This window comes from Thauera sp. GDN1, assembly GCF_029223545.1.
Taxonomy (GTDB): Bacteria; Pseudomonadota; Gammaproteobacteria; order Burkholderiales; family Rhodocyclaceae; genus Thauera.
In genome coordinates this window covers 3364427-3476736 of record NZ_CP097870.1, presented here as the reverse complement: position 1 = coordinate 3476736, position 112310 = coordinate 3364427, and the positions used below count along the sequence as shown (strand labels likewise).

Genomic DNA, 112310 nt, shown 5'->3' with positions numbered 1-112310 from the left:
TCGGGTGCCGACCTCGACACCGGCCTGATCGAGCGCGAGAAGGCCTATCTGTTCCCGGCCGAGGAAGGCGTGCCGGACGAGGTGCTGCAGATCGCCGCGCTCGCCGAGCTGCTGCGCGAGACCGCACTGGCCGACAAGCGCGCCCAGCGCACCGCGGACGCGCGCTCGCCCTGGCACGCCCGCGACGGCTGGCGCATGAACGCCACCGCGCGCCGCACGCTGCTGTTCCGCTTCGGTGAGACCGACCGCGCGGTCGACGTCGCCTACCTGCCCGGCGCGTACCGGCTGACGATTGACGGGCGCAGCGTCGAGGCGCGCGGCGAGCTCAATCCGCGCGGCCTGCTGCGCGTCGAGCTCGACGGCACCCGCATGGACGCGACCGTGATCGCCGCCGCCGGCCGCCGCCACGTCTTCGCCAAGGGCCGCGCCTGGCAACTGGCTGCGGTCGATCCGCTGCACCACGGCGGGGAGGGCGGCGGTGCCGAAGGCGGGCTGCTGGCGCCGATGCCGGGCAAGGTCATCGCGCTGGTCGCCGCCGAGGGCGCCAAGGTGGAGAAGGGCGCGCCGCTGCTGATCCTGGAGGCGATGAAGATGGAACACACCATCACCGCGCCCTCCGCCGGCACGGTCAAGGCCTTCCGCTTCGGTGTCGGCGACCAGGTCGGCGACGGCGCCGAGCTGGTGGAGTTCGAGGCCGCCGCGGCATGAGCCGCTGTTGACCGTCAGTCGTTGGCCCGCGTGCCGATCGCGGCTTCCGCCGCTCCCACAGACAGCTGCTCCCACGGGGCCGGTGCGCACTTGTCCTGTGGGAGCGGCGGAAGCCGCGAAAAATGGCGGCATCGGCGCGCGCCAGCCGGATCGAGCGCAGCGCGCACCGCGAGAAAGCATCATCAGAACGAGAGGAGAGAGGACGACACGATGAGTACCCAGAGCTACGTTCACGGCGCATCCGACAAGCAACTGATCGGCCAGACCATCGGCCGCTTCTTCGACGAGGCCTGCGCCCGCCACGCCGGGCGCGAGGCGCTGGTGGTGCGCCACCAGAACGTGCGCCTGACCTACGCACAACTGAAGAGCCGCGTCGACGCGCTCGCCTGCGGCCTGATGCGCCTGGGCCTCGAGCCCGGCGAGCGCATCGGCATCTGGTCGCAGAACAACATGGAGTGGGCGCTGACCCAGTTCGCCACCGCCAAGGCCGGCCTGGTGCTGGTCAACATCAACCCCGCCTACCGCCGCTCCGAGCTCGAGTACGCGCTCAACAAGGTGGGCTGCCGCGCGCTGGTGCTGTCGCCCGCCTTCAAGACCAGCAACTACCTCGAGATGATCGCCGACCTCGCCCCCGAGCTCGGCCACTGCGAACCCGGCCTGCTGCGCAGCCACCGCCTGCCCAGCCTGGAGATGGTGATCCGCATGGGCGCCGACAGGTCGCCCGGCATGCTCAACTTCGACGACTTGCTGCGCGCGCCCAGCCGCGAGGAACTCACCGCGCTCGCCGTGCTGTCCGAGAAGCTGCAGTTCGACGACCCGATCAACATCCAGTTCACCTCCGGCACCACCGGCCACCCCAAGGGCGCCACGCTGTCGCACCACAACATCCTCAACAACGGCTTCTTCGTCGGCGAGGCGATCAAGCTGGTGCCGGGCGACCGCCTGTGCATCCCGGTGCCGCTCTACCACTGCTTCGGCATGGTGATGGGCAACCTCGGCTGCCTGACCCACGGCGCCACCATGGTCTACCCGGCCGAGGCCTTCGAGCCGCTGGCGGTGCTGGAGACCGTGGCGCAGGAGAAATGCACCGCCCTCTACGGCGTGCCGACCATGTTCATCGCCGCGCTCGACCATCCGCGCTTCCCCGAGTTCGACCTCGCCAGCCTGCGCACTGGCATCATGGCCGGCAGCCCGTGCCCGATCGAGGTCATGAAGCGGGTGATCGGCAAGATGAACATGGCCGAGGTGACCATCGCCTACGGCATGACCGAGACCTCGCCGGTGAGCTTCCAGAGCGGCACCGACGACCCGATCGACCGCCGCGTGTCCACCGTCGGCCGCATCCAGCCCCACCTGGAAGTGAAGATCGTCGACAACGAGGGCCGCATCGTGCCGCGCGGCCAGACGGGCGAGCTGTGCACCCGCGGCTACTCGGTGATGCTCGGCTACTGGGACGACGAGGCCAAGACCAAGGAAGCGATCGACGCCGGCGGCTGGATGCACACCGGCGACCTCGCGGTGATCGACGACCAGGGCTACTGCAACATCGTCGGCCGCATCAAGGACATGGTGATCCGCGGCGGCGAGAACATCTACCCGCGCGAGATCGAGGAATTCCTCTACGCCCACCCCAAGGTGCTCGACGTGCAGGTGGTCGGCATCCCCGACCAGAAGTTCGGCGAGGAGCTGTGCGCCTGGATCATCGTGCGCGAGGGCGAACGCCTTTCCGAAGACGAGGTGCGCGCCTATTGCCAGGGTCAGATCGCGCACTACAAGATCCCGCGCTACATGCGCTTCGTCGACAGCTTCCCGATGACGGTGACCGGCAAGATCCAGAAATTCCTGATCCGCCAGAAGATGAAGGAAGAGCTCGGGCTCGACGAGGCGAAGACGGCCTGATTGTCCCTGTGGGAGCGGCGGCCGTCGCGATTGCCTCCGCAGCCGCAATCTCCCGCAAAAGAATGTGAACACCACCCGAGGAGATGTCGTCCATGGCGAATTCCATCCTGCCAACCGCCGTCCGCATCGTCGAGATGGGCCCGCGCGATGGCCTGCAGAACGAGAAGCAGCTCGTCTCCACCGACACCAAGCTCGAACTCGTGCGCCGCCTCGAGCGTGCGGGGCTGAAGGCGATCGAGACCACCTCCTTCGTGTCGCCCAAGTGGGTGCCGCAGATGGGCGACAACGCCGAACTGCTGCCGCGCGTGCTCGCCGCCGCCGCGCCCGGCGTCGCCTACCCGGTGCTGACCCCCAATCTCAAGGGCTTCGAGGCCGCGCTCGCCGCCGGTGCGAAGGAGGTCGCGGTGTTCGGTGCCGCCTCCGAATCCTTCAGCCAGAAGAACATCAACTGCTCGATCGCCGAGTCGCTGGAGCGCTTCCGCCCCGTCACCGAGGCGGCGCACGCGGCCGGGGTGCGCGTGCGCGGCTACGTCTCCTGCGTGGTCGGCTGCCCCTACGAGGGCGCGATCGCGCCGCAGGCGGTGGCGGACGTGGCTGCGACCTTGATGGAGATGGGCTGCTACGAGGTCTCGCTCGGCGACACCATCGGCGTCGGCACGCCGGCCAGCATCGCCCGCATGCTGGAGGCGGTGGGCAGGCGCGTGCCGGTGGACAAGCTCGCCGGCCACTACCACGACACCTACGGCATGGCGGTGGCCAACGTGTATGCGTCGCTGGAAATGGGCGTGGCGGTCTTCGACGCCTCGGTCGGCGGCCTCGGCGGCTGTCCCTACGCGGCGGGCGCCTCGGGGAACGTCGCCACCGAGGACGTGGTCTGGTTGCTCAACGGGCTGGGCATCGCCACCGGCATCGATCTCGATGCGCTGGTCGACACCGCCGCCTGGATCAGCGCCCAGCTCGGCCGTGAGCCGGCTTCGCGGGTGGCGCGCGCGGTGCTGGCCAAGCGTGCGAAATCCGCCTGCGCTTGAGGGGATGACGTTCGCGGGCTTGCCCGCGAACAGGGCCGACCGGGATGGCTGTGCGTCGACCGGTTCGCGCAGTTTGTGCGGCCTTTGCCTGTCGCGCCGCGCCGCGGCTCGTTCATAATCGCCCTGGTCATCAATGAGGCGGCGCACACGCATGCGCGGCCCGCAACCAACAGAGATCGTCCCCATGAGTGTTCCTTCCCCCTGCACCAACGTCTGCCGCATGAGTCCGGACACCGGCTGGTGCGAAGGCTGCCAGCGCACGATCGAGGAAATCACGCGCTGGAGCCGCACGACTGACGATGACCGTCGCGCCATCCTCGCCGCGATCGGCGAGCGCCGCGAATGGCTGGCCGAGGCCGGCCACAGCGTGGAGACGCGCGCATGAGCGGCGACGTGCTCTGTGTCGGGGTGTGCATGATCGACTGGGATTCGGGCGTGTGCCTGGGCTGCGGTCGTACCGCCGACGAGATCAACGGCGTGCCGGTAGCGCCTCTCCCGGAGGCGCTGCAGCCCGCGAACGAGCAGCCCGCGCTGCCCCCCAACGTCGCCGCCCAGCTCGGGGAGGGCAGCGATTGAGCCCGCGACCCCGCCTGCCCGACACCGTCCAGGTCTTCGAGCGCGGCTGGCTGTCGGCCAACAACGTGCTGATGTTCGACGGCAGCGAGGCGACGCTGGTCGATTCCGGCTATGTCACCCATGCCGCGCAGACCGTGGCGCTGCTGCGCGCCGCGCTCGACGGTCGCGGCCTGAGGCGGCTGATCAACACCCACTCGCACTCCGATCACATCGGCGGCAACGCCAGCGTGCAGCGCGCCTTCGGGTGCACGATCACGGTGCCGGTGGGCATGGAGCGCGCGGTGACGCACTGGGACGAAGCCGCGCTGCTGCTGAGCACCGCCGCCCAGGCCGGCGAGCGCTTTCACGCGGATGCCACGCTCATGCCCGGCGACCGCTTCCTCGCCGGCGAACTCGAGTGGCAGTCGATCGCCGCGCCCGGCCACGACATGGACGCGCTCGCCTACTACAACGCCGAGCGCCGCATCCTGATGTCGGGCGATGCGCTGTGGCGCGACGGCTTCGGCATCCTGTTCGCCGACGTGCTCGGCACCGGCGACGGGCTGGGCGAGGCCCGGCGCACGCTGGAGGGCATCGGCCGGTTGGCGGTGGACGTGGTGATCCCCGGTCACGGCGCACCCTTCGTCGAATTCGACGACGCGCTCGAGCGCGCCTTCGCCCGCCTGCAGGCCTTCGAGGCCGACGGCGCGCGCATGGCGCGCAACGCCATCCGCGCCTGCGTCACCTTCAAGCTGCTCGAAGTGCGCAGCATGGCGCTGGACGAGCTGCCGCGCCATCTCGACGAGACGCCGTTGTACCGCGAAGCCAACCGCCGCTTCCTCGGTGTGGCGCCGGACGCGCTCGCCGGCTGGCTGGTGAAGGAGCTCGAACGCGCCGGCGTGGCGCGGCGCGAGCACGGCATGCTGGTGGCCAGCTGAGCCGGGTGATGCGCGTGCTCGGCCGCCTCTTCGTCGTGCGCGACCGGCCGTGGGATGCTGGCCAAACGAACGCGCTGTCGCCGCGAGCCAGGTCATGATCACCGGCTTGATCCACGCCGAGCGCCCCGACGAACTGCGCCGCGGCCTGCGCTGGCTGTATGGTTTCGTGCGCCCGCAGCGGCGCCGCATCGCCGGCCTGCTGCTGCTCTCGTTCGCCGCCACCCTGCTGGTGCTGCTGCAGCCCTGGCTGACCAAGCTCCTGATCGATGAAGGCCTGCTGGCGCGCGATTACCGCACCCTGCTGATGGTCGCTGGCGCGATGATCGCGGTCGGCATCGCCGGCACCGTGCTCGCCGGGGTGAACCGCCAACTGCACACCCGCCTGTCCGGAACCATCCTGTTCGCGCTGCGCAGCGACCTCTACCGCCACCTGCAGACGCTGTCGCCAGCCTTCTATGGCCGCCAGCGCATGGGCGACCTGATGTCGCGCCTCGACGGTGATGTCGCCGAGATCCAGCGCTTCGCCGTCGACAGCCTGTTCGCCGCGGTGAGCAGCGTGATCGGCCTGGTCGGGGCGGTGGCGCTGATGCTGAGCCTGTCATGGAAGCTGTCGCTGCTGGTGCTGGTGCTGGTGCCGCTCGAAACCCTCTGGCTGCGCTGGATGCGGCGCAAGGTCGAGGTGCGCACGCGCACCGTGCGCGAGCGCGCGGCGGACGTGTCGAGCTTCCTGGTCGAGACCCTGCCGGCGATGAAGTTCATCCAGGCCTCGCGGCGTGAGGCCGACGAGCGCAGCCGCCTCGACGGTCTCGGCGCGCGCTACCTCGACGACCTGCTGCGCCTGCAGCGCACCGAGTTCATGACCCAAGCGATCCCGTCCACGCTGACCTCGCTGACGCGCGCCGCCGCGTTCATGATCGGCGGCTGGTGGGTGATCGACGGCAGCTGGCAGCTCGGTGCGCTGATCGCCTTCTCCACCTACCTCGGCATGGCGACCGGGCCGGTCAACAGTCTGCTTGGCCTCTATGTCGCGATCCAGCGCATGAGCGTGAGCCTGATGCGGGTCAGCGAGCTGCGCGAGGCCGCGGCCGATGTCGTGGAGGATGCCGCCTCGGCGCAGGCCGTCATTCGGGCCTGGCAGGGCAGGATCGAGTTCGAGGGGGTCGTGTTCCGCCACCAGGGGCGCGCCGAGGCGGTGCTCGACAGCGCCCGGCTGACGATTCCTGCCGGCAGCAAGCTGGCGCTCACCGGCGCCTCGGGCGCCGGCAAGTCCACCCTGATCGACCTCCTGCACCGCCATTACGATCCCTACGCCGGCAGCATCCGTCTCGACGGCGTCGACCTGCGCGCGATCCCGCTCGGCGAGCTGCGCCGCGCGGTGGCGGTGGTGAGCCAGGACATCGTGCTGTTCCGCGGCACGCTCGCCGAGAACATCCGCTACGCTGCGCCGCAGGCGGGCGACGAGGCGGTGCGCGCGGCGGCGCGGCGCGCGCATCTGGATGCGCTGATTGAAAGCCTGCCGCAAGGCCTGGATACGCCGCTGGGCGAGCGTGGCCAGCAGCTCTCCGGCGGCCAGCGCCAGCGCATCGCGATTGCGCGCGCGTTGCTGCAGGACCCCTGTGTGCTGGTGCTGGACGAGGCGACCTCGGCGGTCGACGAGGCCACCGAGGCGGCGATCATCGCCGAGGTCGACGCGCTCTTTGCCGGACGTACCCGCATCCTGATCAGCCACCGCGCGGCGACGCTCGCGGGCTGCGATCTGCGCGTGCGGCTCGACGCCGGGCGGCTCGAGGTGCTGCCGCTGGCTGCGGAGACGGTGTAGGGATGGCAGCGCGGATCGCGGTGGTCGATAGTGGCTGCGCCGCGGTGCATGCATTGCGGGTGCGGGCGGCGGCTGCCTTCGTGCTCGATGACAGCGGCGTTCGCCAGGAGCCGGTGACCGCCGACGCGCTCGGCCACGGCAGCCGCGTGGCCGACATCCTGCTGCATTGCGCGCCGCAGGCCGAGCTGCTGGTCGCCCAGGTGTTCCGCGATCGTCTGACGACCACTGCGACGCAGGTGGCGGCGGCGATCGATTGGGCGGTGGCGAACGGCGCCCAACTCGTCAATCTCAGCCTGGGCCTGCGCGAACCGCGGCCGGCGCTGGCCGAAGCCTGCGCGCGCGCGGTGGCGGCCGGTGTCGTGCTGTGCGCGGCGGCGCCGGCGCGCGGCGATGCGGTGTATCCGGCAGGCTTCGCGGGTGTGCTGCGGGTGAGCGGCGATGCGCGCTGCGCGCCTGGCGAGCTCGCCGCGATCTGCTCCGCCGAGGTCGATTTCGGTGCCCATGTGCGCCCGCTCGATGGCGGTCTCGCCGGCGCGGGCGCGAGCATGGCCTGCGCCTGGCTCAGCGGCCAGGCGGCGCGGCACCTGGCGGACGGTGGGGGCGTAGGCACCCTGCGCGCCTGGCTGGCGGAGCAGGCCAGCCACCACGGCGTGGACAATCCGAGGAGCAGACATCATGGCGGCTGAAGGCATTGTGATCATTGGCGCCGGGCCTGCGGGCGCGGCAGCGGCGATCGGGCTGGCGCGGATGGGCGAGCCGGTGACGCTGGTGGGCGAGCCGCGCCGCTTCGCCGCGGTGGAAGGCGTGTCGGCGCGCGTCATCGACGCCTTGCGCGGCCTCGGTCTGCAGCAGGCGCTGACGGCCTTTGCGCCGCCCTCGCCGCGGCGGGCGGTGTGGAATGGCACCTATACCGAAGCCAACGTGGAAAGCCTGGTCGACCGCCAGCGCTTCGACCGCGGGCTGCTCGACGATCTCGAACGCCTCGGCGTGCCGGTGGTGCGCGGCCGGGTGACGGCACTGCATTCGGCGCCCGGACGTCACGAACTGGAGATCGACTCCGACGCCGGGCCACGCACGCTGGCGGCGGACTTCCTCGTCGAAGCCCGTGGCCGTGCCGCGCCCGGTGGCGGAGCGCCGCGCGTGCGCGGGGTGGAGACGGTGTCGCTGCTGCAGTATTGGCAGGGACCGCCCGGCGCGGCGGCTTCGGCGGTGCTCAGCGTCGAGGATGGCTGGATGTGGATGGCCGCGTTGGCCGACGGGCGGCGTTACCTCCAGCTGACGATGGACGTCGCCAGCGCCGACCTGCCGCCGAAGAAGGCGCTCGGCGACTACTGCAGCGCACGGTTTCGCGCGGTGGAGGCAGCGGCGCCTTTCCTGCGCGATGCGGAGCCGGTCGGCGAACCGCACGCGCGCACCAGCACGGCGGTGCTCAACGAAGTGGCGGCGGGCGATGACTGGATCCGCGTCGGCGATGCGGCAATGGCGGTCGATCCGCTGTCGGGCAATGGCATCTTCCAGGCCCTGTCGTCCGCACTGCAGGCGCCGGCCGTGGTGGCCACCCTGCGCCACGACCCCCGCCGCGCCGCGCTTGCGCGACAGTTCCACACGCGTCGGATCGAGCATCTGTTCTTCCGCTTCGCCCGCATCGGGCGCGACTTCTACGCCCAGGAAACGCGTTGGCCCCAGGCCCCGTTCTGGGCCGCACGCCGCGGCTGGCCGGATGCCGCACCGCTGCACGCCGCGGTGACGCCCGAGACCGTGCGTGTCGCGCGCGCGCCGGTGGTGTGCGCGGGACGGATCGTCGAGGAGGACGTGATGGTGACGCCCGACCAGCCGCTCGGCGTGTGGCACGTCGACGGCCTGGCGGTGGCGCCCATGCTGGCCGCCTTGCGTGCGGCGGGCGGCTCTTCGTCCGACAAAGGAAGGTGCGAGGCACTGCTGTGTGCCCGTTTCGGACTCGAGCCGGCGCGCGCTGCGGCCTTGCTGGCCTGGATGCAGGCCCAGAACTGGCTCGTTTGAACGCTGACGGCAGGAATTTTGTGGTCGAAGCGGAGAGCGCGTTGCCGATTTGGGCTAATGGTTCCAGCAAAAAAATCTATTTGGCGCGCGCGCCGCTCCGCTTCAGCCGGCACGCCTGAGCGTGTCCGACGGTAGTTCGCCGAACATCGTCTTGTACTCGGCGGAAAAGTGCGACAGGTGCCAGAAGCCCCAGCGCGCGGCGATGTCGGCGACCGTGCTGCGGCCGCTGGGGTCGGCGGCCTTGAGCGCGCGGCGCACCGCATTCAGGCGGATGGCGCGCAGGAACCTCACCGGGTTGAGATCGAGCACGTCCTGGAAGCTGTACTGCAGGGTGCGGCGCGACACGCCGAGCTCGATGCACAGGTCGGCGACCGTGATCGGCTCGTCGATGTGGGCCTCCATGTAGGCACGTGCGCGCGCCACCACGAGCTGGCGGGCGCGACAGGACGGGGCCGGTGCCGCCTGTCCGCTGCCGACCGACAGCGTGTCGAGCAGGGTGGCGAACAAGGCCTGCTCCATGGCCTTGCGCATCTGCGGGTGGAGCAGCAGTTCGGGGGTCGCACGCAGGCTGGCCATCATGGTCGCCAGCAGTTGGCCGAGCGCTGTCATTCCCTCGGGCGTGGCGGGCGCCAGCTTGCGCCCGGCGAGCTCGGCCTCGAGGTTGCGGTGGTCCACCTGCTGCGCATAGTCGTGGAGCGCCGCCGAATCGGCGGTACAGGCGAGGATCTCGAGCCGGCGCGGGGTGCGGAAATCGAGCTCGTCGTCGCCCCCGAGGGTCAGCATGGACTGCGCGTCATAGACCTCGCCGCCGAACCAGCCCGTGCCTTCGATCGCGATCGGCACGGCGAAGGTGCGTGAGCCGCGCCACGCGCCGCCAGCCTGATGCACCGACTGGTTCAGGCCCTCGCGAAAGAGCTGCACCTTGCCGAAGCAGAACTCCTCGAACACGCCGGCGAAAGCGCCCGCCGTCAGCTGGTCGTAGCGCTGCTGCCAGTTGGTCAGGCAGGCCGCGTGATCATCGGCGTCGAGCGTGTCGCGCAAGGTGTAGGAGTAGGGGGCGCGAACCGAAGGCTGGGCAGCCGGGCTCATTGCCCGCACCCCCTCGGCAGGTGCCAGGTGGCGTTGGTGAACATGTCTCGTCCTCTCTCGATCGGTGTCCGATCGTGCTTGTCGTTATGTATGTCCCTGCCGGAACAGGGGTTAAGTGAACGTTTCTCCCCTGCTGCGCGGTCGGTTTTCAGGATGGCACGGTGGTGGGTGACTTTGCAACCTGGAGCCGTGGCCGGGCCCTCGCCCTCGCTTGCCGTTTTCGGATAACGCGCACGGAAGGTCCGCGCCTACGATCTGCTCGCCTTCTGCATGGATCCGGCGCCGACCGGACAGCTGGAGGCAAAGCCAGCAGCTGTGCAGGCCCTCGCAGAAGGGCTGGACGCGGACTCGCGTGACCTTGCGGTGGCGTGAGGAGGAGACAGGATCGGATCGCCCGTTGCGCGCGGCGTCCGTGGTCGTCCTCGGTCTGTGCAGCGCTGCGGTGTTCTCCGTGCATGGACGGCCAGGGCCGGCCCGGTGGGAGGACGCCTCATCAAAGGATATGAAGAGGAGACCGGTCTTGAAAATCAGAACCCTTGCCACTGCCATGAGCAGCCTGGCTGCGCTCGGCATCTCGCTGGCGGCCCCCCCGGCCCACGCCTCGGCCGAAGCGCTGATCCGCGCCAAATGCCTGCCCTGTCATACCGAAAGCGATGACGGCATCAGCCGCATCAGCCACCAGCGCAAGACGCCCGAGGGCTGGTTGATGTCGGTGGCGCGCATGCAGATCATCCACGGCCTCAAGATCACCGACGAGGAGCGCCGCACGGTGGTCAAGCACCTGGCCGACACCCAGGGCCTGGCGCCGTCTGAGACCGCCGGTGCGCGCTATGCGATGGAGCGTCGCCTCAACACCATGGAGGCCTTCGAGTCGGAGCAGTTCACCCAGATGTGCGCGCGCTGCCATACCGGCGCCCGTGTGCTGCTGCAGCGCCGCCCCGCGTCGGAGTGGGAGCACCTGGTGCATTTCCACCTCGGTCAGTACCCCACCGCCGAATACCAGGCCCTGGGCCGCGACCGCGACTGGTTCGGCATCGCGTTGAAGGAGATGGTGCCCGAGCTGGCGAGCAAGCTGCCGCTGGAGTCCGAAGCCTGGAAGCAGTGGCAGGCGCGCGCGCCGCAGGCGGTCAAGGGCGAGTGGAGCCTGAGCGGCCACATGACCGGCCGCGGCGGCTTCGCGGGCGTGATGAAGGTGGCGGCTGGCGAGGGCCAGGACCGCTATGCGCTCGCCTTCGAAGGCCACTGGGACGACGGCAGGCCGATGAAGGGCAGGGGGCAGGCGCTGGTCTACACCGGCTACGAGTGGCGCGGCGACCTGGTGATCGATGGCACGCCGATGCGCCAGGTGTTCGCGGTGGAAGACGGCGTGATGCGCGGCCGCATGTTCCTGCGCGACCAGGACGAGGTCGGTGCCGATGTGGTCGCCAGCCTGCAGCAGGCCGGCAACAGCCGCGTGCTGGCGGTGCATCCTTCGTACCTGAAGGCCGGCGAGACCGCCGAGCTGCGCATCGTCGGTTCCGGTCTGGCGGGCGACGTGACGCTGCCCGCGGGCGTGAAGCTGATCGACACGGTCAAGCGCTCTGCGACCGAGGTGGTGGTTCGCGTGCAGGCCGATGCCGCGGCGCGCGGCGTGCACCCGGTGGCGGTCGGCAAGGTTTCGGGCGGCGCGCTGGCGCTGTACGACAGCGTGGCCGCGGTGAAGGTGCTGCCGGCGTTCGCGGTCGCACGCATTGGCGGCAACGGTACGCCGACGGCCAAGGTCGAGGCGCGCTTCGATGCCGAGGCGTGGGCGGCTGGCGCCGACGGCAAGGCCGGCACCGAGGACGATTTCCGCATCGGCGTGATGCCGGCGAAGTGGTCGGTGGAGCCCTTCAACGAGGTGTCTGCGCACGACCAGGACGTCAAGTTCGCCGGTCTGATGGATGCCGCGAGCGGCGTATTCGTGCCCGGAGACGCTGGTCCCAACCCGGCACGCCGCATGTCGGCGAGCAACGTGGGCAACCTCAAGGTGGTGGCCGAGGTGGAGCAGGGTGGCGAAAGGCTGCGGGGCGAAGGTCAGGTCATCGTGGCGCCGCCGCGCTGGAACAACCCGCCGCTGCCCTGATCGGTGGTGCGCTGTGTTCCGGCAGGCGCCGCCTGCCCCCCGCAATCCCGACACCGAAGGAGGCTCCCATGGGTGCCGTCTTGAATCTGGTGCAGAACAACCTGCACGAGCTGCGCGTCGATGAAACGCGCATGCTGTTCCACATCCCGAGCAGTTCGCTGTTCGCGCTCGACCCGCTGACTGCGGCGCTGATCGATCGCATCCGTCGCCAGAGCCTCACCGCCGAGGCCCTGATCGACGGATTGCGCACCGAGTTCGACGCCGCGGAGGTGGCCGATGCGATCCGCGAGCTGGTGGCGCTCGAGCTCATCGACGACGGCCGCCCGGCCGGCGCCGGGGCGCTCGCGCACACCTTCGAGCGTTTCCCGCTCACCACGGTGGTGCTCAACGTCAACACCGGCTGCAACCTGAGCTGCACCTACTGCTACAAGGAAGATCTCGACAAGCCCTCGGCGGGCCGCAAGATGGCTTTCGAGACCGCACGAGATGCGATCGAGATGATGCTGCGCGAGTCGCCCGACGAGCCGCGCTACAACGTCGTCTTCTTCGGCGGCGAGCCGCTCAGCAACCTGCCGCTGATAAAGGACGTGGTGGCGTACTGCGAGACGCGCTTCCCTGAGCTCGGCAAGCAGGTCGATTTCGTCATGACCACGAACGCGACCCTGCTCTCCGACGACACCATCGACTGGCTCAACGCCCACCGCTTCGGCCTGTCGATCAGCATCGATGGCCCCAAGGCGATCCATGACCGCAACCGGCTCACCGTCGGTGGTCAGGGCACCTACGAGACCGTGCGGCGCAAGGCCGAGCGCCTGCTGTCGCGCTACGACGCGCGGCCGGTTGGCGCGCGCGTCACGCTGACCCACGGCACCACCGAGGTCGAGCGCATCTGGGACCACCTGTTCAACGAGCTCGGCTTTGCCGAAGTCGGCTTCGCGCCGGTGACCTCGGGCGACATCAGCACCTTCAACCTGACGGGCGAGGAGCTGGTCGAGGTCTTCGCCGGGCTCAAGCGGCTCGGTGCGCGCTACCTGGAGGCGGCGCTGGAGGGGCGCAACATCGGCTTCTCCAACATGCACCAGCTGATCACCGACCTGCACGAAGGCCACAAGAAGGCGTTGCCCTGCGGTGCCGGGCTGAAGATGCTGGCGGTCGATCACAAGGGCGAACTGAACCTGTGCCACCGCTTCACCGGCTCCACGCTGCCGACCTTCGGCGACGTGAAGAACGGCATCAAGCGCGAGCAGCTCGGCGACTTCCTGTCCCAGCGCCTGGATCGCACCGATACCGGCTGCGCCAGCTGCCGCATCCGCAACCTGTGCTCGGGCGGCTGCTACCACGAGAGCTACGCGCGCTACGGCGATCCGGCACACCCCACCTATCACTACTGCGATCTGATGCGGGACTGGGTGGACTTCGGCATCGAGGTCTACAGCCGCATCATGGCCGGCAATCCGGCCTTCATCGAAAAGCATATTTCCCCGAGGAGGGCGTCATGAAACATCTCAAGGCGATCAACAACAAGGCGCGGCTGCTGGACAAGGCGGTCGCGGAGGACCGGGTCGAGGAAGTGGTGGCGATGAGCGCCATCGCCGGCTGCACCGCGACGGTGGACCCGGGCTGGGAAGTGGACGCCTTCGGCGGCGTGGCATCGCTGTGCCAGCCGATGGAGTCGGACCTCTACGGCTGTGCCGACCCGTGCTGGTGGCCGGCGCAGGTGCCGGACGTGATGAACACCTACCCGGACTGGAACAAGGACGCGGCCAACACCCGCGAGGACTGGCGCAATCTCGGCTCGGTCTTCCCGGGCGACAAGCTGTAAAGGGGGCGGACATGAAGAAGACGATGATCGGTGGCGCCCTGCGCCGCAGCGCGGCTGCGCTTGCCTGCCTGGCCGCCGGCACCTTGCATGCCGCCGCCGCCAACGAGTCGCTGGCGCTCAAGCCCGGCAGCGAATACCTGATGGTGGCCAACTACCCGAACAACCTGAACGTGGTCGACCTGGCCAGCGACAGCGTCTACAAGACCTGCAAGCTGCCCGACGCCTTCGGGCCGGGCATCACGCAGATCGCGCCCGACCGCCGCACCGCCTACGTGCTGAACAACCGCTTCGGCACGATCTACGGCGTCGATCTCGATACCTGCAAGCTCACCTTCCGCGCCGAGATGTCGCAGGGCGACAACGAGCGCGCCAAGTCGATCGGTTCCTTCACCATCAGCCCCGATGGCAAGGAGCTGTATGCGGTGCAGAACCCGACCACGATCAACCGCGACCACTATCGTGTCGGCGAGCCACGTTTCGCGGTCTACGACACCGGTGCCGGCCTGGAGGCCAGGCCGGTGCGCACGTTCCCGGCCCCGCGCCAGGCCAACATCATGCAGTCGGGCGACGACGGCGCGGTCTACCTGGCGGGCCCGAACATCTACAAGGTGGATGTGAAGACCGGTGCCATGACGGTGGCGCTGCCGATCCGGGACTGGCAACGTTCGACCCACGCTCCGCTCGATGTGCTTTACCTGTGGCCGGTACAGACGCCCACCCGGGACTTCACCATTCTGTACACCACGGCAAAGTTCCAGGACGACAAGCAGGACATGGCGACCGCCGAGTACCAATACGGTTTCCTGAACGTCAACCTGAAGAATGGTGAGACCGAGGCGCGCGAGTTCGGCCCGCTGACCGAGATCTACTTCACCGGCATCCGCTCGCCGAAAGACCGCAACATCATCTACGGCCTGCTGCATCGCCTGACCAAGTACGACATCGCCCAGCAGAAGCTGCTGCAGGCCGCCGAACTGGACCACACCTATTACACGGTGTTGGCCAATCAGTCAGGCAGCCGGCTCTATCTCACCGGCACCTTCAACGACATCTCCATCCATGACGCCGACACCCTGGCCAAGGTCGGCCAGGTGACGCTGCCGGGCGGGGACATGTCGCTCGGCACCGGGCAGGTCTTCGTGCGCTGAGCCCGAACTCCCAAGCACTGATCCGCTGACCCGCGTCGCGGGGCATTCATCGGGGCCCTCACCGGCCCCGAGGGTCCCGCGCACCCCAAAACAATCAATCAGGAGACGAACATCATGCGCATTCAAACGACGCTGGCCGCCGTGCTCGCGGGCCTGGCCACGCTGGGCAGCGCGCAGGCCGCAGATTTCTACGAACGCGATGGCACCACCCTGGGTTTCAACGTGGACGGCATGGCCGGCGCCTTTTCGACGAGCGAGGACTATCTTGCCGAGGGCGGCAAGAAGTGGCGCGAAGCCTTCGTGCATGGCGTGCTGGTCGGCAAGACCCGCGCCGGCGAGGGTGAACTGTATGGCGGGCTGGGCGCGATCGCGCAGGGCACCTGGGGCGACGGCGACGCCGGCGGCTACACCAGCGGACGCGAGCGCGATGTCGATCTGGAGGACGCCTACCTCGGCTGGCGCAGCGCCGGCGGCCTGCTCGACTTCTCCTTCGGCCGCCAGCAGTTCCAGCTCGGAGACGGCTTCCTGATCGCGGGCGACCGCATCAACCTCGGCAAGGGGGCCTTGCTCGGCGGTGCCGACGTCGACCGCGGTGGCGCCTATTACCTGGCGGCGAAGAAGAGCTTCGGCAACACCGCCATCCTGCGTGTCGATCCGGATGGCCCCGTGCGCGGCGACGCCTTCTGGCTGCAGTCGGACAATCCCTACCAGCAGGACACCGAGCTTGGCGGCCTGAATGTGGAGTACGTGTCCGAGACCCACGGCACCCTGGGCCTGAGCTGGATGAAGGTGCTCGACGTGGACAAGGGCGCCGGGCTGGGCATCTTCGACCGCCGCGACGGCATGCGCATCACCAGCCTGCGTGGCCAGGGCAGCTTGGGGGTGGAGAACCTGCTCCTGTCCTTCGAGTACGTCGATCAGCGTGGCGGCAGCGACGTGGTGAAGAACGACGCCGACGCGTGGACCGTCGAGGGCGGCTGGACCTTCGCCGACCTGCCGTGGAGCCCGACGCTGAACTACCGTCATGCGCGCTTCTCGGCCGACAAGGCGGGGACCGATCGCAACGAGGCCTTCGATCCGCTGTTCTTCGGCCTCAGCCGCGGCCTCGGCACCTGGTTCCAGGGCGAGGTCGCCGCCAACTATGCCGGCCCGGCCAACAGCGGCAACAAGCTCGATCGCGTCGAGCTGACGGTGGCCCCGCGTGCGGACCTGTCGGTGAGCCTGCAGTACTGGGACATCAAGTCCATCGGCGACGCCCCGGATCTCGACGGACGCGAGATCGACCTGTTCGCCTTCTGGCAGATCAACGACAACTTCACCTTCGTGCCGCTGATCGGTATCTACGAGCCGCGCGGTGACAGCGTGAAGGCGGCGCAGGGCAACGACCGGCGCAACGTCTATCTGCAGGCGGTGATGCTGTTCAACTTCTGATGGCGACGACGCCTTCCCCAGACCAATACACAAGTAGTCGGAGACAAGAGATGGATCGATACAAGGGTGAATTGCTGAGCGCCAACACACGCCGGTTCCTGGCCCAGCCCAAACGCATGCTGATCGGCAGCGAGTGGCTGGAGGCCGTCGGTGGCGGCACGCTGGAGGTGGTCGACCCGGCCAGCGCGCAGGTGTTTGCCAGCGTGCCGGCGGGCGAGGCGGCCGACATCGACCGCGCAGTGGCGGCGGCGCGCAAGGCCTTCGAGCAGGGCGAGTGGCCGAAGATGCGCCCGGTGGACCGCGAGCGCCTGCTGCTGCGCCTGGCCGACCTGGTCGAGGCGAACGCGCAGGAGCTGGCCGAGATCGAGGCGCTCGACAACGGCAAGCCGGTGACCATGGCGCGCGCGGTCGACCTGGCGCTGATGGTGGATTTCCTGCGCTACATGGCCGGTTGGGCGACCAAGCTCGAGGGCTCGACGATGGAAGTGTCGGTGCCGCTGGTGCGCAACCGCGAGTTCTTCGGCTTCACCCGGCGCGAGCCGGTGGGCGTGGTCGGCGCGATCATCCCGTGGAACTTCCCGCTGCTGATGGCGGCGTGGAAGGCGGGACCGGCGCTGGCCTCCGGCTGCACCATGGTGCTCAAGCCGGCGGAGGAAACCCCCTTGTCGGCGCTGCGCTTCGCCGAGCTGGTGCTGGAGGCGGGCTACCCGGCCGGGGTGTTCAACGTGGTGACCGGCCACGGCCACACCGCGGGCGCCGCGCTGGCCGCGCACACCGGTATCGAGAAGGTCGCCTTCACCGGCTCGACCGAGATCGGCAAGCTGGTGGGCAAGGCCGCGCTCGACAACATGACGCGGGTGTCGCTGGAACTCGGCGGCAAGAGCCCGGTGATCGTGCTCGACGATGCCGATCCGGCGGTGGCGGCCGCGGGCGCGGCGCAGGCGATCTTCTTCAACCAGGGCCAGGTGTGCTGCGCGGGTTCGCGCCTGTATGTGCACAAGAGCCGCTTCGAACGCGTGGTCGAGGGCCTGTCCGAGATCGCCGCCGGCATGAAGCTCGGTGCCGGCATCGACCCCACGACCCAGATCGGTCCGCTGGTCTCGGCCACCCAGCAGCAGCGCGTGCTCGGCTACATCCGCAGCGGCTTCGACCAGGGCGCGCGCGCCCTGGCGGGCGGCGCGGCGGGCGAGGGCGAGGGCTTTTTCGTCAAGCCCACCGTGCTGGTCGACACCCGTGACGACATGAAGGTGGTGCGCGAGGAGATCTTCGGCCCGGTGGTGGTCGCGATGCCTTACGACGATCTCGACGAGGTCGCCCGCCGCGCCAACGACACGCCCTACGGCCTGGGTGCCAGCATCTGGTCCAACGACCTGTCGCGGGTGCATCGGCTGCTGCCGAAGATCAAGGCCGGAACGGTGTGGGTCAACTGCCACAACATCCTCGACGCCTCGATGCCCTTCGGCGGCTACAAGCAGTCGGGCATCGGTCGCGAGATGGGGCGCGCGGTGCTCGATCTATATACCGAGAGCAAGTCGGTGATCATGGCCCTGTGAGCGCCCTGCGCGCCGCGGCGTGGCCGGCGGCGCGCAGGGCGGGTTCCGCGGGCCACCGGCCCGCGGCCCCGGCGGCCGCGAGGAGGAAAGGGAATGAATGCCCCCGAACTGGCGGTGGCAGCCTGCCATGCGCTCGATCTGACCTGGATCGCGGCCGCGCCCGCGGAGCGCGCACGCCACTGGCAGCGCATCCATGGCGATGCCGAGCTGGCGGCCTGGCTGGCGCCGCTGCAGCCCACCCATCTGTATTTCGGCAGCGAGTTCTGCGAACACCTGCTGCCGTCCACGCGGGCCTTGCGCGAGGCCCTGCGCCAGGCGGAGAGCGCCGGCCTGCGTCTGGTCCTGCTGAGCCCGGTGGCCTCGCCCGAGGTCCTTGCGCGACTCGACGCCCTGCTGACCATGCTGCCGGCCGGCAGCGAGGTGGTGGTCAATGACTGGGGCGTCGCGCACGAGCTGGCGAGCCGTTTCCCGGACTTGCGTCCGGTGGCCGGGCGGGTGCTGTGCCGCATGACCAAGGATCCGCGGCTCGATGCGGGCTGGGCCGGCCGTTGCGGCCATGGCCTCGCGGCGCCGACGATGCGCGGCCTGTTCGCACGCCTGGGCATCCGGAGCCTGGAGATCGATGTGCCGCTGTTCGCCGACGACGCGGCGTTCGCCGACCTGCCCTTGCCCACCGCGGTGCACCTGCCCTACGTCTATGTGGCCAAGGGCCGCATGTGTCGGGCGGGCTCGCTCGCGGTGAAGGGGCCGGAGCGATTCGCCGTCGGCCGCCGCTGCCAGAAGGAATGCCTGCGCTTCTCGGCGCTGGCCTCGCGTCCCGGGCGGGCCGATGCGGGGGCCAGTGTGCAGTTGGGCAACACCTTGTTCAGCCGCCATTCGGCGGCGATGGCGCACAGCCTGAGGCAGGCGGTCGACGGCAAGCGTGTCGCCCGCCTGGTCGTGCCGGGAGCGCCGCTATGAGGATCGTTGCCCCGGTATCGCGCGTCGCCGAGATCGAGCCGCTGGCGCAGGCGGGCGCGAACGAGTTCTACTGCGGCCTGGTGCCGCCCGACTGGCTGGGGCGCTTCCATGCGATCAATGCCAATCGCCGCCCCTCGGGCAACCTGACGCGCTACGAGGACCTGGCGAGCGCGATCGACATCGCTCATGCGCATGAGGCAACCGTGTCGCTGGTGCTCAACGCCCAGCACTATTCCGCCGCCCAGATCGGTGCCGCGGAGGAAATCGCCGGGCGTTTCGCGGCGCTGGGCGGCGATGCGCTGATCATCAGCGACCTCGGCCTGCTCCATGCGCTGTCGACGCGCTTTCCGGCGCTGCGCATGCACGTCAGCTCGGTGGCGACCTGTCGCAACGCGGGGGCGGCACGGCTGTGCCGCGAGCTCGGCGCGCAACGCCTGATCCTGCCGCGCGACGTCACCCTGGCCGAGGCCGCCAGCATCGCCGCCGAGGTGCCCGACATCGAGATCGAGGCCTTCGTGCTCAACGACGGCTGCATCTTCGAGGAAGGCGCCTGCCACACCATCCACCTGCCGGGCCAGCTCGGCGGGCCGATCTGCCTCGATCGCTTCGAATACCGTTACCGCCGTCGCGACGGCAGCGACGTGTCGCCGCGGCTGGCGGCGCGTCTGCAGGAGAACGACGCCGAGTACGAGCGCTGGCTGTGGTACCGCTTCTCCTGCGGCTTCAGCACCACGCCCGAAGGCCTGCCCTACGGACCTTGCGGCTTGTGTGCCGTGCCCGCGCTGCGGCGCGGGCGGGTGGCGGCGATCAAGATCGCCGGGCGCGAGGCGCCCACCGCGCGCAAGCTGGCGAGCGTGCGCATGGTCAGATCCGTGCTGGATCGCGTGCGCTGCGGTGAGGACGACGCCGATGTCCGTGAATTCGCCATGAAGCTGCGGCCTTCGGAAGCGCATTGCGCCACCGGTTACATGTGCTATTACCCCGAGGTGTTGCGGGCGGAGGCGCGCTGAGATGCGGGCCGTGCCGCGTGGGGTGGCGCCGGTAGCGGTCGTGGCGCTGGCCGTGCCGCTGGTGGCGATGTGGCCGGCGGCGGGGCAGTCGCTCCTCGCGGTGGCGCTGGGACTCACCGTGCATGCGGCGTTCCGGGCGGTTGGGCGGGCCGCCGCGCTCGCGCTCGCGGCGGCCCTGGCATGGGCCTGTGTGCTGGCCCTGGGCTGGCATTTCGCCGCCGACGGTTTCGGGGTGCGCTACGTGTGGCTGTACAGCAGCGCCGAGTTGCCGCTGCACCTGAAGATCGCCAACGTGTGGGGGGGCGACGAGGGCACGACCTTGATGCTCGCTGCCTGCTGCCTCGGTCTTGCCGCTGGCAGGGCGCGCGCCGGCGGCGATCGGGGCCGCCATTCGGTCGCGGCCGCGATCGCCGCCTGGGTCGCGTTCACCGCATTGTGGCTGACGCCCTTCGCCGCGACACCGGCCGGGTGGCTGGCGCAGGCGCCGTCGCAAGGCATGAACGCCCACCTGATGAAGCCGTGGATGCTGTTCCATGCGCCGCTGGTGCTGGCCGCCTATGCGTGGACGCTGGCACTCGCCGCGCCCGCTCTCGACGCCTTGCGCGGGGTGCCGGCACCGTGGCCGGTGCTCGCCCGTGCGCATGCGCGCCGGGCCTGGCTGGTGCTCACCGCCGGCATCGGTTTCGGCATGCTGTGGGCGTTCGAGGATGCGATGTACGGCCAGGTCTGGCACTGGGATCCGGTGCAGACCGCGGTGTTCTGCCTGTGGTGCGTGCTCGGCGCCCACCTCCACGGGGTGGCGGGCTGGGGCGTGGGGCGCCCGCACTGGCGGACGATGCCGTGGGCCGGCGTGCTCGCAGCCGCGGCGGTGCCGCTGGTGATGGCGGTGACGCGCAATCCGGTGCTCGCGAGCTCGCATCGCTACGTGGGCGCCGACTCCTGGATCGCCCACCTCGTGCTCGCTGGCGTGCTGCTGCTGGCGGGCGTCGCATGCGCGATCGCGGGGCGGCGGGCGGGAAAGGCGGCCTCACCCACGGGCTGGCGCCTGCCCTCGGGGCTGTGGCTGGCTCAACTGTGCTTCGTGGGGGCCGCTGCGGTCGCCGCCGGGCAGTTGCTGTTCGCCTTCGGCGCGGGCGTGCTCCATCTGCCCCGTCCGGAGGAATACAAGCCCTTCCTCGCCATGCTGGGCAACCTCACCACCGGCGGCGAGCTCGCGGCCCTGCGCGCAGCCTTCGAGCAGTGGGACGTGGACGGCTACGTGCTCGCGCGTCTTCTACTGCTGCCGCTGGCCGGATTCGGGCTGGTGGGCGGCTGGTACTTCTTCCGCCGGATCTCGGTGGCGGCCGGGCGCGGAACCCTGCTGCTGGTCCTGCTGGCAATGGGAGCCAACGCGCTGTGGGGCGGTGCAGTGACGCGGCAGTACACGGGAGCCGGCATCCTGTCGCAGCAGATCGTGGCCGTGCTGCCGTGGCTCGACGCCAGCCTGGTCGGTGGTGCCTATCTCGCGCTCGGCGGCCTTGCCTGGGCGGTTCAGGTCCTGCATCGGCAGGGCCGCAAGGCGGTGGCGACGGTGGTCCCGCTGGCGGCGATCCATGCCGGTGTCGCCCTCGCCTTGTGGGGCGGATTGCTGGCGACCGCGCTCAACAGCTACACGCAGCACGAGATCGTCTTCGACGGCGGGCCGAGCGCGTGGGCGAAGGATCGCCATGGCTACGCGTTCCGGCTCGCGGACATCCGCATCGGGCCCGCGCTCGACGGGGCCAGCGCTGCGCCGGCCGCGGTGCAGGCGCTGACCACGATCGAGGTGCGCGGGCCGACGGGGGAAAGGCTGGACGGCCAGACCCTGTACCGGGATGCGCGGGCGCCGTCCGAGCGCTTCGACGGGCCACTGCGCCAGGTGTGCGAGCTGCTGGACTATCGCTATGCGCGCCACGTCGGCACGCCCGGATATCTGCTGCAACCCTTGATCGACCAGGGCTGGATGCGCGCAGTGCAGTTCTGGGTGGCGCCTGCCGCGGTGGTCGAGGCGATCGACGGGCGCGCCGGCGGCGCGGTGATCGTGGTGGTGAAGGTCTTCCCCTTCATTTCCCTGTTGTGGAGCGGGCTGCTCCTGGTCCTGTTCGGCAGTGCGTGGCTGGCCCTGGTGGGCTCGCGCAAGACGCTCCGAAAGAGTCATCCCTCGATGCAGTGACACGTGCGTGTCCGGGTTTTTCCGAACGTCGCATCCGCTCAGCGATCCGCAACAAGCGGATACAATCAGCGCCTCATTTTTCCGGATGTCCCCTCATGCAAGAGACCGTCGATTGGATCAACGGCTGGGTATGGAGCCCAGCACTCGTCTACCTTTGCCTGCTGGTAGGCCTGTATTTCTCGATCCGCACCCGTTTCATGCAGGTGCGCCACATGGGCGAGATGGTGCGCGCCATGTTCCGCGGCAAGAGCTCGGCCGCGGGCGTGTCGTCCTTCCAGGCGCTGACCATCGCGCTGTCGGGGCGTGTGGGCACCGGTAACATCGCCGGCGTCGCCACCGCGATCGGCTTCGGCGGTCCCGGCGCCATCTTCTGGATGTGGATGGTGGCCTTCCTCGGCGCCGCGACCGCCTACATCGAGTCGGCGCTCGGCCAGATCTACAAGACCGAGCACCACGGGCTGTACCGCGGCGGCCCCGCCTACTACATCGAGAAGGGCCTGGGCTGGCGCGTGTACGCGATCGTGTTCGCCGTGGTGACGGTGTTCGCCTGCGGCCTGCTGCTGCCGGGGGTGCAGACCAACAGCATCGCGGCCAGCATGGAGAACGCCTTCGGCGTGGCGCCGGCGGTGACCGGCACCCTGATCGTGATCCTGCTCGGCCTGATCATCTTCGGTGGCGTGCGCCGCATCGCCCAGGTCACCCAGGTGGTCGTGCCCTTCATGGCGCTCGGCTACATCCTGGCCGCGGCCGTGGTGGTGGCGCTCAACGTCGAGAAGGTGCCCGAGGTCATCAGCCTGATCCTGTCCTCCGCTTTCGGCCTCGACGCCGGTTTCGGCGCGATGATCGGCCTGGCCATCCAGTGGGGCGTCAAGCGCGGGGTGTATTCGAACGAGGCGGGCCAGGGTACCGGCCCGCACGCCGCCGCCGCCGCCGAAGTGCCGCACCCGGCCGCGCAGGGCCTGGTGCAGGCGTTCTCGGTGTATGTGGATACGCTCTTCGTGTGCTCGGCGACCGCGTTCATGGTGCTGATCACCGGGACCTACAACGTGACCGGCGCGGACGGCCAGCAGGTGTTCACCGGCCTCGCCAACATCGCTGCGGGCACCGGCTTCACCCAGGCTGCGATGGAGCAGGTGCTGCCCGGCTTCGGCTCGATGTTCGTGGCGGTCGCGCTGTTCTTCTTCGCCTTCACCACGGTGCTCGCCTACTACTACATTGCCGAGACCAACCTCGCCTACCTGACCCGCAACCTGCGTTCCGAGTCGTTGATCTTCGTGCTGCGCGTGGCCCTGATCGCGTCCGCGTTGTACGGCTGCGTGCGCACCAGCGACCTGGCCTGGGGCCTGGGCGACATCGGCGTCGGTCTGATGGCCTGGCTCAACATCGTCGCCATCCTGGTGCTGCAGAAGCCGGCGCTGGTGGCGCTCAAGGACTACGAGGCGCAGCAGGCACGCGGCCGCGCCGAGCCCGAGTTCGATCCGCGCCCGCTCGGGATCGAGAACGCCCAGCTGTGGGAGAAGGTCGCCGACAAGCGCAAGCGCGGCGCCTGATCGCATCCGCGGGCAGCAAGTCCCGCGTGCAGGACCCGCCCGCCGACGCTGGGTTATAGTGTCGGCGGGCTTTTTACATTCGAAGGACCCATGCAGATCGTACTCATCAGCGGCCTGTCGGGCTCGGGCAAGAGCATCGCGCTCAACGTGCTGGAGGACGCCGGCTACTACGTGGTGGACAACCTTCCCGCCGCGCTGCTGCCGCAGCTGGTCGACCACCTGCGCGCGGCCGGCTGGCGGCGGGTGGCGGTGGCGGTGGACATGCGCTCCGGCGTCAGCATCGCGGTCCTGCCGCAGCAGGTCGAGGCGTTGCGTGCCAGCGTCCGCGATCTGCGCTTCATCTTCCTCGAGGCGCGCGACGATGCGCTGATCGCGCGCTTCTCCGAGACCCGCCGCCGCCATCCGCTCGCCATCGACGACGTCAGTCTGGAGGAGGCGATCCATCGCGAGCGCGACGCGCTCGAGAGCATCGCCGAGCTCGGCCATCGCATCGATACCAGCGAGCTGCACCCGAACACGCTGCGGGCCTGGGTCAAGGATTTCATCCAGATGCCTTCGACCGAAGGCATGACATTGATGTTCGAGTCCTTCGGCTTCAAGTACGGAATCCCGCTCGACGCCGACCTGGTGTTCGACGTGCGCTGTCTGCCCAATCCGCACTACGACCTGAAGCTGCGCCCGCTGACCGGGCGCGACCAGCCGGTGATCGAGTTCCTGGAGAAGATTCCCGAGGTCGGGCGCATGGCGCAGGACATCCGCCAGTTCGTGGCCAACTGGCTGCCGGCCTACCTGCGCGACAACCGCAGCTACCTGACGGTGGCGATCGGCTGCACCGGCGGCCAGCACCGCTCGGTATATCTGGCCGAGTGGCTGGCGGGGCAGTTCCGCGACCAGCTCGACGTCCTCGTGCGCCATCGTTCGGCGGCGCGGCGTGCGGCCGACCGCGCCGCGGGCAGCCACGATGCGGGGAACGGAAGCACGCAGTGAGCTTCGATGCAGCACGGTGGCGGGCGCTGCTGCGGCCGGGTGACGTCCTGCTCGTCGTCGCCGGCCTGACGGTGTGCGTGTATGCGGTCGTGGCCCTGTGGCGGGGCGGGGCGCCCGACGGCGCGGTGGTGCGTGCCGGCGGCCGCGTGGTGGCCGAGGTCGATCTGAGCCGCGAGCGCCTGATCGAGGTGCCCGGCCCGCTCGGCGTCACCGTGATCGAGATCCGCCCCGGGCGGGCGCGCGTCGCCTCCGATCCCGGCCCGCGCCAGTACTGCGTGCGCCAGGGCTGGCTGACACAGGCCGGCGCGGTGGCGATCTGCGCACCCAACGAAGTCAGCCTGAGCCTCACCGGCCGCGCCGCGGATTATGACTCCCTCAACTATTGAACTGCGGCCCACGGCCGAGGACCGGCGCATCGCCCGCCATGCCGCGGCGGCGATCGTGCTGACCGTGGCCGAGGCCGCGATCCCGCTGCCGCTGCCGGGGGTCAAGCCCGGGCTGGCGAACATCGTCACCCTGGTCGTGCTCGCGCGCTGGGGCTGGCGCGAGGCGGTGTGGGTGTCGCTGCTGCGCGTGCTCGCCGGCAGCCTGCTGCTCGGCCAGTTCCTGGCGCCGGGCTTCTTCCTGAGCCTGTCGGGCGCGCTCGCGAGCCTGCTCGTGCTCGGGCTGGCGATGCACCTGCCGCGGCGCTGGTTCGGTCCGGTCAGCCACAGCATCCTGGCCGCGTTCGCGCACATCGGCGCGCAGCTGGTGGTGGCGCGGCTGTGGCTGGTGCCGCACGACGGGGTGTTCTACCTGCTGCCGGTGTTCGCGCTCGCCGCGGTGGTGTTCGGCCTGGTGAACGGGCTGGTCGCGGCGCGCCTGCTGGCCGAGCTTTCCCCGGCGCGCGGCGACCGGCACACGGTGGCGCCGGCCGAGCAGTCCGCGCCCGCACGGGATTCTCCGGAACGCTGACCGCCCGTCGTCGTCCAACCGGGCACTGCAGGCGGCCATACGGCCTGCGCGACGCACGGAGGAGACATGCGCGGAAGCTGGTGGAAATGGCTGAGCGCCGTACTGGCGATCGTCTTCGGTCTGATCTTCGGCTGGGTTGCGGGTACCGGGCTGGTGCAGGCTGCCGGCAGCGCGGTCGTGTCCGCGCCTGAGGCTGCGGACCCCCACGCGCTGCGCCCATGCGATGGCGAGACCGTGCGCCCGGATCCGAGAACGATCGACTGACGTGCCGGGCTCACGGCCCCGAGCGCTACGCGGGGCCGCAGGTCGTGCTCAGCCGCGCTGGCGGGCGAACCACTCCAGCATGCGCTTCCAGCCGTCCTCGGCCTCGGCCTTGCGGTAGCTCGGGCGGTAATCGGCGTGGAAGGCGTGCGGTGCGTCGGGATAGACGTGGATCGTGCTCCTGCTGCCGGCTTTCGCGAGCGCCTCGTTCATCATCTCGACGTCGGTCAGCGGAATGCCTTGGTCCTGTCCGCCGTAGAGGCCCAGCACCGGGGCGTGCAGCGCGTCGGCGACATCGATCGGATGCCTGGGCGTGTTGTCGGACGGCGCGCCGTCGACGCGGCCGTACCAGGCCACGCCGCTCCTGAGCCTGGGGTTGTGCGCCGCGTACAGCCAGGTGATGCGGCCGCCCCAGCAGAAGCCGGTGATGGCGAGCCAGTCCGGATCGCCACTCTGGGCCACTACCGCCCATGCGGCGCAGGCGTCGAGGTCGGCCATGACCTGGGCGTCCGGCACCTTGGCGACGATGGACTGAAGGATCTCGGCGACGTTCTCGATCGTGCGCGGGTCGCCCTGGCGGAAGAAGAGCTCGGGGGCGATCGCCAGATAGCCCTGATGGGCGAGGCGACGACAGACATCGCGGATGTGCTCGTGGACGCCGAAGATTTCCTGCACCACCAGCACCACCGGCAGCTTGGACCCGCCCGCCGGGCGCGCGAAATAGACCGGCAGCGTGCCGCCCTCGACCGCGATGCCGGCTTCGCCGGTGCTCAGCCCGGTGGCGTCGGTGCTGATCGTGGTGCTGGCCTGCACCGGTTGCACGGCGAGCGCGAAGCCGGCGGCGGCAAGGGTGGTGACGAAGCCGCGGCGATCGAGGCGGGCGGCGGGAAGCAGGCTGTCGAACTGCGGGCGATCGGTTTCGGGGTCCATCGTCTTCATCGTTGGTGTCTCCTCTGTGTGGTTCCGATTCCATGAATGCGCTGCGGGCCGGAGCGTGGTCTCTGCACGAAAGATCCGTCAACGACAACCATTTATGTCAAGACGTTCCGAATCGCCCGCTGGAAAAGTAACATACCGGCTCCTAATGTTCCCGAGTTGGGTTGTTGATGCTGCAGAAGGTCCTGCGCCGGGCCCTGATCGACCATGAGCGCATCCAGTTGCGCATGACCTCCGAGCGTCTCGAGCGCCTGCTCGCGACCGGCTCCACCGTGCTGTACGGCCTGCGGATGGAGGGCGACACGCTGGTGCCGACCTGGGTCAGCGACAACATCGAGCGCCTGACCGGCCACTCCGCCGCCGACGTGCTCGCGCCCGGCTGGTGGGTCGCCAACCTCGATCCGGCCATGCGCGACGAAGTCCTCGCCCGTTCCGCCCGCGTGATCGACGAAGGCGCGTTGAGCCACGAGTACCGCTTCCGCTGCCGCGACGGACGGATGATCTGGGTGCGTGACGAACTGAGGTTGGTGCCGCGGCGGGCGGATGAAGCGCTCGAGGTGGCGGGGGCGTGGACCGACATCACCGCGACGAGGCGGGCCGAGCAGCTGCGTTCCGCGCGTGCCGCGGTGCTCGACGGCGTGGTCGCCAGCCAGCCGCTTCCGGCGATCCTCGACACGGTCGCGCGCAGCCTCGAGGACCTGATGCCGGAGATGCGGGTGTCGATCCTGCTGCTCGATGCCCACCGCGCACGGCTGCATGTCGGTGCGGCGCCGCGCCTGCCGGATTTCTACAATGCCGCGGTCGACGGACTGGCGATCGGCGAAGGGCGGGGGGCATGCGGTACCGCTGCGCTGAGTGGCGAGCGCGTGATCGTGGAGGACATCGCGAACGACTCCCTGTGGAACGGCTTCCATGACGTGGCTGCGCGCGCCGGCGTGCGTGCGTGCTGGTCGGTGCCGTTCAAGGATCCCGGCGGGCAGGTGCTCGGCACCTTCGCCAGCTATCACGACACGCCCCACAAACCCGATCAGGACGAGATCGACCTAGTGGAGGAGTTTGCCCGCATCACTGCACTGGCGGTGCAGAAGGTGCGTGCCGAGGCGGCGCTGCGGCAGTCGTCGGCGGTATTCGAGAGCACGCGCGACGGAGTGGTGATCACCACCCTCGAGCCGCGCATCGTGGCGGTCAATCCGGCATATACGGAAATCACCGGCTACCGCGCCGACGAGGTGATCGGCCTCAATCCCAGCCTGCTGCGTTCGGGGCGCCATGATCGCGCCTTCTATCAGGCGATGTGGGCCGGGCTGAAGCAGCTCGGTTACTGGCAGGGCGAGGTATGGAACCGGCGCGCGAACGGCGAGGTGTATCCGCAATGGCTCACGCTCAGCACGGTGCGCGACGAAACCGGCGAGCCCAGCCACTACGTTGGCGTGTTCACCGACCTCACCCAGCTCAAGCGCTCCGAGCAGCAGCTCGAACACCTGACCCACTACGATCCGCTCACCGACCTGCCCAACCGCCTGCTGGTGCAGTCGCGCCTCGAGCATGCGATCGATCAGGCGCGCCGCCATCGCAGCAGGGTGGGTGTACTGTTCGTCGATCTCGATCGCTTCAAGAACGTCAACGACAGCCTCGGGCATCCGGCGGGGGATGCGCTCATCCAGGCGGTCGCCACCCGCCTGCGCGATGGCCTGCGCGACGAGGACACGCTGGCGCGCCTGGGCGGCGACGAGTTCCTGGTCGTCATCGAGGATCTCGAGTCCGCGGATGCCGCGGCCAGCGTTGCGAGCAAGCTCACCCGACTGGTGCAGGAACCGTTCTGCGTCGCCGACGGCCAGGAGGTCATCGTCAGCGCCAGCATCGGCGTGAGCCTGTTTCCGGATGACGGCGACACCGCGACCGGGCTCATCCAGCATGCGGACGCGGCGCTTTATCAGGCGAAGGCGCGCGGCCGCGACAGCTTCTGCTTCTATTCGAGCGCGCTGACCGCGGCGGTCAGCGAGCACATGCAGATGGAGATGGGTTTACGCCGTGCGCTCGAGCGCGGCGAGCTGCTGATCCACTACCAGCCGCTGGTCAGCCTGGAGGGCGGCCCGATCGGAGCCGAGGCGCTGCTGCGCTGGCAGCCGCCCGGCGAGGCGCTCGTGCGGCCCGACCGCTTCATTCCCCTGGCCGAGGAAACCGGGCTGATCGTGCCGATCGGTGCCTGGGTCCTGCGTGAGGCTTGCCGTCAGGCGCGTGCCTGGCTGGATGCGGGGCTGGAGTTCGGGGCGGTCTCGGTCAACCTGTCGGTGCGCCAGTTCCATGAGCGCAGCCTGGTCACCCTGGTCGCCGACGTGCTGCGCGAAACGGGTCTGCCGGCCCATCGGCTGGAACTGGAGATCACCGAGTCGGCGCTGATGGACGACGTGGAGCAGGCCGTGCAGACCCTGCACATGCTGCGCGCGCTCGGGGTGGCGCTGGCGGTGGACGACTTCGGGACGGGTTATTCCTCGCTGGCCTACCTGAAGCGCTTCCCGATCGGCAAGCTGAAGGTCGACCAGAGCTTCGTGCGCGGCATCGCCGCAGAGGAGAGCGATCGTGCGATCGTCACCGCGACGATCGCCATGGCGCGCAGCCTGGGGTTCACGACCACTGCGGAAGGGGTGGAAACCGAGGCGCAGCTCGACATCCTGCGCGCACTCGGGTGCAGCGCCTACCAGGGCTACCTGTTCAGCCGCCCGGTGGAGGCCGCGGATTTTGCCCGCCTGCCGTGCTTCGGCAGGGGGGACGGCGGCTGACGGGGCGGCGCGAGCCGCCGGCCGCCGCAAGCGGCCGCGGGGATCAGCGGCGGCGCGGGGGCGGCGCGGAGGCAGCGCCGGCGGGACGGCCGGGGAGGTGACGGAAGGTGATCCGACCCTTGCTCAGGTCGTAGGGCGACATTTCCAGCGAGACGTTGTCGCCGGCGATGATGCGGATGTGGTGCTTGCGCATCTTGCCGCCCGAGTAGGCGATCAGGTTGTGACCGTTGTCCAGCGTCACGCGGTAGCGGCCATCCGGCAGCACCTCGGTGACGGATCCGTGCATCTCGATGAGTTCTTCCTTGGCCATGTTCGGGCTCCTTGTCGTGGTGCCGGCGCCGACCTGTGTGCGGCGCCGGGAAGGCTCGCTCCGCCGTGGCAAGCCTGATCGTCAGCCATGCCGTGCGGTGGCGCAGCATGGAACGGATGGAATCGGCACGTGGCTGGCGGGCCGGCGGGGCTGTTGCGGTGGCATGCCTGCGACGAGACGCAGGGCACGGGCAGCGAAGGCGAGAAAGTGGAGCGTACGCGAGGCGCTCGGGATCGCTGCCGGAAAGGGTGGTGTGCGGCGCAGTATCTGCCGCGTCCCGGATTAAACGCGTACATTCCGATCCGGGAAAAATTTCAACGGAAACTATACCGGAAAACCCGCCCCCGGTCCATGCGCGGCAGCCGCGAACATGTTGCAAAGCCTTGCCGGCAGCGGAAAAGAAAATGCCTCGACCGAAGCCGAGGCATTTTCCTGTTTTCTTGGTAGGCCGTGCGGGATTCGAACCTGCGACCAACGGATTAAAAGTCCGCTGCTCTACCAGCTGAGCTAACGACCCGAAAAACGAGGCCGAATTATAAATTCCCGTGCCGAAATGCGTCAAGCGCGCAACCGCAGAAAATGCCGGCGCCGCGCAGCGCTTCAGGCTTCGCGCATCAGCAACCAGTACTGGATCTTCAGCGTGACCGCCGAGCCGGCGATGATGGCGGCCGTGGTCAGCACCGAGCCGACTGCCAGCGTCGACAGTCCGGTGATGCCCTGGCCGATGGTGCAGCCGAGCGCGGTGACGCCGCCGAAGCCCATCAGCAGGCCGCCGACCATGTGGCGAACGAGATCGCCCGAGTCACGGAAGCCCTCGATGCGGAAGCCGCGGGTGAGCAGCGCATGCGCGGCGGCGCCGGCGATGACGCCCAGCGCACTGGCGATGCCGAAGGTGACGACGCGGCTGGTGTCGCTCCACAGCAGCAGCAGCTCGAGCGTGTACGCGAGCGGGGCGACGAAGGTCAGCGATTCGGCGCGGCCGCTGTTGGTTGCGATGAACGCTTCCTCCAGGGTCTCGGGGTGCTCGGCGACGTAGCCGATGTGCCCGGAGACGTACCAGCCGGCGACCACGGTGGCGCCCACCACGATGCCGCCGAGCAGCACGTCGGCGCGCCAGGCCTCGCGGCTCGCCAGCGACCACAGCAGCAGGCCACCGCCGATCACCGCGCTGACGAGCAGCAGCGCGGTCGTGGGCTCGAGCCCGGCGGCGGCGAGGAAGGCGGGGATGTCCTGGCCATGCGGCAGTTGGGTGGAGAAGGGCTCGATCAGATTGACCCGCCATACGCCGAACAGCCCGCGGATCGTCATGGAGGCGCCGATGGCGAGGAATACGAAGACCACGATCGACTTCAGGTTGCCGCCGCCGATGCGGATCAGGGTCTTGCTGCCGCAGCCCGAGGCCAGCGTCATGCCGACGCCGAAGCACGCGCCGCCGAGCAGGTGCCCCAGCCAGGTCAGGCGGCTGCCGGTGTACAGCGTCTTGGACACGTCGAGAAGCCCCAGCCACTGCAGCGCGCCGGTGCCGAGGATGGCGACCGCGATCGCGAGCGCCCACATCCGCATGCGGCTCCAGTCGCCCATGTTCACGATGTCGGACACCGCGCCCATGGTGCAGAAGTTGGTGCGGTGGGCGACCACGCCGAACACGGCGCCGATGGTGAAGGCGAGCCAGACGATGGTCGAGGCGGAGACCAGGGTTTGTTCCATGATGCGGACCGGAAAGCTGCGGGAGGCGGAAGTTTAACCGGAAAGGCCGGACCGGCCCTCAGGCGGATTGCGGCTGGTAAGGCGTGGGGTCGGGCACGCCGGCGGCGGCGAAGCCGGCGGCGCGCAGGCGGCAGGCCTCGCAGCGGCCGCAGGCGCGGCCGGCGTCGTCGGCCTGGTAGCAGGTGACGGTGATGCCGTAGTCCACGCCGAGCGCCACGCCGCGGCGAATGATGTCGGCCTTGGAGAGGTCGATCAGCGGCGCGTGGATGCGCAGCCGGGCGCCCTCGACGCCGGCCTTGGTGGCCAGGTTGGCCATGTGCTCGAAGGCCGCGATGAACGCGGGTCGGCAGTCGGGATAGCCGGAGTAGTCGACCGCATTGACGCCGACGAAGATGTCGTTGGCGCCCAGCACCTCGGCCCAGGCCAGCGCGATCGACAGCATCACGGTGTTGCGCGCCGGCACGTAGGTGACCGGGATGCCGCCCGCGTCCTCGTCCATCGGCACCGCGATGCCGGGGTCGGTGAGCGCGGAGCCGCCGAACTGGCCGAGATTGACGCTGGCGGTGCGGTGCTCCTTCGCCCCCAGGGCCGCGGCGACGCGGGTGGACGCGTCGAGCTCGGCGGCGTGGCGCTGGCCGTAGGCGACCGACAGCGCGTAGGTTTCGAAGCCCATGTCGCGGGCGATCGCGAGACAGGTGGCGGAGTCGAGGCCGCCGGAAAGGAGGACGACGGCGCGGGGTGGGGTGTTCATGTCGGCAGTATCCATCGGGGGAGGCCGGGCCGGCGCGGGCGGGCGGGGCTCGGCGTCGGGTGCTGCGCGCGCAAGGCTAGCGCCCGCGCGCGTCGTTCCACAGGATCTTGTGGAGCTGGAGCTGGAAGCGCACCGGCAGGCGGTCGCGCACGATCCATTCGGCCAGCGCGGCCGGGTCCAGTGCGCCGGCGACCGGCGACAGCAGCACGCTGCAGCGTTCGGCGATGCGGTGCTCGGCGAGCTGCTGCTTCGCCCAATCGTAGTCCGCGGCGTCGGCGAGCACGATCTTCACTTCGTCGTGGGCGCGCAGCAGCGGGATGTTCTCGTAGCGGTTCTTCGCGACCTCGCCCGAGCCGGGGGCCTTGAGGTCCATGATGCGCGCCACGCGTGGATCGACTTCGGCGATGTCGAGTGCGCCGCTGGTCTCGAGCGAGACGTCGTAGCCGGCGTCGCACAGCGCACCGAGCAGTGCCAGGCAGCCCTTCTGCGCGAGCGGCTCGCCGCCGGTCACGCACACGTGGCGCAGGCCGTGGCGGGCGACTTCGGCGAGGATGTCGTCGAGCGTGCGCTGGCTGCCGCCGGTGAAGGCGTAGGCGGTGTCGCACCAGGTGCAGCGCAGCGGGCAGCCGGTGAGGCGGACGAAGACCGTGGGCAGGCCCACCCGGCTCGACTCGCCCTGCACCGAGGCGAAGATTTCGGTGATGCGAAGGCGGACGGCCGCGGCCGTCCCGGTATCCACGCCCGGCATGGCCTCAGCGCGTGGCCAGGCGCTGGCGGGCGACCTGTGCGGCGTTGCTCTGCGGGTAGCGTTCGGTCAGCGACTTCAGCGTGTTGCGCGCACCGGTGGCGTCGCCCATGGCCTGCTGGCTGTTGGCGAGGCCGAGCATGGCGTCGGGTGCGACGTTCTCGTTCGGCCACTTGTCGAGCACGGTCTTGAAGTGGCGGCCGGCGCTGGCGACGTCCTTGGCCTGCATTGCGGCATTGCCCGCCCAGAAGTGGGCGCCGGCGGTGAAGTTGCCGGCAGGGTAGCGTTTGGTGAAGCTGTCGAAGGCGGCGAGCGCCTCCTTGCTCTTGCCGTTCTTGAGCAGGGTCAGTGCGGCCTCGTAGTCGGCCGACTCGGCTGCCGGATCGGCGCCGCCGGCCGGCGCCGCGGTCCCGTTCGCCGGGGCCGCGGCGCTGCCGCCGGTCTCGATCTGGCGCAGACGCGCGTCCAGATCGACGTAGAAATCCTTCTGCCGCTGCTTGAGCGTTTCCACCTCGTTCATCAGCAGCTCGATCTGGCCACGCAGGCGGGCCACTTCGGCACGCATCTGTTCGTTCTGCATGGCGAGCTCGAGCTGGCCGCGGCTGGTGGTCTCGATCTGGCCCTGGACATCCTGCCGGAGCTGGATGATCTGGTTGCGGGCCTCGGTATCACCCCCGAACAGCTGGGCGTGCACCGGCGCGGCCGGGGCGAGGGCAAACACTGCGGCGAGCGGCAGAAGGCGTTTCATGACGGAACTCTCTTAGAACTCGCCCGAGTACAGCATGTCGCCGCGACGGTTCTCGGCGTAGCAGGTCTCGGTACGGTCGTCGCAGCGCGGCTTCTCTTCGCCCAGGCTGACGGACTCGATCTGCGCTTCCTTGGCGCCCAGCAGCATCAGGGCCTGCTTGACGACGTCGGCACGCTTCTGGCCCAGCGCCAGGTTGTACTCGCGGCTGCCGCGCTCGTCGGTGTTGCCCTGGACGAGCATCTTCATCTGCGGGTTCTGCACCAGGAAGCGGGCGTGGGCTTCGATCAGCGGACGGGCTTCGGGCTTGATGACGAAGCTGTCGAAGTCGAAGAACACGCTGCGCTTCGACAGGATGTTGTTCGGGTCGGTCAGGGCCGCGATGCCGCTGCCGCTGGCGCTGCCGGCGGTCACGGTGGCGACGCCCGCGCCACGGTCCTCGACCGAGGTGCCGGCGGTTTCGGGGCCGGTGCTCGAGCAGGCAGCCAGGGTCAGGGCCAGCAGGGCCGGGAGGACGAGTTTCTTCATGGGTATTGCTCCAGTACTTGTGTTGAAAGACAGCAGAAAGGAATGTGCGGCTTGGGTGCCGCTTCTTGGATTACCGGATCTGCGGACCCCAGGCGGGTTCGCGGACATCGGCGGCCTGCACCGTCAGCCGCTGGCGGATGCGCCCGTCCGTCGACACCGCCGACAGCACGCCGCGGCCACCGCTGTCGGTGGCGTAGAGGATCATGCGGCCGTTGGGGGCGAAGCTGGGCGATTCGTCGCGTGCCGAATCGGTGAGGATGGTGGTCTGCCGCGTGGCCAGGTCCTGCACGGCGACCTGGAAGCGGCCGGCATTGCGGGTGATGAAGGCGAGCAGCTTGCCGTCGAACGAGAGTCGCGGCGAAACGTTGTAGTTGCCGTCGTAGGTCACGCGCTCGGCGCCGCCGCCACTGGCAGGAATGCGATAGATCTGCGGACTGCCGCCGCGATCGGAGGTGAAGTAGATGCGGCCGTCCGCGCCCCAGAAGGGCTCGGTGTCGATGCCGGAGGACTGGGCCAGGCGGCGCACGCCGGAGCCGTCGGCGCCGACCACGTAGAGCTGGGACAGGCCGTCCTTGGTCAGCACGACCGCGAGCTGGCTGCCGTCGGGCGACCACGCCGGGGCCGAGTTCGAGCCCTTGAAGTTGGCCACCACGCGGCGCTGGCCGGTGGCCAGCGTGTGCACGTAGATGATCGGCTTCTTCTGCTCGAAGGACACGTAGGCGAGGCGCTGGCCGTCGGGCGACCACGCCGGCGAGATGATCGGCTCGCGCGAGCGCAGCGCGGTGGCGGCGTTCATGCCGTCGGCGTCGGCGACCTGGAGCTCGAAGTTCGTGCCGGACTTGATCACGTAGGCGACGCGGGTGGCGAAGTAGCCGGGCAGGCCGGTGAGCTTCTCGTACACGAAGTCGGCGATGCGGTGGCCGACCAGGCGGTTCTGCGCCGGGCTCATCGGCAGCGCCATGGCGCCGAGCTCCTGCTGCTTCTGCGCGTCGAACAGGCGGAAGCGCGCCTCGTAGCGACCGTCGCCCATCGGGATCAGGCTGCCGGTCAGCACCGCGTCGGCACCGCGGGCGCGCACGCCGGCAAGATCCGGCATCACCGACTCGGGCATCGGCAGCGGGCCGGTGTCGATCAGCGTGAACAGGCCGCTGCGCTCGAGATCGGCGCGCACGACGTCGGTCACGCTCTGCGGCAGGCGACCCTCGTTCTCGAAGATCGGGATGATGACCGGGAAGCGCGAGGCGCCCGCGCCGGTGATCTCGATCGACAGCTGGGCGTGCGCGCTCAGCGCCAGGCTGGCGAGCAGGCCGGCGAGAAAGAGGCGGAAGGTGTAGAGGCTCTTGATCATGCGGGATTTTCTCCAGCCGCGGATTATAGACATGACGGACTCACTCGTCCGCCAGCGGACGGAATTTCAGTTCCAGCGTGCGCTGGAACTGGTTGCGGTTTTCCGGCAGCGGCAGCGGGCTCGAGCGTCGGATCGCACGCTCGATCGCCTCGTCCAGCGCCGGCACGCCCGACGAGCGCTTGAGGCGGACGTTGAGCACCTCGCCGCTGGGCAGCTGGTCGACCTCGAAGATCGCCTCCGGGTTGCCGGTGAGGCCGGGCGGACGCAGCAGGTTGCCGCGCACCTTGGCGGCGATCGCCGCGCGGTACTTGTCGATGTCCCCGCCGGGGGCGCCCTGGCGCGCCGCACCCTGGGCGGCCGCACGCGCGCCTTCCTGCTGCATCAGGCTGGCCAGGCGTGCCTGTTCCGCGCGCTGGAGTTCCTGTTCCAGACGCTGCGCGGTCGGATCCGGAACCGGCTTGGGTTCGGGTTTCGGCTGCGGCTTGGGCTCTGGCTTGGGCTGGGGTTTGGGTTCCGGCTTCGGTTCGGGTTTGGGCTGCGGTTTCGGCTCGGGCTTGGGCTCCGGTTTCGGCTCCGGCTTGGGCGCGGGCTTCGGCGGCTCCGGTTTCTTCTCGGGGGCCTTGGTGGCGATCTCGGGCTTGGGTACCGGGGCGGGCGCCGGCTTGGGCGGCTCCGCTTTGGGCTCAGGCTTGGGTTCGGGCTTGGGCTCCGGTTTCGGCTCGGGCTTGGGTTCGGGTTGCGGCTCCGGCTTTGGCGGCGTCGGCGCGGGTTGCGGACGTGCGACGGGGGCGCCCGAGCGCGCGGGCACGGCGGCCAGGCCCACCTCCAGCGCCGCGGGCGGCGGACTCTGCCAGCGAATCCCGAAGAACAGGAACAGGAAAAGCCCCAGGTGGACCGCGACGGTCAGACCCAGGGATTGCCACTTGCCCGGCGCCTCGCGGCGGGGCTGTGCTGCGCGTGCCCTCATTTCTGGGTCGTCGCGCTCTGGGTGACGAGGCTGATCTTGCGCACGCCCGCGCCGCGTGCGACTTCGAGCACGTCGATGACCTTCTGGTAGTCCAGCTTGCTGTCGGCCGCGACCAGGAAGGCCTGCTCGGGATTCTTGGCGAGCGCGTCCTGCAGCGCGATGCCGAGCTGGTCCTTGCGGATCGCACGGGGGCTGCCGCTGGTGCTCGGGCGCAGGGCGAGCGCGCCGTCGGCCTTGACCTCGATGAAGATCGCCTCCGCCTGCGGCGGCGGAGTGCCGGCGCCCGCGGACGGGATGTTGATGGTGCCCTGCTGGATCATCGGCGCGGTGACCATGAAGATCACCAGCAGCACCAGCATCACGTCGATGTAGGGCACGACGTTGATCTGGTTCATGAGACGGCGTTGGCGCATCGGTCGGTCTCCGTCCGCGTCAGCGCAGGTTGCGCTGCAGGATGTTGGAGAACTCTTCCATGAAGCTCTCGAAGCGGATGCCGAGGCGGTCGATGTCGTGCGCGAAGCGGTTGTAGGCGACGACCGCCGGGATTGCTGCGAACAGGCCGATCGCGGTGGCGACCAGGGCCTCGGCGATGCCGGGCGCGACCTGGGCGAGGGTGGCGGCGCCGACGCTGGACAGGCCGCGGAAGGAGTTCATGATCCCCCACACGGTGCCGAGCAGGCCGATGTAGGGCGACACCGAGCCGACCGAGGCGAGGAAGGCGAGGTGGGCTTCGAGGTCGTCGATCTCGCGCTGGTGCGTCGCGCGCATCGCGCGGCGGGCGCCGTCGAGCGTGGCGCCGTGGTCGTGGCCCTTGGCGCGCAACTTGGTGAACTCGCGGTAGCCGGCCTCGAAGATGCGCTCCATGCCCTCGGCCTGGTGGCGGCTGGCGGATTCGTACAGCGTGTTGAGGTCGCCGCCGCTCCAGAAGTCGCGCTCGAAGTTGTCGGTCTCGGTGCGCGCCTGGCGGATCTGGAAGGACTTGCGGAAGATCCAGTACCACGAGACGAGCGACAGGGTGGCCAGCAGGGCCATGACGAGCTGGACGAGGACGCTCGCCTGGGAGATCAGGCTGAGGATGGAGAGGTCGTGGGTGACGGTCATGCTGTGCTTTCGAGGAGGGCGTGCAGTGAAGCCGGAATGGCGACGGGTTTCTGCCGGCGCAGGTCGACGCTGGCAAGGAGGACCCGGACGGTGAATATTCGTTCTTGGCCGCGCATGACCTGCTGCTCGAACAGGATGCTGGCGCGGCGCAGCATGGCAACGCGGGTCACGACCTCGAGCGCGTCGTCGAGGCGTGCCGAGGCGAGATAATCGGCCTCGAGCGAACGCACGACGAAACCCAGTCCCTGCTCCTCGAGCAGCGCCTGCTGGCTCACGCCGAGCGTCCTGAGCCACTCGGTACGCGCACGCTCGCAGAATTTGAGGTAGTTTGCGTAGTAAACCACTCCCCCGGCGTCGGTATCTTCGTAATAGACTCGGGCCGGCAGGACGAATGGTTGCGACGATGCCGGCATGTCGCATGCACGGGCATTGTTGCGCTCGATTCTCGGTTGCATCGCAACATTCTAGCCGAGCATTCAGGCTCGGTGCACGTCTGTTGCAAATGGTGATGACTGCTTTCACGATCGCCGCTTAGCGCTTGTCGCAAAAGCAGTTTTATCGAAATGTTATTCTTCCCGGCGTCGCCCCCGGGGCCCGTGCCCCGGGCTGGTTCGTGCGGCGCGCCGGATACGCGGGAACAGGAACGTGGCGCTCCCTTTCTTCGGCAGGAAGTCTGCTCCGCCCAGGCCCGCGGCAGCGCCTGAAGAGCGTGCGGCTGCAGGTGACGGGCCGCCGCCGACGGAGTTGTCGGGGCTGGATTTCACTGGGTCGGACCACGATAGGGGACTGGCGCACGAGGCCGGCCAGGTCGAGGTCCAGGAATGCGGCGCCGGCATCGGCGCGGCCTTCGAGGAGGCCGCGGTGCTGTACGCCAATGGCAACGACGGCGAGGCGCTCGCCCTGCTCGAGGCGGCGGTGCCGACCGAGGGCGGCACGGTGGGCGAGAGCGCCTGGCTGATGCTGCTGGACCTGTACCGCCTGGGTGGCCATCGGCAGCGCTTCGAGGCCCGGGTGCTCGACTACGCCAGGCGCTTCGAGCGTTCGCCGCCGCCCTGGGAGGATCTGTCGCCGGAGGCGGGCAGGGCGAAATCGGCCCTGCCTCCCCTGGTCAATCTCAACGGGCAATTGTCCGCCGCGGCTGCGAAACAGTTCGAGCAGATCGCCGCCATCGCCCGGCGCAGCGGCGGCGTGCGCATCGACGTCGGCAAGGTGCGCGGGGTGGACGACGCCGGCTGCGGCGTCTGGCGCCGGCTGCTCGCCGAGCTCGCGGCGGAGCGGATCGGCGTCGCCCTGCTCAACGTGCAGGCGCTCGCCGAGGTGCTCGCCGGGCGACTGGTGCCGGGACGTGCCGAGGAGCGCGACACCTGGCTGATGCTGCTCGAACTCTTGCAGTATGCGGGCGATCAGGCGCGTTTCGAGGATCTCGCGGTCGACTACGCGGTGACCTTCGAGGAGTCGCCGCCGTCCTGGGAGTGTCGCGTCGGCCTGCCGCCGGCCTGCGTGGCCGCAGCGGCCGTCCCGGTGGCGCAGGCCGATGCGGACGGGTTCGTGTTCGAGGGCGAGCTGACCGGCGCGGGCAACGAGACCTTGAAGCGCCTCGCCGCCTTCGCTGCGGACCGCCGCGAGCTGCGCATCGACTGCGCCCGCCTGCGGCGGATCGACTTCGTCTGCGCCGGCACCCTGTTCAACATTCTCGTCACCTTGCAGGCTCAGGGTAAACTCGTGAGCTTCGTCAACGTCAACGCCATGGTGGCGGGCCTGCTGCGCGTCATGAGCGTGGACCAGGTCGCCCACGTCACCCTGCGTCCCTGAACAATCGATCAGCCCCGGCGCGGCCGCGGGCGGAGAAGAGCAATGGAACAATATCGCGGCACCACCATCCTGTCGGTGCGGCGCGGCAACCGCGTCGCCCTCGGCGGGGACGGCCAGGTCACCCTGGGCAACATCGTCATCAAGGCCTCGGCGCGCAAGGTGCGCACGCTGTACAACGGCCAGATCCTCGCCGGTTTCGCCGGCGGCACGGCCGACGCCTTCACCCTGTTCGAGCGCTTCGAGGCCAAGCTCGACAAGCACCAGGGCAACCTGCTGCGCAGCGCGGTCGAGCTCGCCAAGGACTGGCGCACCGACCGCATGCTGCGCCGGCTGGAGGCCATGCTGGCGGTGGCCGACCGCGAACACTCGCTGGTGATCACCGGCAACGGCGACGTGCTCGAGCCCGAGCAGGGCATCGTCGCCATCGGCAGTGGCGGCGCCTATGCCCAGGCCGCGGCGCGTGCGCTGCTCGAGAACACCGAGCTCGAGCCCAGGGACATCGTGTCCAAGGCGCTCGGCATCGCCGGCGACCTGTGCATCTACACCAATCACCACCACACCATCGAAGTGCTGGACTGAGGCCGAACGCATGACCCAGATGACCCCGCCGGAGATCGTCTCCGAACTCGACAAGCACATCGTCGGCCAGGACAAGGCCAAGAAGGCGGTCGCGATCGCGCTGCGCAACCGCTGGCGCCGCGCCCAGGTCGAGGAGCCGCTGCGCAGCGAGATCACGCCCAAGAACATCCTGATGATCGGCCCCACCGGCGTCGGCAAGACCGAGATCGCGCGCCGCCTGGCGCGCCTGGCCAACGCGCCCTTCATCAAGATCGAGGCGACCAAGTTCACCGAGGTCGGCTATGTCGGCCGCGACGTGGACACCATCATCCGCGACCTGATGGAGATCGCGATCAAGGACGGCCGCGAGCGCGCGATGAAGTCGGTGCGCGACCGTGCGCTCGACGCCGCCGAGGACCGTGTGCTCGACGCCCTGCTGCCGCCGGCGCGGCCGGTGGGCTTCAACGCCGAACCCGAGCCGGCGCAGGATTCCGCCACCCGGCAGAAATTCCGCAAGAAGCTGCGCGAGGGCGAGCTCGACGACAAGGAGATCGAGATCGAGGTCGCCGCGCCGTCGATGCAGGCCGAGATCTTCGCCCCGCCGGGGATGGAGGAACTGACCCAGCAGATCCAGGGCATGTTCCAGAACCTCGGCGGTGGCAAGAAGAAGCAGCGCAAGCTGCAGATCCGCGAGGCGCTGAAGCTGCTCGCCGACGAGGAGGCTGTGCGCCTGATCAACGACGAGGAGGTCAAGCTCGAAGCCGTGCGTGCGGTCGAGCAGAACGGCATCGTGTTCCTCGACGAGGTGGACAAGATCGCCGCGCGCAGCGACGTGGGCGGCGCCGACGTGTCCCGCCAGGGCGTGCAGCGCGACCTGCTGCCGCTGGTCGAGGGCACGACGATCTCCACCAAGTACGGCATGATCAAGACCGATCACATCCTGTTCATCGCCAGTGGTGCCTTCCACCTGTCCAAGCCGTCCGATCTCATTCCCGAGCTGCAGGGCCGCTTTCCGATCCGCGTCGAGCTCGAGTCGCTGTCGGTGGAGGACTTCGCACGCATCCTGACCAGTACCGACGCCTGCCTGACCCGCCAGTACGAGGCCCTGCTCGCCACCGATGGCGTGAAGCTCGAATTCACCGCCGACGGCATCCGTCGCCTCGCCGAGATCGCCTACCAGGTCAACGAGAAGACCGAGAACATCGGTGCCCGCCGCCTGTACACGGTGATGGAGAAACTGCTCGAGGAGGTGTCCTTCGCGGCCGGCCGCAGCAGCGCGACGCAGACCGTGGTGGTCGACGCCGCCTACGTCGATTCGCGCCTCGACATGCTGGCGCAGCGCGAGGATCTGGCGCGTTACGTGCTTTGATCCTGCCGCAGTCCTGTTCGCGGGCAAGCCCGCTCCCATCGGCGAAGACGGCTGCTCTCGCCGCGGGAGCGGGCTTGCCCGCGAATGCTTCCGGCCCCGCTCCCCGGGGCTCCCAGACAGGTCCAGAACCTGAGCAGCCCACATGCTGATCCGCATCGTCGAAATCCTCTTCCCGCTCTTTTCCATCACCGCACTCGGCTTCTTCGTCGGCCGGCGCATGAAGCCGGACCTCGCGCACGCCAACAAGCTCAACATGGACGTGTTCGTGCCGGCGCTGGTGTTCGCCGCGCTCGCCAACAAGGCCTTCGACGTCGGCGCCTACCTGCCGCTGATTGCGGCGGGCGCCCTCGGCGTGATCGGCTCCGGGCTGGCGGGCTGGGCGCTCGCGCGTGCGACCGGCCTCGCGCCCAAGACCCTGGTGCCGCCGCTGATGTTCAACAACTGCGGCAACCTCGGCCTGCCGCTCGCCGTGCTGGCCTTCGGGGAGGTGGCGCTCGCTCCCATGGTGGTGTTGTTCATGGTGTCGAACCTGATCCACTTCTCCTTCGGCGCCTGGCTGCTGGATCACCGCGTGCGCCTGCTGACGATCTGGAAGGTGCCATCGGTGCTCGCCACCCTGGCCGGCCTGACGGTGAGCCTGACTCAGTTCGAGGTCTGGCCGCCGCTGCTGACCGCGATCCGCATGCTGGGCGAGATCTCCATCCCGCTGATGCTGTTCGGTCTCGGCGTGCGCCTGGCGGACTCGCGCATCACCGCGGTCGGTGTCGGCGTGCTGGGCGCGGTCGCGCGCCCGCTGGTCGGCATGACGCTGGCGTGGGTGGCGATGTGGCTGATCGATCTGCCGCCGCGCGAGCAGGCGCTGGTGCTCGTCTTCGGTGCGCTGCCGCCGGCGGTGCTCAATTACATGTTCGCCGAGCGCTACCATCAGGAGCCCGACAAGGTCGCCTCGATGGTGCTGATCGGCAACGTCGCCGCGGTGGTATTCCTGCCGATCGCGCTCGCGCTGGTGCTGGGCTGAGGCTCCCGGGTCTATATTTCAGCGAGGTGACGGGAAAACGACTGTCTCGTGATCGAAACATTCACAAAGCCTGTGGCAGACTTGAGCGGTGTCGTGGCCCCGGTCGTCCCCTTGCACGCCCTGGCGCACCCTCGTGCGCCGGCTGCCGGCCAGGCGCCTGTTCAGGAAGAAAGGATCATGAGGCAACGCGGTTTTACCCTGCTCGAACTGCTGGTGGTGATGGTCATCATCGGCCTGCTGGCCGGCTATGTCGGCCCGCGCTTCTTTTCCCAGATCGGCAAGTCCGAGGTGAATACCGCGAAGGCGCAGATCGACGCCTTCGAGAAGGGCCTGGACCAGTACCGCCTCGACCTCGGGCGCTATCCGTCGTCCGAGCAGGGGCTGCAGGCGCTGATGGCCGCGCCCGCCGGCGAGTCGCGCTGGCAGGGGCCCTATCTGCGCAAGGCGGTGCCCGCCGACCCCTGGGGCAACCCCTATCGCTACCGCCACCCCGGCGAACATGGCGAATACGACATCTTCTCCTACGGTGCGGATGGCCAGCCCGGCGGGGAAGGCACCGACGCCGACATCGCCAACTGGTGAGGTGAGCCGCTCATGCGCTACCGGGTGAAGGCGGTCGGGTCCGACGCGCGGGTCGTCGATACCGAGCTCGACGCGCCTTCGGAAGCCGAGGCGCGTGCGCTCGCCGCCGCCCGCGGGCTGGTCGTGCTGTCGCTCGCATGCGCGGGTCGCGGCGGCGGCCGTGCGCGCTTCCCGCTGCTGCTGTTCAATCAGGAACTGCTCGCCCTGCTGCGCGCCGGCATCCCGCTCGCCGAGGCGGTTACCGCGCTGTCCGAGAAGGAGACGCGCGGTCCGGTGCGCGGCGTGCTGTCCGATCTGGTTTCCGCGCTGCGCGAGGGCCAGCCGCTGTCGCGCGCGCTGGAACGCGCCCCGCAGGCCTTTCCCGACCTCTACGTCGCGATGATCCGCGCCGCCGAGCGCACCAGCGACCTCGAGCGCGCGCTCGAGCGCTACGTCGCCTACCAGCAGCAGGTCGACAGCCTGCGCAGCAAGCTGGTCAGCGCGGCGATCTACCCCGCGCTGCTGATCGGCGTCGGCGGGCTGGTGGTCCTGTTCCTGCTCGGCTACGTGGTGCCGCGCTTCTCCCACATCTACGAGGACGTCGGCAGCGACCTGCCGTGGCTGTCGCGACTGCTGCTCGACTGGGGGCGGCTGGTCGAGGCCCATGCGCTGGCGATGGGCGGCGTGCTGCTGGCGCTGATCGCCGCGCTGGTGCTGGCCGCGCGCAGCGAGGCGGTGTGGGCGGCGGTAGGACGCCAGGCCTGGCGCACGCCGGGCATCGGCGAGCGCTTGCGCGCCTTCGAGCTCGCGCGCTTCTACCGCACGCTGGGCATGCTGCTGTCGGGCGGCATTCCGGCGGTGGCCGCGCTGCGCATGGTGTCCGGCCTGCTGTCGCCGACGCTGCGCGCCAGCCTGGAGCTGGCGATCGAGCGCGTGCGCGAGGGCCAGCCCTTCACCGCCACGCTCGCCGCCTGCGGACTGGCGACCCCGGTCGCGCAGCGCATGCTCGCGGTCGGCGAGCGCGCCGGAAACCTCGGCGAGATGCTCACCCGCTCGGCGGAATTCCACGAGGAAGACACCGCGCGCGAGATCGAGTGGCTGACCCGCCTGTTCGGCCCGGTGCTGATGCTGGTGATCGGCGGCGCGATCGGCCTGATCGTGGTGCTGATGTACCTGCCCATCTTCCAGCTTGCGGAGAGCATCGGATGAGCGCCGTGCCCGACATCCGTCACGAGCCCGCGCTCGCGCCGGCGCGGCCGTTCTCGAGCGCGGAACTGGCCGCTGCGCGCGCCGCCGGCAGCCGCCTGCTGGACGCGCTCGCCGAGCAGGTCCCCGACGCCGACGCACGCCTCGCCCGCATCGCCGCCACCTGCGGCCTGCCGGTGCTCGGCCACGCCACGCTGATGGGGCGCACGCCCGACTTCGCCGCGGTGGGCTTCGAGACCGCGGTCCGCCACGAGTGCGTTGCCCTGCGCGACGAGGCCGGCGGCCTGGTGCTGGTGCTCGCCAACCCCTTCGACAACGACCTGCTCGACGGTCTCGCCGCGCGCCTGATCGAGCCCTTCGAGCTGGCGATCGCCGACCGCGACGACCTCTCCGCCTGCCTCGCCCGCCACGAGGACCAGGTGCGGCGTGCCGCCGGCCTGGACGAGGAGCGCCAGGGCAGTACCGGTGGCGGCGAGGTCGAGGACCTCTCGCTGCAGCGCATCACCGCCGGCGCGAGTCCGGTGGTCAAGCTGGTCAATTCCACGCTGTACGACGCGCTCAAGCAGGGCGCGAGCGACATCCATCTCGAGTCCCAGCCCGGCGGCCTGGTCATCAAGTACCGCATCGACGGCGTGCTGTCGCGGGTCGGTACGGTGTCGGCGCCCGACCTGGCCGAACAGGCGATCTCGCGCCTGAAGGTGATGGCCGAGCTCGACATCGCCGAGCGCCGCGTGCCGCAGGACGGCCGCTTCAAGGCTCAGGCGGGCGGGCGCGAGATCGACTTCCGCGTCTCCATCATGCCCAGCATCCACGGTGAGGACGCGGTGCTGCGCGTGCTCGACAAGGAGCACCTGAGTCGCGAGATGAGCGGGCTCAGCCTGGAGGTGCTCGGCTTCGACGCCGAGGCGCGGCGCGTGCTGCGCCGCCTCGCCAACGAGCCCTACGGCATGCTGCTCGTCACCGGCCCCACCGGCAGCGGCAAGACCACCACGCTGTACGCGGTGCTGGGCGAGACCAACCGCGGCACGGACAAGGTCATCACCATCGAGGACCCGGTGGAGTACCAGCTCGCCGGCGTGCTGCAGATCCCGGTGAACGAGAAGAAGGGCCTCACCTTCGCGCGCGGCCTGCGCTCCATCCTGCGCCACGACCCCGACCGCATCATGGTGGGGGAGATCCGTGACGGCGAGACCGCCGAGATCGCGATCCAGGCCGCGCTCACCGGCCACCTCGTCTACACCACGGTGCACGCCAACAACGTGTTCGATGTCATCGGCCGCTTCATGCACATGGGCATCGACCCCTACAACCTGGTCGCCGCGCTCAACGGCGTGGTTGCCCAGCGCCTGGTGCGCATCAACTGCCCGCACTGCAGCGAGGACATCGTGCCCGATCGCACGCTGGTGGCCGATTCCGGCCTGGGCGACGTGTCCGCTTTCCGCTTCCGCGCCGGCCACGGCTGCGGCCACTGCCGCGGCTCCGGCTACCGCGGCCGGCGCGCGGTGGCCGAGGTGCTGCTGCTCGACGACGAGGTGCGCGAGCTGATCCTCGCCCGCGCGCCCGCCCGGGCCGTGCGCGAGGCCGCATCGCGGCGCGGTTTCCGCAACCTGCGCGCAGCGGTGATCGAACTGGTTGCCGCGGGCGAGACCACGCTGGAGGAACTGAACCGTGTCACGCTCCACGGCTGAGACCCTGCTGAGGCTCGAACGCGAGGCCTGGGTACTCGACGGCGCGGACGGCAGGTCGCGCCGTGTGCTCGACGGCGGCACGCCGGCGGCGGCGCTAGATGCGCTGCAGCCGCCGGCGGCCGGACGCGGACGGCCGCTGCGGGTGCGCATCGGAGACGCCTGGCTGCGCTACCTGGTCGTGAGCTGGCCGCCGGGCCTGCGTACCGCCGGCGAGCGCGCCGCCTTCCTCGCCCATCGCTTCGCCGAGGTGCATGGCGTCGAAGCGCCCGAATGGGTGATGCAGGTCGACCGCGACGCGCACGATCTGCCCGCGCTCGGCTGCGCCGCGCCCGCCGCCGTGGTTGCCGCGGCGCAAGCCTTCGCTGACCGCCACGGCTACAGGCTGGCGGGCATCGAGGCGGATTTCGTCGCTACCTACAATCGTCTGCGTTCGCGCTTCGGCGAGGCGGACGGCGTGGCGGCGGCGCTTGCGGTGCTGCAAGAGGGGCGGCTGACCGTCGGCCTGTGGCGCAGTGGCGCCTGGCGCGGGATCCGCAGTCAGTCGGTGCGCGACGACGGTAGTGGCGCCTTGCGCCTGATGCTCGAAGCCTGGGGGCGCGAAGCCGGGATTGCGGGCGCGCCGGGCGCGAATGCGGGCGGGCATGCCGAGCCCGGCGGGGTGATCCACGCCGCCGGCTACCATGGCGCCGTGCCCGCGGGCTGGCAGCGGGGCGAGGTGACGGGACGGGATGTGGGCCACGAGCCGGGGGGTGGGGCATGAAGCTGCTTTCCAACGCCCCCGCCACGGTCGATCTGGATTTCGCTCCGCCGCGCAGGCGCCGGCCGGGCGTGCTCGGCTGGGCGCTGCTGGCGGTCGGCGTACTCGCCGCCGGGCTCTCCGCCTGGGAGATGTGGGCGGCCGAGCGCGACCTCGCCGAGCGCGAAGCGCTGCTCGCCCGCCTGCGCACCGAGCTGCGCCAGGAGCGACCGGCGCAGCCGGCGCGCGCTGCGGCGCCGGTCAGCGCCGAGGAGCGCGAGCCGGCCGAGCGTGTGGCCGCCGCGCTCAATGCCGACTGGGCGGCCTTCTTTGCCGATCTCGAGAGCGCCGGCCATCCGGAAGTCGCGCTGCTCGAGCTCCAGGGCGAGGCCGGGCGCGGCAGCGTGCGCATCGTCGGCGAGGCGCAGTCGGTGGAGGCGGCGTTCGCCTGGCTGGAGCAGCTGCAGCGCGCCGGCATGCTGCGCGAGGCGCGCATCGACAGCCACGAATGGGTGAGCCAGGGGCCGCAGATGGTGGTGCGCTTCGTGCTGACCGCGCAATGGAGGCCGGCGTCATGACGACCGCGCTACGGATCCGCGAGGCGCTGCGTCGCGCATTGCGCCGGGCCGGCTGGGCCGGGGCGGCGGGGGGGCTGCTGCTCGCACTGGCGGTGGCGATCGACCAGCACGCGGCAGGGTCTTTCGAAGCGCGCCGGGCGGCGCTGGCCGCGGAGCGGGCCAGCCTGCTGCGCGACGGCGAAGCGGCGCAGCCGCAGCGCACCGGCATCGATCGCGACACGCTGCGCGCCTTCTACGACGGCTTTCCGGCGCGCGCGGAGCTGCCGGCGCTGCTGTCCGCGCTCCAGGTCCAGGCCGAGGCCCACGGTGTGGACATCGAACGCAGCGACTACCGCATCGCCGACGAGACCGCCGCGCCCCTGCAGCGGGTAGTGCTGAGCCTGCCGGTGCGGGCCGAGTTCGGCGTGCTTTACGGCTGGCTCTCCGAGCTGATCGCCTCCTCGCCGCATGTGGGGCTGGAGGCCCTGAGCCTGCGCCGCAACGACACCGGTAGCGGCTTCGTCGAAGGCGAGCTGCGCCTGCTGGTGTTCGTGCGGAGGACACCGGCATGAAGGCGCGGCAATGGACCTTGCTCGCTGCGCTGGGGCTGACGCTGGCGGCGACCTGGTGGGCCGCGCAGGTGGAGGAGGGCGGGGGCGGCGAGCTCGCCGAGGTGGTCGCGCCGGCCCCGCGCACCCAGCGCGTGCCGGCGACCGCGGCGGGCGCCCGCGCAGCTGCGGCGGCGCCGGCCACCGCCGGCGAACTCGCCATCGTCCGCGAACCGTGGCCGGCGGAAGGCGCAGGCCTGCTGCAGCCGCCGCTCGCCGCGCAGGGACGGGCCAGCACCGCGCCGGCAGTGGTGGCACCGACCGCGCCGCCGCTGCCCTTCACCTTCGTCGGCAGCATCGAGCGCGGCGGACGGCGCACGGTGATGCTGATGGAGGGCGAGGAACTCCATCTGGTGGGTGCGCGCGAGCGCATCGGCGACCGCTACCGTGTCGAGCGCGTGACGCCGACGCAGATCGAATTCACCTACCTGCCGATGCAGCAACGGCAGGTGCTCGACACCGGGCAGGACTGACACGATGAAAAAATCCGCAAGCAAGAACCTGCGTGCGCGTCGCGCGCTCGGCGTGGCCGCGCTGGCGGCCGGGCTGCTCGCCGGCTGTGCCACGCCGCTGCCGGAGATGCCGCACGATGCCAGCGCGGCAGACGCCGATCCGGTCGCCGAGCTGCGCCGCCTCGGCAAGGCCATCGTCGCCGAGCCGCGCAACGCCGACCTGCGCGCGCGCTATCTCGCCCGCCGCGATGCGCTCGCGCAGGGCTGGCTCAACGAGGCCGAACGTGCGCGCGCCTTCGCCCAGTTCGAGCAGGCCGAGCGCCTGTACCGCGAGGTGCTGAGCATCGACCCGGCCAATGCGCGCGCGCGCACCGGCCTCGAAACCCTGGTCGATGAGCGTCGCCGCCTGCAGCGCCTGGAGGAGGCCGAGGCCGCCTACGCGCGTGGCGACAGCGCGAACGCCGAGCGCCTGGTGCGCTCGGTGCTCGCCGAGGCGCCGGCCAATCAGCGCGCCCGCCGCCTGCTGCGCGAGCTCGACGAGCGCCGCCTGCTGCAGCCGCCGGTCGAGTCGCTCGCCGGGCCGCTGGCGAAGAAGGTGAACCTGCAGTTCCGCGATGCGCCGCTGCGCGTGGTGTTCGAGGCCCTGTCGCGTGCGGCCGGGCTCAACTTCGTGTTCGACAGCGAGGTGCGCGACGACGCCCTGGTCAGCATCTTCGTGCGCGACACCTCGGTCGACGAGGTCATCAAGCTGCTCACCGCCACCCAGCAGATCGACCGCAAGCTGCTCAACGCCAACTCGGTGCTGATCTACCCGGCCACGCCCGCCAAGCAGCGCGAATACCAGGAGCTGGTGTCGCGCAGCTTCTACCTCGCCAACGCCGACGTGAAGCAGGCGCTCAACCTGATCAAGCAGGTGGTGAAGTCGCGCGACGTGTTCATCGACGAGAAGCTCAATCTGCTGGTCATCAAGGACACCCCCGAGGCGATGCGCCTGGCCGAACGCCTGATCGCCTCGCTCGACGTCGCCGAGCCGGAGGTGATGCTCGAGGTCGAGGTGCTGGAGGTCAGCCGCAACAAGCTGCGCCAGATCGGCCTCGAGTTTCCGCAGGAGATCGGCTGGGGCTCGATCGACGGCCAGAACGTCGGCGAGCTGCGCGAGGGCGTGATCAACCTCAACGATACCGGCGGGCTGGTGCCCTTCGTGTCGAACCCCGCCGCGGTGCTGCGCCTGCGCGCCGAAGACGGCGACACCATCCTGCTCGCCAATCCGCGCATCCGCGTCAAGAACCGCACCGAGGCCAAGGTCCATATCGGCGAGAAGGTACCGGTGTTCACCACCACCTCCACCGCCAACGTCGGGGTCGCGGCCTCGGTCAGCTACCTCGACGTCGGCCTCAAGCTCGACGTGCAGCCGAGCGTGACGCTGGACGACGAGGTCGCGATCAAGGTCGCGCTCGAGGTCAGCAACATCGTGCGCGAGGTGCCGGGGCCGGAGGGCTCGCTCGCCTACCAGATCGGCACCCGCAGCGCGGCGACCACGCTGCGCCTCAAGCATGGCGAGACCCAGGTGCTCGCCGGGCTGATCAACGACGAGGAGCGCGGCGTCAACCTGCGCCTGCCGGGGCTGGGCGATCTGCCGGTGCTCGGCCGCCTGTTCTCGTCCGAACGCGACCAGGCGGCGCGCACCGAGATCGTGCTGCTGATCACCCCGCGCATCGTGCGCAACGTCATTGCCCCCGCCTTCACCCGCGACGACCTCGCCGCCGGCACCGAGGCCCTGGTGGGCGCACCGCCGCTGCGCATCGGGCCGATGGCGCCGCAGAGCCTGCTGGTCAGCGGCAGCGGCCAGCCCGGCGCTGCGGCGGCCGTGGCGAGCGCCGCGGCCACGCCGCTGCTGCCGTCGGGCGAGGCCGAGATCGATCCGGGCAGCGTCGTGGTCGATCTGGCCGCACCGGAAAGCGCGGCCCCCGGCGGCATGCTGACCCTGTCGCTCAAGCTCGATGGCACGGGCGGGCACAATGGCGTGCTGGTCGAGTTCGACTACGACGTCGAGCGCCTCGAACCGGTGGGTTTCGCGCCGTCCGACAGCGGACGGGCCAGCACCGCGCTGCCCGCGGGCAACCTGCCGACGTCGGTGCCGATCGCGTTCAAGGTCAAGGAGGGCGCGACCGGCACGGCCAACGTGCGCATCAACGGCCTGATCTTCGACCTCGGCGGGCGCCAGGTGCCGATTCCCGCCTCGGGTGCGGCGGCGGTGCAGTTGCTGGCCCAATGACGCGGCCCTGGTGACGCGCTCTCCAATGACTCGCCCATTGCGCGGCTTCACGCTCATCGAACTGGTGGTCACCCTGGCCATCATCGGCGTGCTCGCCGCCGGCGTGCTGCCGCTCGCGGAGCTGGCCGCGCAGCGCAGCAAGGAGTCCGAGCTGCGCACCGTGCTGCGCCAGATCCGCAACGCGCTCGATGCCTACAAGGCGGCCTACGACCAGGGGCGCATCGAGCAGAAGGCCGAGGCCTCGGGCTACCCGCCCAACCTGCGGGTGCTGGTCGAGGGCGTGCCCGACGTCAAGGACGAGGAGGGGCGCCGCATCTATTTCCTCCGCCGGCTGCCGCGCGACCCGATGCACACCGATGCCACCGTGGACGCCGAGCGCACCTGGGGCCGGCGCAGCTACGCCAGCCCGCCCGAGGCGCCGCGCGAGGGCCAGGACGTGTACGACGTGTACTCGCTGTCGGAGCGCACCGGGCTCAACGGCGTACCCTACAAGGAATGGTGAGTCCATGACCCGCTCCGTCGCGCCGGCCCTGCGCCGCGGCTTCACGCTGATCGAGCTGCTGGTGGTGATGGCGATCATCGCCACCCTGCTCAGCATCGCCGCGCCGCGCTACTTCGGCCAGGTGGACGTCGCGCGCGAGAAGGCGCTGATGCAGTCGCTGGAGGTGATGCGCGACGCGATCGACAAGTTCCGCGCGGACACCGGCAAGTACCCCGCGACGCTGAACGAGCTGGTCGAGAAGCGCTACCTGCGCAAGCTGCCGGTGGATCCGATCACCGAATCGGCCGAGACCTGGGAGCTGGTGCCGCCGCCCGACCCCAACGAGAGCGGGGTATGGGACGTGCGCAGCGGCGCGCGCGGCAGCGGCCGCGACGGGCGGCCCTTTGCCGAGTGGTAGGGCCATGGCGGGACGGTCCGGCCAGCGTGGCTACACTTATCTGCTGGTGCTGTTCCTGGTCGCCGGCCTCGGCCTGTTCGCAGCGCGCACCGGGGTGGTGTGGCAGCAGGTCGCGCAGCGCGAGCGCGAAGCCGAGCTGATCGCGATCGGCGTCGAGATGGCGCGCGCGCTCGCCAGCTATGCGCGCGAAACTCCGGTCGGCACACCCTCCCGGCCCACCGAGCTCGCGCAGCTGGTCGAGGACAAGCGCTGGCCCACGCCGCGCCGCCATCTGCGCAAGGTCTATCGCGATCCGATGACCGGCACGACGGAGTGGGGCATCGAGCGCGACGGCAACGCGATCCTCGCGGTGCATAGCCTGTCGACGCAGGCGCCGATCCGGCGCGAGGGCTTTCCCCCCGAACTGGGGGATGTGGCTGGAAGTGCGGCGAGCTACGCGGAGTGGGTGTTCAGGCCCCTGGAGGAGTGACGCGAGGCGCGTGCGTGTCAGACATCCGGTTTGCCGGATCCTGCTGTGCCCATCAGCTTGCCCAGCAGATCCACCGGCACCGGAAACACCAGCGTCGAACTCTTGTCCCCCGCCACCTGGGTCAGCGTCTGCAGGTAGCGCAGCTGCATGGCCGCCGGCTCCTGGGACAGCATCTGCGCGGCCTCGAGCAGGGCCTGGGCGGCCTGCTTCTCGCCCTCGGCGTGGATCACCTTGGCGCGCCGCTCGCGCTCGGCCTCGGCCTGGCGGGCGATGGCGCGCACCATGCTCTCGTTGAGGTCGACATGCTTGATCTCCACGTTGGCGACCTTGATGCCCCAGGCGTCGGTCTGGGCGTCGAGGATCTGCTGCACGTCGAGGTTGAGCTTCTCGCGCTCTGCCAGCATCTCGTCGAGCTCGTGCTTGCCGAGCACCGCGCGCAGCGTGGTCTGCGCGAGCTGGCTGGTCGCCACCAGGTAGTTCTCGACCTGGATGATGGCCTTCTCCGGGTCGACGACGCGGAAATACACCACCGCATTCACCTTCACCGAGACGTTGTCCTTGGAGATCACGTCCTGCGGCGGCACGTCCATGGTCACCACGCGCAGGTCCACCTTCACCATCTGCTGGATGCCGGGGATCACGATCACCAGGCCGGGACCCTTGACGCGCCAGAAGCGGCCGAGCAGGAAGATCACGCCGCGTTCGTACTCGCGCAGGATCTTGAGCGAGGCGACGACGAGGAAGATGAGCAGCAGGAAGAGCGGGGCGAGCCCGAACTGGAGGTCGAGGATCATGGTGCGCTCCCGGAGTCGAGGTGAGAGGGGTGGGGCGGGTCGCCCACGGCGTCGAGCGGCGCCACTTCGAGCGTGAGGCCGTCGATGCCGGTCACGCGCACGCGCCCGCCCGCCGCGAGGCCGTGCAGGTCGCGCGCGCGCCAGTGCTCGCCATGGATCGCGACCCACCAGCCGCCGCCCTCGGCCGCAGCTTCGACCGTGCCGACGGCGCCCAGCATCTCCTCGCTGCCGCTGACCACCGGGCGGCGCAGGCTGCGGGCGGCGAAGGTGCCGATGGCGATGATGATCGCCGCGCTGGCCAGCGCCATGCCGACGATGAGCGCGAGCGGGACGCCGAAGCCGGGTACGTCGGCGTCCATCAGGAACAGTCCGCCGACCACGAAGGCGATGATGCCGCCCACACCGAGCACGCCGAAGCTGGGCAGGAAGGCCTCGGCCAGCATCAGTGCCGCGCCGACCGCCAGCAGCATCACCCCGGCCCAGTTCACCGGCAGCAGCTGGAAGGCGTAGAGCGCGATCAGCAGAGAGATCGCGCCCGCCACCCCGGGCACGCCGAATCCGGGAGAGGTGAACTCGAAGAACAGGCCGTAGATGCCGATCATCATCAGGATCAGCGCAAGCTGCGGGTTGGCGAGCGCGGCGAGCACGCGGTTGCGCCAGTCGGGCTCCATGCGCTCGATGGCGAGGCCGGCGGTGGCGAGCGTGCGCCTGCCGTCGAGCACGGCGAGCTCGCGGCCGTCGAGCTTCTTCAGCAGATCGGCGGTGTCGAACGCGATCACGTCGATCACGCCCTGGGCCAGCGCTTCCTCGGCCGACAGGCTGGCGGCCTCGCGTACCGCGCGCTCGGCGAAGTCCACGTCGCGGCCGCGCAGCTGGGCGAGGCTGCGGATGTAGGCGGTGGCGTCGGACATCGACTTGGCGGCCATGGCGTCGGCCGGCGCGGCTGCCGGGCGGCGCTTTTCGGCGCTGCGGCCCGCTTGGGCTGGCGCACTGGCATCCGCTGCCTGTTGGTCGTCCTTGCCTGCGGGGGCCGAGGAGGCGGGGGCGTCGGCCGCTTCGCCGGCTCCCGGGTCGGCGTCCTCGCGCGGCGAGGTCTGACCCGGCTGGGCGCCGCCGATGCCGATGGCCACCGGCGTGGCGGCGCCGAGGTTGGTGGCCGGTGCCATCGCGGCGATGTGACTGGCGTAGAGGATGTAGGTGCCGGCGCTCGCGGCGCGCGCGCCCTCGGGGGCGACGAAGCTCGCCACCGGCACCGGCGAGGCGAGGATGTCCTTGATGATCGTGCGCATCGAGGTGTCGAGCCCGCCCGGGGTGTCGATCTCGATCACCACCAGTTGCGCGTCGCTGGCCGCTGCACGCGTCAGCCCCCTGTGGATGTAGTCGGCGCTCGCCGGACCGATCGCACCGTCCACGCGCATCACGAGGACGGCAGCGCTGCCCTGGGCAAGGAGCGTGTTCGCCAGTGCGAGCGCCATGGCGAGCATGAGCAGCAGCACGGCGAAGGGCTTGCGCATCGAAGCGAATCCACTCACGGGCATCCCGATGACCTCCGGCGGTCGGCGTCGCCGGCTGGCGGCGCGGGCTATCAGTCGGAGTGTAGTTCGGGCGCACAAGTTCGCCGGACCGGCGAACTCGGCAGCGTGAGCGGAGCAGGATGCGTTCCGCGCGCGGGCGCGAAGGAAGGCAGCACCTCCTTGCGCGCGCGAAGGAAACGGGGGCTCAGAGTCCGCCGAAGCGGTCCATCCGTCGCCGGTCGCGCTTGGTCGGACGGCCGTGCAGGTCGGCGCCGGGAGTGGCGGCGAACCTGCGCAGCTCGCGGGCGTGCTCGCGGGCCGCAATGCTCTCCGCCGTTTCCTCGTACAGCGTCTGTGCCACCGTGGCCGAGCCGCGCTTGTCGGCGATCGCGCGCACGATCACCGTGCGCGCGTCCTCGCCGATCGTGATGTCGAGCCGGTCGCCGATCTTGAGCTCGCGCGCCGGCTTCACCGTCATGCCGTTGAGCTTGACCTTGCCGCCTTCGACCGCCTCGGTGGCGCCGGTGCGGTGCTTGAAGAAGCGTGCGGCCCACAGCCACTTGTCGAGGCGGGTGCGGGCGGAGTCGGTGGTGGCGGGAAGGCTCATCGGACGACAGCAGGGGGATGGGAACAGGTGAAATGGGTTACGCCGCCATTATCTGCAGCGTGGAACCAGTGCGCAAAGGGGGCGTACGGCGCAGACCGCCGTGGGAGCGGGGGTCCAAGAAAAGGACCCCGACGCCTTGCGGCGCCGGGGTCCTGCGGGGGCGGGAGGCTGGTGGCGCTCAGCCGATCATGCCGGCGCCCACGGTGTTGTTGGTGCTCTCGTCGATGATGATGAAGGCGCCGGTGGCGCGGTTTTCCGCGTAGCGGTCGGCGACGATCGGCTGCGCGAGCTTGAGGGTGACACGGGCGATGTCGTTCATCGCCAGGCCGCTCACGCTCTCCTGCTCGAGCGTATTCACGTCCAGCCGGTAGTCGATCTTCGCCAGCTTGGCCTTGACCTCGCGGGTGGTGTGGCGGACCAGGTAGGTGCGCGCCGGCGACAGCGGGGCCTCGGACAGCCAGCACACGGTGGCGTCGATCTGCTTGACGGGCTCGGGCGCCTCGGCGGACTTGACGATGACGTCGCCGCGCGAGATGTCGATCTCGTCCTCCAGCAGCAGGGTCACCGACTGCTCGTGGATCGCGCGCGGCAGCACCACGCCGCCGAGCTCGATCTTCTTCACCCGGCTGGTCGCGCCCGAGGGCAGCACGGTGACAGCGTCGCCGACCGCGATCTCGCCCGATTCGACCCTGCCCATGAAGCCGCGGTAGTCGTGGAGTTCGGGGTTGGCGGAGTCCTGCGGGCGGCACACGAACTGCACCGGGAAGCGGAAGTCCTCGGCCTGCTCGGTGTGGGCGGCGGGCGCGCTCTCGAGGATGTCGAGCAGCGTCGGGCCGTCGTACCAGGACAGGCGTTCGCCGCGGTCGACGATCATGTCGCCTTCGAGCGCCGAGATCGGGATGAAGCGCACGTCCTTGATGCCGAGCCTGGCGGCGAAGGCGAGGTAGTCGGCCTTGATGCGCTCGAACACGGCCTGGTCGTAGTCGACGAGGTCCATCTTGTTCACCGCGACCAGCAGGTGGGGGATGCCGACCAGGCTGGCGAGGTAGGAGTGGCGGCGGGTCTGGGTCAGTACGCCCTTGCGCGCATCGATGAGGATGATGGCGAGGTTGGCGGTGGACGCGGCGGTCACCATGTTGCGGGTGTACTGCTCGTGACCGGGGGCGTCGGCGATGATGTACTTGCGCCGGCCGGTGGAGAAGTAGCGGTAGGCGACGTCGATGGTGATGCCCTGTTCGCGCTCGGCCTGCAGACCGTCGGTGAGGAGCGACAGGTCGACCGCGCTCATGCCGCGCTTGGCGGAGGTCTTCTCGATGGCGTTGAGGGTGTCGGCGAGGATGGTCTTGGTGTCGAACAGCAGGCGGCCGATCAGGGTGCTCTTGCCGTCGTCGACGCTGCCGCAGGTGAGGAAGCGCAGCAGGCCGTTGTCGATCTCGGGCAGGTTCTCGGGGGCGGACATGGTCATGGTTCCTTCAATTCTCTGTGTTCGGGCGCGGGTCAGAAGTAGCCTTCTTTCTTGCGCTGCTCCATCGACGCTTCGGAGGTCTGGTCGTCCATCCGCGTCGCCCCACGTTCGGTGATCGTCGTGGTCGCGGTCTCGGCGAGGATCTTGTCCACCGTATCCGCGTCGGATTCCACCGGCGCCGTGCAGGTGATGTCGCCCACGGTGCGGAAGCGCACCAGCACGTCCTCGACCACATCGTCGGCCTTCGCCGGCGTCAGCTCGGTCACCGGCTGCAGCAGGCCAGCCTTGCGCACTACCGGGCGGGTGTGGGCGAAGTAGATCGACGGCAGCTCCAGCTGCTCGCGCTGGATGTACTGCCACACGTCGAGCTCGGTCCAGTTGCTGATCGGAAACGCCCGGATGTTCTCGCCCTTGTGCGAACGCGCGTTGTACAGGTTCCACAGCTCCGGACGCTGGTTCTTCGGGTCCCACTGCCCGAACTCGTCGCGGAAGCTCATGATCCGCTCCTTGGCGCGCGCCTTCTCCTCGTCGCGGCGGGCGCCGCCGATGCAGGCGTCGAAGCCGAACTCCTCGATCGCCTCGAGCAGCGTCACCGACTGGTGCTTGTTGCGCGACTCGCCGGCGTGCTTGAGCACCACGGTGCCGCGCGCCATCGAGTCTTCCACCGAGCGCACGATCAGGCGCTCGCCCAGCTCGGCGGCGCGCTTGTCGCGGAAGTCGGTCACTTCCTTGTAGTTGTGGCCGGTGTCGATGTGCATCAGCGGGAAGGGAAAGCGGCCCGGGCGGAAGGCCTTCTCGGCCAGGCGCAGCAGGCAGATCGAATCCTTGCCGCCGGAGAACAGCAGCACCGGGTTGGCGCACTGGCCGGCGACTTCGCGCAGGATATGGATGGCTTCGGCCTCGAGCCAGTCGAGGTGGGACAGCGTCTGTTTGGTCAGCGTCGACATGATGTGATTACCGTTGCGGATGCTTGAGCGGGTGTGTTCTGAATGCGCGCAGCGCGGCCTTGAGGCCGGCGCGCAGGGCGCCGAGGCGGTGCTGCAGGCTGCGGCGGTCGGCGCCGATCGCCGGGCTGTGCGGGGCTTGGGCGGGATGCTTGCCGTTCATGGTCTCAACCCTCCTTGGCGTGCAGACCGCACTCCTTGGTTTCGGGGTTCTCCCACCACCAGCGCCCGGCGCGCACGTCCTCGCCGACGGCGATGGCGCGCGTACACGGGGCGCAGCCGATGCTCGGGTAGAACTGGTCGTGGAGCGCGTTGTAGGGCACCTCGTTAATCCGGATATAGGCCCACACCTCTGCTTCCGTCCAGTCCGACAGCGGGTTGAGCTTCTCCAGCCCGTTGCCGGCGTCGAACTCGCGCACCGGCAGCCCGGCCCGGGTGACCGACTGCGCGGCGCGCAGGCCGGTGATCCAGGCCTTGCGGCCCGCGAGCGCGCGGCGCAGCGGTTCCATCTTGCGCACGCCGCAGCAGGCCTTGCGCAGCTCGACCGAGTCGTAGAAGGCGTTGATGCCGTGGCTGCGCACGTAGGTCTCGACCGCGGCCGCGTCCGGGAAGTAGATCTCGAGCTTCGTGCCGTAGCGCTGCTCGACCTCGCCGATCAGGGTGTAGGTTTCGGCCGGCAGGCGGCCGGTGTCGAGCGAGAAGATCGTGATCGGCAGGCCGTTGGACAGGATCAGGTCGGTCAGCACCATGTCCTCCGCGCCGAAGCTGTTGGCGAACACCAGTTCGCCCTGGTCGCCGAACTCGGCCACGGCCTCGCGCAGCAGCGCGAGCGCGGCTGCGGCCTTGGCGCCGACGATGGCACGCAGCGCGTCGGTCAGCTCAGGGCGGGTGGCGGGGTTGCCGGCGGCCGGGCGCAGCAACGAGACGCTGGCGTTCATGCCTGCACCTGCGAACCAGCGCCGCGGTCGACACGGCGGAACAGCGGCAGCGGATCCTTCACCGAGCGCTGGTAGGGCTCGGTGAAGTCGTCGATGCTGGCCACCGCGGCCGCGAGCTGTTCGTCGCTGTAGCGCTCGGCGCGCGGTTGCAGGGCGTCGAAGCCGCAGCGCGTCATGTAGTTGAACTGGTCGCGCAGCACCTCGCCGATCGCGCGCAGCTCGCCCCTGTATTGGTGGCGGGTGCGCAGCAGGGTGGCGGCGGAGTAGCTGCGGCCGTCGGTGAACTTCGGGAAGTGCAGGCCGATCACCTGCAGCAGCTCGAGGTCGTCGGCGAGGGCGACGACGTCCTCGCCCGCGGCCAGCCACACGCCGACTTCGCCGCTGCGCGCGCGCGCCAGCAATTCGTCGCGGCGCGCCTGCCACACGGCGAGCGGCACCAGCACCGGACCGGCGGGCACGGCGATGTCGGCAGGGGCCTCGCCCTCGGCGAGGGCGACGGTCAGGCGGTCGTCGGTGACGACGCGGCCGTTCTTGATGATCTTGTCAGACATGGGCGGCTTTCCTTTGCGGCTGGCGGTCGGCATACACGCGCGCCTTGAAGGGCTCGGTGCCGACGCGTTGTACGGTGTCGATGAAGCGCTCGTCCTCATGGCGCAGTTCGACGTAGGTCTGGAGCAGCTTCTCGATCACGCCGACGATCTCGTCCTGGGCGAAGGACGGGCCGATCACCTTGCCGAGCGTGGTGCCGTTGCCCTGGGTGCCGCCGATGCTCACCTGATACCACTCCGCGTCGTTCTTATCGACGCCGAGGATGCCGATGTGGCCGACGTGGTGGTGGCCGCAGGAGTTCATGCAGCCCGAGATGTTGAGATCGATTTCGCCGATGTCGTGCTGGTAGTCGAGGTCGTCGAAGCGGCGCTGGATGGCGTCGGCCACCGGGATCGAGCGCGCGTTGGCGAGGCTGCAGAAGTCGCCGCCGGGGCAGCAGATGATGTCGGTCAGGAGGCCGATGTTGGGCGTCGCCAGGCCGGCGTCGCGCGCCGCCTGCCACAGCGCGAACAGGTCGGCGCGGCGCACGTCGGCGAGCGCGACGTTCTGCTCGTGGAGCATGCGCGCCTCGCCGAAGCTGAAGCGGTCGGCCAGGTCGGCGATCAGGTCCATCTGCTCGGCGGTGACGTCGCCCGGCGCGGTGCCGGTCTTCTTCAGCGACAGGACCACCGCGGCATAGCCGGGCTGGCGGTGGGCGCGCACGTTGCGCTTCACCCAGGTGGCGAAGGCCTTGTTGTCGGCGAGCAGTTCGTCGAAGGCGGCGTCGTGCGCGGGCAGTGTCTCGTAGGCGGGCGGGGCGAAGTGGGCCGCCACGCGGGCGAGCTCGGCCTCGGTGATTGTGTTCGGGCCGTCCTTGCCATTGGCCCACTCTTCCTCCACCTGGCGACCGAACTCCTCCGGTCCGAGCGCCTTGACCAGGATCTTGATGCGCGCCTTCCACAGGTTGTCGCGGCGGCCCCAGCGGTTATAGACGCGCAGGATGGCCTCGCAGTAGCTGATCAGGTGCTGCCAGGGCAGGAAGGGCTTGATCTCCTCGCCCAGGATCGGGGTGCGGCCGAGGCCGCCGCCCACCAGCACGCGGAAGCCGAGCTCGCCGGCCTCGTTGCGGACGAGGTCGAGGCCGATGTCGTAGACGCGCAGCACCACGCGGTCCTCGGCGGCGCTGTTGAAGGCGATCTTGAACTTGCGCGGCAGGAAGGCGAATTCCGGGTTGTAGGTCGCCCACTGGCGCAGGATCTCGGCGAAGGGGCGCGGATCGGCGACCTCGTCGGCGGCCACGCCGGCGAAGGGGTCGGCGGTGATGTTGCGGATGCAGTTGCCCGAGGTCTGGTTGGCGTGCATCTGCACGGTGGCCAGCTCGGCGAGCATCTCGGGCACGTCTTCCAGCTTCGGCCAGTTGAACTGGACGTTGGTGCGGGTGGTGAAGTGGGCGTAGCCGCGGTCGTAGCTGCGCGCGAGGTGGGCGAGCTTCCTCAACTGGCGGCTGGCGAGATGGCCGTAGGGCACCGAGATGCGGAACATCGGCGCCTGGCGCTGGATGTACAGGCCGTTCTGCAGGCGCAGCGGGCGGAACTCATCGGCGCTCAGTTCGCCGGCGAGGTGGCGGTGCATCTGGTCGCGGAACTGGGCGACGCGTTCGTCGAGCAGGCGCTGGTCGTGTTCGTCGTACTGGTACATGAGGGGTCTCTCTGTCGAATTCGAATTCGTGTTCGGGGCGTCGTCCGTGGAGGACGTCGTTCTTGGGTTCGGATCAGTGCGCCATCAGCTTGGCGCCCACCAGCACCAGCATCGTGGCCAGGATCGGACGCAGGATGCGGTCGGGCACCTTGGTCGAGATGTGGCTGCCGAGCCAGATGCCGGGCAGCGAGCCGACCAGCAGGCTGCCGAGCAGGAACCAGTCGACGCTGCCGAGGAACCAGTGGCCGATGCCGGCGACCGCGGTCAGGGGCACGGCGTGGGCGATGTCGGAGCCGACGATGCGCAGCGCGGGCATCGCCGGGTAGAGGAAGAACAGCGCGGTGACGCCGAGCGCGCCGGCGCCCACCGAGGAGATCGACACCAGCACGCCGAGCACTGCGCCGGTCAGGATGGTGAGGCGGGCGGTGCGCGCCGGATCCGGGGTGCGGCCGCCGGAGCGGGCGAGCGCGAAAGCCTGGATGCGCTTGCGGAAGATCAGCGCCACCGCGGTCAGGACCAGGGCGACGCCGAGCGCGACCTGGATCAGGCTGGCCGCGCCCTCGATACCGCCGGGGGCGTAGCGGCCCACCAGCACCAGCGTGATCGCCGCGGCCGGGAGGCTGCCGGTGGCGAGCAGGCGGGTGATCTTCCAGTCCACCGTGCCCTTGAGGCCGTGCGCCAGCGTGCCGCCGGCCTTGGTGATCGCGGCGTAGAGCAGGTCGGTGCCGACCGCGACCGAAGGGTGGATGCCGAACATCAGCACCAGCAGCGGCGTCATCAGCGAACCGCCTCCAACGCCGGTGAGACCGACGATGGCACCGACTGCGAAACCGGCGATGGTGTAGGCGAAGTCCATGTGATGCGCTCCTGGATGGTGCGGCGCATCGTAAGGGCTTCGTTTAAGCGCAAGAAGCGGTTTGCGGTTAGACTTTAAGAACTGATTGTTATATCGATGCCACCATGAACCTGCAGCAACTGCGTTACGTGCATGAAGTCGCCCGCCGCGGGCTCAACGTGTCCGATGCCGCCGAGGCGCTGTTCACCTCGCAGCCGGGGGTGTCGAAGCAGATCCGCCTGCTCGAGACCGAGCTCGGCATCGAGATCTTCACCCGCCACGGCAAGCGCCTGGTCGCGGTCACCGAGCCCGGACGCTCGGTGCTGGCGATCGCCGAGCGCGTGCTGCGCGATCTCGACAACCTGCAGCAGGTGGGCGAGGAATTCGCCAACGAGGCGGTCGGGCGCCTGTCGATCGCCACCACCCACACCCAGGCGCGCTACGTGCTGCCCGACGTCATCCGGCGCTTCATGCAGCGCTATCCACAGGTCAAGCTCGAGCTGCACCAGGGCAACCCGCGCCAGGTGTGCGAGATGGCGCTCGACGGCACCGCCGACATCGCGATCGCGACCGAGGCCATCGCCGAATACGACGAGTTGGTGATGCTGCCCTGCTACCAGTGGAACCGCTGCGTGGTCGCCACGCCCCGCCACCCGATCCTGCAGGCCGCGCCGCTGACGCTGGAGGCGATCGCGCGCTATCCGCTGATCACCTACGACGATGCCTTCACCGGCCGCGGCCAGATCAACAAGGCCTTCCTCGGCCGCGGCCTCAAGCCCAAGGTGGTGCTGACCGCGATCGACTCGGACGTCATCAAGAAGTACGTCGAGATGGACCTGGGCATCGGCATCCTTGCGCGCATGGCCTACGACCCCGCGGAGGACCGCAAGCTCGGCATGGTCGACGCCGCGCACCTGTTCGAGTCGAGCACGACGCGGATCGGCCTGCGCAAGCGCGCCTGGCTGCGCGCCTACGTCTATGCCTTCATCGAGGGCTTCGCGCCGCACCTGTCGCGGCGCATGGTCGAGGCCGCGCTCGCCGGCGGCGGCACCGACCCGGGGCTGTGAGCGGGTTCACCCGCGTTCGAACCAGCGCCGCAGGCGCGCGCCGCGCAGGCCGGCGCCGAGGCCGGCGATCAGGCGCACCCGGGCCTTGAGCGGATCGAGCGCGCCGGCGTCGAGCCAGTTGGCGGGGGCGTTGGCGCGCTGCCTGCCGATGCCGCCGCCGCAGCGGCTGGCCAGCACCAGCGGCACCGTCGGCGGCAACTCCTCCAGCGCCGGCAGCCACGCCTCCGGCAGGCTGGCATTCCCGGGCAGGGCCAGGACCACGCCGGCAACTCCGCCGGACAGACCGGCGCTGGCGAGCGCGCGCGCGAGCGCCGGCGAGCTGCCTGCGGCCACGGTGAGCAACTCCACCGCCGGCAGCATCTGCACTTCCGGAGGCAGGGCGATGCGGCTGTTGCGGCGGGGGGCGAGCGCCTGCAGCGCGGCGTCGCTGGCCAGGGTGGTGAGCGCGCCCGCGTGCGTGAATGCGTCCACCGCCGAGGGATGGCGCTTGGCGATCGTGTCCGCCGGCAGGATGCGGTCGCCGAGCACGGCGAGCACGCCGGCGCGCCCGGCGGCGGGGCGGCAGGCGAGCGCCACCGCCTGGTACAGGTTCAGCGGTCCGTCCGCGGACAGCGCGGTCGCCGGACGCATGGCTGCGGTCATCACCACCGGCTTGCTCGCCGCCAGCGTGATCTGCAGGAAGTAGGCGGTTTCCTCCAGCGTGTCGGTGCCGTGGGTGATGACGACGCCGTCCACCGCGGGATCGTCGGCCAGCGCCTGCACCCGGCGCGACAGCATGAGCCAGTGCTGCGGCGTCATGTCCTTGCTGTCGATGTTGAAGAGCTGCTCTGCGGACAGGCGGGCCAGCGAGGCGAGCTGCGGCACGGCGGCGATCAGGGCGTCGGCGCCGAGCTGGCCGGCGGTGTAGCCGCTGGTGTCGGTCGCCGAGCCGGCGGTGCCGGCGATGGTGCCGCCGGTGGCGAGCAGGGCGATGCGGGGTTTGCGCATGGTCTGGAAGGGAAGGCGGGTTGAACGAAGGGTGGAGGCCGCGGCTCAGGCGCCGCCGCCCGGCGGCGTGTCGCGCAGCGCGACGATGCGCCGTTCGCGTTCCTGCTCCAGCAGGCGCAGCGTGGCATCGGGCGGCACCCCGAGCGTCTCCAGCACCCAGCCGGTGAGCTTGAGGCTGGATTCCAGGGTCTCCGGCACCACGACCGAGGCGCCGGCCTCGCGCAGCAGCAGCGCGTGCTTCTCGTCGCGGGCGCGGGCGATGACGCGCATCATCGGCATCAGGCGGCGGATGCCCTGCACCGCGTGGATGGCCGCCGCGGTGTGGTCCATGGTCAGCACCACCGCGCGCGCCTGGTCGATGCGCAGCTTGCGCAGCAGCTCGGGCCGGCTGGCGTCGCCGAACACCAGCGGCACGCCCGCCTTGCGCTGGTGGGCGATCAGCTTGGCGTCGTTCTCGATGGCGACGAAGGCCACGCCCTGTTCGGCCAGCATCTGCCCCACCATTTGCCCGACGCGACCGTAGCCGGCGATGATCACGTGGCCGCCAAGCTCGCCGAGTTCGGTGTCCTCGGGCGCAGGCGGCGCGGCGCGGCGGTCGATGTTGTCGCCCAGGCTCTGGCCGAGGCGGGCGACCACCGGTGCGACCAGCATCGACACGCCGACCACGATCAGCATGAACTGGCCGACCTGGCGTTCGAGCAGGCCCAGCGTCAGCGCCATGCCGATGACGATGAAGGCGAACTCGCCACCCTGGCCGAGCAGCAGGCCGCCTTCGGCCGAACGCCCCCAGGACAGGCCGAAGACGCGCAGCAGCACGAAAATGATCGCCGCCTTCATGGCCAGCAGGCCGACCACCGACAGCGGGATCCACAGCGGTTCGGCAAGCAGCGCGCGCAGGTCGATGCCCATGCCCACCGACATGAAGAACAGACCCATCAGCAGGCCCTTGAAGGGCTCGATGGTGATCTCGACCTCGTGGCGGAACTCGGTCTCGGCGATGATCAGGCCGGCGAGCAGCGCGCCCAGCGCCATCGACAGGCCGGCGTACCAGGTGAGCGCCGCGACGCCGAGGGTGGTCAGCAGGGTGAGCGCGGTGAAGGTGTCGGGCTGCTTATCGACCGTGATCTGGTGGAAAAGCGGCCGCACCACGCGGCGGCCGACCAGGTAGATCCCTACCACGGTGAGCACGCCCTTCACCACCGCGGTGCCGAGCAGGCTGGCGAAGCTGCCTTCGCCCGAAGCGGCGCCGAGGATGCTGATCAGCACCAGCAGCGGCACCACCGCGAGGTCCTGGAAGAGCAGGATCGCGAACGCCGACTGCCCGAGCGGCGTCCCCAGCTCGCGGCGCTGGATCAGCAGCTGCATGACGATCGCCGTCGACGAGAACGCCAGCACCACGCCCAGGATCACCGCCGCCTCGATGCTGTTGCCGAACCACAGCGCCAGCCCGCCGACCGCCGCTGCCGACAGCGCGACCTGCAGCCCGCCGAGCCCGAACACCAGGCGGCGCATCGACCACAGGCGCTCGACCGACATCTCCAGGCCGATCATGAACATCAGGAAGATCACCCCGAGCTCGGCGAGGAACTCCACGTCCTCCGGGCGCGCGAAGGTGAACCAGGACAGCGCCGGCCAGGTGCCCGCCAGCGAGGCCAGGCCGTAGGGGCCGAGCAGCACGCCCACCGACAGGAAACCCAGCACCGCGTTGATGCGCAGGCGCGACAGCAGCGGCATCAGCACGCCGCTGAGGGCGAGGAAGAGGATGGTTTCCTTGAGGAAGGGGAAGCTGCCGTGTGCGTCCATGCGGGCGTCGTCGAGAGACTATTCGGATAGTCTACGCCACGCCGCCCGCCGGCGCGCCTGCGACGTCGGCATCCGTCTCCGATTTGTCGATGGCGCCTGCCGCCTCTTCCTGCTGCTGCAGCATCCACATCTGCGCGTAGGCGCCGCCCTGCGCCAGCAGCGCGGTGTGGCGGCCGCGTTCGACGATGCGGCCCGTGTCGAGCACGATGATCTCGTCGGCATCCATGATCGTCGACAGACGGTGGGCGATGACCAGCGCGGTGCGACCCTGGGCCGCGCGCTCGATCTGGGCCTGGATCGCCTTCTCGGTCTTGGAGTCGAGCGCCGAGGTGGCCTCGTCGAAGATCAGGATGGCGGGGTTCTTCAGCAGCGCGCGTGCGATGGCGACGCGCTGCTTCTCGCCACCCGAGAGCTTCAGTCCGCGTTCGCCGACGCGGGTCTCGTAGCCTTCCGGCAACTGGCGGATGAAGTCTTCCAGCTGCGCGGCGCGCGCGGCGGCCTCGACCTCCTCGCGGCTGGCGCCGGGGCGGCCGTAGTGGATGTTGTAGTACAGCGTGTCGTTGAACAGCACCGTGTCCTGGGGGACGATGCCGATCGCCGCGCGCAGGCTGTCCTGGGTGAGGCTGCGCAGGTCGTGGCCATTGATGCGGATCGCCCCACCCTGCACGTCGTAGAAGCGGTAGAGCAGGCGGGCGAGCGTGGATTTGCCCGAGCCGGAGTGGCCGACCACCGCCACCGTGCTGCCGGCGGGGATGTCGAAGTCGACGTCGAACAGGATCGGGCGCTTGGCGTCGTAGGCGAAGCCCACGTGCTCGAATCGCACGCTCGCCGGGCCAGCGGGCAGGACGTGGGCATCGGGCGCGTCGGCGATCTCGCGGTGGGTGTGCATGAGGCCGAACATGCGCTCGATGTCGGTGAGCGACTGACGGATCTCGCGGTACAGCACGCCGAGGAAGTTGAGCGGGATGTAGAGCTGGATCATGAAGGCATTGACCAGCACGATGTCGCCGATCGTCATCTCGCCGCTGGCCACCCGGTCGGCCGCCTGCCACATCATCGCGGTGACCGCGACTGCGATGATCGCCGCCTGGCCGACGTTGAGCGCAGACAGCGAGTACTGGTTGGTGACCTGGGCACGGGTCCACTTCTGCAGCTGCTCGTCGTAGCGCCGGGCCTCGAACTCCTCGTTGTTGAAGTACTTCACCGTCTCGTAGTTGATCAGGCTGTCGATGGCGCGCGCGTTGGCGGCCGAGTCGAGTTCGTTGGCCTCGCGCCGCAGCGCGGTGCGCCAGTTGGTCACCTTGACGGTGAACACGATGTAGATCGTCAGCGCGGCGAGCGTGATGAGGGCGAACACCGCGTCGTAATTGACCAGCAGGATGCCGATCACCATGCCGATCTCGATCAGCGTCGGCAGGATCGAGTACAGCGTGTAGCTGATCAGCGAGCCGATCGAGCGCGTGCCGCGTTCGATGTCGCGGGTGAGGCCGCCGGTCTGGCGCTCGAGGTGGAAGCGCAGCGACAGGGCGTGCAGGTGGCGGAACACGCGCAGCGAGATCTCGCGCACCGCCTGCTGGGTGACGCGCGCGAACACCACCTCGCGCAGCTCGGTGAACAGCGAGGTCGAGAAGCGCAGCACGCCGTAGGCCAGCAGCAGCGCAGCCGGAACCACGATCAAGACGTGCTCGGGCGTGATCGTCAGGTCGTCGATCAGGTGCTTGAAGATGATCGGCACCGTGACGTTGGCGCCCTTGGCCGCGACCAGGCAGGCAAGCGCGAAGATCACCCGGCCCTTGTACGCCCAGATGAAGGGGAACAGGCTCTTCAGGGTCTGCCAGTCATGGCGTTCGCCGGTGGCGGGGGCGGGCAGGGCGGCGGAAGGGGCGCGTCTCATCGGAAGTCTGCGGAGGCGGGAGGGCGCCCGATTCTGTTGTGGCTGCGGTGGCGAGTCAAACGCTGCGCGGATGCAGGTCCTTTTCCATCAGTTGCGCTTGACAGAGCATAAAGAAAACGTATGATTAAAACGAACGTTTGAATCATGTGCCGCGATGACCGCCACCCCGCCCTCGACGCCTCCGACTACTCAGGACACCCGCGACCGCATCCTCGATGCGGCCGAGCAGCTGTTCGTCGAGCATGGTTTCGACGGCACCTCGATGCGCATGATCACCAGCGCGGCCAACGCCAACCTCGCTGCGGTCAATTACCACTTCGGCAGCAAGGATGCGCTGGTGCAGGCGGTGTTCCGCCGCCGCCTGACCGTGCTGAACGCGGAGCGTCTGCTCGAGCTCGACCACCTCGAGGCCGAGGCCGGCGGTGCGCCGGTCAAGCCCAGCCGCATCGTGGAGGCCTTCTTCGGCACCGCGCTGCGCATGGCGGCCGACACCGAGCACGGCGGGCGCCTCTTCATGCGCCTGCTCGCCCGCACCTACAGCGAACCCAATGCCTTCGTCCGCCAGTTCCTCGCCGAGGAATACACGGAGGTGATGGATCGCTTCCTTGGTGCGCTGTTCGCCGCGCTGCCCGAAGTGCCGCGTGCCGAGATCCTGTGGCGCTTCCACTTCATGACCGGGGCGATGGCGTTCGCGATCTCGGGGCTGGGCGGGCTGTACGAACTGGCCGACCTGTCCGCGGCCGACGACGACCCGCAGCGCCTGCTGCCGCGGCTGATGAGCTTCCTGCTCGGCGGTCTGCGCGCGCCGCTGCCAGAGCTGCCGCAGCAGGAAACCACGGACTGATTTCGATCGGCCGGCGCTGATCGCGCGGCCGGCAACAGGAGCTGACCGAAAATGATCTGGATCGTACTGCTTTCCCTCCCTCCCTTGGCAGGTGCGCTCGCCTACGGGCGAGCGCCTCTTTTTGCCTGGCTGGCGGCGGGATTGGCCTGGTTGCTGGCCGCCGGCTGGGCAGGTGGCTGGGGATTCGGGTGGACGCTGCTGGCGATGCTCGCCTTCGGCGGCGCGATGGCGGTTTTCCTGATCGACTCGGTGCGCCGCAGCCGTGTCACGGCGCCGATCTTCCGGGCATTCCGCGCCGCGCTGCCGACCATGTCGCAGACCGAGCGCGACGCGCTCGAGGCCGGCACGGTGTGGTGGGAAGGCGAACTCTTCGCCGGCCGACCCGACTGGAACAAGCTGCAAGCCTATCCCTGGCCCAGGCTCACCCCCGAGGAGCAGGCCTTCCTCGACAACGAGACCGACGAGCTCTGCCGCCTCACTCGCGACTGGGAATGCACCCAGCACGGCGACATGCCCGCCGAGGTCTGGCACTACATCAAGGCCAAGGGCTTCCTCGGCATGATCATTCCGAAGGAATACGGCGGCAAGGGTTTCTCGGCGTTCGCCCACTCGCAGGTCGTCACCAAGCTGTCGACGCGCTCGTCGGCGCCGGCGGTCAGCGTGATGGTGCCCAATTCCCTCGGCCCGGCCGAGCTGCTGCTGCATTACGGCACGCCCGAGCAGAAGCAGCAATACCTGCCGCGGCTCGCGTGCGGCGAGGACATCCCGGCCTTCGCGCTCACCAGCCCGTGGGCGGGCTCGGATGCCGCGTCGATCCCGGATGCCGGCGTGGTGTGCAGGGGCATGTGGAACGGCGAGGAAGTGCTCGGCATGCGCGTGAGCTTCGACAAGCGCTACATCACGCTTGCTCCGGTGTGCACCGTGTTCGGCCTCGCCTTCCACCTCTACGACCCCGAGCGCCTGCTCGGCGGTGAGGACGTCCTCGGCATCACCTGCGCGCTGATCCCGCACGACCACCCCGGCGTGGACATCGGCCGCCGCCACTTCCCGCTCAACGCGGTGTGGATGAACGGCCCGGTGCGCGGCAAGGATGTGTTCGTGCCGCTCGACTTCATCATCGGCGGGCCGAAGATGGCCGGCCAGGGCTGGCGCATGCTGATGGAGTGCCTGGCGGCCGGGCGCAGCATCTCGCTGCCCGGCTCCAACACCGGCATGCAGAAGATGGTCGCGCGTGCCGTCGGCGCCTATGCCCGCGTGCGCTACCAGTTCAAGACCGCGATCGGCCGCTTCGAGGGCGTGGAGGAGGCGCTGACCCGCATCGGCGCCAACACCTACCTGAGCGACGCCGCGCGCGTGATGACCGCGGGGGCGATCGACCTCGGCGAGAAGCCCTCCGTGGTGTCGGCGATCGTCAAGTACCACGTCACCGAACGCGCCCGCCAGACGGTGAACGACGGCATGGACGTGGTCGGCGGCAAGGGCATCTGCCTCGGTCCGCAGAACTTCATCGGCCGCGCCTACCAGCAGATCCCGGTCGGCATCACGGTAGAAGGCGCAAACATCCTCACCCGCAGCCTGATCCTGTTCGGCCAGGGTGCGATCCGCTGCCATCCCCATGTGCTGAAGGAGATGCACGCCGCGCAGGCCGGCGACCTGGTCGCCTTCGACCAGGCGCTGTGGGGCCATGTCGGCTTCACCGTCTCGAACGCCGCGCGTGCGCTGATCATGGGCCTGACCGGTTCGCACTTCGTCGGCGTGCCCGCGGACGTCGCGCCGGAGACGCGGCGCTATTACCAGCAGCTGACCCGCTTCTCGGCCGCTTTCGCCTTCATCGCCGACATCTCGATGGGCACCATGGGCGGGGCGCTCAAGCGCAAGGAAAAGCTCTCCGCGCGGCTTGGCGACATCCTGTCGCTGATGTATCTCGCCACCGCCACGCTCAAGCGCTTCGAGGCCGAAGGCCGTCAGACCGCCGACGCGCCGCTGATGCACTGGGCGATCTGGGACTGCATGTTCCGCATCCAGCAGGCCTTCGAGGGCGTGATCGCCAACTTCCCGAACAAGCTCTTCGCCGTCGTGCTGCGCCACGTGGTGGTGTTCCCGCTCGGCCGGCCCTACGTCGTCCCGTCGGACAGGCTCGGCCACCAGGTCGCCGCGCTGTTGCTCGAGCCCTCGCCGACGCGCGACCGTCTGACTTCGGACGTGCATCTGCCCGCCGACGTCGAGGAGCCGATCGGTGCGCTGGAGGCTGCGCTCGCCGCCACGATCGCAGCCGAGCCTGTGGAAGCCAAGCTCAGGGAGGCCCGCCGCCAGGGCCGCTTCGATCCGAAGATCCTCGCCTCCGGCGACGTCGACGAGATCTGGCGCATGGCGCGGCAGGCCGGCGTGATCAGCGAGCAGGACTACGCGCTCGTCGAGCGTCGCAACACGCTGCGCGACAAGGTGATCCGCGTCGATGACTTCCCCTACGACCTCGGCCTCCAGGCCGCGGCCCAGGCCATGCCCGCGCGTTCGCCGGCGCAACAGGTGGCGGCATGAGCAGGACCGTCTACATCGTCGATGGCGCACGTACGCCCTTCCTGAAGGCGCACAACGGGCCCGGGCCCTTCACCGCGTCCGACCTCGCCACTGCCGCGGGTCGCGCGCTGCTGATGCGCCAGCCCTTCGCCCCCGATCGGCTCGACGAGCTCATCCTCGGCTGCGCCAGCCCCTCGCCGGACGAGGTCAATATCGGCCGTGTGGTCGCCCTGCGCCTGGGCTGCGGCAACGCGGTGCCGGGGTGGACGGTGATGCGCAACTGCGCTTCCGGCATGCAGGCGATCGATTCCGCGATCGCCAACATCCAGTGCGGCCGCAGCCAGCTCGTGCTCGCCGGCGGCGTGGATGCACTGTCGCACGCGCCCTTGCTGTTCTCAGAGCGGATGGTGCGCTGGCTTGCCGGCTGGTACGCGGCGAAGACGACCGGAGACAAGCTGGCGATGCTGAAGACCTTCCGCCTGGGCCATCTCGCCCCGGTGATCGGCATCATGAAGGGCCTCACCGACCCGATCGTCGGCCAGCTGATGGGCCAGACCGCCGAGAACCTGGCGTGGAAGTTCGGCATCACGCGCGAGGACATGGACGCCTTCGCCGTCGACAGCCACCGCCGCGTGTGCGCCGGGCAGGACGCCGGCCATTACGCCGCCGAGATCGTTCCGCTGATCGACCGTGACGGCCGGGTGTACGCGGCCGACGACGGCGTGCGGCGCGATTCCTCGATGGCCAGCCTGGCCAAGTTGAAGCCTTTCTTCGACAAGAAGTACGGCCGCGTCACCCCAGGCAACAGCTCGCAGATCACCGACGGCGCCGCCTGGCTGATCCTTGCCGCGGAGGAGGCGGTCGAGCGCCACGGCCTGCAGCCGCTCGGCCGCATCATCGACAGCCAGTGGGCTGGGCTCGCGCCCGACCAGATGGGGCTCGGCCCGGTGCACGCGGCGATGCCCATCCTGCAGCGCCACGGTCTGGCGCCGAATGATCTCGACGCCTGGGAACTCAACGAGGCGTTCGCCGCCCAGGTCATCGCCTGTCTGCGCGCCTTCGAGGACGATGCCTACTGCCGGGAACATTTCGGGGTGGATGCGCCGGGCGCGCCCGAGGCTTCGCGTCTCAACGTGGATGGCGGCGCGGTTGCGCTCGGCCATCCGGTGGGCGCGAGCGGTGCGCGCATCGTGCTTCACCTGCTCCACGTGCTGCGCCGCAAGGGCGGCGGGCGCGGCCTGGCATCGATCTGCATCGGCGGCGGGCAGGGCGGGGCGATGCTGGTGGAGACGGTGTGATGAGCGCTAACATGGAACGGAACTGGAAGCACTGGCGCCTGCGCCGTGAAGACAGCGGCCTGGCCTGGCTGGACCTCGACAAGGCGGACGCGAGCGCGAACGTGCTGTCGTCCGAGGTGATGAGCGAATTCGCCCGCGTGCTCGACGCGCTCGACGCCGCACCGCCCAAGGCGCTGGTGATCGCCTCGGCCAAGCCGGCGGGCTTCATCGCCGGCGCCGACATCGAGGAGTTCTCGCAGCTGGATTCAGTGCTTGCCGCCCGTGCGCTGGTCGAGCGCGGCTGGACGCTGTTCAAGCGCCTGGCCGCCGTGTCCTACCCGACGCTGGCGCTGATCCGCGGCCACTGCATGGGCGGCGGCCTGGAACTCGCGCTCGCCTGCCGCCACCGCATCGTGGTCGACGAGCCGGGCACCAAACTCGCGCTGCCCGAGGTCATGCTAGGCATCGTCCCCGGTTGGGGCGGCATGCTGCGCCTGCCCGCGCTCATCGGCCCGGCCGCGGCGATGGATCTGATGCTGACCGGCAAGAGCGTCGACGCGAAGAAGGCCAAGCACCTCGGCCTGGCCGACGACTGCGTGCCGGCGCGGGTGATGGAATCCGCCGCTCGCATCGTGGCGCTCGGCGGCGGCACGGCGAGAAAGCTGCCGGCACAGGAACGCGCCATGCGCTGGGCCATGAACGGCCCGCTGCGCAAGGTCGTCGCCGACAAGGCCCGTGCCCAGGCCGCACGCAAGCTCAGTCGCACCAACTACCCGGCGCCGTTCGCGATCGTCGACATCTGGGAGAAATACCGCGGCAATGCGCTGGATGTTCCAGCCTCCGACCCGTCCTCGCTCGATGCCATCTTCAGTTCGCCGACCGCGCGCAACCTGGTGCGCGTCTTCCACCTGCAGGAGCGCCTGAAGGCCTTCGGCAAGGACAGCGACTTCGCGCCCCGCCGCGTGCATGTGGTCGGCGCCGGCGTGATGGGCGGCGACATCGCCGCGGTGTGCGCGCTGCGCGGCATGACGGTGACGCTGCAGGACCAGTCGGTCGAGCGCATCGCGCCCGCCATCGAGCGCGCCGCCAAGCTCTTCGAGCGCCGCCACAAGGGGGACGCCAGGCAGGTGCGCTTCGCCCTCGACCGCCTGATCCCCGACCCGCAGGGCCACGGCGTGGCGCGCGCCGACCTGATCATCGAGGCGATCTTCGAGAACCTGGACGCCAAGCGCGCGCTGTTCGCCGGCCTCGAGGCGCGCGCGAAGCCGGATGCCGTGCTCGCCACCAACACCTCCAGCCTGCGTCTCGAGGACATCGCCACCGCGCTGAAGGACCCGGCGCGCCTGGTCGGCATCCACTTCTTCAACCCGGTGCCGATGCTGCCGCTGGTCGAGGTGGTGCAGGGCGAGGCCACCGACGCCGAGGTGCTGCGCCGCGCCACCGGCTTCGTGCGCCGCATCGACAAGCTGCCGCTACCAGTCAGGAGCGCGCCCGGCTTCCTGGTCAATGCGGTGCTCGGTCCCTACATGCTCGAGGCGCTGCGCTGTGTCGAGGAAGGCATCGCGCCCGAGACGGTGGATGCCGCGCTGGTCGCCTTCGGCATGCCGATGGGGCCGGTGGAGTTGGTCGACACCGTGGGCCTGGACATCGCCGTGGCTGCCGGCAAGGCGCTGGCGGGGGAGGGCGCCGAGCCGCCCGCACGGCTGCTGAGGCTGGTCGCCGAAGGCAAGCTCGGCCGCAAGAGCGGGGAGGGCTATTACCGCTGGGTCGATGGCAAGGCGGTCAAGGGAGGCGACGAGGCCAGGCACGGCCTGCTCGCGGGGCTGCGGGGCAGGCTGCCGGGCACGCGCCGGCCGCAAGCGCCCCCACCGATTCCCGCCGGACTGGCCGAGCGCGTGCTCGCGCCCTTGCTCGCCGCCACGCAGCGCTGCGTGGGCCAGGGGGTGGTGGCCGATGCCGACCTCGCCGATGCCGGCGTGATCTTCGGCACCGGCTTCGCGCCGCATACGGGCGGGCCGTTGCACTACCGCCGCAGTGAGGGAAAACCTCAATAGGCTTGCCCTGTGGGGTGCCGGATGGTGCGCAAGCATCGTGCCGTGACATGAATGGATCCGCCGCTGCAGGAAATGGCGCGACGGGGCAGGACGAGCGAAGGTTTGCAGCAATCAGTCGCACTCCCCCAGGGCGCCGGGGTGCGGCTTGAGATGAAAGGTGCCAGGCACGCCACCGGAAGAAGCCGGGGCATTTTTGATCGTAAAGAGAGGAGACCCGAAATGCAGAAGACCATGATCGCCCGCCTGCTTCCCGCAGCCCTGCTGGCACTTGCCAGCGGCAGCGCCTCCGCCGCCGGCTTCCAGCTTCTGGAACAGAACGCGAGCGGCATCGGCAACGCCTACGCCGGTTCGGCCGCGGTGGCCGAGAACGCCAGCACGATCTACTTCAACCCGGCCGGCATGACGCAGTTGCAGGCGCGCGAGGTGTCGGCGGGGCTGTCACTGGTGCGGCCGAGCTTCAAGTTTACGAATCAGGGTTCCCGGACGGGGTTCCTGACGGCGAATGCGCAAGATGCGGGCGATTGGGCCGCGCTGCCGAACGCCTATCTTTCGTGGGCCCTGGACAAGGATCTTTATGTCGGTATCGGCATGGGCGCGCCCTTCGGCCTGGTGACCGAGTACAACAATGATTGGGTTGGAGCGGCGCATTCGGTCAAGTTCGACATCAGGACGATCAACATCAACCCATCGATTGCCTGGCGGGTGAATGACAAGGTTTCGCTGGGCTTCGGTTTGAACTGGCAGAAAATGGATGTTGAATATGTCAAACGTGTTGCTCTCAGTCCTCTGGCCCCATTGGGAACACTCGAGGCGGACGATAGTTCTTGGGGTTGGAACGTCGGTGCGTTGTTCAGTGTTTCCGATGTGACGAAGGTTGGTGTTTCGTATCGATCCAAGATTAAGCACGACCTCGAAGGGAGCCTTACCGTCGATAGCTCTGGCAGGGTGTTGATGAATCCCCCCGCAAGCGCGAGTGTCGAGTTGCCTGACACGTTCATCTTTAGTGTTGCCCACCGGATTGACCCGAAGTGGGAGTTGCTGGGCGATGTTTCGTGGACAGGCTGGAGCAGTATCGACAGGGTCGACATCGTTCCTCAGGGGATGGCGGTCGATGTGCTCGACACCGACTATCAAGACACTTGGCGTGTCGCGCTCGGAGCCAACTATCAGTTGAATGACGCTTGGAAACTCAAGTTTGGCGTGGCGTTCGACGAGACTCCGGTCAAGAGCGCCGAGAAGCGCCTAACCGCGCTGCCCGATAACGATCGCATCTGGTTCTCCTTCGGCGGTCAGTGGAAGCCGAGCAAGGCTTCGACGCTCGATATGGGCGTTGCCTACCTCTATGTTGACGATACGAAGATCAACAACGGAGATACGAGGAAGGGCGTCGTTATCGGCGAATACGACTCCAGTGTCTGGATCCTCGGCGCGCAGTATTCGATGTCTTTCTGATCGACGCCTCGCTCACGGCCCGCGTCGCTCCCGGCGCGGGCCGTGTCTCTTGCGTCCAGCATTTTCCGCCATCCGGAGAACCGCATGAGCCGTCTCATCATCCGCAAAGTCGCCGTGCTTGGCGCCGGCGTCATGGGGGCGCAGATCGCAGCCCATTGCGCCAACGCCGACGTACCGGTGATCCTGTTCGACCTGCCGGCCAGGGAAGGCCCGGCCAACGGCATCGTGGACAAGGCGATCGCCGGCATGAGGAAGCTCGATCCGGCGCCCTTCGCCGCGAAAGATCGCGCGCAGTACATCGAGGCCGCCAACTACGGCAGCGACCTCGCCCGGCTGGGCGAGTGCGACCTCGTCATCGAGGCGATCGCCGAGAAGATGGAGTGGAAGCTCGATCTCTACGCCAAGGTCGCGCCGCATCTGAAGGCGGGGACGATCTTCGCTTCCAATACCTCCGGCCTGTCGATCGAGGCGCTCGCCGCCGGCATGCCCGACGATCGCCGCAGCCAGTTCTGCGGCATCCACTTCTTCAACCCGCCGCGCTACATGCCGCTGGTGGAGCTGATCCCGACCGCCGCCACCGATCCCGCGCTGCTCGACGGCCTTGAAGCCTGGCTGAGCACCCGCCTGGGCAAGAGCATCGTGCGCGCCAAGGACACGCCCAACTTCGTCGCCAACCGCGTCGGCGTGTTCTCCATCCTCGCCGTGCTGCACCACACGCAGCGCCTGGGGCTGGCCTTCGACGAGGTCGACCTGCTCACCGGCCCGCGCATCGGCCGCCCCAAGAGCGCGACCTTCCGCACCGCCGACGTGGTCGGCCTCGACACCCTGGTGCACGTGCTCGGCACCATGCAGGCGACGCTGCCCGACGATCCCTGGCGCGCGCACTTCAGGACGCCCGAATGGCTGCAGGCCCTGATCGCCAAGGGGGCGCTCGGGCAGAAGACCAAGGCCGGCATCTATCGCAAGCAGGGCAGGCAGATCCAGGTGCTCGACCTGCACCTGCAGGACTATCGCGACAGCGGCGGCGAAGTCTTCCCCGACGTCGAGGACATCCTGAAGCTGAGGAATCCGGCGGAGAAGTTCGTCCAGCTCGCCGCGCACCCGCATCCGCAGGCGCAGTTCCTGTGGGCCATCTTCCGCGACGTGTTCCACTACTGCGCGGTGCACCTGGCCGACATCGCCGACAACGCGCGCGACATCGACCTGGCCATGCGCTGGGGCTTCGGCTGGGCGCAGGGGCCGTTCGAGACCTGGCAGGCGGCGGGCTGGAAGGCGGTGGCCGAGATGATCCGCGACGACATCGCCCACGGCCGCGCGATGTCCGACGTGCCGCTGCCCGCGTGGGTGTTCGAGCGAGAAGGCGTGCATGCGCCAGCCGGCTCCTACAGCGCGGCCGAGAACACCCTGAAGCCGCGCTCCGCGCTGCCGGTGTACCAGCGTCAGCTCTACCCCGACCGCGTGCTCGGCGAGGCGCCCGACGACCGCGGCGAGACCCTGTGGGAGAACGCCGGCGTCCGCCTGTGGCGGCGCGCCGACCAGGACGCGCGCATCGGCATCGTGTCGATCACCTCCAAGATGCACGCGATCGGCGACGAGGTCATGGACGGCATGCTGGAGGCGATCGCGCGCGCCGAGATCGACCTCGACGGCCTGGTGATCTGGCAGCCGGCGTCGTTCGCGGTCGGTGCCAACCTGCAGCAGGTGGGCGAGGCCTGCCGCGCCGGGCAGTTCGATCTGCTGGAGAAGATGGTTGCCCGCTTCCAGCGCACCTCGATGGCGATCAAGCACGCGCAGGTGCCGGTGGTGGCCGCGGTGCAGGGCATGGCGCTGGGTGGCGGCTGCGAGTTCGTGATGCACGCCGCGCACCGGGTGTTCGCGCTCGAGAGCTACGTCGGCCTGGTGGAGGCGGGCGTGGGCCTGATCCCGGCAGGCGGCGGCAGCAAGGAGTTCGCGCTGCAAGCGCATACGCTGGCGCAGCGCGCCGCGGGTGGCGACGTCTTCCCCTACATCCAGAACGCCTTCCAGACCATCGCCATGGCGACGGTGGCCAAGAGCGCACAGGAGGCCATCGCGCTCGGCTTCGGCCGTGCCGGCGACGACGTCGTGTTCAACGCCAACGAGATTCTCCACGCCGCGATCCGCCGCGCGCGGGCGATGGCGGAGTCGGCGTGGCGGCCGGCGCTGGTGAATCCGGCGGTCACCGTGGCCGGGCGCAACGGTGTCGCCACCTGCGAAATGATGCTGGTGAACATGGCCGAGGGCGGCTTCATCTCCGCCCACGATTACCGCGTCGCGAAGGCCGCGGCCACCGCGCTGTGCGGCGGCGAGGTCGACACCAACAGCCGGGTGAGCGAGCAGTGGATCCTGGACGTCGAGCGCGCGCAGTTCGTCGAGTTGCTGAAGACCGAAAAGACCCAGCAGCGCATCGCGCACATGCTGGAAACCGGCAAGCCGCTGCGCAACTGATCGAGGAAACAAGCATGAGCAAACAGATTCAGGACGCCTACATCGTCGCCGCCGTGCGCACGCCGGTGGCCAGGCGCAACGGCGCCTTCCGCCACGTGCGCCCGGACGACATGCTGGCCACCGTGCTGCGCGAGCTGGTGGCCCGGGTGCCGAACCTCGACGCCGGCGAGATCGGCGACGTCATCACCGGCTGCGCGATGCCGGAAGCCGAGCAGGGCATGAACGTGGCGCGCATCGGCCTGCTGCTGGCGGGCCTTCCCGATGCCGTGCCCGGCATCACCATCAACCGCTTCTGCGCTTCCGGCCTGCAGGCGGTGGCCGACGCCGCCAGCCGCATCCGCCTGGGCGAGGCCGACGTGATGATCGCGGCCGGCACCGAGAGCATGAGCGCGATGCCGCAGATCATGGGCAACAAGGTCAGCCTCAACCCGGAGATCTTCGCGCGCGCCGAGAGCCTCTCCATCGCCTACGGCATGGGCCTGACCGCCGAGAAGGTGGCGCAGCAGTGGAAGGTGAGTCGCGAGGACCAGGACGCCTTCGCCGTCGAGTCGCATCGCCGCGCCTGCGCCGCGATCGCAGCCGGCCATTTTGCCGACGAGATCCTGCCCTATACGGTGAAGTCCTACGCGCCGGGGACCGACGGCACGGTGCGCATCGCCGAGCGCGTGGTCGAAAACGACGAGGGCCCGCGTCCCGACGCCGCGGCAGACAAGCTGGCGAAGCTCAAGCCGGTGTTCGCCGCGCGCGGCTCGGTCACCGCCGGCAACAGCTCGCAGATGTCCGACGGCGCCGCCGCGGTGCTGCTGATGAGCGAGGCCGCGGTGAAGCGCTACGATGTGAAGCCGATCGCGCGCTTTGCCAGCTTCGCGGTGGCCGGCGTGCCGCCCGAACTCATGGGCATCGGCCCGGTCGAGGCGATCCCGCGCGCGCTGGCGCGTGCCGGGGTGCAGATGGGCGACCTCGGCTGGACCGAGCTCAACGAGGCTTTCGCCGCGCAGGCACTGGCGGTGATGCGCCAACTCGACATGGATCCAGCGAGGGTGAATCCGCTCGGCGGCGCGATCGCGCTCGGCCATCCGCTGGGCGCCACCGGGGCGATCCGCACCGCGACGCTGATGGCGGCGATGCAGCGCGAGCCCGGGCTGCGCTGGGGCATGATCAGCATGTGCATCGGCACCGGCATGGGGGCGGCGGGCGTCTTCGAGCGTGTCTGACGCGGTTCGCGGCCACAGCCTGAGTGCCGGCTTGCGTGGTTCTTAGGGCGGGCTGTCGTGTGCGGGAACCCTTGCGCGACGGCCTGTCCGCTGCCCGGCAGTGTCGCATTTGATGTATTTGGCATTGTTTCGGCGGGCGTCGCCGGGTTTGCGCCGTATTGTGGATTTCACGTATATCGCGCGCTTCGGGTATTCCCCGGCGTGATCCTTCGGTAACAATCTTTTATAATCCCGGCGTTTATAGACGCGGGACCGCCCCGGCGTCCGGTTGCCGCGGCGTTTCCGGATGCGTTTTGGCGTTCCCGTTCTTTCTGTGGAATCTACGGGCGAGAGGCGCATGATTAGAATCAAACGCGGTCTGGACCTGCCCATCACCGGCGCTCCCGAGCAGCGCATCCAGGCCGGGCGGCCGGCGCGCAGCGTGGCCGTCATCGGTTTCGACTACCATGGCATGAAGCCCACGATGGCGGTGCAGGTAGGCGACCGGGTCAGGCTCGGACAGGTCCTGTTCTCCGACAAGAAGACGCCGGGCGTGGTGTATACCGCGCCGGGTGCCGGCACGGTCAGTGCGATCCATCGCGGCGAGCAGCGCGTGCTGCAGTCGGTGGTGATCGATCTCGACGGCGACGATGCGGTCGAGTTCGCGCGCTATGCCGATGCCGAGATCGATCGGCTCGACGAGCAGCTGGTGCGTCGGAACCTGATCGACTCCGGCCTGTGGACGGCGCTGCGTACCCGCCCGTTCAGCAAGGTGCCGGCCATCGACGCGCGGCCGCATTCGATCTTCGTCACCGCGATGGACACCCATCCGCTGGCGGCCGATCCGGTGGTGGTTATTTCCGAGCACAAGGAAGACTTCGCGCGCGGCCTGCGCGTGCTCGCACGCATCGCGCCGGTCGTCGTCTGCCATGCCGACGGCACCCAGATGCCGTGTTCCGGGCTCGCCAACGTACGTAGCGAAGCCTTCGCCGGTCCGCATCCCGCGGGCCTTGCGGGCACGCACATCCACTTCCTCGATCCGGTCGATGCCGAGAAGTCGGTGTGGTCGCTGAATTACCAGGACGCGATCGCGATCGGCAAGCTGTTCGCCAGCGGGCGCCTGTGGACCGAGCGCGTCGTCGCGCTCGCCGGGCCGATGGCGGAAAAGCCGCGCCTGGTGCGCACCCGTCTCGGCGTCAGCCTCGACGAGCTGACCGCCGGCGAGCTCAAGGTCGGCAAGGCGGTGCGGGTGATCTCGGGTTCGGTGTTCGGCGGGCGCACCTCGCGTGGCGCCTGCGCCTACCTCGGCCGCTACCACCTGCAGGTGTCCTGCCTGGAAGAAGGCGCCGAGCGCGAGATGCTGCACTACCTGCGCGCGGGCGCGAACAAGCACTCGGTGATGAACCTCTACGTCTCCAAGCTGGCCGCCGGTCGCCTGTTCGACTTCACCACCAGCACCAACGGCAGCCCGCGTGCGATGGTGCCGATCGGCAACTACGAAGAGGTGATGCCGCTCGACATCCTGCCGACGCAGTTGCTGCGTTCGCTGATCGTCGGCGATACCGAGATGGCGCAGAAACTCGGCTGCCTCGAGCTCGACGAGGAAGACCTCGCACTGTGCACCTATGTGTGCGCCGGCAAGTACGAATACGGTCCCATCCTGCGGGACAACCTGACTCGCATCGAGAAGGAGGGTTGAGCATGAGTCTGCGCTCCTGGCTCGACAGCATCGAGCATCATTTCGAGAAAGGCGGCAAGTACGAGAAGTACTACGCCCTGTACGAGGCGGTCGACACCGCGCTCTACAAGCCGGCGCTGGTCACCCGCACCACCGCCCACGTGCGCGACGGGCTCGACCTCAAGCGCATGATGATCACGGTCTGGCTGTGCACCTTCCCGGCCATGTTCTTCGGCATGTGGAACGTCGGCTACCAGGCCAACACCATCCTCGCCGGCAGCGCCGAGCTGATGGCGGCGCAGGAAGGCTGGCGCATCGGCCTGATCGGCGCATTCGCCGGCTTCGACCCCGGCAGCCTGTGGGACAACTTCATCCACGGCGCGGCCTACTTCCTGCCGATCTACCTGGTCACCTTCATCGTCGGCGGCTTCTGGGAAGTGCTGTTTGCGTCGATCCGCAAGCACGAGGTCAACGAGGGCTTCTTCGTCACCTCGGTGCTGTTCGCTCTGGCCTGCCCGCCCGACATCCCGCTGTGGCAGGTGGCCCTGGGCATCAGCTTCGGCGTGGTGATCGCGAAGGAAGTGTTCGGCGGAACCGGCAAGAACTTCCTCAATCCCGCGCTCGCCGGCCGTGCATTCCTGTACTTCGCCTATCCGGCGCAGATCTCGGGTGACGCGGTGTGGACGGCGGTCGATGGCTACACCGGCGCCACCATGCTGTCGCTCGGCGCTGCCGGTGGCATCGAGGCGGTCGCCGGCGCCGGCATCGACTGGATGAGCGCCTTCCTCGGTACGGTGCACGGCTCGATCGGCGAGACCAGCACCCTCGCCATCCTGCTCGGCGGCGGGGTGCTGCTGATCATGAAGATCGCCTCGTGGCGCATCGTCGCCGGCGTGATGCTGGGCATGATCGCTTCCAGCCTGCTGTTCAACGCCATCGGCTCCGACACCAACCCGATGTTCGCCGTGCCCTGGCACTGGCATCTGGTGATGGGCGGCTTCGCCTTCGGCATGATGTTCATGGCCACCGATCCGGTGTCGGCCTCGATGACCAACACCGGCAAGTGGATCTTCGGTGCCGTGGTCGGGGTGATGACCGTGCTGGTGCGCGTCGTGAACCCGGCCTTCCCGGAAGGCATCATGCTCGCCATCCTGTTCGCCAACCTGTGTGCGCCGCTGATCGACCATTTCGTGATCGCGGCCAACATCAAGCGGAGGCTTGCACGAAATGTCCACTAAAGAATCGACGAGTCGCACGCTGATGGTGGCGCTCGCCGTCAGCCTGGTGAGCTCGGTCTTCGTGGCCGGCGCGGCGGTGTCGCTGAAGCCGGTGCAGATCGAGAACCGCCAGCTCGACAAGCAGCGCAGCATCCTGTCGATCGCCGGCCTGGGCGAGGACGGCATGTCCTCGCGCGCGGTCAAGGACCTGTTCTCTGACCGCATCAAGGCGCGGGTGGTGGATCTCGAGACCGGCGAGTACTCCGACGCCCACGATCCGAACCTGTTCGACCCGCTCAAGGCGGCGCGCGACCCCAAGCTCTCCGACGCCCTCGCCGGCGAGGAAGACATCGCTCTGATCAAGCGCCGCGAGCGCTTCACCACGGTGTACATGGTGGAGCAGGACGGCAGGCTGGAGTCCGTGATCCTGCCGGTGCGCGGTTACGGTCTGTGGTCCACGCTGCATGGCTTCGTCGCGCTCAAGGGCGATCTCAACACCGTGGTCGGTCTCGGCTTCTACCAGCACGCCGAGACCCCGGGCCTGGGCGGCGAGGTCGACAATCCGAAGTGGAAGGCGCTGTGGCCGGGCAAGTCGCTGTTCGACGAGCAGGGCAAGCCGGTGATCCGCATCGTCAAGGGCGGCGTCGATCCCGCCAGCCCGGACGCGAAGCACCAGGTCGACGCGCTCGCCGGCGCCACGCTGACCAGCAACGGCGTCGATCGCCTGCTCCAGTTCTGGCTCGGTGAGCAGGGCTTCGGCCCCTATCTCGCCAAACTCCGTACCCAGGGGGCCTGATCATGTCCAAACCCACCGTAAAGGAAGTCCTGTTCAATCCGGTCTTCGCCAACAACCCGATCGGCCTGCAGATCCTCGGCATCTGTTCGGCGCTCGCGGTCACGTCCAACCTGAAGACCGCGCTGGTCATGTCGATCGCGCTGACCCTGGTGACCGGGTTCTCGAACCTGTTCATCTCGATGATCCGCAACCAGATCCCGAGCTCGATCCGCATGATCGTGCAGATGGTGATCATCGCCTCGCTGGTCATCGTCGTGGACCAGTTCCTGAAGGCTTACGCCTTCGCCCTGTCCAAGCAGCTCTCGGTGTTCGTCGGCCTGATCATCACCAACTGCATCGTGATGGGCCGCGCGGAGGCCTTCGCGATGCAGAATCCGCCGGTGCTCTCGTTCTGGGACGGCATCGGCAACGGCCTGGGCTACAGCGTGGTGCTGCTGACCCTGGGCGTGATCCGCGAGCTGTTCGGTGCCGGCAAGCTGTTCGGCGTCGAGATCATCGCGCTCGCCAAGGATGGCGGCTGGTACGTCCCCAACGGCCTGCTGCTGCTGCCGCCCTCGGCGTTCTTCCTGATCGGCCTGCTGATCTGGGCGCTGCGCACCTGGCGCAAGGAGCAGGTGGAGAAACCCGCCTTCCGGATGGCGCCGCAGGTCGTGGAAAAGGAGGCCTTCTGACATGGAACACTATCTGAGCCTCTTCGTGCGGGCCGTGTTCATCGAGAACATGGCGCTCGCCTTCTTCCTCGGCATGTGCACCTTCATCGCCATCTCGAAGAAGGTAGAGACCGCGATCGGCCTCGGCGTCGCGGTGATCGTGGTGCAGACCATCACCGTGCCGGCCAACAACCTGATCTACACCTACCTGCTGCGCGAGGGCGCGCTGGCGTGGGCGGGACTGCCCGACGTCGATCTGTCCTTCCTCGGCCTGCTGTCCTACATCGGTGTGATCGCGGCGATCGTGCAGATCCTCGAGATGCTGCTCGACAAGTACGTGCCCAGCCTCTACAACGCGCTCGGCGTGTTCCTGCCGCTGATCACGGTGAACTGCGCGATCATGGCGGGTTCGCTGTTCATGGTGGAGCGCGACTACAACCTGGCCGAGAGCACGGTGTACGGCATCGGTTCGGGTGCCTCGTGGGCGCTGGCGATCGCGCTGCTCGCCGGCATCCGCGAGAAGCTCAAGTACAGCGACGTGCCCGAGGGCCTGCAGGGCCTGGGCATCACCTTCATCACCATCGGCCTGATGTCGCTCGGCTTCATGTCCTTCTCGGGCGTGCAGCTCTAAGGAAACCGTGAAACGATGAATACCGAAATCTTTCTCGGCATCGGGATGTTCACCGCCATCGTGCTCGCGCTGGCCGTGTTCATCATCGCTGCCCGCTCCAAGCTCGTCGCCAGCGGCGACGTGACCATCGACATCAACGGCGAGAAGAAGATCACCGTGCCCGCCGGCGGCAAGCTGCTGCAGACTCTGGCCGGCAACGGCCTGTTCCTGCCCTCGGCCTGTGGCGGCGGCGGCACCTGCGCGCAGTGCAAGTGCGTGGTCAAGGAAGGCGGCGGCTCGATGCTGCCGACCGAGGAATCGCACTTCACCAAGCGCGACGCCAAGGAAGGCTGGCGCCTGTCCTGCCAGACCCCGGTCAAGCAGGACATGAAGATCGAGGTCCCGGAAGAGGTGTTCGGCGTCAAGAAGTGGGAATGCACCGTCGACTCCAACCCCAACGTCGCCACCTTCATCAAGGAACTCACGCTGCGCCTGCCCGAGGGCGAGAACGTCGATTTCCGCGCCGGTGGCTACGTGCAGCTCGAGTGTCCGCCCCACGTCGTCAACTACAAGGACTTCGACATCCAGGACGAGTACCGCGGCGACTGGGACAAGTTCAACCTGTGGCGCTACGTGTCCAAGGTCGACGAGACCGTGATCCGTGCCTACTCGATGGCGAACTACCCCGAAGAGAAGGGCGTGGTGAAGTTCAACATCCGCGTCGCCAGCCCGCCGCCGGGCCGCGACGACATCCCGCCTGGCAAGATGTCGTCCTGGGTGTTCAACCTCAAGAAGGGCGACAAGGTCACGGTGTACGGTCCGTTCGGCGAGTTCTTCGCGCGCGACACCGACAACGAGATGGTGTTCATCGGCGGTGGCGCGGGCATGGCGCCGATGCGTTCGCACATCTTCGACCAGCTCAAGCGCCTGCACAGCACGCGCAAGATCACCTTCTGGTACGGCGCGCGCTCGATGCGCGAGGCCTTCTATGTCGACGAGTTCAACAAGCTCGCGGCCGAGAACCCGAATTTCACCTGGCACCTGGCGCTGTCCGACCCGCTGCCGGAGGATAACTGGACCGGCTACACCGGCTTCATCCACAACGTGCTGTACGAGCACTACCTCAAGGACCATCCGGCCCCCGAGGACTGCGAGTTCTACATGTGCGGCCCGCCGATGATGAACGCCGCGGTGATCAAGATGCTGCTGGACCTCGGCGTCGAGCGCGAGAACATCATGCTCGACGACTTCGGCGGCTGAGGCCGACCGCCAGGCCGCGCGCGGGGCAGTTCGCCCGCCGCGGCGCCGGTGACGAGAACCCGCATCACACCGGTATCCGGCGGATGCGGGTTTTTTCATGCTGTGGATCGAGGTGCGGGCGCTCAGCGGCTGAGGCGGTAGGCGAGCTGGCCGAGCAGCTCGTGCATGGCGAACCAGCCGGCGTAGGCCGTGTTCTGGCTGGGGAAGAGGGCGAGCGACTGGTCGCCCCCGGTGTCGTGCTCGCCGCCGCCCAGCCAGGCCGTCGGAGCGGGGATGACCTCCAGGCCGGCGGCCTCGAACGCGTCGCGCGCCCGCTTCATGTGCATCGCGTGGGTGACGAGAAGGATGCGGCGCATGCCGGCCGCCTGCAGATGAACGGCGGAGAACTGCGCGTTCTCGCGGGTGTCCCGGGAAGCGCCTTCCACCCAGCGTGGCTTCAGGCCGTAATCCTCCTGCAGCACCTGCGCCATCAGCGCCGCCTCGGGCGTGTCGCCGCGCGGCGCGCCGCCGCTGACCAGGATGGGCAGGCCGCGTTCGCGCGCCAGCCGGGCCGCGTAGCGCAGGCGCTCGAGGGCCAGCCGATTGACCGTCTCGCCGCCGAACTCGGGGGCGTGGGTGCGGCGACCCGCACCGAGCACCACGATGGCCTGTGCCCGGCGCGCGGCCGCTGCGTCGAGCGCCTGCGGATGCTCGACCAGCCCGACCAGCCAGCTGACGCTGAACGGGGCGATCAGCAGCAGGTTGAGTGCCACGCCCGACCACGCCAGCCCCTTGCCCAGGCGCGGGTGGCGACGCATCAGCAGCAGACCGGCGATCACCGGCAGGATGGGCATCAGTGGCGGCAGGAGCAGCACGGAAACGGATTTCTTCAGCCAGAAGAGGAGGGTGGCGAGATCCGGGAGGGGAAGGTCGAAGCTCATGTTGGCGCGCTGCTGTGGTCGTTCGTCGGGTTGCGGTGGCGCGAGCATTATCGCGGCTTCCGCCGTGCCCACGGCGCGTGACTGGACGCCCGGCGATCGTCCGCTTGCCAGCCCTTGGCAACGGGGCACGCCCGCCGGGGCGCAGGTACAATGCCGGCTTTGTCCTTGCGGAGGCAATGTCCATGGCTCGTCAGATCATCTCCACCCCCAAAGCGCCCGCGGCCATCGGCCCCTACTCGCAGGCGGTCAAGGCCGGCAACCAGGTCTTCCTGTCCGGCCAGATCGGACTCGACCCCGCCACGATGGAAATGGTGGACGGCATCGAGGCCCAGTCCCGCCAGGTGTTCGCCAACCTGAAGGCGGTGGCCGAGGCGGCCGGCGGCTCGCTGGCCGATGCAGTCAAGCTCACCATCTACCTGACCGACCTGTCCAACTTCGGCGTGGTCAACGAGATCATGAAGTCCTGCTTCGTCGAGCCCTTCCCGGCGCGAGCCACCGTCGGCGTGCGCGAGCTGCCGCGCGGCGCGCTGGTCGAGGCCGACCTGGTCCTGGTCGTCGACTGAGCGTCTGCCAGGCAGTGGGGGCAGTGGAATCGCCGCGGGCCTGGGGCGGTGTCGGCCAGCAGCTTGCCGGCCGGCTCGCGAAGCTCGACCTGCGCGGTCCGCGCGACCTGCTGCTGCACCTGCCGCTGCGCTACGAGGACGAGACCCGGCTGACACCGATCTCCGTCACCCGTCCCGGCTTCCCGGCGCAGATCGAGGGTGAGGTGCTGTCGGCTGAAGTCAGCCTGCGCCCGCGGCGCCAGCTCGTGGTGCGGGTGGGCGACGGCAGCGGCACGCTGGTGGCGCGCTGGCTGAACTTCTATCCCTCGCAGCAGAAACAGCTCGCGCCTGGACGCCGGGTGCGCCTGTTCGGCGAGGTTCGCGGCGGCTTCTTCGGCGACGAGATGGTGCATCCGCGCGTGCGCAGCGTGGAGGCGGGCGAAGCGCTGCCCGAGGCGCTGACCCCGGTCTATCCGACCACCTCCGGCGTCGGCCAGGCGACGCTGCGCAAACTGGTCGACCACGCGCTGCGGACAGAGGCGCTCGACGAGCTGCTCCCTGTCGACTGGCTGCGCCGCCTGGGCCTGCCCGGCTTCGCCGAGTCGCTGCGCGCGCTGCATCATCCGACCCCCGACGCCGATCCCCATGCGCTGGAAAGCCGCGCACATCCCGCCTGGCGGCGGATGAAGTTCGAGGAACTGCTGGTGCAGCAGATGTCGCTGCGGCGCGCCTATCTCGCGCGTCGCGCGCGTTCCGCGGTCGCGCTGCCGGCGCGGGGCGAACTCACCGCGGCGCTGCTCGCCAGCCTGCCCTTCCGCCCGACCGGCGCCCAGGCCCGTGCCCAGTCCGAGATCGCCGCCGATCTCGCCGCGCCGCACCCGATGCAGCGCCTGCTGCAGGGCGACGTCGGCTCGGGCAAGACCCTGGTTGCCGCGCTCGCGATGCTGCAGGCGGTCGAGAACGGCTGGCAGGCCGCGATGATGGCACCGACCGAGATCCTCGCCGAGCAGCACTGGAAGAAGCTCTCGGCGTGGCTGGCGCCGCTCGGGCTGGAGGTGGCCTGGCTGTCGGGCAGCCGCAGGAAGCGCGAACGCGAGGCCGAGCTCGCGCGCCTGGCGAGCGGCGAGATCCTGCTCGCGGTCGGGACGCACGCACTGATCGAGGATCCGGTGACGCTGCCGCGCCTGGCGCTCGCGGTGGTCGACGAGCAGCACCGCTTCGGCGTACGCCAGCGCCTGGCCTTGCGCGAGAAGGGTGACGAGGGCAGGCGCCCGCACATGCTGATGATGTCGGCGACGCCGATCCCGCGCACGCTGGCGATGACGCATTACGCCGATCTCGACGTCTCCGTGCTCGACGAGCTGCCGCCCGGGCGCACGCCGATCCGCACCCGGCTGGTGTCGGATGCTCGCCGCGAGCAGGTCATCGCCCGCCTGCGCGAGGCCTGCCTGGGCGGGCGCCAGGCCTACTGGGTGTGCCCGCTGATCGAGGAATCCGAGGCCCTGCAGCTGCAGACCGCGCAGGACACCTTCGCCGCCCTGCTCGAGGCGCTGCCCGAACTGCGCGTCGGCCTCGTCCATGGCAGGCTCAGGAACGACGAGAAATCCGCCACCATGGCGGCGTTCTCTGCGGGCGAGCTCGACGTGCTGGTGTCGACCACGGTGATCGAGGTCGGCGTGGACGTCCCCAACGCCAGCCTGATGGTGATCGAGCACGCCGAGCGTTTCGGTCTCGCCCAGCTCCACCAGCTGCGCGGCCGGGTCGGGCGCGGCACCGCCGAATCCGAATGCATCCTGATCTATGCCCAGCCCCTGTCCGAGACCGGGCGCGCGCGGCTCAAGGTCATCTACGAGAACACCGACGGCTTCGCGATCGCACGCGAGGACCTGCACATCCGCGGACCGGGCGAATTCGTCGGCGCGCGCCAGAGCGGGGTGCCGCTGCTGCGCTACGCCGACCTCGAGGCCGATGCGGAGCTGATCGAGCCCGCGCGCGAACTCGCCGAGGAACTGCTCGCCCATGAGCCCGCCACGGCACAGGCGCTGATGCTGCGCTGGCTGGGCGGGCGCGAGGCCTTGTTGCGCGCATGAACGCCCCGATGTCCGCTGCACCCTCCCTTGCGCCTCCTTCCCGCGCCGGCGCCCATTGCGCCGCGCTGCGCGCTGATCCTCTCCCCGCCCCATGCGTCCGCTGATCGCCTTTCCGATGCATACCGGTCCGCGCCACGAGACCTGGCTCGGCCACCCGCCGCGCGCCGCGCTGCCGGCTGCGCTGCTGCCCTGGCTGCGCGATGCCGGCTCGCTGACCGCGCGCATCCGTGCGCGCTGCGAGCGCTTCGCGGTGCAGGTGGTGGGCCAGCACCTGGGACCGGTGCATCGCGACGAGGCCGTGCTGCTCGGCCTGCGACCGGGCGAGCGCGCCTGGGTGCGCGAGGTGCTGCTGGTGGCCGATGGCCGGCCGGTGGTGTTCGCGCGCTCGCTACTGCCGCGGCGCAACGTGCGCGGGGCGTGGAACCTCTTTCACGGCATCGGCTCGCGGCCGCTCGGCCAGGCGCTGTTCTCCGACCCGGCGATCAGCCGCCTGCCGCTGGCCTGCCGGCGTCTGGACGGGCGCGATGCGCGGTATCATCGCGCCCGGGCCGCGCTCTCCCGCTACGCGCCCGCGCAGTCCGTGCCGCGCAGCCTGTGGGCGCGGCGCTCCGTCTTCCTGCTGCGCGGCAGCGCGCTGATGGTCAGCGAAGCCTTTCTCCCCGAAATCCTGGAATTGCCCCGATGACGTCCGGCATGAGCCTGAACGACAAGCTGCCCCACTATATCCGCCTGATGCGGGTCGACAAGCCGATCGGCACCCTGCTGCTGCTGTGGCCCACGCTGTGGGCGCTGTGGCTGGCGGCCGAGGGGGCGCCGCCGCTGCACATCCTGGTGATCTTCGCGATCGGCACCTTCCTGATGCGCTCGGCCGGCTGCGTGATCAACGACTATGCCGATCGCGACTTCGACGGCCACGTCGAGCGCACGAAGAACCGCCCGCTCGCCACGAAGTCGGTCAGCACGCGCGAGGCCCTGCTGCTGGCGGCGGGGCTGTCGCTGCTGTCCTTCGTGCTGATTCTGCCGCTGGACCCGCTGGTCATCTGGCTGTCGGTGCCCGCCCTGTTCCTTGCCGCGAGCTACCCCTTCACCAAGCGCTTCTTCGCCATCCCGCAGGCCTATCTGGGCATCGCGTTCGGCTTCGGCATCCCGATGGGGTTCGCCGCGGTCGCCGGCGAGGTGCCGGCGGTCGCCTGGCTGATGCTGCTCGCCAACGTGTTCTGGGCCGTGGCCTACGACACCGAATATGCGATGGTCGATCGCCCGGACGATCTCAAGATCGGCATCAGGACCTCGGCGATCACCTTCGGTCGCCACGACGTGCTGGCGGTGATGCTGTGCTACGCCGCCACCTTCGCACTGCTCGCGGTCGTGGGCGTGATGGCCGGGCTCGGCGTGGCGTGGTACCTCGGCCTGGTCGCGGCCTGCGTGCTCGCCGCTTACCACTACACCCTGATCCGCGGCCGCGAACGCGCCGCGTGCTTCAAGGCCTTCCGCCACAACAACTGGGTCGGCGGCGTGATCTTCGCCGGCCTGGTGGTCGACCTGCTGGCGCGCTGATCGCCCTGCGGGGGAAACCCGGCGCGCACGGGCCGGTCAACGGAAAGCGGGCAGTCTGCCCGCCCCCCAAGGAGACCAGGATGAAAGCCAACACGCTCGTGACCGGGTTGTGCGTCGGCCTGCTGTCGACCTCCGCCTTTGCCTTCCACTGCCCGGCGGACATGAAGAAGATCGACGAGGCGCTCGCCGCCAATCCGCAGCTCAGCCAGCAGCAGCTGGCGCAGGTGAAGCAGTACCGCATCGACGGCGAGGTCCATCACAAGGCCGGCAAGCACCAGGAGTCGATCGACACGCTGGCCAAGGCGATGAAGATCCTCGGCATCTGAAGCCGCCCCCGAGGCCCGCCGCGCTGCGGGCGCGCGCCCTGGGTGGGCGATCCGGCTTATCATTCGTGCCGCACCCATCCAGGACCTTTCCATGCATTTCATGACTGCCCTGAAGGCTGCGTGGCAGCAGCGCGACAGCCTGCTCTGCGTCGGCCTCGATCCCGATCCCGCCAAGTTCCCCGCCCACCTGCAGGGCAGGCCGGACGCCATCCTCGAGTTCTGCAAGGCCATCGTCGACGCCACCGCCGACCTCGCGTGCTGCTTCAAGCCGCAGATCGCCTACTTCGCCGCGCACCGCGCCGAGGACCAGCTCGAGGCGCTGATCGAACACATCCACGCCGTCCATCCCGCCACCCCGGTGATCCTCGACGCCAAGCGCGGCGACATCGGCAGCACCGCGGAGCAGTACGCCATCGAGGCCTTCGAGCGCTTCAAGGCCGACGCGATCACGGTCAATCCCTACATGGGGCGCGATTCGGTCGATCCCTACCTGGCATGGCCCGACAAGGGCGTGATCCTGCTCTGCCGCACCTCCAACCCCGGCGGCTCGGACCTGCAGTTCCTCGAAGTCGAGACGCCCCGTGGGCGCATGAAGCTTTTTGAATATGTCGCGCGCACGGTCGCCGAGGACTGGAACGCAAGCGGCAACTGCGGCCTGGTGGTCGGCGCCACCTTCCCCGCCGAGATCGCGCGCGTGCGCGAGCTTACCGGCGACCTGCCGCTGCTGGTGCCCGGGATCGGCGCGCAGGGCGGCGACATCGCCGCGACCCTGGCGGCCGGCCGGACCGCGAACGGCACGGGGCTGATGATCAATTCCTCGCGCGCCATCCTGTATGCGGGCAAGGGCGAGGATTTCGCCGAGGCCGCGCGCAAGGTCGCGCTCGATACCCGCGACGCGATCAACGCGCAGCGCTGAACGCGCGCATCCCGGCGCGGCTGCAACTTCGCGCCGGCGGGCGCGTCAATGCATGCCCGTGCCACGCATCCACCACGAGACGCCCGAATGAAATACGACGACCTGCGCGACTTCATCAGCCAGCTCGAAGCCCGCGGCGAGCTCAAGCGCATCACCGTCCCGGTCGACACCCATCTCGAGATGACCGAGATCGCCGACCGCGTGCTGCGTGCCGGCGGCCCCGCCTTGCTGTTCGAGAAGCCGATGACGAAAGGCGTGCCGCAGGCGATTCCCGTGCTCGCCAACCTGTTCGGTACCCCGCAGCGGGTGGCGATGGGCATGGGCGAGGACGTCGCCGACGGCAACTGGAGCACGCCGCTGCGCGAGGTCGGCAAGCTGCTCGCCTACCTCAAGGAACCCGAGCCGCCCAAGGGCCTGAAGGACGCCTGGGAGAAGCTGCCGGTGCTCAAGCAGGTGCTCAACATGGCACCGAAGGAAGTGCGTTCCGCGCCCTGCCAGCAGGTGGTGTGGGAGGGGGACGAGGTCGACCTGGCGAAGCTGCCCATCCAGCACTGCTGGCCGGGCGACGCCGCGCCGCTGATCACCTGGGGCCTGGTGGTGACGCGCGGGCCGCACAAGAAGCGCCAGAACCTGGGCATCTACCGCCAGCAGGTCATCGGCCGCAATCGCGTGATCATGCGCTGGCTGGCGCACCGCGGCGGGGCGCTCGACTTTCTCGAGCACCAGCGCGCGCATCCGGGCGAAGCCTTCCCGGTTTCGGTGGTGCTCGGCTGCGACCCGGCGACCATCCTCGGCGCGGTGACGCCGGTGCCGGACTCGATCTCCGAATATCAGTTCGCCGGCCTCTTGCGCGGTGCCAAGACCGAACTGGTGAAGTGCCTCGGCAACGAGCTGCAGGTGCCGGCCTCGGCCGAGATCGTGCTCGAGGGCGTGATCCATGCGGACGACATGGCGCCGGAAGGCCCTTACGGCGACCACACCGGCTATTACAACGAGGTCTCGGACTTCCCGGTGTTCACGATCGAGCGCATCACCATGCGCCGCGATCCGATCTACCACAGCACCTACACCGGCAAGCCGCCCGACGAGCCGGCGATGCTGGGCGTGGCGCTCAACGAGGTCTTCGTGCCGCTGCTGCAGAAGCAGTTCACCGAGATCGTGGATTTCTACCTGCCGCCGGAGGGCTGCTCGTACCGCCTGGCGGTGGTCAGCATCCGCAAGCAGTACCCGGGCCACGCCAAGCGCGTGATGTTCGGCATCTGGAGCTTCCTGCGCCAGTTCATGTACACCAAGTTCATCATCGTGGTGGACGAGGACGTGAACATCCGCGACTGGAAGGAGGTGATCTGGGCGCTGACCACGCGCATGGACGCCACCCGCGACACCACGCTGGTCGACAACACGCCGATCGACTACCTCGACTTCGCCAGCCCGGTCGCCGGCCTGGGCAGCAAGATGGGGCTGGACGCGACCAACAAGTGGCCGGGCGAGACCAGCCGCGAGTGGGGCACGCCGATCGTCATGGATGCGGCGGTGAAGGCGAAGGTGGACGCGATGTGGGGCGAGCTGGGGCTTTAGCGCGGCGGCGGAGTCGGCCTTTCCCGCCCGCGCCAGAAGGGGGCCGCGTTACGTCTTGTTGTTGCATTGCAACCGAACGCGCGGCATGGTCCGCGGTCGAAGCCTTTGTCATGCGCTGGGGGCAGTCCCGGCGCGGGCTTCCGTGCAAGGAGAATCGATGAGCACTTCCTATCCCGCCCCGCTCGAGGCCGGCCAGCCGTCCGAGAACATGGTCACCGTCACCCACCTGGTCTATGCGCTGCACGCCTTCGCGGTGTTCTCGGCGGTGGTGGGGTCGGCGACGATCATCTTCAGCTTCGTCGCCAGCCTGCCCTCGATCGCCGCGGTGATCCTGAATTACTGGAACCAGGCGGCGGTGCGCGGCACCTGGCTGGAGAGCCATTTCCGCTGGCAGATCCGCACCTTCTGGTTCGCGGTGATGTGGATCGCCGTGTCGGTGCTGATGGTGATCACCGTGATTGGCGTCCCGTTCGCGATCGCGGTGCTGCTGCTCGCCGGGCTGTGGATCCTGTACCGCATCGTGCGCGGCTGGTGGGTGCTGATCCAGCGCCGGCCGCTGCCGATGCCGTGAGGGGGCGGGCGTAGCCAGAAAGCGGGTGGTCGGGGCGGGCATGCTCGTCCCGGCCGGCATTCACCCCGCGCCCGCCCACAGCCATTCCATCAGCGCATCGAGCGCGGCGGCGCTGTTCGGCGCCTCCGCGTGATTGACCATCATGACCACCGCGTGGCGGCGGCCGTGGCGGTCGAGCAGGTAGCCGGCCATCGCGCGTACGCCGTTCAGGGTTCCGGTCTTGATGTGTGCCTGGCCGCTCGCCGGGCTGTCGCGCAGCCGGCCGCGCGCGGTTCCGTCCACGCCGGCGACGGGCAGGGCGGCGATGTATTCCGGCATCCACGGCCGTTGCCAGGCCGCGATCAGCAGCCTGCCCAGGCTGTCGGCCCGGATGCGCTCGGTCCGCGACAGGCCGGAGCCGTTCTCGATCACCAGTCCCTCGGTGCCGATGCCCGCGGCGGCCAGCAACTCGCCGGCCATGCGGGCGCCGCCTGCGACCATGTCCGCCAGCGGCGGCGCGTCGGCCGGAAGCCCCGCACCCAGCGTCGCCAGCAACTGGCGGGCGATCACGTTGCTCGACCACTTGTTCATCTCGCGGACGACCTCGGCCAGCGCGGGGGAATCGTCGGCGAACAGTTCCTGCGCTTCGGTCGGGGTCGTGCCCGCGCGGACGCTGCCGCCCAGCCGGCCGCCCACCTCGCTCCATAGCGTGCTTACCAGTGCGGCGCCGAACTCGGCCGGCGGCAGGGGCGCGGCGCTCCAGGTGCGGGGGCCGCAGGCGGCGGGCAGGCTGCCGCTCAGCACCAGGCGCCGGCCGCCGTCGATGCTCGCCTGCAGGTCGGCGTACCAGGTGCCGCAGGGCGCATCCGAGGTCAGGATGCGGTTGTCGATCACGAAGCCCGCCAGCGGCGGCTCGGCGGCCAGCGTGACCGGTTCGTTGGCCGCCTTGCCCGGATACAGACCGAGCAGCAGCGTGTTGTAGTTGAGCAGCAGGCCGTGCGGGCCGCTGTTGTAGGGGCGCAGGCCGCGGCCGTCGAAGGCGTCGGGGTCGTGGGGCGGAAGGCGCAGCACCGAGCCGTCGAGCACGATGTCGCCGGCGATGCGCTCGACCCCCAGCGCGCGCAGCCGGCGCAGCAGCTTCCACAGGCGGTCATGGCCGAGCATCGGGTCGCCGCCGCCGACCAGGAACAGATCGCCCTCCAGCACACCATTGCGGACGGCGCCGCGGGTGGCGATGCGGGTGCGCCAGGTGTGCGCCGGCCCGAGGCGCTCGAGTGCGGCGAACGCGGTCACCAGCTTCATCACCGAAGCCGGATTCATCGGCCGGTCGGCATTGATCGCAAGCGTGGGCGCTGCGGCATCGACTTGCTGCGTCCATACCGACACCGCCTCGAGCGGAATGCGGGCCTCGTCCAGCGCCAGTTGCACTGCCGGCGGCAGCCGGTCGCTGGCGCTGGAATGCTGCGGTGCAAGAAGGGCCAGGGCGACGATCAATGATCGGCCCATATGCGCAAAAATGATTCCAATCGGCATGATCAAGGGCAGGAAAAGCCGGCAACTGCGGGAAACTCCGGATCGGTCGCGATTAGGCGAGGCGGCATTCCGCATGTTAATTTATGCAGTGCAGCAGGCGCCGCGCATCCGCTCGGTGGTGGGGCGCCGCGACGGACGGGGATTATGAGTGGATTTGGGCATTACGCGCGCACGGCCGACGAGCTCGAGCGCGAGATCGTGAAACGCGGCATCGCCATCGGACTCGACTGGAGCGATGCGGCGCGCCTGCGCGAACTGGCGCACCAGGCCCTGAGCTGCACGCCGAGCTGCATGATGAAGCTGCTGCGCAGCCCGCTGCGCCAGGAAAAACTGACCGGCGAGCTGTTCGCGCTGTCCGAACTCATGTTGATCAACATGCGCCAGAGCGCGGAAACGGGAATTCACACCCACGGCGGGCCGGCGTGGAAGGCCTTCGGGCGCGCCCTCTATGAAGCCTACGATGCGGGCGCGGCGCGCGCCCGTCCGCAGGAGCCGGACGAGGCCTGAGACGGCCGCGCATCCGGCCGTGGTCGCTACCATCGGCCGCCGGATGCGGGCTTCAGGGCAGGATGCGCTCGGTCGCGAACAACTCGGCGACCGCCTCGCGCTGGCGCACCGGGTGCGCCCGGTCGCCATCGACGATGACCTCGGCCGCGCGCGGGCGGGTGTTGTAGTTGGAGCTCATCGTCATGCCGTAGGCGCCGGCGGACAGGATCGCCAGCAGGTCGCCCTCGCGCACCGCCAGCTTGCGCGCACGGGCGAGGAAGTCGCCGCTCTCGCAGATCGGCCCCACGATGTCGTACTCGACCGCCTCGCCGGCGTGCGGGCTCACCGCCACCACCTCGTGCCAGGCGTCGTACAGCGCCGGACGGGCGAGGTCGTTCATCGCCGCATCCACGATCGCGAAGTTCTTGGTCTCGCCGGGCTTGAGGTACTCGATGCGGGTCAGCAGCAGGCCGGCGTTGCCGACCAGCGAGCGCCCGGGTTCGAAGCACAGTTCCTCCTTGCGGCCTTCGAACACCGCCAGCAAGGGGGCGAGGTAGTCGGCGACCGCGGGCGGCGTCTCGTCGCGATAGCGGATGCCGAGGCCGCCGCCGAGGTCGATGTGCTCCAGCACGATGCCTTCGGCGGCCAGGCGATCGACCAGGTCGCGCACCTTCTCGGCGGCCTCGGCCATCGGCGCCGGGTCGAGCAGCTGCGAGCCGATGTGGCAGGCGACGCCGCTGATGCGCAGGTTGGGCAGCGCGGCGGCGCGCCGGTACAGGTCGGGCGCGTCGGCGAAGGCGACGCCGAACTTGTTGCCCTTGAGGCCGGTGGAAATGTAGGGGTGCGTCTTCGGATCGACGTCCGGGTTGACGCGCAGCGCGATCGGCGCCAGTTTGCCGAGTTCGCCGGCAACGGCGTTCAGATGCTCCAGCTCGGCGGCCGATTCGACGTTGAAGCAGCGGATGCCGGCCTCCAGCGCCTGGCGCATCTCCGCGCGCGTCTTGCCGACGCCCGAGAACACCACCTTGTCCGCGCGCCCGCCTGCGGCCAGCACGCGTGCAAGCTCGCCGCCGGAGACGATGTCGAATCCGGCGCCGAGGCGGGCGAACACCGACAGGATGCCGAGATTGGAGTTGGCCTTGACCGCATAGCACACCAGCGCGCGGCGACCGGCCAGCGCCTGCTGCCAGGCGCCGAAGGCGGATTCCAGCGCGGCCTTCGAATACACATAGGTGGGCGTGTCGAAACGCGCGGCGATCTCGGCGAGCGGCAGGTCTTCGAGCCACAGCCCGCCGTCGCGGGCGTTGAGCGTGGGGACGGGCCAGGCGGCGGGGCGGGAGGAGGAAGCGTTCATTCGAGCGGGGTGTCGGAAAGCAGGTCCGGGGGGACGATGGGTTTGCTATGATCGGCGCCCGCTTGCGGCTGGGCGGTCGACCCCGGAGCGGGTAGATAGAGCGGACCCTTGATGCCGCAGGCGGAAAGCAGCGCGCAGGCAAGCGCGATCACGGGAAGTTTGGCTCGCATCGCCGTTCTTCGGGAAAAACCGAGATGCTAACAGAAGGAGTCAGCATGGAAGAGTCTGCATTCAATGCGCTCGCCGAGGCCGAACTGGCCCGCATCGAGTCCGCGTTCGAGGACTGCGGCGCGGAGATCGACATCGAGCCCAAGCCGGGCGGCATCCTCGAGCTCGAGTTCGACAACGGCAGCAAGATGATCATCAATCGCCACACCGCCGCGCGCGAGATCTGGGTGGCGGCGAAGTCGGGCGGCTTCCATTTCCGGCCGCAGGACGGCGGCTGGGTGAATACCCGCGGCGGTGGCGATCTGTGGGCCATGCTCGCCACGCTGGCGAGCGAGCAGGCCGGCGAGGCGGTCAGCCTGGCGCGTCCGGCCTGAACGGCGGCGCTCCGCTCAGCGCCGGATCGGTTTCGGCATGCGGTCCTCGACCGGCGCCGGTGCCTGCGCCGGCGGTGGCAGCGGGGTGACCGCGACCGGGGCCGGCGGGATCGCCTCGCTTTCCGCCTCCATCGCCGGCGAGGAATCGCTGCCGAACATCTCCCGTAGCCAGTCGGGGACCGACGAGGGAGGCGCGGGCGGGGTGTATTCCGCGTAATGGTAGTCCTGGCGGGTGCCGAGCCCGTTGTCGACCAGGATCAGGCCGTCGGGGCGCGGACGCTCGACCTCGGGCACGCCCTGCAGCGCGCTCCGCATGTAGTCGATCCAGATCGGCAGCGCTGCGGCGCCGCCGGTTTCGCCCTTGCCGAGGTTGCGCGGCTGGCTGTGGCCCACCCACGACACGGTGACGAGGTCGGGGTGGTAGCCGCAGAACCAGGCGTCGACGTAGTCGTTGGTGGTGCCGGTCTTGCCCGCGAGGTCGTTGCGCTTGAGGACGCGGGCGCGGGTGGCGGTGCCGCGCTGGACCACGTCGCGCATCATCGAGTCCATCAGCCAGGCATTGCGCTCGTCGATCACGCGCGGCGCGCTCTCGCCGGCCACCGGCGGGTCGGTGCGCGCGATCAGGCGCCCGCTGCCGTCGTAGATCTCCTTCACGACATAGGGCTCGATGCGGTAGCCGCCATTGGCGAACACGGCATAGCCGGTGGCCATCTGCCACGGTGTGGCGGCGCCGGCGCCGAGCGCCATGGTCAGGTAGGGCGGGTTCTGCGCGGGGTCGAAGCCGAAGCGGCTCAGGTAGCCGCGCGCGTATTCGGGGGTGATCTGCTCGAGCAGGCGGATCGAGACCATGTTCTTCGATCGCGTCAGCCCGTCACGCAGCGTCATCGGGCCGGCATAGCGACCGTCGTAGTTCTTCGGTTCCCAGGCCTTGCTGCCGGTGACGCCGGCCGGGTAGTAGAGCGGGGCGTCGTCGAGCACGCTGCCCGGGCCGAAGTTGCGGTCGAGCGCAGCCGAGAAGATGAAGGGCTTGAAGCTGGAGCCCGGCTGGCGCACCGCCTGGGTGACGTGGTTGAACTTGTTGCGGTTGAAGTCGAAGCCGCCGATGAGGGCGCGAACCGCGCCGGTATGCGAGTCGATCGCGATCAGCGCCGACTGCACCTCGGGCAGCTGCACGATTTCCCACCCGCCCTTGTCGGTGCTGCGCAGGCGGACGATCGCGCCGCGTCGCACGCGCCGGCTCTGCGGGGCCTTTTCCGCCAGCATCGGCGCGACGAAGCCGAGGCCCTTGCCGGTGATGCGGATCTCCTCGCCGCGACGATACACGACGACTTCCTTCGGACTGGCCTTGGTCACGACCGCGGCGAGCAGGTCGCCGTGGTCGTCGAACTCGCCCAGTGCCTCGTCGAGCAGTTCCTCGGCAACCGTGCCCGCGGGCAGTTCGACGAAGGATTCCGGGCCGCGGTAGCCATGGCGGCGGTCATAGTCCAGCACGCCGCGGCGCAGCGCGGCGTAGGCGGCCTCCTGATCCGCGCGCGTGACCGTGGTCACGATGCGGATGCCGAGCTCGTAGGCCCGTTCGCCGAACTGCTCGACCGCGATCTGGCGTGCCATCTCGGCGACGTAGTCACCGGGCACGGCGATGTCCTGGGTCTTGCGCGCGGCGGCGGTGGCGCGCTGGCCCTGCTGGGGGGTGGCGAAGGCCAGCGCCTGCTCATACTGCGCCTGGTTGATGAAACCGGCCTCGAGCATGCGGCGCAGCACGTACTGCTGGCGCACCGCGGCGCGGGCCGGATTGACGATCGGGTTGAAGGCCGAGGGTGCCTTCGGCAGGCCGGCGAGCATCGCCGATTCGGGCAGGGTGAGTTCGTCCAGCGTCTTGCCGTAGTAGGCGCGCGCGGCGGCGGAGAAGCCGTAGGCGCGCTGGCCTAGGAAGATCTGGTTGATGTAGAGCTCGAGGATCTGGTCCTTGCTCAGGTTCTGCTCGATCTTCAGCGCCAGCAGGATCTCGTAGAGCTTGCGGTTGTAGGTCTTCTCGCGCGACAGGAAGAAGTTGCGCGCGACCTGCATGGTGATGGTTGAGGCGCCCTGTCCGCGGCCACCCGAGGACAGGTTGGCGAGCGCGGCGCGCACGAGGCCCAGGGGGTCGATGCCCTTGTGTTCGTAGAAACGCTCGTCCTCGGCAGCGAGGATCGCGTGCTTGAGGGTGGAAGGAACCTCGGCAATGCGTACTACGTCACGGCGCTCCTCTCCGAACTCGCCAATGAGGTGACCATCCGCCGTATATACTCGCAGCGGCACACGGGGCCTGTAGTCGGTGAGGGTGTCGAGCGCAGGCAGGTTCGGCCACGCGAAGAACGCCATCGCCGCGAGTGTGGCGAGGCCGAGAATGACGAGCGCAAAGAGCGCTGCGATCGGATACAGGACCCAGCGCATGGGCAATCCAGATTGGTTTCGAGCGGACCGGCATTATACGGGATGCCCTCGCGCGCCCCTCAAGTGTTCCTGTAAGCGCTCGTCAGGCGTGAAGAAGTTCCCTTTACACCCTCTGGGCTTGTTGTTAGCATGCGACAAAGTGGCTTAGATGTGACGCGTAACATAAAGAAATTTAAGGATTTTCTTTGTGATTGACCTCCCTTTTCTTCGCGCAGCGCCGCGTCAGCTTGCCGGGCTCGACATCTCGTCATCATCCATCAAGCTGGTCGAGCTGTCGGGGGGTGACAAGGACTCTTACAAAGTCGAGCGTTACGCGATCGAGCAGTTGCCACGGGATGCGGTCGTCGATGGCAACATCGCCAATCTGGAAGCGGTCAGCGAGGCCCTCAAGCGTGCGCTGCGACGCTTCGGTGGCGGGGTGAAGAACGTCGCCGTCGCGCTGCCCTCGTCCTCGGTCATCACCAAGAAAATCATCCTGCCCGGCGGGCTGCGCGAGACCGAAATGGAGTTCGCGGTCGAGGCCGAGGCCAACCAGTACATCCCCTTCGCACTCGACGAGGTCAACCTCGACTTCCAGGAGATCGGGCCTTCACCCGGAGTGCATGGCGACGTCGAGGTGCTGATCGCCGCCTCGCGCAAGGACAAGGTCGAGGATCGGGTCGCGGTGGCCCAGGCCGCGGGGCTCAAGGCGGTCATCGTCGATGTCGAGTCGCTGGCGATCGAATCGGCGCTGGAGCTGGTCTGCGAGCAGCTGCCGCGCGGGGGCGAGGACCAGGTGGTCGCGATGGTCGACATCGGCGCCAGCGTCATGAACGTCACCATGTTCCGCAACGGCCAGTCGGTCTATTCGCGGGAGCAGGCCTTCGGCGGCAGTCAGCTCACCCAGGACATCGCCCGTCAGTACGGCATGAGTTTCGAGGAGGCCGAATCGGCCAAGCGCGCCGGCTCGCTGCCCGACAGCTACCCGCGCGACCTGATGCGCCCGTTCATGGACAGCCTCGCGCTCGAGGTCTCGCGCGCGCTGCAGTTCTTCTTCACCTCGACCTCCTTCAACCAGGTCGATCACATCGTGCTGGCGGGCGGCTGCGCGATCATGCCGGGACTCGGCGACGTGGTTGCGGCGCGCACCCAGGTCGATACGATCATCGCCAACCCCTTCGCCAGCATGACGCTGAACAGCAAGGTCCGGCCCAAGTCCCTGCTGTCCGACGCGCCTTCGCTGATGGTGGCCTGCGGTCTGGCCATGAGGAGATTCGACGCATGATCCGGATCAACCTTCTCCCGCATCGCGTCGAGAAGCGGCGCCAGCGCCGCAAACAGTTCTACACCGCCGCCGCGGGCGTGGTCCTGCTCGGCGCGCTCGTCGGCTTCACCGGCCATCTGATCTACGACAGCCATATCGAGGCCCAGGAAGCACGCAACACCTTCCTGAAGACCGAGATCGCCAAGCTCGACCGCGACATCGCCGAGATCCGCCGTCTCAAGGAGCAGATCGACGCGATGCTGGCGCGCAAGCAGATCATCGAGTCGCTGCAGAGCACGCGTGCCGAGACCGTCCATCTGTTCAACGAACTGGCGCAGCGCATGCCCGAGGGCGTGTATCTGAAGTCGATCAAGCAGAACGCCCGCCGCGTCACGCTCGTCGGCTACGCCCAATCCAATGCGCGCGTCTCGCACCTGATGCGCAACATCGAGGCCTCGCCCTTCCTCGAGCAGCCGGCGCTGGTGGAGGCCAAGGCCGCGATGCTCGACAGCCGCCGGGTGAGCGAATTCACGCTCGCGCTGAGCATTCGCCAGCCCGAGGCCGAGGCGAATGCCGCGGCTGCCGCAGGCAAGGCCGTGAAGCCGGCCGCGGCAGGGGCAGCGAAAGGGGCCGCCAAATGAAACCGACGACTGCTTCCACTGCGCGCAAGGGCATCGATTTCAAGCGTATCGCGCAGGACTTCAAGGGGCTCGATCCCAACGATCCGGGGATGTGGCCGACCGCGCCGCGCCTCGCAGTGCTGGTCGGTCTGCTGGTGCTCACCGTCGCCGGCTTCTGGTGGTTCGACTGGCGTGACCAGGTCGCCACGCTCGAGCAGCGCCAGGCCGAGGAAGTCCAGCTGCGCGAGAGCTGGGTGGCCAAGAAGCGTCAGGCGGTGAACCTCGAGGAGCACCGTCGCCAGCTGGCCGAGATCGACCGCCAGTTCGGCGCGCTGATCAAGCAGCTGCCCAACCGTGCGGAAATGGACTCCCTGCTGTCCGACATCAACCAGGCCGGTCTCGGTCGCGGCCTGCAGTTCGAACTGTTCAAGCCGGGTGCCGACGTGATCAAGGAGTTCTACGCCGAGATGCCGATCGACGTCAGGCTGTCGGGCGTCTATCACGACCTCGGCGAGTTCGTCGCCGACGTGGCGCGCATGCCGCGCATCGTGACCCTGAACAACGTGGGCATCGCCACCGACAAGGACGGTCGCCTGAAGCTCGATACCAAGGCGATCACCTACCGCTACCTCGACGAGGAAGAGCTTGCCCAGCAGCGCCAGGCTGCCCAGGCCGCCAAGCAGGGGAAGAAGAAATGAACAGGGCTGCAATCCTTGGCGCCTGCGTGCTGCTCGCCGGATGCGCGGGCGGCAGCGAGGACGATCTCCAGGCCTGGATGAACGAGCAGGCCAAGACCATGCGCGGCTCGGTGACTCCGCTCCCCGAACTCAAGCCGTTCCCGGTCGTGGCCTATGCCGGCACCCAGGGCGACGACCCCTTCCGCTCCGGGCGGATGGAGCCGGAGCGTCGCGCCGGCTCGGGCGCGCTGCGTCCCGACATGGACCGCCGCCGCGAGCCGCTCGAAGCATATCCGCTCGAATCCATGCAGATGGTCGGCGTGCTGATGCAGGGGCGCAACACGCATGCGCTGGTGAAGGTGAGTAACGCCCTGCATCAGGTGAAGGTGGGCAATTACATGGGACAGGATTTCGGCGTGGTCACGCGGATCACCGAGAGCGAGGTGACGCTGCGCGAACTGGTCGAGGATGTCTACGGCGACTGGGTTGAAAGAATCAGCACGCTGACATTGCAGGAGCGGCAGGAGGCCGGAAAATGAGACACCGTATGGGAGTGCTGCTGCTGGCAGCGGTTTTTGCAGGCGTCGCTCCTGCGCCTGCAGCGCTTGCGCAGGATGCCGGGCAGACGCAGGTTTTCGCCAACCACATCGACGGCCTGGAGGTGGCGGAGCAGGGCGGCACGGTGTATGTGCGGATGACCCTGCGCGAGCCGCTGGCCGCGCTGCCGCCGAGCTTCAGCGTCGCCAATCCGGCACGCATCGCCTTCGACTTCGCCGGTACCGGCAATGCGCTCGGGCGCAACCTGCAGAACATCGATCAGGGCGACCTGCGCAGCGCCAACATCGTGCAGGCGGGCGACCGCACCCGGGTGGTGCTGAACCTCGTCAAGATGAGCCCCTACGAGGCGCGCATCCAGGGCCGTGACCTGATCATCGCGATCTCGCCGACGTCCGCGCAGCTCGCGCAGAACAACGTCGTCACCGAGTCGCAGGGCAACTTCGCCGACTCGCGCGCGGTCGCGGCGAGCGGGCTGGCGGTGCGCGACATCAACTTCCGCCGCGGCACCGAGGGTGACGGGCGGATCGTCGTCGACCTGTCCAGTCCCGATACCGGCATCGATATCCGCCAGCAGGGCGGCAACCTGGTGGTCGATTTCCTGAAGACCTCCCTGCCCGAGCATCTGCGCCGCCGCTCGGACGTCACCGACTTCGCCACGCCGGTCACCTCGATGACCGCGCAGCAGGTCGGCGACCGCGTGCGCCTGACCGTGGTGCCGAACGGGTTGTGGGAGCACAACGCCTACCAGAGCGACGACCGCTTCGTGCTCGAGGTCAAGCGTGTGGTCGAGGACCCGAACAAGCTGGTCCAGGGTTCGCGTGGCCAGTTCCGCGGCGAGAAGCTGTCGCTGAACTTCCAGAACGTCGACGTGCGCTCGGTGCTGCAGGTCATCGCCGACTTCACCGACTTCAACATCATCACCTCCGACTCGGTGCAGGGCAACCTGACCCTGCGCCTGAAGGACGTGCCCTGGGACCAGGCGCTGGACATCATCCTGCAGGCCAAGGGCCTGGACATGCGCAAGAACGGCAACGTGATCTGGATCGCGCCGGGTGACGAACTCGCCGCGCGCGAGAAGCTGCAGCTCGAGGCCAAGGCCCAGATCGGCGATCTCGAGCCGCTCAGCACCGAAAGCTTCCAGATCAACTACCACAAGGCCAAGGAGATCTTCGATTTCCTCAAGAGCAAGGACCAGACCATGCTGTCCAAGCGCGGCAGCGTGGTGGTGGACGAGCGCAGCAACAAGGTGTTCGTGACCGATGTCGGGTCTCGGCTGGAGGCCCTGCGCAGGCTGGTCCAGGAGATCGACGTCGCGCCCCGTCAGGTGCTGATCGAGGCGCGGATCGTCGAGGCGAACAAGACCTTCGCGCGCGATCTGGGTGTCAGGCTCGGTTACGGCGATCGCCGCAACCGCAGTCTGGGCAGTGGCGGCAAGGTCGGGTTCGGGACATCCGAATTCGCTTCGGCGAATCGGGACGGCACCATCAACACGGGTGCCAACGCGCCGATCAACACGATCCTGCGGCGGGTCGGCGAGTCCGCGACGAGCGGCGACGGTTTTCTGCCGACCGGCTATGGTGCGCTCAATCTGACCCTGTTCAACAACAGCCTGACCCGCTTCCTCAACCTCGAGCTGCAGGCGCTCGAGTCCGACGGACGGGGGCGCGTGGTGTCCAGCCCGCGCGTGCTGACCGCCAACCAGGTCGAAGCCTCGATCGAGCAGGGTACCGAGATCCCCTACCAGGAAGCGACCAGCTCCGGGGCGACCAACGTCGAATTCAAGAAGGCGGTGCTGTCGCTGAAGGTGAAGCCGCAGATCACGCCCGATGGCCGCCTGCAGCTGTCGATCGAGGTCAACAAGGATCGTCCGCTGTTCGAGAACATGCTGCTCGGCGTGCCCCCGATCGAGACCAAGAATGTCAAGAGCGAGGTGTTGATCGAGAACGGCGGCACGGTCGTGATCGGCGGCATCTACGAGGAAGAGGACACTACCGGCGAGGACAAGGTGCCGCTGCTCGGCGACGTCCCGGTGCTGGGGCACCTGTTCAAGTCGCAGAGCAAGGTGTCGAACCGCAAGGAGCTGCTCGTCTTCATCACCCCGCGCATCGTCTCCGACGCGCTCACGCTCCGCTGAGCCCTCCGCGCAGCTGATACAATCCGGGGCCGGGCATCCCGCAAGGGTGCCCGGCCCTTTTTCATCTGGAATCCCGGCGAGTCACGCGTGAGCTGTCTGATACTGATCGGCATGATGGGCGCCGGCAAGACCACGGTCGGCAAGGAACTGGCGCGGCGGCGCAAGCTGCGCTTCGCCGATTGCGACCAGGAGATCGTCGCCCGCACCGGCGTCAGCGTCCCGACGATCTTCGAGATCGAGGGCGAGGCCGGTTTTCGCAAGCGCGAGACGCAGATGATGGACGAGCTCACCCTGGTGCCGGACATCGTCATCGCCACCGGCGGCGGGGTGGTGACCACGCCGGCAAATCGCGAGCTGATGCGCGCGCGCGGCATCGTCATCTATCTGAACGTCCCGCCGCAGATCCTCTACGAGCGCACCCGCCACGACCGCAACCGGCCGCTGCTGCAGGTCGAGAACCCGCGCCGGCGCATCGAGGAGCTCCACCAGCAGCGCGATCCGCTGTACCGCGAGGTGGCGCACATCGTCATCGATGGCGGGCGCGGCAACCCCGGCGCCATGGTGCGGATGATCGAGGATGCGGTGCGCAAACACGAGGCGAACACATGCAGACCCTGAACGTCGCGCTCGGCGACCGCAGTTATCCCATCCACATCGGCCGCGGCCTGCGCGCGCGCGCCGAGCTGATCCTGCCGCACCTGAAGACGAAGCGGGTGGCGATCGTCACCAACGACGTCGTCGGTCCGCTCTATCTCGATGGCCTGCGCGCCGCGCTGGAGGCGGCGGGGGTGCGCGTGTCGGCGGTGGTGCTGCCCGATGGCGAGGCGCACAAGGACTGGCCCACGCTCAACCGGGTGTTCGACATGCTGCTCGCCGAGCGCTGCGAGCGCTCGACCACGCTGGTCGCGCTCGGCGGCGGGGTGGTCGGCGACATGGGCGGGTTCGCCGCCGCCTGCTACCAGCGCGGCATGCCTTTCATCCAGATCCCGACCACGCTGCTGGCGCAGGTGGATTCCTCGGTCGGAGGCAAGACCGCGATCAACCATCCGCTCGGCAAGAACATGATCGGCGCCTTCTACCAGCCCAAGCTGGTGCTGGCCGACATCGACACGCTCGACACGCTGCCCGACCGCGAGCTGTCAGCCGGTCTCGCCGAGGTCATCAAGTACGGCCTGATCCGCGATCCGGTCTTCCTCGACTGGCTCGAGGCCAATCTCGAGGCCTTGGTCGAACGCGATCCGGAGGCGCTCGCGTTCGCCATCGAGCGCTCCTGCCGCAGCAAGGCCGAGGTCGTGGCCGCCGACGAGACCGAGCAGGGCGAGCGTGCGCTGCTCAACCTCGGCCACACCTTCGGTCATGCGATCGAGACCGGTCTCGGTTACGGTGAATGGCTGCACGGCGAAGCGGTGGCCGCCGGCACGATGATGGCCGCCGAGCTGTCGCGCAGCCTGGGCTGGATCGCTGCGGAAGACGTGGCGCGCATCGAATCGCTGTTCGTGCGCGCGCGCCTGCCGGTGTGGGGGCCGAAGCTGGGCGCTGCGCGCTACCTCGAGCTGATGGCCCACGACAAGAAGGTCGAGGCCGGCAAGCTGCGCCTGGTGCTGCTGCGCGCGCTCGGACGCGCGGTGATTCACGGCGAGGCTGCGGCTGACGACATCGCCGCCGCGATCGAGGCGCGCTGCCGCTGAACCGAGGGTACATTCGCGGGCAAGCCCGCTCCCACGGTGCGGGTGGCGGGTGTGTTAGCGGGCTCGCGACCACGGCGGGGTTTGCGGTCGTGGGAGGGGCTTGCCCGCGAATGGAGCGTCGGGGCAGACCCGCCAGTGTCCGTTTCGCCGCTCAACTTCAGGAGTCCGCATGTTGAAACTCGCCCCCTATGCCGTCACCGAAGCCAATTCGCGCGGACGCAGGCACGACGAGCCGCCGCCGGTCGCGCGCGGGCAGTTCCAGCGCGACCGCGACCGCATCGTGCATTCCACCGCGTTCCGCCGCCTCGAATACAAGACCCAGGTCTTCGTGAACCACGAGGGCGACCTGTTCCGCACCCGCCTCACACACAGCATCGAGGTCGCGCAGATCACCCGCGGCATCGCGCGCGAGCTCGGGCTCAACGAGGACCTCGCCGAGTCGATCGCCTTCGCCCACGACCTCGGCCACACCCCCTTCGGCCATGCCGGCCAGGACGCGCTGAACGCCTGCATGAAGGACTACGGCGGCTTCGAGCACAACCTGCAGTCGCTGCGCACCGTGGACCTGCTCGAGGAGCGTTACGCGGCCTTCGAGGGCCTGAACCTGATGTTCGAGACCCGCGAGGGCATCCTCAAGCACTGCTCGCGCGCCAACGCCGAGCGCCTGGGCGATGTCGGCCAGCGCTTCCTCGACGGCACCCAGCCCTCGCTCGAGGCGCAGCTCGCCAACCTCGCCGACGAGATCGCCTACAACAACCACGACATCGACGACGGCCTGCGCTCCGGCCTGATCACGCTCGAGCAGCTCGAGGACGTGCCGCTGTTCGCCGCCCGACGCCGCGAGGCGGAGGCGCGCTGGCCGGGGCTGTCCGGACGCAAGCTGATCAACGAGACCGTGCGCCGCATGATCCACCTGATGGTGATCGACCTGCTCGAGCAGAGCCGCGCCAACATCGCCGCCGCCGGCGTCGCCTCGCTCGACGACGTGCGCGTCGCGCCGCGCCTGGTGGCGTACTCGGACGCGCTGCTGCCGCGCCTGCGCGAACTCAAGCTCTTCCTGCGCGACAACCTGTACCGTCACTACCAGGTGCTGCGCATGACCAACAAGGCGCGCCGCATCGTCGGCGACCTGTTCGCGGCCTTCATGGACGATCCGCACATCCTGCCGCCGCAATATCAGGCGATGGCGCGCGAGGACAAGCCGCGCGCCATCGCCGACTATATCGCCGGCATGACCGACCGCTACGCGATGAAGGAGCACCGACGCCTGTTCGCGGTCGGCGAGATTCATTGATCGGCGCCGCCGATCGGTGCTTTCCGTGGGAGCGGGCTTGCCCGCGAATGCAGCGACGCCACCCTCGTTCGCGGGCAAATCCGCTCCCGCAGGGGGCGCTGCACATGAGCGCGCAGCGCCCCTGAAAGTGTGCGGCAGTGCAAAAAAAATCTTGAACCGCGCGAGCTTTGGGGGGTATAGTTTTTTCGATAGCGACGGGGCTGGCGTGCATGTCCAAAATGGTGCATGCGCGGTCGGGCAAGCAGCATTTTTACCCGCCAGATCGTTGTTTTTGCACCAGATTGGTGCAGACTACAAAGCCGGTGCGCGCGCGCCCGGCTTTTTTGTGCGCGTTCGGTTTGTCGGCGCCTGCCTGCGGGCAGGATCGGGTCCGGCGACTGCGCGTGATCTTGCGTGTCGTTTGAGGAAAAGAAGATGGATCTGCCCCAAAAGCAGGGTCTGTACGACCCCGCCAATGAACACGATGCCTGTGGCGTGGGTTTCATCGCCCACATCAAGGGCGAGAAACGTCATGACATCATTCTGCAGGGCCTCGAGATCCTGAAGAACCTCGATCACCGGGGCGCCGTCGGTGCCGACCCGCTGCAGGGTGACGGTGCCGGTATCCTGATCCAGATCCCCGACCAGCTCTACCGCGAGGAGATGGCGGCCCAGGGCGTGAGCCTGCCGCTGCCCGGCGAGTACGGCGTCGGCATGGTGTTCATGCCCAAGGAAGCCGCCTCGCGCCTGGCCTGTGAAGAAGAGATCGAACGCGCGGTGGTGGCCGAAGGCCAGATCGTGCTCGGCTGGCGCGACGTGCCGGTCAATCGCGACATGCCGATGTCGCCCACGGTCAAGGCCATGGAGCCGGTGATCCGCCAGATCTTCATCGGCCGCGGCCCCGACGTGATGGTCACCGAGGCGCTCGAGCGCAAGCTCTATGTGGTGCGCCGCCGCGCGGCCAACGCCATCGGCGCGCTCAAATTGAAGCACGGCAAAGAGTTCTACATGGTGTCGATGTCGGCACGCACGGTGAACTACAAGGGACTGCTGCTGGCCAACCAGGTCGGCGAGTACTACTCGGACCTGCTCGATGCGCGCGCGGTGTCGGCGCTGTCGCTGGTGCACCAGCGCTTCTCGACCAACACCTTCCCGAAGTGGAACCTCGCCCACCCGTTCCGCTACATCGCCCACAACGGCGAGATCAACACGCTGCGCGGCAACTACAACTGGATGCGCGCGCGCGAGAAGGGCGTGCATTCGCCGCTGCTGGGCGAAGACCTGCAGAAGATCTGGCCGCTGATTTACCCCGGCCAGTCCGACTCGGCCTCCTTCGACAACGCGCTCGAGCTGCTGGTGATGAGCGGCTACTCGCTCGCCCACGCGATGATGATGATGATCCCGGAAGCCTGGGAGTCGCACACGCAGATGGACGAGAAGCGCCGCGCCTTCTACGAGTACCACGCGGCGATGATGGAGCCGTGGGACGGACCCGCCGCGGTGGCCTTCACCGACGGCCGCCAGATCGGCGCCACGCTCGACCGTAACGGCCTGCGCCCGGCGCGCTACCTGGTCACCGACGACGACCTCGTGGTCATGGCCTCGGAATCCGGCGTGCTGCCGATCCCCGACAGCAAGATCGTCAAGAAGTGGCGCCTGCAGCCGGGCAAGATGTTCCTGATCGACATGGAGCAGGGGCGCATCATCGGCGACAAGGAGATCAAGGAGTCGCTCGCCAACGCGCGTCCCTACGCGGACTGGCTGCGCCGCATCAACATCAAGCTCGACACCCTCGAGGCGCCCGCGGTGCTCGATACCGCCGCCGCCGTCGAGCGCGTCGCGCCGCTGCTCGACCGCCAGCAGGCCTTCGGCTACACCCAGGAGGACATCAAGTTCATCCTCGAGCCGATGGGCAAGGCGGGCGAGGAGGCGACCGGCTCGATGGGCAACGACTCGCCGCTGGCGGTGCTGTCGTCGAAGAACAAGCCGATCTACAACTATTTCCGCCAGCTCTTCGCGCAGGTCACCAATCCGCCGATCGACCCGATCCGCGAGCAGATGGTGATGTCGCTGGTGTCCTTCATCGGCCCCAAGCCCAACCTGCTCGAGATCAACGAGATCAACCCGCCGTTCCGCCTCGAGGTCAGCCAGCCGGTGCTGGACTTCGAGGGCATGGCCAAGATCCGCAACATCGCGCGCTACACGCAGAACAAGTTCCGCTCGGCCGAGCTGGACATCTGCTACCCGGCAGAGTGGAGCAACGAGGGAGTGGAGGCGCGTCTGGCCTCGCTGTGCGCCGACGCCGAGAACGCGGTGCTGGGCGGCTACAACATCCTGATCGTGTCCGACCGCAAGCTGGCCGCGGATCGGGTCGCGATCCCGGCGCTGCTGGCCCTGTCGGCCATCCACCAGCACCTGGTGGCCAAGGGCCTGCGCACCCGCGCCGGCCTGGTGGTCGAGACCGGTTCGGCGCGCGAGGTGCATCACTTCGCTGTGCTCGCAGGCTACGGCGCGGAAGCGGTGCACCCCTACCTCGCGCTCGAGACCCTGCAGCACCTGGCCGACGATGCGGAGACCGCGGCCAAGTACGTCAAGCACTTCGTCAAGGCGATCGGCAAGGGCCTGATGAAGGTGATGTCCAAGATGGGCATCTCGACCTACATGTCCTATACCGGCGCGCAGATCTTCGAGGCCGTCGGCCTCAAGCAGGCGCTGCTCGACAAGTACTTCACCGGCACCACGAGCCAGGTCGAAGGCATCGGCCTGTTCGAGGTCATGGAGGAGTCCATCCGCCTGCACAAGGCCGCGTTCTCCGCCGACCCGGTGCTGCACGACATGCTCGACGCCGGCGGCGAGTACGCCTTCCGCACCCGTGGCGAGGAGCACATGTGGACGCCGGATGCGATCGCCAAGCTGCAGCACGCCACGCGCTCGGGCAAGGCCGACACCTACAAGGAATACGCCCGCATCATCAACGACCAGGGCAAGCGGCACATGACGCTGCGCGGCCTGTTCGAGCTCAAGGCCGCCGAGACCCCGGTGCCGCTCGACGAGGTCGAGCCCGCCAAGGAGATCGTCAAGCGCTTCGCCACCGGCGCGATGTCGCTCGGCTCGATCTCCACCGAGGCGCACACCACGCTGGCGGTGGCGATGAACCGCATCGGCGGCAAGTCGAACACCGGCGAGGGCGGCGAGGATCCGATGCGCTTCAAGCCGCTGACCGCGGCGATCAAGCTGTCGCAGGTCATCGGCGAGAAGCGCATCGCGCGCGACCTCGAGCTCAACGCCGGCGACTCGCTGCGCTCGGCGATCAAGCAGGTGGCCTCGGGCCGCTTCGGCGTCACCACCGAGTACCTGGTCAACGCCGACCAGATCCAGATCAAGATGGCCCAGGGCGCCAAGCCCGGCGAGGGCGGCCAGCTGCCGGGCCACAAGGTGTCCGAGTACATCGGCTTCCTGCGCCACTCGGTGCCGGGTGTCGGCCTGATCTCGCCGCCGCCGCACCACGACATCTACTCGATCGAGGATCTCGCACAGCTCATCCACGACCTCAAGAACACCAACCCGGTGGCCAGCATCTCGGTCAAGCTGGTGTCCGAGATCGGCATCGGCACGGTGGCGGCCGGCGTGGCCAAGGCCAAGGCCGACCACATCGTCGTCGCCGGCCATGACGGCGGTACCGGCGCCTCGCCGTGGAGCTCGATCAAGCACGCCGGTTCGCCGTGGGAGCTGGGTCTCGCCGAGACCCAGCAGACCCTGGTGCTCAACCGCCTGCGTTCGCGCGTGCGCCTGCAGGTCGATGGCCAGATCAAGACCGGTCGCGACGTCGTCATCGGCGCGCTGCTCGGCGCCGACGAGTTCGGCTTCGCCACCGCGCCGCTGGTCGTCGAAGGCTGCATCATGATGCGCAAGTGCCACCTCAACACCTGCCCGGTCGGCGTCGCCACCCAGGATCCGGTGCTGCGCGCACGCTTCCAGGGCCAGCCCGAGCACGTGGTCAATTACTTCTTCTTCGTCGCCGAGGAAGTGCGCGAGCTGATGGCCCAGCTC

General features: G+C 69.0%; 103 protein-coding genes and 1 tRNA gene (2 of these 104 running past the window's edge). 72 read left to right on the top strand and 32 right to left on the bottom strand.

The genetic code is table 11. The annotated features are described in order from the left end of the window. From CKCBHOJB_RS15980 to CKCBHOJB_RS15940, 9 genes are all read left to right on the top strand, one after another. Nucleotides 1-708, top strand: partial view of an acetyl/propionyl/methylcrotonyl-CoA carboxylase subunit alpha gene (locus tag CKCBHOJB_RS15980; RefSeq protein ID WP_281049654.1) — the 3' end only. Its footprint begins 1296 nt before the window's first position; only the last 708 of its 2004 coding nucleotides appear in the window; its start codon lies off the left edge, out of view; it ends in the stop codon at nt 706-708. 210 nt (nt 709-918) lie between these two features. Next, nucleotides 919-2607 (top strand): AMP-binding protein, encoded by a 1689-nt coding sequence (locus CKCBHOJB_RS15975; protein WP_281049653.1) that lies wholly within the window; start codon nt 919-921, stop codon nt 2605-2607. Nucleotides 2608-2699: 92 nt separating this feature from the next. Beyond that, a complete protein-coding gene (locus CKCBHOJB_RS15970) occupies nt 2700-3635 on the top strand; it encodes a hydroxymethylglutaryl-CoA lyase (RefSeq protein WP_281049652.1) in 936 nt (311 codons plus the stop codon). Between the two features lie 184 nt (nt 3636-3819). Further along, on the top strand, nt 3820-4020 hold the full coding sequence (locus CKCBHOJB_RS15965; RefSeq protein ID WP_281049651.1) for a DUF1289 domain-containing protein: 201 nt from the start codon (nt 3820-3822) through the stop codon (nt 4018-4020). Continuing rightward, the gene (locus tag CKCBHOJB_RS15960; protein ID WP_281049650.1) at nt 4017-4211 is read left to right on the top strand and encodes a DUF1289 domain-containing protein; all 195 of its coding nucleotides are present in this window, start codon (nt 4017-4019) and stop codon (nt 4209-4211) included. The genes CKCBHOJB_RS15965 and CKCBHOJB_RS15960 overlap by 4 nt, the downstream gene beginning before the upstream one ends. Further along, nucleotides 4208-5128, top strand: coding sequence for an MBL fold metallo-hydrolase (locus tag CKCBHOJB_RS15955; protein ID WP_281049649.1), 921 nt, complete (start codon nt 4208-4210; stop codon nt 5126-5128). The genes CKCBHOJB_RS15960 and CKCBHOJB_RS15955 overlap by 4 nt, the downstream gene beginning before the upstream one ends. 94 nt (nt 5129-5222) lie before the next feature. Further along, nucleotides 5223-6947 (top strand): ABC transporter ATP-binding protein, encoded by a 1725-nt coding sequence (locus CKCBHOJB_RS15950; protein ID WP_281049648.1) that lies wholly within the window; start codon nt 5223-5225, stop codon nt 6945-6947. A gap of 2 nt (nt 6948-6949) precedes the next feature. Further along, nucleotides 6950-7633, top strand: coding sequence for a S8 family serine peptidase (locus tag CKCBHOJB_RS15945; RefSeq protein ID WP_281049647.1), 684 nt, complete (start codon nt 6950-6952; stop codon nt 7631-7633). Beyond that, nucleotides 7623-8966 carry an FAD-dependent monooxygenase gene (locus tag CKCBHOJB_RS15940; RefSeq protein ID WP_281049646.1) on the top strand — a complete coding sequence of 448 codons (1344 nt, stop codon included), beginning with the start codon at nt 7623-7625 and terminating at the stop codon, nt 8964-8966. Before CKCBHOJB_RS15945 ends, CKCBHOJB_RS15940 begins: the two co-directional genes overlap by 11 nt. Before the next feature lie 102 nt (nt 8967-9068). Here the strand turns inward: CKCBHOJB_RS15940 and CKCBHOJB_RS15935 are convergent, their stop codons facing one another. Beyond that, on the bottom strand, nt 9069-10055 hold the full coding sequence (locus tag CKCBHOJB_RS15935) for a helix-turn-helix domain-containing protein (RefSeq protein ID WP_281049645.1): 987 nt from the start codon (nt 10053-10055) through the stop codon (nt 9069-9071). A 520-nt stretch (nt 10056-10575) separates the two neighbouring features. On the opposite strand from CKCBHOJB_RS15935, the gene peaA reads away from it, so the two are divergent. From peaA to CKCBHOJB_RS15865, 14 genes are all read left to right on the top strand, one after another. Beyond that, a complete protein-coding gene (gene peaA, locus CKCBHOJB_RS15930; protein ID WP_281049644.1) occupies nt 10576-12159 on the top strand; it encodes a quinohemoprotein amine dehydrogenase subunit alpha in 1584 nt (527 codons plus the stop codon). A 68-nt stretch (nt 12160-12227) separates the two neighbouring features. Then, nucleotides 12228-13658, top strand: a complete 1431-nt coding sequence (peaB, locus tag CKCBHOJB_RS15925; RefSeq protein ID WP_281049643.1) for a quinohemoprotein amine dehydrogenase maturation protein — start codon at nt 12228-12230, stop codon at nt 13656-13658. Beyond that, complete coding sequence (gene qhpC / locus CKCBHOJB_RS15920; protein ID WP_004253576.1) at nt 13655-13981, top strand: quinohemoprotein amine dehydrogenase subunit gamma; 327 nt, start codon at nt 13655-13657, stop codon at nt 13979-13981. Before peaB ends, qhpC begins: the two co-directional genes overlap by 4 nt. Before the next feature lie 11 nt (nt 13982-13992). Then, a complete protein-coding gene (gene peaD / locus CKCBHOJB_RS15915; RefSeq protein WP_281049642.1) occupies nt 13993-15129 on the top strand; it encodes a quinohemoprotein amine dehydrogenase subunit beta in 1137 nt (378 codons plus the stop codon). 114 nt (nt 15130-15243) lie between these two features. Continuing rightward, nucleotides 15244-16560, top strand: coding sequence for an alginate export family protein (locus CKCBHOJB_RS15910; protein ID WP_281049641.1), 1317 nt, complete (start codon nt 15244-15246; stop codon nt 16558-16560). 50 nt (nt 16561-16610) lie between these two features. Further along, complete coding sequence (locus tag CKCBHOJB_RS15905) at nt 16611-18113, top strand: aldehyde dehydrogenase family protein (RefSeq protein ID WP_281049640.1); 1503 nt, start codon at nt 16611-16613, stop codon at nt 18111-18113. A 93-nt stretch (nt 18114-18206) separates the two neighbouring features. Further along, nucleotides 18207-19073 carry a hypothetical protein gene (locus tag CKCBHOJB_RS15900; RefSeq protein WP_281049639.1) on the top strand — a complete coding sequence of 289 codons (867 nt, stop codon included), beginning with the start codon at nt 18207-18209 and terminating at the stop codon, nt 19071-19073. Continuing rightward, nucleotides 19070-20083 carry a U32 family peptidase gene (locus CKCBHOJB_RS15895; RefSeq protein ID WP_281049638.1) on the top strand — a complete coding sequence of 338 codons (1014 nt, stop codon included), beginning with the start codon at nt 19070-19072 and terminating at the stop codon, nt 20081-20083. The genes CKCBHOJB_RS15900 and CKCBHOJB_RS15895 overlap by 4 nt, the downstream gene beginning before the upstream one ends. Nucleotide 20084: 1 nt before the next feature. Further along, a complete protein-coding gene (ccsA, locus tag CKCBHOJB_RS15890) occupies nt 20085-22274 on the top strand; it encodes a cytochrome c biogenesis protein CcsA (RefSeq protein ID WP_281049637.1) in 2190 nt (729 codons plus the stop codon). 95 nt (nt 22275-22369) lie between these two features. Beyond that, nucleotides 22370-23824 carry an alanine/glycine:cation symporter family protein gene (locus CKCBHOJB_RS15885; RefSeq protein WP_281049636.1) on the top strand — a complete coding sequence of 485 codons (1455 nt, stop codon included), beginning with the start codon at nt 22370-22372 and terminating at the stop codon, nt 23822-23824. Nucleotides 23825-23914: 90 nt separating this feature from the next. Further along, complete coding sequence (gene rapZ, locus CKCBHOJB_RS15880; RefSeq protein WP_281049635.1) at nt 23915-24811, top strand: RNase adapter RapZ; 897 nt, start codon at nt 23915-23917, stop codon at nt 24809-24811. Then, a complete protein-coding gene (locus tag CKCBHOJB_RS15875) occupies nt 24808-25197 on the top strand; it encodes a NusG domain II-containing protein (protein ID WP_281049634.1) in 390 nt (129 codons plus the stop codon). Before rapZ ends, CKCBHOJB_RS15875 begins: the two co-directional genes overlap by 4 nt. Then, entirely contained in the window at nt 25178-25765 is a 588-nt protein-coding gene (locus tag CKCBHOJB_RS15870; RefSeq protein ID WP_281049633.1) for a Gx transporter family protein, read from the top strand. Before CKCBHOJB_RS15875 ends, CKCBHOJB_RS15870 begins: the two co-directional genes overlap by 20 nt. 66 nt (nt 25766-25831) lie before the next feature. Further along, on the top strand, nt 25832-26029 hold the full coding sequence (locus CKCBHOJB_RS15865; protein ID WP_281049632.1) for a hypothetical protein: 198 nt from the start codon (nt 25832-25834) through the stop codon (nt 26027-26029). Nucleotides 26030-26077: 48 nt separating this feature from the next. Here the strand turns inward: CKCBHOJB_RS15865 and CKCBHOJB_RS15860 are convergent, their stop codons facing one another. Further along, the gene (locus CKCBHOJB_RS15860) at nt 26078-26965 is read right to left on the bottom strand and encodes a dienelactone hydrolase family protein (protein WP_281049631.1); all 888 of its coding nucleotides are present in this window, start codon (nt 26963-26965) and stop codon (nt 26078-26080) included. A gap of 167 nt (nt 26966-27132) precedes the next feature. Between CKCBHOJB_RS15860 and CKCBHOJB_RS15855 the strand changes: the two genes are divergently transcribed. Continuing rightward, nucleotides 27133-29742: an EAL domain-containing protein gene (locus CKCBHOJB_RS15855; protein ID WP_281049630.1), complete on the top strand. Its 2610-nt coding sequence runs from the start codon at nt 27133-27135 to the stop codon at nt 29740-29742. A 43-nt stretch (nt 29743-29785) separates the two neighbouring features. On the opposite strand, the gene infA is transcribed toward CKCBHOJB_RS15855, so the two are convergent. From infA to ybgC, 12 genes are all read right to left on the bottom strand, one after another. Beyond that, on the bottom strand, nt 29786-30052 hold the full coding sequence (gene infA / locus CKCBHOJB_RS15850; protein ID WP_281049629.1) for a translation initiation factor IF-1: 267 nt from the start codon (nt 30050-30052) through the stop codon (nt 29786-29788). 441 nt (nt 30053-30493) lie between these two features. Continuing rightward, nucleotides 30494-30569, bottom strand: a tRNA-Lys gene (locus CKCBHOJB_RS15845). A gap of 83 nt (nt 30570-30652) precedes the next feature. Then, complete coding sequence (locus CKCBHOJB_RS15840) at nt 30653-31759, bottom strand: YeeE/YedE family protein (RefSeq protein WP_281049628.1); 1107 nt, start codon at nt 31757-31759, stop codon at nt 30653-30655. 58 nt (nt 31760-31817) lie between these two features. Then, the gene (gene queC, locus CKCBHOJB_RS15835) at nt 31818-32510 is read right to left on the bottom strand and encodes a 7-cyano-7-deazaguanine synthase QueC (protein WP_281049627.1); all 693 of its coding nucleotides are present in this window, start codon (nt 32508-32510) and stop codon (nt 31818-31820) included. Between the two features lie 76 nt (nt 32511-32586). Beyond that, nucleotides 32587-33258, bottom strand: a complete 672-nt coding sequence (queE, locus tag CKCBHOJB_RS15830; RefSeq protein WP_281049626.1) for a 7-carboxy-7-deazaguanine synthase QueE — start codon at nt 33256-33258, stop codon at nt 32587-32589. A 4-nt stretch (nt 33259-33262) separates the two neighbouring features. Continuing rightward, complete coding sequence (gene ybgF, locus CKCBHOJB_RS15825) at nt 33263-34003, bottom strand: tol-pal system protein YbgF (RefSeq protein ID WP_281049625.1); 741 nt, start codon at nt 34001-34003, stop codon at nt 33263-33265. Between the two features lie 12 nt (nt 34004-34015). After that, the gene (gene pal, locus CKCBHOJB_RS15820) at nt 34016-34528 is read right to left on the bottom strand and encodes a peptidoglycan-associated lipoprotein Pal (protein WP_281049624.1); all 513 of its coding nucleotides are present in this window, start codon (nt 34526-34528) and stop codon (nt 34016-34018) included. Between the two features lie 70 nt (nt 34529-34598). Then, on the bottom strand, nt 34599-35876 hold the full coding sequence (gene tolB / locus CKCBHOJB_RS15815) for a Tol-Pal system beta propeller repeat protein TolB (protein ID WP_281049623.1): 1278 nt from the start codon (nt 35874-35876) through the stop codon (nt 34599-34601). 40 nt (nt 35877-35916) lie between these two features. Next, a complete protein-coding gene (locus CKCBHOJB_RS15810) occupies nt 35917-36843 on the bottom strand; it encodes an energy transducer TonB (protein ID WP_281049622.1) in 927 nt (308 codons plus the stop codon). Next, complete coding sequence (gene tolR, locus CKCBHOJB_RS15805; RefSeq protein ID WP_281049621.1) at nt 36840-37256, bottom strand: protein TolR; 417 nt, start codon at nt 37254-37256, stop codon at nt 36840-36842. Before tolR ends, CKCBHOJB_RS15810 begins: the two co-directional genes overlap by 4 nt. Before the next feature lie 19 nt (nt 37257-37275). After that, the gene (gene tolQ / locus CKCBHOJB_RS15800) at nt 37276-37944 is read right to left on the bottom strand and encodes a protein TolQ (RefSeq protein ID WP_281049620.1); all 669 of its coding nucleotides are present in this window, start codon (nt 37942-37944) and stop codon (nt 37276-37278) included. Then, the gene (gene ybgC, locus CKCBHOJB_RS15795; protein WP_281049619.1) at nt 37941-38399 is read right to left on the bottom strand and encodes a tol-pal system-associated acyl-CoA thioesterase; all 459 of its coding nucleotides are present in this window, start codon (nt 38397-38399) and stop codon (nt 37941-37943) included. The genes tolQ and ybgC overlap by 4 nt, the downstream gene beginning before the upstream one ends. 289 nt (nt 38400-38688) lie before the next feature. Here ybgC and CKCBHOJB_RS15790 point away from each other — a divergent pair, with 289 nt between their 5' ends. The 15 genes from CKCBHOJB_RS15790 (at nt 38689) to CKCBHOJB_RS15720 (ending at nt 52152) form a co-directional block, all read left to right on the top strand. After that, a complete protein-coding gene (locus tag CKCBHOJB_RS15790; RefSeq protein WP_281049618.1) occupies nt 38689-39756 on the top strand; it encodes an STAS domain-containing protein in 1068 nt (355 codons plus the stop codon). A gap of 42 nt (nt 39757-39798) precedes the next feature. Next, nucleotides 39799-40335: an ATP-dependent protease subunit HslV gene (gene hslV, locus CKCBHOJB_RS15785; protein WP_281049617.1), complete on the top strand. Its 537-nt coding sequence runs from the start codon at nt 39799-39801 to the stop codon at nt 40333-40335. A 10-nt stretch (nt 40336-40345) separates the two neighbouring features. Then, entirely contained in the window at nt 40346-41683 is a 1338-nt protein-coding gene (gene hslU / locus CKCBHOJB_RS15780) for an ATP-dependent protease ATPase subunit HslU (RefSeq protein ID WP_281049616.1), read from the top strand. 142 nt (nt 41684-41825) lie between these two features. Further along, complete coding sequence (locus tag CKCBHOJB_RS15775; protein WP_281049615.1) at nt 41826-42701, top strand: AEC family transporter; 876 nt, start codon at nt 41826-41828, stop codon at nt 42699-42701. Between the two features lie 177 nt (nt 42702-42878). Then, nucleotides 42879-43283: a type II secretion system major pseudopilin GspG gene (gspG, locus tag CKCBHOJB_RS15770; protein ID WP_281049613.1), complete on the top strand. Its 405-nt coding sequence runs from the start codon at nt 42879-42881 to the stop codon at nt 43281-43283. Nucleotides 43284-43295: 12 nt separating this feature from the next. Continuing rightward, complete coding sequence (locus tag CKCBHOJB_RS15765) at nt 43296-44471, top strand: type II secretion system F family protein (protein WP_281049612.1); 1176 nt, start codon at nt 43296-43298, stop codon at nt 44469-44471. Continuing rightward, nucleotides 44468-46156: a GspE/PulE family protein gene (locus tag CKCBHOJB_RS15760; protein ID WP_281049611.1), complete on the top strand. Its 1689-nt coding sequence runs from the start codon at nt 44468-44470 to the stop codon at nt 46154-46156. The genes CKCBHOJB_RS15765 and CKCBHOJB_RS15760 overlap by 4 nt, the downstream gene beginning before the upstream one ends. Then, nucleotides 46137-46916 (top strand): hypothetical protein, encoded by a 780-nt coding sequence (locus CKCBHOJB_RS15755; RefSeq protein ID WP_281049610.1) that lies wholly within the window; start codon nt 46137-46139, stop codon nt 46914-46916. Before CKCBHOJB_RS15760 ends, CKCBHOJB_RS15755 begins: the two co-directional genes overlap by 20 nt. Further along, on the top strand, nt 46913-47470 hold the full coding sequence (locus CKCBHOJB_RS15750; RefSeq protein WP_281049609.1) for a PilN domain-containing protein: 558 nt from the start codon (nt 46913-46915) through the stop codon (nt 47468-47470). The genes CKCBHOJB_RS15755 and CKCBHOJB_RS15750 overlap by 4 nt, the downstream gene beginning before the upstream one ends. After that, nucleotides 47467-48021, top strand: a complete 555-nt coding sequence (locus CKCBHOJB_RS15745) for a hypothetical protein (RefSeq protein WP_281049608.1) — start codon at nt 47467-47469, stop codon at nt 48019-48021. The genes CKCBHOJB_RS15750 and CKCBHOJB_RS15745 overlap by 4 nt, the downstream gene beginning before the upstream one ends. Further along, nucleotides 48018-48530 carry a hypothetical protein gene (locus CKCBHOJB_RS15740; RefSeq protein WP_281049607.1) on the top strand — a complete coding sequence of 171 codons (513 nt, stop codon included), beginning with the start codon at nt 48018-48020 and terminating at the stop codon, nt 48528-48530. Before CKCBHOJB_RS15745 ends, CKCBHOJB_RS15740 begins: the two co-directional genes overlap by 4 nt. A gap of 4 nt (nt 48531-48534) precedes the next feature. Next, the gene (locus tag CKCBHOJB_RS15735; RefSeq protein WP_281049606.1) at nt 48535-50784 is read left to right on the top strand and encodes a secretin N-terminal domain-containing protein; all 2250 of its coding nucleotides are present in this window, start codon (nt 48535-48537) and stop codon (nt 50782-50784) included. 25 nt (nt 50785-50809) lie between these two features. Then, a complete protein-coding gene (locus tag CKCBHOJB_RS15730) occupies nt 50810-51286 on the top strand; it encodes a type II secretion system protein (protein WP_281049605.1) in 477 nt (158 codons plus the stop codon). Between the two features lie 4 nt (nt 51287-51290). Beyond that, complete coding sequence (locus tag CKCBHOJB_RS15725; RefSeq protein WP_281049604.1) at nt 51291-51683, top strand: prepilin-type N-terminal cleavage/methylation domain-containing protein; 393 nt, start codon at nt 51291-51293, stop codon at nt 51681-51683. Nucleotides 51684-51687: 4 nt separating this feature from the next. Further along, the gene (locus tag CKCBHOJB_RS15720) at nt 51688-52152 is read left to right on the top strand and encodes a type II secretion system protein (RefSeq protein ID WP_281049603.1); all 465 of its coding nucleotides are present in this window, start codon (nt 51688-51690) and stop codon (nt 52150-52152) included. Between the two features lie 17 nt (nt 52153-52169). Here CKCBHOJB_RS15720 and CKCBHOJB_RS15715 read toward each other — a convergent pair whose 3' ends face one another. The 10 genes from CKCBHOJB_RS15715 to CKCBHOJB_RS15670 all read right to left on the bottom strand — a co-directional run bounded on the left by CKCBHOJB_RS15715 (nt 52170) and on the right by CKCBHOJB_RS15670 (nt 61496). Further along, entirely contained in the window at nt 52170-52946 is a 777-nt protein-coding gene (locus CKCBHOJB_RS15715) for a slipin family protein (protein WP_281049602.1), read from the bottom strand. Beyond that, on the bottom strand, nt 52943-54460 hold the full coding sequence (locus CKCBHOJB_RS15710) for a nodulation protein NfeD (RefSeq protein WP_281049601.1): 1518 nt from the start codon (nt 54458-54460) through the stop codon (nt 52943-52945). The genes CKCBHOJB_RS15715 and CKCBHOJB_RS15710 overlap by 4 nt, the downstream gene beginning before the upstream one ends. A gap of 205 nt (nt 54461-54665) precedes the next feature. Beyond that, nucleotides 54666-55067 (bottom strand): RNA-binding S4 domain-containing protein, encoded by a 402-nt coding sequence (locus tag CKCBHOJB_RS15705; RefSeq protein ID WP_281049600.1) that lies wholly within the window; start codon nt 55065-55067, stop codon nt 54666-54668. A gap of 178 nt (nt 55068-55245) precedes the next feature. Further along, nucleotides 55246-56526, bottom strand: a complete 1281-nt coding sequence (gene cysN / locus CKCBHOJB_RS15700; RefSeq protein WP_281049599.1) for a sulfate adenylyltransferase subunit CysN — start codon at nt 56524-56526, stop codon at nt 55246-55248. Nucleotides 56527-56564: 38 nt separating this feature from the next. Beyond that, nucleotides 56565-57479 (bottom strand): sulfate adenylyltransferase subunit CysD, encoded by a 915-nt coding sequence (gene cysD / locus CKCBHOJB_RS15695; RefSeq protein ID WP_281049598.1) that lies wholly within the window; start codon nt 57477-57479, stop codon nt 56565-56567. A 7-nt stretch (nt 57480-57486) separates the two neighbouring features. Further along, complete coding sequence (locus CKCBHOJB_RS15690) at nt 57487-57639, bottom strand: hypothetical protein (protein WP_281049597.1); 153 nt, start codon at nt 57637-57639, stop codon at nt 57487-57489. A gap of 4 nt (nt 57640-57643) precedes the next feature. Then, entirely contained in the window at nt 57644-58414 is a 771-nt protein-coding gene (locus tag CKCBHOJB_RS15685; RefSeq protein WP_281049596.1) for a phosphoadenylyl-sulfate reductase, read from the bottom strand. Beyond that, nucleotides 58411-58965: a DUF934 domain-containing protein gene (locus tag CKCBHOJB_RS15680; protein WP_281049595.1), complete on the bottom strand. Its 555-nt coding sequence runs from the start codon at nt 58963-58965 to the stop codon at nt 58411-58413. Before CKCBHOJB_RS15680 ends, CKCBHOJB_RS15685 begins: the two co-directional genes overlap by 4 nt. Further along, the gene (locus CKCBHOJB_RS15675; protein WP_281049594.1) at nt 58958-60640 is read right to left on the bottom strand and encodes a nitrite/sulfite reductase; all 1683 of its coding nucleotides are present in this window, start codon (nt 60638-60640) and stop codon (nt 58958-58960) included. Before CKCBHOJB_RS15675 ends, CKCBHOJB_RS15680 begins: the two co-directional genes overlap by 8 nt. A gap of 73 nt (nt 60641-60713) precedes the next feature. Beyond that, nucleotides 60714-61496 carry a sulfite exporter TauE/SafE family protein gene (locus tag CKCBHOJB_RS15670; protein ID WP_281049593.1) on the bottom strand — a complete coding sequence of 261 codons (783 nt, stop codon included), beginning with the start codon at nt 61494-61496 and terminating at the stop codon, nt 60714-60716. 104 nt (nt 61497-61600) lie between these two features. Between CKCBHOJB_RS15670 and cysB the strand changes: the two genes are divergently transcribed. Further along, nucleotides 61601-62542, top strand: coding sequence for an HTH-type transcriptional regulator CysB (cysB, locus tag CKCBHOJB_RS15665; RefSeq protein ID WP_281049592.1), 942 nt, complete (start codon nt 61601-61603; stop codon nt 62540-62542). A 6-nt stretch (nt 62543-62548) separates the two neighbouring features. Here the strand turns inward: cysB and CKCBHOJB_RS15660 are convergent, their stop codons facing one another. Genes CKCBHOJB_RS15660 through CKCBHOJB_RS15650 form a run of 3 tightly spaced genes read right to left on the bottom strand, consistent with a single transcriptional unit; the run spans nt 62549 to nt 67226 of the window. Next, complete coding sequence (locus CKCBHOJB_RS15660; protein ID WP_281049591.1) at nt 62549-63529, bottom strand: asparaginase; 981 nt, start codon at nt 63527-63529, stop codon at nt 62549-62551. 45 nt (nt 63530-63574) lie between these two features. Further along, entirely contained in the window at nt 63575-65332 is a 1758-nt protein-coding gene (locus CKCBHOJB_RS15655) for a cation:proton antiporter (protein WP_281049590.1), read from the bottom strand. Nucleotides 65333-65363: 31 nt separating this feature from the next. Then, a complete protein-coding gene (locus tag CKCBHOJB_RS15650) occupies nt 65364-67226 on the bottom strand; it encodes an ABC transporter ATP-binding protein/permease (RefSeq protein ID WP_281049589.1) in 1863 nt (620 codons plus the stop codon). Nucleotides 67227-67380: 154 nt separating this feature from the next. On the opposite strand from CKCBHOJB_RS15650, the gene CKCBHOJB_RS15645 reads away from it, so the two are divergent. The 13 genes from CKCBHOJB_RS15645 (at nt 67381) to nqrF (ending at nt 85240) form a co-directional block, all read left to right on the top strand. Next, the gene (locus tag CKCBHOJB_RS15645) at nt 67381-68070 is read left to right on the top strand and encodes a TetR/AcrR family transcriptional regulator (RefSeq protein WP_281049588.1); all 690 of its coding nucleotides are present in this window, start codon (nt 67381-67383) and stop codon (nt 68068-68070) included. Between the two features lie 51 nt (nt 68071-68121). Next, on the top strand, nt 68122-70608 hold the full coding sequence (locus CKCBHOJB_RS15640) for an acyl-CoA dehydrogenase (RefSeq protein WP_281049587.1): 2487 nt from the start codon (nt 68122-68124) through the stop codon (nt 70606-70608). Next, entirely contained in the window at nt 70605-71885 is a 1281-nt protein-coding gene (locus CKCBHOJB_RS15635; RefSeq protein WP_281049586.1) for an acetyl-CoA C-acetyltransferase, read from the top strand. The genes CKCBHOJB_RS15640 and CKCBHOJB_RS15635 overlap by 4 nt, the downstream gene beginning before the upstream one ends. Beyond that, on the top strand, nt 71885-73918 hold the full coding sequence (locus CKCBHOJB_RS15630; RefSeq protein ID WP_281049585.1) for a 3-hydroxyacyl-CoA dehydrogenase NAD-binding domain-containing protein: 2034 nt from the start codon (nt 71885-71887) through the stop codon (nt 73916-73918). The genes CKCBHOJB_RS15635 and CKCBHOJB_RS15630 overlap by 1 nt, the downstream gene beginning before the upstream one ends. A 51-nt stretch (nt 73919-73969) precedes the next feature. After that, complete coding sequence (locus tag CKCBHOJB_RS15625) at nt 73970-75370, top strand: outer membrane protein transport protein (RefSeq protein WP_348634851.1); 1401 nt, start codon at nt 73970-73972, stop codon at nt 75368-75370. 84 nt (nt 75371-75454) lie between these two features. After that, nucleotides 75455-77836, top strand: a complete 2382-nt coding sequence (locus CKCBHOJB_RS15620) for a 3-hydroxyacyl-CoA dehydrogenase/enoyl-CoA hydratase family protein (RefSeq protein ID WP_281049584.1) — start codon at nt 75455-75457, stop codon at nt 77834-77836. A gap of 14 nt (nt 77837-77850) precedes the next feature. After that, on the top strand, nt 77851-79050 hold the full coding sequence (locus CKCBHOJB_RS15615) for an acetyl-CoA C-acyltransferase (RefSeq protein WP_281049583.1): 1200 nt from the start codon (nt 77851-77853) through the stop codon (nt 79048-79050). A 337-nt stretch (nt 79051-79387) separates the two neighbouring features. Then, nucleotides 79388-80728 (top strand): Na(+)-translocating NADH-quinone reductase subunit A, encoded by a 1341-nt coding sequence (locus CKCBHOJB_RS15610; protein WP_281049582.1) that lies wholly within the window; start codon nt 79388-79390, stop codon nt 80726-80728. Nucleotides 80729-80730: 2 nt separating this feature from the next. Continuing rightward, nucleotides 80731-81945 (top strand): NADH:ubiquinone reductase (Na(+)-transporting) subunit B, encoded by a 1215-nt coding sequence (locus tag CKCBHOJB_RS15605; RefSeq protein ID WP_281049581.1) that lies wholly within the window; start codon nt 80731-80733, stop codon nt 81943-81945. Beyond that, a complete protein-coding gene (locus CKCBHOJB_RS15600; protein ID WP_281049580.1) occupies nt 81935-82720 on the top strand; it encodes a Na(+)-translocating NADH-quinone reductase subunit C in 786 nt (261 codons plus the stop codon). The genes CKCBHOJB_RS15605 and CKCBHOJB_RS15600 overlap by 11 nt, the downstream gene beginning before the upstream one ends. Before the next feature lie 2 nt (nt 82721-82722). Continuing rightward, complete coding sequence (locus CKCBHOJB_RS15595; RefSeq protein WP_281049579.1) at nt 82723-83391, top strand: NADH:ubiquinone reductase (Na(+)-transporting) subunit D; 669 nt, start codon at nt 82723-82725, stop codon at nt 83389-83391. Between the two features lies 1 nt (nt 83392). After that, on the top strand, nt 83393-84001 hold the full coding sequence (gene nqrE / locus CKCBHOJB_RS15590) for an NADH:ubiquinone reductase (Na(+)-transporting) subunit E (RefSeq protein WP_004253736.1): 609 nt from the start codon (nt 83393-83395) through the stop codon (nt 83999-84001). A 15-nt stretch (nt 84002-84016) separates the two neighbouring features. Continuing rightward, the gene (gene nqrF, locus CKCBHOJB_RS15585; RefSeq protein ID WP_281049578.1) at nt 84017-85240 is read left to right on the top strand and encodes an NADH:ubiquinone reductase (Na(+)-transporting) subunit F; all 1224 of its coding nucleotides are present in this window, start codon (nt 84017-84019) and stop codon (nt 85238-85240) included. Nucleotides 85241-85362: 122 nt separating this feature from the next. On the opposite strand, the gene CKCBHOJB_RS15580 is transcribed toward nqrF, so the two are convergent. Next, entirely contained in the window at nt 85363-86160 is a 798-nt protein-coding gene (locus CKCBHOJB_RS15580) for a YdcF family protein (protein ID WP_281049577.1), read from the bottom strand. Between the two features lie 182 nt (nt 86161-86342). On the opposite strand from CKCBHOJB_RS15580, the gene CKCBHOJB_RS15575 reads away from it, so the two are divergent. The 8 genes from CKCBHOJB_RS15575 (at nt 86343) to CKCBHOJB_RS15540 (ending at nt 93740) form a co-directional block, all read left to right on the top strand. After that, complete coding sequence (locus CKCBHOJB_RS15575) at nt 86343-86723, top strand: RidA family protein (RefSeq protein ID WP_281049576.1); 381 nt, start codon at nt 86343-86345, stop codon at nt 86721-86723. 14 nt (nt 86724-86737) lie between these two features. After that, nucleotides 86738-88792: an ATP-dependent DNA helicase RecG gene (recG, locus tag CKCBHOJB_RS15570; protein ID WP_281049575.1), complete on the top strand. Its 2055-nt coding sequence runs from the start codon at nt 86738-86740 to the stop codon at nt 88790-88792. Between the two features lie 91 nt (nt 88793-88883). Further along, complete coding sequence (locus tag CKCBHOJB_RS15565) at nt 88884-89477, top strand: chorismate lyase (RefSeq protein WP_281049574.1); 594 nt, start codon at nt 88884-88886, stop codon at nt 89475-89477. Beyond that, the gene (ubiA, locus tag CKCBHOJB_RS15560; RefSeq protein ID WP_281049573.1) at nt 89474-90349 is read left to right on the top strand and encodes a 4-hydroxybenzoate octaprenyltransferase; all 876 of its coding nucleotides are present in this window, start codon (nt 89474-89476) and stop codon (nt 90347-90349) included. The genes CKCBHOJB_RS15565 and ubiA overlap by 4 nt, the downstream gene beginning before the upstream one ends. Before the next feature lie 80 nt (nt 90350-90429). Continuing rightward, nucleotides 90430-90675, top strand: coding sequence for a hypothetical protein (locus CKCBHOJB_RS15555; RefSeq protein ID WP_281049572.1), 246 nt, complete (start codon nt 90430-90432; stop codon nt 90673-90675). Between the two features lie 91 nt (nt 90676-90766). Continuing rightward, a complete protein-coding gene (gene pyrF / locus CKCBHOJB_RS15550; RefSeq protein WP_281049571.1) occupies nt 90767-91591 on the top strand; it encodes an orotidine-5'-phosphate decarboxylase in 825 nt (274 codons plus the stop codon). A gap of 87 nt (nt 91592-91678) precedes the next feature. Next, entirely contained in the window at nt 91679-93169 is a 1491-nt protein-coding gene (gene ubiD / locus CKCBHOJB_RS15545; RefSeq protein WP_281049570.1) for a 4-hydroxy-3-polyprenylbenzoate decarboxylase, read from the top strand. 157 nt (nt 93170-93326) lie between these two features. Then, nucleotides 93327-93740: a hypothetical protein gene (locus tag CKCBHOJB_RS15540; RefSeq protein WP_281049569.1), complete on the top strand. Its 414-nt coding sequence runs from the start codon at nt 93327-93329 to the stop codon at nt 93738-93740. A 60-nt stretch (nt 93741-93800) separates the two neighbouring features. Here CKCBHOJB_RS15540 and dacB read toward each other — a convergent pair whose 3' ends face one another. Continuing rightward, the gene (gene dacB, locus CKCBHOJB_RS15535; protein ID WP_281049568.1) at nt 93801-95225 is read right to left on the bottom strand and encodes a D-alanyl-D-alanine carboxypeptidase/D-alanyl-D-alanine-endopeptidase; all 1425 of its coding nucleotides are present in this window, start codon (nt 95223-95225) and stop codon (nt 93801-93803) included. Between the two features lie 171 nt (nt 95226-95396). On the opposite strand from dacB, the gene CKCBHOJB_RS15530 reads away from it, so the two are divergent. Next, on the top strand, nt 95397-95759 hold the full coding sequence (locus CKCBHOJB_RS15530; RefSeq protein WP_281049567.1) for a hypothetical protein: 363 nt from the start codon (nt 95397-95399) through the stop codon (nt 95757-95759). Nucleotides 95760-95811: 52 nt separating this feature from the next. On the opposite strand, the gene lysA is transcribed toward CKCBHOJB_RS15530, so the two are convergent. Both lysA and CKCBHOJB_RS15520 read right to left on the bottom strand, forming a co-directional pair. Continuing rightward, nucleotides 95812-97092 (bottom strand): diaminopimelate decarboxylase, encoded by a 1281-nt coding sequence (lysA, locus tag CKCBHOJB_RS15525; RefSeq protein ID WP_281049566.1) that lies wholly within the window; start codon nt 97090-97092, stop codon nt 95812-95814. Beyond that, on the bottom strand, nt 97089-97262 hold the full coding sequence (locus tag CKCBHOJB_RS15520) for a lipoprotein (RefSeq protein ID WP_281049565.1): 174 nt from the start codon (nt 97260-97262) through the stop codon (nt 97089-97091). The genes lysA and CKCBHOJB_RS15520 overlap by 4 nt, the downstream gene beginning before the upstream one ends. A 45-nt stretch (nt 97263-97307) precedes the next feature. On the opposite strand from CKCBHOJB_RS15520, the gene cyaY reads away from it, so the two are divergent. Continuing rightward, the gene (gene cyaY, locus CKCBHOJB_RS15515) at nt 97308-97634 is read left to right on the top strand and encodes an iron donor protein CyaY (protein ID WP_281049564.1); all 327 of its coding nucleotides are present in this window, start codon (nt 97308-97310) and stop codon (nt 97632-97634) included. Nucleotides 97635-97649: 15 nt separating this feature from the next. Here cyaY and CKCBHOJB_RS15510 read toward each other — a convergent pair whose 3' ends face one another. Then, nucleotides 97650-100067, bottom strand: a complete 2418-nt coding sequence (locus CKCBHOJB_RS15510; RefSeq protein WP_281049563.1) for a penicillin-binding protein 1A — start codon at nt 100065-100067, stop codon at nt 97650-97652. A 187-nt stretch (nt 100068-100254) separates the two neighbouring features. Between CKCBHOJB_RS15510 and CKCBHOJB_RS15505 the strand changes: the two genes are divergently transcribed. The 9 genes from CKCBHOJB_RS15505 to CKCBHOJB_RS15465 all read left to right on the top strand — a co-directional run. Further along, nucleotides 100255-101331: a pilus assembly protein PilM gene (locus CKCBHOJB_RS15505; RefSeq protein WP_281049562.1), complete on the top strand. Its 1077-nt coding sequence runs from the start codon at nt 100255-100257 to the stop codon at nt 101329-101331. Continuing rightward, a complete protein-coding gene (locus CKCBHOJB_RS15500; protein WP_281049561.1) occupies nt 101328-101951 on the top strand; it encodes a PilN domain-containing protein in 624 nt (207 codons plus the stop codon). The genes CKCBHOJB_RS15505 and CKCBHOJB_RS15500 overlap by 4 nt, the downstream gene beginning before the upstream one ends. After that, nucleotides 101948-102628 (top strand): type 4a pilus biogenesis protein PilO, encoded by a 681-nt coding sequence (locus CKCBHOJB_RS15495; RefSeq protein WP_281049560.1) that lies wholly within the window; start codon nt 101948-101950, stop codon nt 102626-102628. The genes CKCBHOJB_RS15500 and CKCBHOJB_RS15495 overlap by 4 nt, the downstream gene beginning before the upstream one ends. Then, entirely contained in the window at nt 102625-103146 is a 522-nt protein-coding gene (locus CKCBHOJB_RS15490; RefSeq protein WP_281049559.1) for a pilus assembly protein PilP, read from the top strand. The genes CKCBHOJB_RS15495 and CKCBHOJB_RS15490 overlap by 4 nt, the downstream gene beginning before the upstream one ends. Further along, nucleotides 103143-105299, top strand: a complete 2157-nt coding sequence (locus tag CKCBHOJB_RS15485) for a type IV pilus secretin PilQ (protein ID WP_281049558.1) — start codon at nt 103143-103145, stop codon at nt 105297-105299. The genes CKCBHOJB_RS15490 and CKCBHOJB_RS15485 overlap by 4 nt, the downstream gene beginning before the upstream one ends. Before the next feature lie 87 nt (nt 105300-105386). Next, the gene (locus CKCBHOJB_RS15480) at nt 105387-105917 is read left to right on the top strand and encodes a shikimate kinase (protein WP_281049557.1); all 531 of its coding nucleotides are present in this window, start codon (nt 105387-105389) and stop codon (nt 105915-105917) included. Further along, nucleotides 105905-106987, top strand: coding sequence for a 3-dehydroquinate synthase (gene aroB / locus CKCBHOJB_RS15475; RefSeq protein ID WP_281049556.1), 1083 nt, complete (start codon nt 105905-105907; stop codon nt 106985-106987). The genes CKCBHOJB_RS15480 and aroB overlap by 13 nt, the downstream gene beginning before the upstream one ends. 169 nt (nt 106988-107156) lie before the next feature. Beyond that, nucleotides 107157-108281: a deoxyguanosinetriphosphate triphosphohydrolase gene (locus tag CKCBHOJB_RS15470; protein WP_281049555.1), complete on the top strand. Its 1125-nt coding sequence runs from the start codon at nt 107157-107159 to the stop codon at nt 108279-108281. Between the two features lie 414 nt (nt 108282-108695). Continuing rightward, nucleotides 108696-112310: the 5' portion of a glutamate synthase-related protein gene (locus CKCBHOJB_RS15465; RefSeq protein ID WP_281049554.1), read on the top strand. The gene runs 1068 nt beyond the window's last position; only the first 3615 of its 4683 coding nucleotides appear in the window; its start codon is at nt 108696-108698; the stop codon falls past the right edge of the window.

Bases quoted from the DNA above. Each gene is read 5' to 3' on its own strand.
- CKCBHOJB_RS15975 (WP_281049653.1), top strand. From the start codon at position 919: ATGAGTACCCAGAGCTACGTTCACGGCGCATCCGACAAGCAACTGATC.
- CKCBHOJB_RS15970 (WP_281049652.1), top strand. From the start codon at position 2,700: ATGGCGAATTCCATCCTGCCAACCGCCGTCCGCATCGTCGAGATGGGC.
- CKCBHOJB_RS15965 (WP_281049651.1), top strand. From the start codon at position 3,820: ATGAGTGTTCCTTCCCCCTGCACCAACGTCTGCCGCATGAGTCCGGAC.
- CKCBHOJB_RS15960 (WP_281049650.1), top strand. From the start codon at position 4,017: ATGAGCGGCGACGTGCTCTGTGTCGGGGTGTGCATGATCGACTGGGAT.
- CKCBHOJB_RS15950 (WP_281049648.1), top strand. From the start codon at position 5,223: ATGATCACCGGCTTGATCCACGCCGAGCGCCCCGACGAACTGCGCCGC.
- CKCBHOJB_RS15945 (WP_281049647.1), top strand. From the start codon at position 6,950: ATGGCAGCGCGGATCGCGGTGGTCGATAGTGGCTGCGCCGCGGTGCAT.
- CKCBHOJB_RS15940 (WP_281049646.1), top strand. From the start codon at position 7,623: ATGGCGGCTGAAGGCATTGTGATCATTGGCGCCGGGCCTGCGGGCGCG.
- CKCBHOJB_RS15935 (WP_281049645.1), bottom strand. From the start codon at position 10,055: ATGAGCCCGGCTGCCCAGCCTTCGGTTCGCGCCCCCTACTCCTACACC.
- peaB (WP_281049643.1), top strand. From the start codon at position 12,228: ATGGGTGCCGTCTTGAATCTGGTGCAGAACAACCTGCACGAGCTGCGC.
- qhpC (WP_004253576.1), top strand. From the start codon at position 13,655: ATGAAACATCTCAAGGCGATCAACAACAAGGCGCGGCTGCTGGACAAG.
- peaD (WP_281049642.1), top strand. From the start codon at position 13,993: ATGAAGAAGACGATGATCGGTGGCGCCCTGCGCCGCAGCGCGGCTGCG.
- CKCBHOJB_RS15910 (WP_281049641.1), top strand. From the start codon at position 15,244: ATGCGCATTCAAACGACGCTGGCCGCCGTGCTCGCGGGCCTGGCCACG.
- CKCBHOJB_RS15905 (WP_281049640.1), top strand. From the start codon at position 16,611: ATGGATCGATACAAGGGTGAATTGCTGAGCGCCAACACACGCCGGTTC.
- CKCBHOJB_RS15900 (WP_281049639.1), top strand. From the start codon at position 18,207: ATGAATGCCCCCGAACTGGCGGTGGCAGCCTGCCATGCGCTCGATCTG.
- CKCBHOJB_RS15895 (WP_281049638.1), top strand. From the start codon at position 19,070: ATGAGGATCGTTGCCCCGGTATCGCGCGTCGCCGAGATCGAGCCGCTG.
- ccsA (WP_281049637.1), top strand. From the start codon at position 20,085: ATGCGGGCCGTGCCGCGTGGGGTGGCGCCGGTAGCGGTCGTGGCGCTG.
- CKCBHOJB_RS15885 (WP_281049636.1), top strand. From the start codon at position 22,370: ATGCAAGAGACCGTCGATTGGATCAACGGCTGGGTATGGAGCCCAGCA.
- rapZ (WP_281049635.1), top strand. From the start codon at position 23,915: ATGCAGATCGTACTCATCAGCGGCCTGTCGGGCTCGGGCAAGAGCATC.
- CKCBHOJB_RS15870 (WP_281049633.1), top strand. From the start codon at position 25,178: ATGACTCCCTCAACTATTGAACTGCGGCCCACGGCCGAGGACCGGCGC.
- CKCBHOJB_RS15865 (WP_281049632.1), top strand. From the start codon at position 25,832: ATGCGCGGAAGCTGGTGGAAATGGCTGAGCGCCGTACTGGCGATCGTC.
- CKCBHOJB_RS15860 (WP_281049631.1), bottom strand. From the start codon at position 26,965: ATGAAGACGATGGACCCCGAAACCGATCGCCCGCAGTTCGACAGCCTG.
- CKCBHOJB_RS15855 (WP_281049630.1), top strand. From the start codon at position 27,133: ATGCTGCAGAAGGTCCTGCGCCGGGCCCTGATCGACCATGAGCGCATC.
- infA (WP_281049629.1), bottom strand. From the start codon at position 30,052: ATGGCCAAGGAAGAACTCATCGAGATGCACGGATCCGTCACCGAGGTG.
- CKCBHOJB_RS15840 (WP_281049628.1), bottom strand. From the start codon at position 31,759: ATGGAACAAACCCTGGTCTCCGCCTCGACCATCGTCTGGCTCGCCTTC.
- queC (WP_281049627.1), bottom strand. From the start codon at position 32,510: ATGAACACCCCACCCCGCGCCGTCGTCCTCCTTTCCGGCGGCCTCGAC.
- queE (WP_281049626.1), bottom strand. From the start codon at position 33,258: ATGCCGGGCGTGGATACCGGGACGGCCGCGGCCGTCCGCCTTCGCATC.
- ybgF (WP_281049625.1), bottom strand. From the start codon at position 34,003: ATGAAACGCCTTCTGCCGCTCGCCGCAGTGTTTGCCCTCGCCCCGGCC.
- pal (WP_281049624.1), bottom strand. From the start codon at position 34,528: ATGAAGAAACTCGTCCTCCCGGCCCTGCTGGCCCTGACCCTGGCTGCC.
- tolB (WP_281049623.1), bottom strand. From the start codon at position 35,876: ATGATCAAGAGCCTCTACACCTTCCGCCTCTTTCTCGCCGGCCTGCTC.
- CKCBHOJB_RS15810 (WP_281049622.1), bottom strand. From the start codon at position 36,843: ATGAGGGCACGCGCAGCACAGCCCCGCCGCGAGGCGCCGGGCAAGTGG.
- tolR (WP_281049621.1), bottom strand. From the start codon at position 37,256: ATGCGCCAACGCCGTCTCATGAACCAGATCAACGTCGTGCCCTACATC.
- tolQ (WP_281049620.1), bottom strand. From the start codon at position 37,944: ATGACCGTCACCCACGACCTCTCCATCCTCAGCCTGATCTCCCAGGCG.
- ybgC (WP_281049619.1), bottom strand. From the start codon at position 38,399: ATGCAACCGAGAATCGAGCGCAACAATGCCCGTGCATGCGACATGCCG.
- hslV (WP_281049617.1), top strand. From the start codon at position 39,799: ATGGAACAATATCGCGGCACCACCATCCTGTCGGTGCGGCGCGGCAAC.
- hslU (WP_281049616.1), top strand. From the start codon at position 40,346: ATGACCCAGATGACCCCGCCGGAGATCGTCTCCGAACTCGACAAGCAC.
- CKCBHOJB_RS15775 (WP_281049615.1), top strand. From the start codon at position 41,826: ATGCTGATCCGCATCGTCGAAATCCTCTTCCCGCTCTTTTCCATCACC.
- gspG (WP_281049613.1), top strand. From the start codon at position 42,879: ATGAGGCAACGCGGTTTTACCCTGCTCGAACTGCTGGTGGTGATGGTC.
- CKCBHOJB_RS15765 (WP_281049612.1), top strand. From the start codon at position 43,296: ATGCGCTACCGGGTGAAGGCGGTCGGGTCCGACGCGCGGGTCGTCGAT.
- CKCBHOJB_RS15760 (WP_281049611.1), top strand. From the start codon at position 44,468: ATGAGCGCCGTGCCCGACATCCGTCACGAGCCCGCGCTCGCGCCGGCG.
- CKCBHOJB_RS15750 (WP_281049609.1), top strand. From the start codon at position 46,913: ATGAAGCTGCTTTCCAACGCCCCCGCCACGGTCGATCTGGATTTCGCT.
- CKCBHOJB_RS15745 (WP_281049608.1), top strand. From the start codon at position 47,467: ATGACGACCGCGCTACGGATCCGCGAGGCGCTGCGTCGCGCATTGCGC.
- CKCBHOJB_RS15740 (WP_281049607.1), top strand. From the start codon at position 48,018: ATGAAGGCGCGGCAATGGACCTTGCTCGCTGCGCTGGGGCTGACGCTG.
- CKCBHOJB_RS15735 (WP_281049606.1), top strand. From the start codon at position 48,535: ATGAAAAAATCCGCAAGCAAGAACCTGCGTGCGCGTCGCGCGCTCGGC.
- CKCBHOJB_RS15730 (WP_281049605.1), top strand. From the start codon at position 50,810: ATGACTCGCCCATTGCGCGGCTTCACGCTCATCGAACTGGTGGTCACC.
- CKCBHOJB_RS15725 (WP_281049604.1), top strand. From the start codon at position 51,291: ATGACCCGCTCCGTCGCGCCGGCCCTGCGCCGCGGCTTCACGCTGATC.
- CKCBHOJB_RS15720 (WP_281049603.1), top strand. From the start codon at position 51,688: ATGGCGGGACGGTCCGGCCAGCGTGGCTACACTTATCTGCTGGTGCTG.
- CKCBHOJB_RS15715 (WP_281049602.1), bottom strand. From the start codon at position 52,946: ATGATCCTCGACCTCCAGTTCGGGCTCGCCCCGCTCTTCCTGCTGCTC.
- CKCBHOJB_RS15710 (WP_281049601.1), bottom strand. From the start codon at position 54,460: ATGCGCAAGCCCTTCGCCGTGCTGCTGCTCATGCTCGCCATGGCGCTC.
- CKCBHOJB_RS15705 (WP_281049600.1), bottom strand. From the start codon at position 55,067: ATGAGCCTTCCCGCCACCACCGACTCCGCCCGCACCCGCCTCGACAAG.
- cysN (WP_281049599.1), bottom strand. From the start codon at position 56,526: ATGTCCGCCCCCGAGAACCTGCCCGAGATCGACAACGGCCTGCTGCGC.
- cysD (WP_281049598.1), bottom strand. From the start codon at position 57,479: ATGTCGACGCTGACCAAACAGACGCTGTCCCACCTCGACTGGCTCGAG.
- CKCBHOJB_RS15690 (WP_281049597.1), bottom strand. From the start codon at position 57,639: ATGAACGGCAAGCATCCCGCCCAAGCCCCGCACAGCCCGGCGATCGGC.
- CKCBHOJB_RS15685 (WP_281049596.1), bottom strand. From the start codon at position 58,414: ATGAACGCCAGCGTCTCGTTGCTGCGCCCGGCCGCCGGCAACCCCGCC.
- CKCBHOJB_RS15680 (WP_281049595.1), bottom strand. From the start codon at position 58,965: ATGTCTGACAAGATCATCAAGAACGGCCGCGTCGTCACCGACGACCGC.
- CKCBHOJB_RS15675 (WP_281049594.1), bottom strand. From the start codon at position 60,640: ATGTACCAGTACGACGAACACGACCAGCGCCTGCTCGACGAACGCGTC.
- CKCBHOJB_RS15670 (WP_281049593.1), bottom strand. From the start codon at position 61,496: ATGGACTTCGCCTACACCATCGCCGGTTTCGCAGTCGGTGCCATCGTC.
- cysB (WP_281049592.1), top strand. From the start codon at position 61,601: ATGAACCTGCAGCAACTGCGTTACGTGCATGAAGTCGCCCGCCGCGGG.
- CKCBHOJB_RS15660 (WP_281049591.1), bottom strand. From the start codon at position 63,529: ATGCGCAAACCCCGCATCGCCCTGCTCGCCACCGGCGGCACCATCGCC.
- CKCBHOJB_RS15655 (WP_281049590.1), bottom strand. From the start codon at position 65,332: ATGGACGCACACGGCAGCTTCCCCTTCCTCAAGGAAACCATCCTCTTC.
- CKCBHOJB_RS15650 (WP_281049589.1), bottom strand. From the start codon at position 67,226: ATGAGACGCGCCCCTTCCGCCGCCCTGCCCGCCCCCGCCACCGGCGAA.
- CKCBHOJB_RS15645 (WP_281049588.1), top strand. From the start codon at position 67,381: ATGACCGCCACCCCGCCCTCGACGCCTCCGACTACTCAGGACACCCGC.
- CKCBHOJB_RS15640 (WP_281049587.1), top strand. From the start codon at position 68,122: ATGATCTGGATCGTACTGCTTTCCCTCCCTCCCTTGGCAGGTGCGCTC.
- CKCBHOJB_RS15635 (WP_281049586.1), top strand. From the start codon at position 70,605: ATGAGCAGGACCGTCTACATCGTCGATGGCGCACGTACGCCCTTCCTG.
- CKCBHOJB_RS15630 (WP_281049585.1), top strand. From the start codon at position 71,885: ATGAGCGCTAACATGGAACGGAACTGGAAGCACTGGCGCCTGCGCCGT.
- CKCBHOJB_RS15625 (WP_348634851.1), top strand. From the start codon at position 73,970: ATGGATCCGCCGCTGCAGGAAATGGCGCGACGGGGCAGGACGAGCGAA.
- CKCBHOJB_RS15620 (WP_281049584.1), top strand. From the start codon at position 75,455: ATGAGCCGTCTCATCATCCGCAAAGTCGCCGTGCTTGGCGCCGGCGTC.
- CKCBHOJB_RS15615 (WP_281049583.1), top strand. From the start codon at position 77,851: ATGAGCAAACAGATTCAGGACGCCTACATCGTCGCCGCCGTGCGCACG.
- CKCBHOJB_RS15610 (WP_281049582.1), top strand. From the start codon at position 79,388: ATGATTAGAATCAAACGCGGTCTGGACCTGCCCATCACCGGCGCTCCC.
- CKCBHOJB_RS15605 (WP_281049581.1), top strand. From the start codon at position 80,731: ATGAGTCTGCGCTCCTGGCTCGACAGCATCGAGCATCATTTCGAGAAA.
- CKCBHOJB_RS15600 (WP_281049580.1), top strand. From the start codon at position 81,935: ATGTCCACTAAAGAATCGACGAGTCGCACGCTGATGGTGGCGCTCGCC.
- CKCBHOJB_RS15595 (WP_281049579.1), top strand. From the start codon at position 82,723: ATGTCCAAACCCACCGTAAAGGAAGTCCTGTTCAATCCGGTCTTCGCC.
- nqrE (WP_004253736.1), top strand. From the start codon at position 83,393: ATGGAACACTATCTGAGCCTCTTCGTGCGGGCCGTGTTCATCGAGAAC.
- nqrF (WP_281049578.1), top strand. From the start codon at position 84,017: ATGAATACCGAAATCTTTCTCGGCATCGGGATGTTCACCGCCATCGTG.
- CKCBHOJB_RS15580 (WP_281049577.1), bottom strand. From the start codon at position 86,160: ATGAGCTTCGACCTTCCCCTCCCGGATCTCGCCACCCTCCTCTTCTGG.
- CKCBHOJB_RS15575 (WP_281049576.1), top strand. From the start codon at position 86,343: ATGGCTCGTCAGATCATCTCCACCCCCAAAGCGCCCGCGGCCATCGGC.
- CKCBHOJB_RS15565 (WP_281049574.1), top strand. From the start codon at position 88,884: ATGCGTCCGCTGATCGCCTTTCCGATGCATACCGGTCCGCGCCACGAG.
- ubiA (WP_281049573.1), top strand. From the start codon at position 89,474: ATGACGTCCGGCATGAGCCTGAACGACAAGCTGCCCCACTATATCCGC.
- CKCBHOJB_RS15555 (WP_281049572.1), top strand. From the start codon at position 90,430: ATGAAAGCCAACACGCTCGTGACCGGGTTGTGCGTCGGCCTGCTGTCG.
- pyrF (WP_281049571.1), top strand. From the start codon at position 90,767: ATGCATTTCATGACTGCCCTGAAGGCTGCGTGGCAGCAGCGCGACAGC.
- ubiD (WP_281049570.1), top strand. From the start codon at position 91,679: ATGAAATACGACGACCTGCGCGACTTCATCAGCCAGCTCGAAGCCCGC.
- CKCBHOJB_RS15540 (WP_281049569.1), top strand. From the start codon at position 93,327: ATGAGCACTTCCTATCCCGCCCCGCTCGAGGCCGGCCAGCCGTCCGAG.
- dacB (WP_281049568.1), bottom strand. From the start codon at position 95,225: ATGGGCCGATCATTGATCGTCGCCCTGGCCCTTCTTGCACCGCAGCAT.
- CKCBHOJB_RS15530 (WP_281049567.1), top strand. From the start codon at position 95,397: ATGAGTGGATTTGGGCATTACGCGCGCACGGCCGACGAGCTCGAGCGC.
- lysA (WP_281049566.1), bottom strand. From the start codon at position 97,092: ATGAACGCTTCCTCCTCCCGCCCCGCCGCCTGGCCCGTCCCCACGCTC.
- CKCBHOJB_RS15520 (WP_281049565.1), bottom strand. From the start codon at position 97,262: ATGCGAGCCAAACTTCCCGTGATCGCGCTTGCCTGCGCGCTGCTTTCC.
- cyaY (WP_281049564.1), top strand. From the start codon at position 97,308: ATGGAAGAGTCTGCATTCAATGCGCTCGCCGAGGCCGAACTGGCCCGC.
- CKCBHOJB_RS15510 (WP_281049563.1), bottom strand. From the start codon at position 100,067: ATGCGCTGGGTCCTGTATCCGATCGCAGCGCTCTTTGCGCTCGTCATT.
- CKCBHOJB_RS15500 (WP_281049561.1), top strand. From the start codon at position 101,328: ATGATCCGGATCAACCTTCTCCCGCATCGCGTCGAGAAGCGGCGCCAG.
- CKCBHOJB_RS15495 (WP_281049560.1), top strand. From the start codon at position 101,948: ATGAAACCGACGACTGCTTCCACTGCGCGCAAGGGCATCGATTTCAAG.
- CKCBHOJB_RS15490 (WP_281049559.1), top strand. From the start codon at position 102,625: ATGAACAGGGCTGCAATCCTTGGCGCCTGCGTGCTGCTCGCCGGATGC.
- CKCBHOJB_RS15485 (WP_281049558.1), top strand. From the start codon at position 103,143: ATGAGACACCGTATGGGAGTGCTGCTGCTGGCAGCGGTTTTTGCAGGC.
- aroB (WP_281049556.1), top strand. From the start codon at position 105,905: ATGCAGACCCTGAACGTCGCGCTCGGCGACCGCAGTTATCCCATCCAC.
- CKCBHOJB_RS15470 (WP_281049555.1), top strand. From the start codon at position 107,157: ATGTTGAAACTCGCCCCCTATGCCGTCACCGAAGCCAATTCGCGCGGA.